This window comes from Stutzerimonas nitrititolerans (assembly GCF_003696285.1).
Lineage (GTDB): Bacteria > Pseudomonadota > Gammaproteobacteria > Pseudomonadales > Pseudomonadaceae > Stutzerimonas > Stutzerimonas nitrititolerans.
Window position 1 is genome coordinate 171788 of record NZ_RFFL01000001.1, and the last position, 109605, is coordinate 281392.

Consider the following 109605-nt stretch of genomic DNA (forward strand, 5'->3'; position numbering starts at 1 on the left):
TGCGCAGGCATTCGCGCTCGATCCCATGCAGGCATTGCGAGAGCAGCGGAAGGTTCGGGGGCTCGGCCAGCAATGCCAGGCGATGGGAGAGGAGGTCGCTCAACTTGTGGGTTCCTTCACGCGAAAGTGGGGCCAATATGGGGTGGCGAGCGGCAAGCTTCAAGCTACAAAAGCGGCTTTCCGGGCGTCGGGTTCCTGCCGTACCCCTCTCCCTTGGCGAGAGAGGGGTAGAGGCGAGGGTGAAAAGCGCGATGCTTTCCTCTCTGGCCTTCCGCCGCCACCTACAGACAGGCGAAGGTCGATTGTGCCTTGGCGATCAGCTTCTCGCCTTGATGAACCTCGGCTTCGAGGACCTGGGTGCGGCGGCCGGCATGCACCACCCAGGCACGGCAGGTCAGCTCGCCTTCGGTCACCGGGCGGATGTAGTTGAGCTTGCATTCCAGGGTCACGCTGTTCGGCACGCCGTCGTTGAGGCTGTGGCTGGCCTGGCCCATGGCGGTGTCGATCAGCGAGAACAGCGCACCGCCGTGCAGCTTGCCGTGCAGGTTGCGCAGGCCGTCGTGCATGCTCAGTCCGAGTATGGCCTCGCCGTTCCCGACCTTGTGGATCTCCAGGCCGAGCAGGCGGCCGAAGGCGCTGGAATTGCCCACCGCCTCGACTTGAATGCTCATCTTATTTCCTCAACTGCTTGGCGTTGGCGAACAGCGCCGCCATGGCGTTGTTGGCCGGTGCCGGCTTGTCCTGCGGCGCATGGCGCTCGCTGCGCGGTGCGTTGCCGCGCGGCTTGCCGCCACGGGGGCCTTCGGTCTTCTCGCCGGGGGTGTCGCTCATGCGCATGGACAGGCCGACGCGGTTGCGCGGGATGTCCACCTCCATGACCTTGACCTTGACGATGTCACCGGCTTTGACCACTTCGTAGGGGTCTTTGACGAACTTTTCCGACAGCGCGCTGATGTGCACCAGGCCATCCTGATGCACGCCGATGTCGACGAAGGCGCCGAAGTTGGTCACGTTGGTCACCACGCCTTCGAGCACCATGCCGGGTTCGAGGTCGCTGAGCTTCTCCACGCCCTCCTGGAACTCGGCGGTCTTGAACTCGGGGCGCGGGTCACGGCCGGGCTTGTCCAGCTCGCCGAGGATGTCGGTGACGGTGGGCAGGCCGAAGGTCTCGTCGGTGAATTTCTGCGGGTCGAGGCGCTTGAGGAAGGCCGAGTCGCCGATCAGCGAACGGATGTCGCGGCCGGTATCGGCGGCGATACGGGTGACCAGCGGATAGGTTTCCGGGTGCACCGCGGAGGCGTCCAGCGGGTTGTCGCCGTTCATCACGCGGAGGAAGCCGGCGGCCTGCTCGAAGGTTTTCTCGCCCAAGCGCGGGACCTTCTTCAGCTGTGCGCGGGAGACGAATGCGCCGTTGGCGTCGCGGTACTGCACGATGTTGTTGGCCAGCGTCGCGTTGAGCCCGGAGATGCGCGCCAGCAGCGCGGCGGAAGCGGTGTTGACGTCGACGCCCACGGCGTTCACGCAGTCCTCGACCACCGCGTCCAGCGAGCGCGCCAGCTTCAGCTGTGACACGTCGTGCTGGTACTGGCCGACGCCGATGGCCTTGGGCTCGATCTTCACCAGCTCGGCCAGCGGGTCCTGCAGGCGGCGGGCAATGGATACGGCGCCGCGCAGCGACACGTCCAGATCGGGGAATTCCTTGGCGGCCAGTTCCGAGGCCGAATACACCGAGGCGCCGGCCTCGCTGACCATGATCTTGGTGAGCTTCAGCCCCGGCACCTTCTTGATCAGCTCGCCTGCCAGCTTGTCGGTCTCGCGGCTGGCGGTGCCGTTGCCGATGGCGATAAGGTCCACCCCATGCTTGGCACAGAGCTTGGCCAGGATCGCCAGGGTGCCGTCCCAGTCGTTGCGCGGCGCGTGCGGGTAGACGGTGGCGGTGTCGAGCAGCTTGCCGGTGGCATCGACCACCGCCACCTTGCAGCCGGTGCGCAGGCCCGGATCCAGCGCCAGGGTCGCGCGCGGCCCGGCCGGGGCGGCCAGTAACAGGTCATGCAGGTTGCGCGCGAAGACGCCGATGGCATCGTCCTCGGCCTTGTCGCGCAGCTCGCCCAGCAGGTCGGTTTCCAGGTGGGTGTAGAGCTTGACCTTCCAGGTCCAGCGCACTACTTCGCCCAGCCACTTGTCGGCGGCGCGACCGCGATTGTCGATGCCGAAGCGCTCGCCGATCATCGTCTCACCCGGGTGCATGCTGCCCGGCGCCTCGTCACCGACCTTGAGCGCGATACTCAGAATGCCCTCGTTGCGGCCGCGGAAGATTGCCAAGGCGCGGTGCGATGGGGTGTTCTTGAGAATCTCGTCGTGCTCGAAATAATCGCTGAACTTGGCGCCTTCGGCCTCCTTGCCCGGCACCACGCGGGCGCTCAGGGTGGCGTTGTGCTTGAGGAAGTCGCGCAGCTTGGCCAGCAGATCGGCGTCCTCGGCGAAGCGCTCCATGAGGATGTACTTGGCACCTTCGAGCACGGCCTTGGTGTCGGCGAATCCCTTCTCGGCATCGATGAAGCGCTCGGCTTCGGTTTCGGGCGTCAGGCTCGGATCGGCGAACAGCGCGTCGGCCAGCTCGCCGAGGCCGGCTTCCAGGGCGATCTGGCCCTTGGTACGGCGCTTCTGCTTGTAGGGCAGGTAGAGGTCTTCCAGGCGGGTCTTGGTGTCGGCCAGGTTGATCTCGCGGGCGAGCTCGGGGGTGAGTTTGCCCTGCTCCTCGATGCTGGCGAGGATCGAGGCGCGGCGTTCGTCCAGCTCGCGCAGGTAGCGCAGGCGCTCCTCCAGATTGCGCAGCTGGGTATCGTCGAGGCTGCCGGTGACTTCCTTGCGGTAACGGGCGATGAAGGGCACGGTGGAGCCTTCGTCGAGCAGCGCCACGGCGGCGGCTACCTGTTGCGGGCGCACGCCCAGCTCGTTGGCGATGCGGGAATTGATGCTGTCCATGAACCTACCTGGGTCAGTCAAACCATGCAGGCCGTGCCTGCGCGAAAGGGCGGGATTATAAAGGCAGCTGGAAGCTTGAGGCCGGAAGCCGGAAGAAAAAGCGGCACGAGGCCGTAGGGCGGAAATTTTTCCGCCGGCAAACATCGTCTGGTAGCCAGGTGCCGGGCGGGTTGAAGCCGACAGCGCGATTCTGCGTATTTCGCAAAATCTGCTAACAATGGCCGTCAGTAGCGCTTATACCTGTAGGCGCATAATGCGCCGTCGATAAATTCGGGAGTTTCCATGAGCAACCCAGCGCCAGCCAGCGAAGGTGAAAAGATTCTGATCGTCGATGACGATGCGCGCCTGCGGCGTCTGCTGGAGCGTTTTCTCGACGAGCAGGGCTATCGCGTGCGTACCGTGGAAAACACCGAGCAGATGAATCGCCTGCTCAGCCGCGAGCTGTTCCATCTGGTGGTGCTCGACCTGATGATGCCCGGCGAGGATGGCCTGTCGGCCTGCGCGCGCCTGCGTGCTGGCGGCAACCAGATCCCTATCATCATGCTCACCGCCAAGGGCGATGAGTCCAGCCGCATCCAGGGGCTGGAGCAGGGGGCCGACGACTACCTGGCCAAGCCCTTCAACCCGCGCGAGTTGCTGGCGCGGATTCGCGCGGTGCTGCGCCGACAGGCGCCACAGGTTCCGGGCGCGCCGGGCAGCGAAGACGAAACGGTGACCTTCGGCGACTACGAGCTGTTCCTGGCCACGCGCGAGCTCAAGAAAGGCGACCAGATACACATGCTCACCACCGGCGAATTCGCCGTGCTCAAGGCGCTGGTGCAGCATGCCCGCGAACCCCTGACCCGCGACAAGCTGATGAACCTGGCCCGTGGCCGCGAATGGGATGCGCTGGAGCGCTCCATCGACGTGCAGATCTCGCGCCTGCGCCGTCTGATCGAGCCCGACCCGTCCAAGCCGCGCTATATCCAGACGGTCTGGGGCGTCGGCTATGTGTTCGTGCCCGATGGCAACAAGGGTTGAAAAGCCGATATAAGGCGCTCCTGTCGGCTTTCGATTTATGAAGACTCCGCTCTGGTTCCCGCAAAGCTTCTTCGCCCGCACCCTGTGGATGGTGCTGATCGTCGTGCTGTTCTCCAAGGTACTGATGCTGCTGTACCTGATGATGAACGAGGACGTCATGGTCGATCGCCAGTACAGCCATGGTGCGGCCTTGACGCTGCGGGCCTACTGGGCCGCCGATGAGGCCAATCGCGAACGCATCGGTGCGGCGGCGGATATTCAGCGGGTGGCTGGCGCGCAGGTGCCGCCGAGCGAATACCACTGGCCCTACACGGAAATCTTCCAGCGGCAGATGCAGGCCGAGCTCGGCCCGGACACCGAGGTACGGGTACGCATCCAGCCGGATACCGCGCTCTGGGTGCGCGCGCCGAGCCTGGGCCCGGACTGGCTGCGGGTGCCGCTCTACGCCTACCCGCTGCGTGGGCAGCGGATCTGGAGCGTGCTCGGCTGGTTCCTCGGTATCGGCCTGCTCTCCACCGCCGCGGCGTGGATCTTCGTCGGCCAGCTGAACCTGCCGCTCAAGCGCCTGGTCTACGCCGCGCGCCAGCTCGGCAAGGGCCGGCGGGTGCGCCTGCCGATCAGCGATACGCCGAGCGAGATGACCGAGGTCTACCGGGCCTTCAACCAGATGGCCGAGGACGTCGAACAGGCCGGGCGCGAGCGCGAGCTGATGCTCGCGGGCGTGTCCCATGACCTGCGCACGCCGCTGACGCGGCTGCGCTTGTCGCTGGAGCTGATGGCCAGCGACGATGAGCTGACCGACGACATGATCCGCGATGTCGAGGACATGGACGCCATCCTCGATCAGTTCCTCGCCTTCGTCCGCGACGGCAGCGACGAACCGGTCGAGAAGATCGATCTCGGCGAGCTGGTGCGCGAGGTGGTAGCGCCCTACAACCAGTACGAGAACACTGTGCGTCTGCGCGTCGAACCGATGCCGGTGCTGGCGCTGCGGCGGGTCTCGATCAAGCGCCTGCTGGTCAACCTGATCGAGAACGCGCAGCGCTACGGCGGTGATGGTGTCGAGGTAGTGGCGCGCATGTCCGGCGACCACAACGCGCCTTATGTGGTGCTCAGCGTGCTCGACCGCGGCGCCGGAATCGATCCGGACGAGCTCAACGAGATCTTCAACCCCTTCATTCGCGGCGACCGCGCACGCGGCGGCCAGGGCACGGGCCTCGGCCTGGCCATCGTCAAGCGCATCGCCTCGCAGCATGGCGGCATCATCGAGCTGCGCAACCGCGAAGGCGGCGGCTTGGAAGCGCGGGTCAGCCTGCCGCTGGGGCTGCTGTTGCCGAGGGATGCGATAAAGACGTAAGAGCCGACGAAAGCGCTCGAGGCTGGAACGCTGGACGACAAGGCTTGAAAGGCATTGCCCTGGGCCAATCCAGTCTTGCTTAGCCCTTGCCCTTGGTCCGCGTCAGATGCGGGCCGGCATTCTTTTCCAGGTACTGGATGATCAGCCCGGCGACGTCCTTGCCGGTGGTTTCCTCGATGCCGGCCAGGCCCGGCGAGGAGTTCACCTCCATCACCAGCGGCCCGTGGTTGGAGCGCAGGATGTCCACGCCGGCCACGGAAAGGCCCATGACCTTGGCCGCGCGGATGGCGGTCATGCGCTCTTCCGGGGTGATCTTGATCAGGCTGGCGCTGCCGCCGCGGTGCAGGTTGGAGCGGAACTCGCCGGGCTTGGCCTGGCGCTTCATCGCCGCGATCACCTTGTCGCCGACGACGAAGCAGCGGATGTCGGCTCCGCCGGCTTCCTTGATGTATTCCTGCACCATGATGTCCTGCTTAAGGCTCATGAAGGCCTCGATCACCGATTCGGCGGCCTTCTCGGTTTCGCACAGCACCACGCCGATGCCCTGGGTACCCTCCAGCACCTTGATCACCAGCGGCGCGCCGCCGACCATCTGGATCAGGTCGGCGATGTCGTCGGGGGAGTGGGCGAAGCCGGTCACCGGCAGGCCGATGCCGCGCCGCGACAGCAATTGCAGCGAGCGCAGCTTGTCCCGCGAGCGGGCGATGGCCACCGACTCGTTGAGCGGGAACACGCCCATCATCTCGAACTGGCGCAGCACCGCGCAGCCATAGAAGGTGACGGAGGCGCCGATGCGCGGGATCACCGCGTCGAAGCCTTCCAGCGGACGGCCGCGATAATGGATCTGCGGTTTGTGGCTGGCGATGTTCATGTAGGCGCGCAGGGTGTCGATCACCACCATTTCATGGCCGCGCTGCTGGCCGGCCTCCACCAGGCGGCGGGTCGAATACAGGCGTGGGTTGCGCGACAGCACGGCGATTTTCATTGGGCACCGGAAGAAGTGAGGGTCTGAGGTTTGTGCTGCACGTAGGTGCGCGAAGGGTCGATCAGCCAGTGGCCGTCCATCAGGGCCTTGGAGCCCAGCAGCAGGCGATAGCGCATGGTCTTGCGGCAGGTCAGGGTGAATTCCACCGGCCACAGGTGGTCGCCCAGGGCCAGCAGCGTGCGTACCACGTAGCGGGTCTGGGTATGGCCGTTGGAGCTCTTGATCAGCTTGCGGGTCACCAGCGGCGCTTCGCAGCGATGACGACGCTGTACCAGCGTGCCCAGATGGGCGGTGAAACGCACCCAGCGCTCGCCGTCACGCTCGAATTCACTGATCTCGGTGGCATGCAGCGCCGAGGTGCTGGCGCCCGTATCGATCTTCGCGCGCAGGCCGACCACGCCAAGCTCGGGCAGGGCGATCCATTCGCGCAAACCGATGACGGTATGGGGGTCGAGACGCTTCAAGGGGTCGTATCCAATCGATTTCGGCGCATTCTAGATGTCGCGCATGACAAGCGCATCCACCTGTAAGACGCTATGGCAAAGAGATAGACAGACACAGCCAGGCAGAGTTGAACGATGAGCGAAAAAGACGACGGCAAGGTCCGTCTGGACAAGTGGTTGTGGGCGGCGCGTTTCTTCAAGACGCGGGCGCTGGCCAAGGCCGCCATCGAGGGCGGCAAGGTGCATTGCAAGGGTGAGCGCTGCAAGCCGAGCAAGGAACCCAAGGTCGGTGAGGAGCTGGTGATTCGTGCCGGCTTCGATGAGCGCACGGTGGTGATTCGCGCGCTGTCGGCCGTACGCCGAGGCGCCCCCGAAGCCCAGCAGCTGTACGAGGAGACCGCCGAAAGCCAGGCGCGCCGTGAAAAGGCCGCCGCCATGCGCAAGGCCGGCGCCCTGGGCGTGGAGACCGATGGCCGGCCGAGCAAGAAGCAGCGGCGCGATCTGCAGCGCTTCCGCTCGGACGCACAATGAGCCGCGCCGGTTGGACGGTCGCCACTTTCAACCTAGAATGCGGTCCCTTCTTGCAGGTGCCCTGCACCGGAGCCGCGATCTCGCAGGAGGTCGCTCGGTATCCGTGGCGCCGGCCCTGACCCATACTCTGCCTTCTGGTATGCCCATGCTCGATTCCGATTACACCCAGCGTTTCCTTTTCGATGACACCGACGTGCGTGGCGAGTGGGTCGGGCTCGAGCGCAGCTACGTCGAGGTGCTGGCCAAGCATCCTTATCCCGAGCCGGTCGCGCAGCTGCTCGGCGAATTGCTAGCCGCCGCGGCGTTGCTGGTCGGTACACTGAAGTTCGATGGCTTGCTGGTGCTGCAGGCGCGTTCGGCGGGCGCGGTGCCGCTGCTGATGGTCGAATGCTCCAGCGAGCGCGAAGTACGCGGCATCGCCCGTTATCACGAGGAACAGCTGACGCCCGGCGCCACGCTGGCCGAGCTGATGCCCGAGGGCGTGCTGGCGATGACCATCGACCCTGCCAATGGCCAGCGCTACCAGGGCATCGTGGCGCTGGATGGCATCGACCTGGCAGACAGCCTGTCCAACTACTTCGCTTCGTCCGAGCAGCTGCCGACGCGCTTCTGGTTGAACGCCGATGGCCGTCGCGCCTGTGGCCTGTTGCTGCAGCAACTGCCGGCCAACCGCATCCGCGACGGCGAAGCGCGCGAGGCCAGCTGGCAGCACCTGCGCACCCTGGCCGATACGCTGACCGCCGAAGAATTGCTCGGCCTGAATACCGAAACCCTGCTGCACCGCCTCTATCACGAGGAGCAGGTCCGGCTGTTCGATCCCCGGCCGATCCGTTTCCATTGCAGCTGCTCGCGCGAACGTTCGGCCAAGGCGCTGATCAGCCTGGGCCAGCACGATGCCGAGCAGCTGCTCGGCGAGCAGGGCGGCAGCGTCACCATCGACTGCCAGTTCTGCAACCAGAAGTACCGGTTCGATGCCGCCGACGTCACCCAGTTGTTCGCCGGCGCCGGTATCGAAGGGCCTTCCGGCACGCGCCACTGATCGGTCGCGCGATGGTCGATGGCCCCTGCCATCGGCCAGGAATGCGCCACGTGAACCTTTTCGCCATCACGGGCTCATACCCAGCGCGGCGCCTTTTCTGGCATAATCGCGCGCACTTTTTTCAGATGTAGCTCGCCAGCAGGCGCGCTACAACAGCATGGAGGAATCGGCCCAGGGCCGACGGGGAACTCATGACGCAAGCCACTAACGCCGTGTACACCGACATCAGCGCTGCCCTGCTGGTTGAACAAGCCATCAAACGCGGCGAAGGCGAACTGGCCGCCAACGGCGCGTTCGTCGTCAGGACTGGGCATCGTACCGGCCGTTCTCCCGTCGATCGCTTCATCGTCGAAGAGCCGGGCAGCCAGGGCAACATCGCCTGGGGTCCGATCAACCGTCCGTTCCCCGCCGACAAGTTCGATGCCCTCTGGGACCGCGTCGAAACCTTCAATCAGGCCCAGGATCACTTCGTTTCCCACGTTCATGTAGGCTCCTCCGAAGCCCACTACCTGCCGGTGAAGATGACCACCGCCACGGCTTGGCAGAACCTCTTCGGCCGCCAGCTGTTCATCAATCCCGAGCAGTACAACCCGGCTGGCCGGGACGAGTGGCAGGTGCTCAACGTCGCCAATTTCGAGTGCTCCCCTGAACGTGACGGCACCAACTCCGACGGCTGCGTGATCATCAACTTCGCTCAGAAGAAGGTCCTGATCGCCGGCATGCGCTATGCCGGTGAAATGAAGAAGGCCATGTTCTCGGTACAGAACTACCTGCTGCCCGAAGCCGACGTTTTGCCGATGCACTGCGCCGCCAACATCGGCGAAGAAGGCGACGTGACGCTGTTCTTCGGCCTGTCCGGCACCGGCAAGACCACCCTCTCGGCCGACGAGTCGCGCTACCTGATCGGCGATGACGAACACGGCTGGGGCACCGGCGTGGTGTTCAACATCGAAGGCGGCTGCTACGCCAAGTGCATCGACCTGTCGGAGAAGAACGAGCCGGTCATCTGGAAGGCCATCAAGTTCGGCAGCGTGCTGGAAAACGTCGTGCTCGACGAAAACCAGGTGCCGGACTACGCCGACGCCAGCCTGACCCAGAACAGCCGCGCGGCCTATCCGCTGGAGCACGTCGAGAAGCGTTCCGAGAAGAACCTCGGCGGCGAGCCGAACGCGGTGATCTTCCTCACCTGTGACCTGACCGGCGTACTGCCTCCGGTCTCGATCCTCAACAACGAGCAGGCGGCCTACCACTTCCTGTCGGGCTACACCGCGCTGGTCGGTTCCACCGAGATGGGTTCGGGCAGCGGCATCAAGTCGACCTTCTCCACCTGCTTCGGCGCACCTTTCTTCCCGCGTCCGGCCGGTGTCTACGCCGAGCTGCTGATCAAGCGCATCCAGGCGTTCGGTTCCAAGGTCTACCTGGTCAACACCGGCTGGACCGGCGGCGGCTACGGCGTTGGCAAGCGTTTCAGCATTCCGACCACCCGTGCGGTGATCGCGGCGATCCAGAATGGTGCGCTGGTCGGTGCCCAGACCGAGCATCTGCCGATCATCAACCTGGACGTGCCGACCGCTGTGCCCGGCGTCGATACCCAGCTGCTCAACCCGCGCAATACCTGGGCCGACCCGAGCGCCTACGACGAGGCGGCCAAGCAACTGGCTGGCAAGTTCATCGAAAACTTCAAGAAGTTCGATGTTTCCGAGACCATCCAGGCCGCCGGTCCGCAACTCTGAGGCTGTAGCCTCATCAGGAAAGCCGCCTTCGGGCGGCTTTTTTGTTTTTCCTCGCCCGGTAGCGCCCTTCGGGGAGACGACATCCAGCGGTGGAAAAGATCGACGGTGTCGATGATTTCCATCAGCAATGGCCCATGGATTCGAACGGTGCACGGGCATAGCATGGCGACCTTTGATTCAACTCGGAGTCCGTTTCATGCATATCGACGAAGCCATCCAGAGCCGCCGCGCGGTAAAGGCCTACGACAGCAGTTTCCAGCTCAGCCGTGAAGAGAAGGACGAATTGCTGCGCCTCGCGCTGCTGGCGCCTTCGGCGTTCAACCTGCAGCACGTGAGGCTGGTGGAAGTGTCCGATCCGGCGTTGCGTGCGCAGATCCGCCAGGTGGGCTGGAACCAGGCGCAGATGACCGACGCCTCGATGCTGGTGGTGGTCTGTGCGCAACTGGACAGCTGGGAGAAGAACGTTCGTCGTGTCTGGGAAGGCACGCCCAGCGAGGTGCAGGACTACATGGCCGGCGCCATCGACACCTACTACCGCGACAAGCCGCAGGTGCAGCGCGACGAAACCATGCGCAGCTGCGGCCTGATGGCGCAGACGCTGATGCTGGCGGCACGCGGCAAGGGCCTGGATTCCTGCCCCATGGACGGCTTCGATTTCGAGGCAGTGGGCAAGTTGATCAACCTGCCGGAGAACCACGTCATTGCCATGATGGTGGCGGTGGGCAAGCGCACCGTCGATCCCAAGCCGCGCGTGGGCAAGCTGCCGTTCGATGAAGTGATCATCCGCGACCGCTTCTGATGTGCTGGGTGAGTCGTTGAAACCAGCGGCTCGAAGCACGAGGGTGGCGCGTCACCAGACCCTAGCTTGCGTCCGGAGTGGAGTTGAACAGGAGTTTGCCCACTCCCGTGTCATGGGGCAGCAGGTAGAGGCTGAAAGCAAAGATCAGCAGCAGGCCGATGGCGTAGCCGGCGCAGGCCACCTGATGTCGGATTCGGCGGCCGTCGGGGCGGGCGGATGGCTTTCGAGGCATGCTGGATGATCCGGTGTTGCCTTTGGTCGATCGGGGCAGGGCAGAGCGCTGCGGCGAAAGCGCGTGAAATTAGCTCCATGCATGGCAGTATGCCAGCACCGAGATGCGATCAATTGCCACGCAGCGTTGCGCAGCCGTTACGCCGGGTACGGCGAGCAGCCGCACGAGTGGCTCGCCTGAGCATGACGCGACCTTGCCGACGCTCGGTCGAAACATCACGAAAAACTGCCTTTCGTCCGCTGCGCGATGAGTGCGGCACCATCATCCATACTCAGTCCTCGCTGTGGCCGTTGCCACCCCAGGAGGACAGCCCCATGTTCCCACGTCGCCAATTCCTGCAGGGCTCGCTTTCGATGGCCGCGCTGGCCGCGCTGGGCCCGTTGCTCCCAGGCATGTCATTCGCCGCCGACAGTCTGATCAGGCGCGCCATTCCTTCCAGCGGCGAGCCCCTACCGGTGATCGGCCTGGGCACCTCACGTACCTTTAACGTCGATCCCGACGGCGCCGAGATGGGCGACCTGCTGGAGGTGCTGCGATTGTTGCTCGCCGGCGATGCCCGGCTGATCGATACCGCGCCCAGCTACGGCAATGCGGAGCGGGTTACCGGCGAGCTGAAGGCGCGCGCCAATGCCGAAGGCAAGCTGTTCCTCGCCACCAAGGTGTCATCGACCGGCAGGGCGGCCGGCGAGCGGCAGATCGAGGACAGCTTCAAGGCCCTGCAAAGCGAGAACATCGACCTGATCCAGGTGCACAACCTGCAGGACACCGCGACCCAGCTGCAGCTGCTGCGCGAGCTGAAAGAGCAGGGACGGGTGCGCTACATCGGCGTCACCCATTACCTCGAATCGGCGCATGACGATCTGCTGGCCGTGCTGCAGAAAGAGCAGGACATCGACTTCGTGCGGTTCAACTACTCGGTGGGCGAGCGCAATGCCGAACGGCGGCTGTTGCCGTATTGCGCCGACAAGGGCATCGCCACGCTGATCAATCGACCCTTTCTGCGCGGCCAGGCGTTTGCCCGGGTGCGGCAGCAGCCGCTACCGGACTGGGCTGCCGAGATCGATGCCACGTCCTGGGCGCAGCTGCTGCTCAAGTTCATCCTCGCCGATCCGGCGGTGACAGCGGTGATACCCGCAACCTCGACGCCGCGCTACATGGCCGACAACTTGCTGGCCGGGCAGGGCCGCCTGCCGGATGCGCGGCAGCGCCAGCTGATCGTCGACGCCTTCGGTTGAGCCGGTGCCGTGGGCGAGCATCGCTTGCGCCTGGCCGCGCTGATCAACGCCCGTCCCGCCGAGTTGCGTGCGGCATTGGCCGGCTTCGGGCTGTTCTTCTGCCTGTTCAGCGGCTACTTCATGCTGCGGCCGATCCGCGAGTCCATGGGCATCCAGGGCGGCGTGGAGAACCTGCAGTGGCTGTTCAGCGCGACCTTCGTCGCCATGCTGGTGGCGGTACCGCTGTTCGCCTGGCTCAATTCGCGGGTGGCGCGTATCCATTACATCGATTGGGTCTACGGCTTCTTCTGCGCCAACCTGCTGCTGTTCGCCGGGCTGTTCTTCGGCCTGCACGACAGCGTCTGGCTGGCGCGGGTGTTCTATGTGTGGATCTCGGTCTACAACCTGTTCGTGGTGTCGGTGGCCTGGAGCCTGATGGCCGACGTATTCGATGCGCCCCAGGCGCGTCGGCTGTTCGCCTTCATCGCCGCGGGCGCCAGTGTCGGCGGCCTGGTCGGCCCCGCCGCGAGCGCGCTGCTGGTGGGTGCGCTCGGGCAGTTCGGGCTGATGCTGCTGGCGGCGCTGCTGCTGGCCCTGGCGGTGGTGCTCAAGCATTACCTGATGGCCTGGCGGGACGTGGCCGGTGCCGGTCGGCCCGGTGCCGAGCGGGCGGAAAGCCCGCGCCGCCCCGTGGGGGGCAACCCGTTCAGCGGACTGACGCGGGTGCTGGGTTCGAGCTACCTGCTGGGAATCGCCGCCTTCGTGCTGCTGCTGACCACTGCCAGCACCTTTCTCTACTTCGAGCAGGCGCGGCTGGTGGCCGGGCTGTTTCCCGACCGCGCCGAGCAGGTGCGGGTCTTCGGTGCCATCGACTTCGTGGTGCAGGCCGGCGCGCTGTTGTCGCAGCTGTTCATCACCGGCCATATCGCCCAGCGCCTCGGGGTGCGGGTGCTGCTGGCGGCGGTGCCGGGGATGGTGTGTCTGGGTTTCATCGGCCTGGCGCTGGCGCCGACCTTCGCCGTTCTGGCGGCGGTGATGATCGTGCGACGCATCGGCGAGTACGCCTTCGTCCGACCGGGTCGCGAAATGCTCTTCGCGCCGCTGGATGCCGAGAGCAAATACAAGGCGAAGAATTTCATCGACACAGTGGTTTATCGCGGCGGCGATGCGCTCAGCGGCTGGGCCAAGGCGCTGCTGGACATGCTTGGCCAGGGCACGCTGCTGATCGCGCTGGTGGGAGCCGGCTGCGCGGCAGTCTGGGGCGCGCTCGGCTGGTATCTGGGCGGTCGGGCGGATCGGCAGGCGAGCCGGCAGGATGCGCATTAAAGCGCCTGTGCGAAAGCAAATAATGGCAAACTGCCGGCTACCTTTTCGACACGGAGGTTGCCATGCGCGCCGCATCGCTGTTCACGCTCATCACTGCCATTGCCATCAGTGGCTGCAGCATCAAGCAGACCGTTACCCCTGCCACGTTGTCCGCCGAGCTGGCACCGGAAATCTGCATGATTCCGGCGCTGAACTTGCGCGCCGGATTCACCAGCGCCTATCAGGCATCGCTGGTGGAAAAAGGCTTCAGGACCCGTCTGATGGCGCCCGGCAGCAGCCCCGATCGCTGTGCGCTCGCCACCACCTACATCGGGCGCTGGGGCTGGGATCTGGCGTTGTATATGAAACATGCCGATATCCGCGTCTACGAGCAGGGTCGCCAGGTCGGTCAGGCGGAGTACGATGCGCGCTGGGGCGGCGGGCGTCTGGACAAGTTCATCAGCGCCGAGGACAAGATTGCCGAGTTGACGCACCAGCTGTTTCCCAATGGCGCAGCCAGCCTCGGCCGTACCGCACCAGAGATTGCCGGCGGCTCGGCGCCCCTGAGCAAGGCCGCTTACCGGCAGCAGCAACTCGACCGGCTGATGGGTGAGAATCTATCGTACGAAGACTATCAGCGGCGCTATCACGAGCTGATGGCTGAATAGGCCCGTATGGAGGTGATTCGTCCGATCATTCTGAACCTCGGTGCAGGTCGCATCCTCGAACCTTGAGGCGTATCACGAAAGAGGTGAGAGCGAATGCAGGTCCAGGTGAGAAGCAACCATATCGAAGGCAGTGCCGAGCTCCACGAGTGGGTCGGCGCCGCCGTACAGGAGCGGCTCGGGCGTTTCGAGGATTTCCTGATGCGGGTGGAAATCCACGTCGGTGACGAGAACGCGCAGAAGGCCGGTGCCGCCGACAAGCGTTGCCAGATCGAGGCACGGCCCAAGGGCCATCAGCCGCTGTCGGTCACGCACAAGGCCGAGTCGTTGCAGTTGGCGGTCGACGGAGCCGCCGAGAAAATGCACAGCGCCATCGGACACCTGATGGGCAAGCTCGATGCGAAAGTGGTCGCCAGCGGCTACCTGGACGATCCGCTGCTGGAAGAAGAGCCACGGCAGGTTACCGATGCCCTGTTGCAGGAAGAATTCCTCGCCCGGCAGGAGGAACGGGGCAAGGATTAATGGCCTGGGTGGCTAGTTCAATGAGTCAATTTCGGCGCCTGAGGCCCTGATACTGCATTGCTGCTCCACGCCATCAGGTTCCCTGTTGCAGGAGTTCGCGCCGAATATGACCAATGGCGCCCATTGGATTGAGCCCCTTGGGGCAGACCCAGCTGCAATTGCCGATGCTGCGGCAGCGGAACACGCTGAAGGGATCGTCCAGATCCGCCAGGCGCTCGGCCGCTGCCGTATCCCGACTGTCGACGATGAAGCGCCAGGCCTGCAGCAACCCGGCCGGGCCGATATATTTCTCCGGGTTCCACCACCAGGACGGACACTGCGAGGAACAGCAGCCGCAGAGGATGCATTCGTACAGGCCATCGAGCCGGGCACGCTCTGCGGGCGATTGCAGGCGCTCGATGCTCGGTGCTGGCTGATCGTTGATCAGCCAGGGCTTGATACGTTCGTACTGCTTGAAGAACAGGCTCTGGTCCACAACCAGGTCGCGTACCACCGGCATGCCGGGCAGTGGCCGGATGATCAGACGACCCGCGCCATCCAGGGCGTCGTAGACCGCCGTGATGCAGGCCAGGCGGTTCTTGCCGCCGATGTTCATGCCATCCGAGCCACAGACGCCTTCGCGACAGGAGCGGCGGTAGGCCAGCGACGGGTCCGTTTCGCGCAGATATTCCAGCACGTCCAGCACCATGCGCTGGCGGAACTCATCGGGCGCCTGCATCGACTGCATGTAGGGCTTGGCGTCCCGTTCTGCGTTGTAGCGATACAGCTGTACGTCGAGCATCCGTCTGGCCCCCCTTGGGCGGTGGAGAAACGACAGGTTGTTCCTGTCCACTTCGGAGCGATTCAGCTACAGCTTAGATCAGCGAATGGAATGATCACGCTTGGCGACAGGAGGATGCATCGATGCGAGTCGATGGCGGTGGTTGCCGGGCGCGCTGCGCGGGCAAGTAACCCCTGCGCCCCGTGGGTGCAGCCGCTAGCGAGGAATGATGGAGATCTTGCCGTCCTTCTCCAGGATGGCGAACTTGATCTGGTCGATTCGTTCGAGGCCCTGCGAATGCCGCGCCGCCTCGAGGATGTCGCCTTCATCGATACGGGCTTTGCGAATCCGGCGTTCGAGCACCTGGCCATGCTCGACGATGATCATTGGCTCGCCATCGATCAGTTTGGAGAGCCAGCGCGACTTGTTCTTCAGCAGCGACAGGGCGATGTCGAAGACCACCAGCGACACGATCACCACCATCGCGTTGACGATCGAGAAGTCATCGCCGAGCAGCGCCTGCTGCGTGGCCTCGCCGATGATCAGCAGCAGGACGAAATCGAAGGTGGTCAGCTCTGAAAGCGTGCGCCTGCCGGCCAGCCGAAAGACCACCAACACCACCAGATAGATCGCCGCGGCGCGAAGCACGGAGTCCATGGCACGCTCCTAGGGATAAATAAACTGACTAAGCGTCACCGACTGTCCGTTCAGCCGCGCCACGCTTTTCGCCGGGCCCACGCCGTCGGGGCGCAGCGTGAGGTAGGCCGTCGCCCAGCCCTGCGCATCGGGTTGAAACTGCAGCCGCATGCCATTGCCGAACGCTTCGGCGACGAGGGGTTGCGGGTGAATGCTTTCGACGATGAAGCGTTCCAGCAGCGCCCCGTCGATCGCCAGCCAAACCTTGCCGCCGCTACCGGCCTTGGCTTTGATCTGCAACTGGCTGGCCGCGCCGTTTCGCTCGAAGCGTTGGTAGCGGATATCCAGATCGCCACCGGGGGACTGTGCATGGGTCTGACTCAGGGGGCCGGCGCCGAACACGCCCAGCAGGGTGATCACGACGATCAGCGACAGGGCAATCCAGCCGGCACGTTCCAGCTTCCAGAGCTTTTCCTGAAAGCGCATGTCTTCCTGGATGGGGTAATCCCGATCGAGGAGCTCGTCTTCGGATGACATGGCGTCTGCTCCTTGGGAGTCGGCGGAGGCGCAGAGAGGTAGAGCCCGGCCACCTCGGCGAAGTTCATTCGCCCAGCGCGCACGCCAGCTGTGGCGGCGGATAGCGCAGGCATTCACGTCGATCCGCTGAAAACGGGCACAAGCGCTCATTCGCGCAGCTATGGCGAAAGGCTTACACGGCGTCGCGCTTATCGCTGCTTTGGCTGGGCCGGCCGGAGACTTAATCTATGCCCAGCTCTGAAGCGCAGGATGCGCTCGGGATCAAGGATGATCGGCCAAGCCAGGAAGGCAATTCAGAAGGAACTGAAATGGTCAGAGAAAGCCCGCTTCGGCGGGCTTTCTGCTGTCTGGAGCAAAGTAAAACGCTGCGCCGTCAGTGCCGCGCAACCGCCACCATCTGCTCGATCAGCCACTGCAAGGCCGCATCCTTTTCCCGCTGGGCGACGCTGACGATATCCAGCTGGAAGGTGCCGAGATCGAACGGCAGGTCGAACAGTTGCAGCGGCAACAGCCTGGCGAAATGCCGTGCGAGCTGGGTCGGCAGCACGGCGGCGAGGTCGCTGCTGGCGACGATATGCGCCGCCTGCAGGTAGTTCGGCGTGGTGTAGACCACTTCGCGGCTCAGGCCCTGCTCTTCCAGCCACTGATCGACCATGCCGCGCGTCTGGCCGCCATGCACCCAGAGGTGGCGCAGGCGCAGGAAGTCGTCCAGATCCAGCCCCTCGCCCACCAGCGGATGATTCTTGCGCAGCGCGACCTGCAGCGTCTCGCTGGCCCAGCGGCGGCGGTGAAAACGCGTCGGCACGTCGAGGAAGCGGCCCAGCGCCAGATCCAGTTCACCGTTATCCAGCGCCTCGATCGGCAGCGTCGGGCTCAGGTGCTCGATCGCCAGCTGAATCCCCGGCGCCACTCTGGCCAGATGAGCCATCAGCGGCGGCATGCAGATCAGCTCGACGTAGTCGGTGACGGCGATGGCGAAGCGCTGCCGGCTGGTCGCGGGATCGAAGAAATCGCCGGCATTGAGCGTGTGTTCGATCTGTTGCAGCGCGTCGCGGATCGGAGCTTCCAGGCTCAGCGCGCGCGGCGTCGGCTGCATGGCGCGGCCGACGCGTACCAGCAACGGGTCGTCGAGCAGTTCGCGCAGGCGATTGAGGGCATTGCTGACCGCCGGCTGGCTGAGCGACAGCCGTTGTGCGGCGCGGGAGACGTTGCGTTCACGCAGCAGGGCGTCCAGCACGCGAAGCAGGTTGAGATCGAAGTTGTAGATATTCATCTAATGAATCTGAATCATCACAAGACTAAATTTCAAAAATAGTACCGTCTTCATCTAAGGTAGGTCTTCTGATTTTTTCTGCCTTGCGACGAGGACTGCTGCAATGAGCCAAACCCGCTTCGATATCCAGAGCGCCGCGGTAATCGGTGCCGGCACCATGGGCCGCGGTATTGTCATGAGCCTGGCCAATGCCGGTGTGCAGGTGCTCTGGCTGGACAACAACCCGGAGATGCTCGAACAGGCGCTGGGCGTGGTGGCCGACACCTACGCACACAACGTGCGCCAAGGGCGTATCGACGAGGCGCAGGCCGCCGCGCGACGCGCGTGCATCAGCAAGGCAGCCGATTACCAGGCGCTGGCTGAGGTGGATCTGGTGATCGAGGCGGTTTACGAAAACTTGGAGCTGAAGCAGAACATCTTCCGCGAGCTGGACGTCATCGTTAAGCCGAGCGGCATTCTCGCCAGCAACACATCGGCGCTGGATATCGATGCCATCGCGGCGGTCACCCAGCGCCCGGAACAGGTGGTGGGCCTGCACTTCTTCAGCCCCGCGCACATCATGAAGCTGCTGGAAATCGTTCGCGGTGCCCGAACCAGCCAGGCCGTGCTGGAGGCTGCCAAGGAACTTGGCAAGCGCATGGGCAAGGTCAGCGTGGTAGCCGGCAACTGCCCGGGCTTCATCGGCAATCGCATGCTCAAGACCTACGTGCGCGAGGCGCGGGCGATGCTGCTCGAAGGTGCCTACCCGCATCAGGTAGACGCCGCGCTGCAGGCCTTCGGCTTCGCCATGGGGCCGTTCCGCATGTACGACGTGGTCGGCATCGACCTGGAATGGCGCGCCCGCGAACTGGCCGGCGAGGGCCAGGACCAGCCCGAGGTGCAGATCGACAACCGCCTCTGCGAGCTGGGCCGCTTCGGCCAGAAATCGCGCGTGGGCTACTACCGCTACGCCGAGGGCAGCCGCCAGGCCGAGCACGATCCCGAGGTGGATGCGCTGGTGCAGCGCGAGTCCGAACGCCTGGGTTATCAGCGCCGGGAGATCAGCGAGGAAGAAATCCGCGAGCGCTGCCTGCTGGCGCTGGTCAACGAGGGCGCGAAGATTCTCGAAGAGGGCATGGCCGAATCCAGTACCGATATCGACACCGTCTACCTCAACGGCTACGGCTTCCCGGCGGAAGTCGGCGGGCCGATGACCTGGGCCGATCGCCAGGGCCTGCCGGCGATTCGTGATCGCTTGAATGGCTTGGCCGAGCGCCATGGGGAGCACTGGAAGCCGGCCGAGCTGATCGACAGCTTGGCCACCCTCGGCGGGCGCTTCGTCGACTACAAGAAGGAGGCCTGAGCATGGAATACAAGGCGCCCTTGCGTGACATGCGCTTCGTGCTGCACGAGCTGTTCGATGCCACGGCCCACTGCGAACTGCTGGGCAACGGCCTCGATCGTGAGCTGATCGACGGCGTGCTGGAAGAGGCCGCGCGCTACACCGGCGGCGAGATCGCCCCGCTCAATCGCAACAGCGACGAGGAAGGCGTGACCCTGGAGAACGGCGAGGTGAAAACCCCGCAGGGCTTCGTCGAGGCCTACCAGCAGTACGTCGACAACGGCTGGGCGAGCATGACCGGGCCGAGCGAATACGGCGGCCAGGGCTTTCCGCAACTGGTGGCCTGCAACTTCCACGAGATGCTGATGGCTGCGTCGCTGTCGTTTCGCATTTATTCCGGCTTGACCGAAGGCGCGGTGCTGGCGCTGTACAAGCACGGCAGCGACGAACTGAAGAATGTCTATCTGGCGAAGCTGGTCAGCGGCCAGTGGAGCGGCACCATGTGCCTGACCGAACCGCAGGCGGGGACCGACTTGGCGCTGCTGCGCACCAAGGCAGAACCGCAGGCGGACGGCAGCTACCGGGTCAGCGGCAGCAAGATCTTCATCTCCGGCGGCGAGCACGACATGAGCGAGAACATCGTGCACCTGGTGCTGGCGCGCCTGCCGGATGCGCCGGCTGGGGTGAAGGGCATCAGCCTGCTGCTGGTGCCCAAGTTCATCGCTAATGCCGATGGCACGCCGGGGGTACGCAACGCGCTGTCCTGCGGCGCCATCGAACACAAGATGGGCATCAAGGGCGCGGCCACCTGCGTGATGAATTTCGACGGCGCCACCGGCTGGATCGTCGGCGAGCCCAACCAGGGCCTGGCCTGCATGTTCACCATGATGAACGACGCGCGTTTTCAGGTTGGGCTGCAGGGGCTGGGCATCGCCGAACAGGCCTGGCAGGGTTCGCTCGCCTATGCCCGCGAGCGACTTCAGTCGCGTGGGCTGGCGGGTGCGCAATACCCGGACAAGCCGGCCGACCCGATCATCGTTCATCCGGACGTACGGCGCATGTTGCTGACGCAGAAGACCCTGGTCGAGGGTAGCCGCATGCTGGCGGCCTACTGCGCGCGGCAGCTGGATCTGGAGCACGGCCATCCCGAGCCGAGCTGCCGCAAGGCGGCGAGCAAGCGCGCGGCGCTGCTGATTCCCATCGTCAAGGCGTTCTTCACCGACATGGGCCAGGAAGTGGCCAGCCTCGGCGTGCAGATCTACGGCGGCCACGGCTATATCCGCGAATGGGGCATGGAACAGCTGATGCGCGACAGCCGCATCACCCAGCTCTACGAGGGCACCAATGGCATTCAGGCGCTGGATTACATCCGCCGCAAACTGCTGGGTGATGGTGGTGTGGAGCTGTCAGCGTTGCAGGCCGAATTCAGCGAGCTCTGCGATGGCCAGCTCGATCAGCCTGCGCTGCGTGAACTGGCGAGCCGGGTGCAGGCGCGCATCGGCGAATGGCGCGAGCTGACCGCTGAGGTCATCGCCGCGACCCAGCGCGATCCCCAGGAGATCGGCGCGGTCTCGGTGGATTTCCTCCAGTATTCGGCCTATGTGCTGCTGGCCGGCTTCTGGCTGCAGGCGGCGGCGAAGGCCCAGGATGCGCTGGACGCAGGCACCGGAGAAGAGGCCTTCTACCAGGCCAAGCTGGCCAGCGCGGATTTCTACCTGCGCCGGGTGCTGCCACGTGCCAGTGCGCATCGCGAGGCGATTCTCGGTGGTGCGGGTTGTTTGATGGCGCTGGATGAGGAGAGTTTTGCGTTTTGACGGGCGCTTCATAACCGCTGTTCGCCAGCAAGCTGGCTCCTACAGGATGGGAATCGTGCCCCGTTTGTAGGAGCGAGCTTGCTCGCGAAGCGGGACTCATCATCTGTAGAACCCCATACCTATCCCGAGGATTTCGCCATGCATCCGTTCAGTTTTGCCACAACCGCCCAGTTGATCTGCGAAACCGGCTCGTCACGGCGTCTGGCCGGCCTGTGCAAGGAGCGCGGGGCGCGCTCGGTGCTGGTGGTGACCGATTCGGGCATTACCCGTTTCGGCCTGCTCGATGAGGTGTTGCCAGGCTTCGAGCACGAAGGCCTGCCCGTCGCCATCTATGACCAGGTGCTGGCGGACCCGCCGGAAAACATCGTGCTGGCGGCGGTGGAACAGGCGAAGTCGGTGAAGGCGGATTTGGTCATCGGTTTCGGTGGCGGCAGCTCGATGGACGTCGCCAAGCTGGTGGCATTGCTGGCGCACCCCGATTGCACGCAGTCGCTGGCGGATATCTACGGCGTCGGCAATGCCAGGGGCCAGCGCCTGCCGCTGATCCAGGTACCGACCACCGCCGGCACCGGCTCGGAGGTCACCCAGATCGCCATCGTCACCACCGGCGCCACCACCAAGATGGGCGTGGTTTCGCCGCTGTTGTTGCCGGACCTGGCGCTGCTCGACGCCGACCTGACGCTCGGTCTGCCGCCGGCGGTGACCGCCGCCACCGGCATCGACGCCATGGTGCACGCCATCGAGGCCTACACCAGCGCGCTGAAGAAGAACCCGCTGTCCGACCTGCTGGCCCGCGAAGCGCTGCGCCTGCTCTCGGCCAACCTGCACGAAGCGGTGCACAACGGCAGTAACCGCGAGGCACGCCAGGCCATGCTGCTCGGCGCCTGTCTCGCCGGGCAGGCCTTCGCCAACGCGCCGGTGGCGGCGGTGCATGCGCTGGCCTATCCGCTGGGCGGCAACTTCCATATTCCCCACGGGCTTTCCAACGCGCTGGTGCTGCCGCATGTGCTGCGCTTCAACGTCAGCGCGGCTACCACTCACTATGGCGAGCTGGCACCCATCGTGCTGGGCGATCGTCTGCGCAGCGCCGATCCGGCGACCTTTGCCGAGCAACTGATCGAGGAGCTGGGCGAGTTGAGCGGACGTATGGGCCTGCCGACCCGCCTGCGCGACGCCGGTGTACCGGAAGACATGCTGCCGCAGCTGGCGAAGGAGGCGATGCTCCAGCAGCGCCTGCTGGTGAACAACCCGCGCGAAGTCACCGAGGCCGACGCACTGGCCATCTACCGCGCCGCTTACTGACCAAGCACCTCACGAGCCGTATCACGGAGCGAACCGAATGGCCGAACAACCGCAGCACCTGCGTGCCGATTACCGACATTTCCAGCCGATCACCACGCGCTGGCACGACAACGACATCTACGGCCACGTCAACAACGTCACCTACTACAGCTTTTTCGACAGCGCGATGAACATCTACCTGATCGAGAAGGGCGGTCTGGACATTCACGGCGGCGAGGTGATCGGCTTCGTGGTCAGTTCGGCATGCGACTACTTCGCCCCCATCGCCTACCCGGAAATCATCGAAGTGGGTCTGCGGGTGGCGAAGCTGGGCAACAGCTCGGTGCAGTACGAACTGGCGATCTTCCGGCTGGGCGAGGCGCAGGCCTGCGCGGCGGGGAAGATGGTGCACGTGTTCGTCGAGCGCGCCAGCAACCGCCCGGTGCCGATACCCACATCGCTGCGCCTGGCCCTGGAGGCGTTGCGCTAGCGGCCGGATGAGGTGGCGTCAGGCGCGGCGCACGGACCAGAACTGCTTCACCAGTTGCTGCATGCGGTCAGCCAGCAGCGCCATGTTCGAGGCGCTGTGCTGGCTTTGCCGGCCGATCTCCAGGTGCTGGTCCGAACGGCCGCGAATGCTGACGATACGCTGGTTGATTTCCTCGCTGACGGCGCTCTGCTGCTCCATGGCGGCGGCGATTCGCGCGCTCATCTCGCTGATTTCGGCCCTGGCTGTTGATCCCCAGCAGCGACTGTTCTGCCTCTCCCGCATGCCTGACGCTGCTCTCGGCCTGGTCGCGGCTGCGCTGCATGAGCTCCACCGCCTGCTGCGAACTCGCATGCAGGGTGGTGATCATCGTCTGGATTTCCGCGGTAGCCGAGGAGGTGCGCGAGGCCAGCCCGCGTACTTCGTCGGCCACCACCGCGAAGCCACGGCCCTGTTCGCCCGCGCGGGCGGCCTCTATCGCGGCGTTGAGTGCCAGCAGGTTGGTCTGCTCGGCGATGGAGCGGATCACTTCCAGCACCCGGCTGATGTCCTGGCTGTGGCTTTCCACCAGATGGATGGCCTGGGCCGCCTGCTGAATCTCGTTGGCCAGGCGCGTGATGCTGCTGCCGGTCAGGCTGACCACCTGCCGGCCACTGGCTGTGGCCTGGTCGGCCTGCGCGGCGACGTCGGCGGTGCGTTGCGCGTTGATGGCGACATCCTGAAAGCTGAGCGACATCTCATGAATGGCTTCGGCCACCTGATCGGTGTCCTGCTGCTGGGAGGATGCGTTCTGCGTACTGCTTTGCGTTGCGCCATGCAGGGCGCCGGCATGGCTGGTGAGCTGGTGAGTGGCATCGACGATGCGACCGACCATCGCGCCGGCTTCGGTTTCCAGCATCCGCATGGCGAAGGCGATCTCGCCGATCTCGTCGCTGCGCCCTGTGTAGATCTTCTGGCTGACCGGATTCTGCGCGATGCGGCGCGCCTGGACGATCAGCGGCTGCAACGGGGCGAGTGCCAATGCCACCAGCGCGGCGGCGCCCAAGCTGCCCAGATCGGCACCCAGCGCGATGGCGGGCAGGGTGGCTCCGGCCAGCCAGGCGCCGATGGCGAAACCCGGCGCCGCGCCAAGGCTCGCGAGCAGGCTCGCCCTGGCACGATAGCCCAGGGGAACGCGCAGGGTGCGCGGTGCCCGATCATCGCGCAGCCGTGCATACAGCGCCTCGGCGGCGCGAATCTGCTCGGCCTGCGGTTTGGTGCGCACGGACTGGTACTCGACGATCTTGCCGTCGCGGCTGACCGGCGTGATGAAGGCGCTGACCCAGTAGTGATCGCCGTTCCTGCAGCGATTCTTGACCATGCCCAGCCAGGAGCGGCCCGCACCGATGCAGGTCCAGAGATGGGCGAAGGCGTCGGTCGGCATGTCCGGGTGGCGTAGGAGGTTGTGTTGCTCGCCGAGCAGCTCGCTTTCGCTATAGCCTGAGATATCGACGAAATCCGGGTTGACGTAGGTGATGCGGCCTCTGGGATCGGTGGTGGAGAGAATATTGGCGTTTTCGCCGACGCTGACTTCGCGACCGCTGAGTGGCAGGTTGACCCGCATGCAGAATGTCCTTCATGAAATGATCGGGTACGCGAGGCAGTGGTGCGTCTGTCGGCCCGGCTGGGCCCTTCGGCACTCGGTTTTATGGTCGTGAACGAAGCGTCGGCATCAACGGCGCCGCTCCATGCGCTGTCCTTGCGTCGGTTCAGCGTCCGCCAGCTGTTCGAGCAGATCCAGCAAACGTCGACGCAACTGGCCGAGCTCCCTGGATTTGAAGGAGTGCCGGGTACGTTCGAGCACCTGGATGGTGTCTTCGAGTGCCTGGCGCAACTGAGCGGTTTCTTCGGTCGACATTGAGGATCGTGGGTTATCCAGCCTAAAGGAGTTTCATGGCAATTCAGTGGCACTCGTAGTACGCCGGTGAACCTGCAAGGCACAAAAAAGGCGCCCGTCCTGATTCATCCGAGCGGATGGTCATGGCGGGCGCCTTAGCTATCAGGCCCTTTGCGTCCTGAGCGGTAAAGCAGCTTTCGCTTTTAGCGAAACTGATGGCATTTTGCCTTTAGTGTCGATCGAGAGCAACCGCGCCACAGTGCCGCAGCCGTGCATCGCGTCTGCGCCGCGTATCGATTGCGATCTCGTAAAAGGGGTGCGCTTGCCGGTGTTTGGCCTGCTAGACTCCAGAACTCTCGCGCACTCAAAAGGCGCTCGAGTATCCAAAAAACAACCAAAAGGAGTGCATCCATGAAGGGCAAATCCTTGGCATGGATCTTTTCCGCTGCATTGGCGGGAACCAGTCTGAGTGGCGTGGCACAGGCGCAAGAACAGTTCGTCACCATCGGTACCGGTGGGCAGACCGGGGTTTACTACGTGGCGGGCCAGTCGATCTGCCGCTTCGTCAACCGCAACGCCGAAAACGTCAAGTGCAATGCTCCGGCCAGTGGCGGCGGCGTGGCCAACGTCAACGGACTGCGCAGTGGGGAATTCAACTTCGGGGTGATGCAGTCCGACCATCAGTACAAGGCGATGGAAGGTCTGGCGCCGTTCGAGAAAGAAGGGGCGATGGATGATCTGCGCGCCGTCTTCTCCCTGCAGAGCGAAGTCTTCACCGTACTCGCGCGCCGTGATGCCAATATCAAGAGCCTCGACGATCTCAAGGGCAAGCGCGTAAACATCGGCAACCCGGGTTCCGGCCAGCGTGACACCCTGGAAGAGATCATGCAGGTCAAGGGCTGGGACCAGTCGGTCTTCTCCCTCGCCGCAGAGCTCAAGCCGGCCGAGCAGGCCAGCGCCCTGGGCGACAACAACATCGATGCCATGACCTATTTCGTCGGCCATCCCAACGGCGCGATTCAGGAAGCGACCACTACCGTCGACGCGGTACTGGTGCCGATCACCGGCGAGGCGATCGACAAGCTGCTGGCCGAGAAGACCTACTACACCAAGGCCGAAATCCCCGGCGGGCTGTACAAGGGCAACGATGCGGCGACCCAGTCCATCGGCGGCAAGGCCGTACTGTCCACCACCGCCAAGGTAGATGCCGATGTGGTCTACCAACTGGTCAAGTCGGTGTTCGAGAACATCGAGCGCTTCCAGCGTCTGCATCCGGCGTTCAAGGACCTCAAGCCCGAGGACATGATCAAGGTCGGTCTGACCGCGCCGCTGCATGAAGGCGCCGAGCGTTATTACAAGGAGCGTGGCTGGCTGTAAAGGCAGGCACCCGACGGTGTTGTGCCGTCGGGCCCGCTTTCACCACGAAACCCGTGTGCCATTGGCCACGGGTTTCGCCGTTTCCGTTCTTCGACAGGCCTGACCCATGCAAGACAAACATCTCTCCACCGAAGAGCTGATCGCCCAGGACGTCGGCGCGCGATTGCCTGACGGGCTGATGGCCCATGTCATCGCCGGGCTGGCGCTGCTCTGGTCGCTGTTCCAGCTGTGGATTGCCTCGCCGCTGCCATTCATCTTCCGCATCGGCGTACTCAACGATACCGAGACGCGGGCCATTCATCTGGCATTCGCCCTGTTGCTGGCGTTTCTCGCCTATCCCGCATTCAAGCGCTCGCCGCGTGATCGCGTACCGTTGGTGGACATCGCCCTGGGCCTGGTAGCGGCCGCGAGCGCCGCCTATCTGTTCATCTTCTATCAGCAGCTGGCGCTGCGGCCGGGCAGCCTGACCACGGCCGACCTGATCACCGCCTGCATCGGCATTCCACTGTTGCTGGAGGCGACGCGCCGCGCGCTCGGCCCGCCGCTGGCGATCATTGCCCTGGTGTTCCTCATTTACAGCCTGGCCGGGCCTTACATGCCGGGCTTCCTGGCGCATCGCGGGGTGAGCTTCACCGCGCTGGCCAACCACCAGTGGATCACCACCGAAGGCGTGTTCGGCATCGCCCTGGGTGTGTCCACCAGCTTCGTGTTTCTTTTCGTGCTGTTCGGTGCGCTGCTCGAACGCGCGGGCGCGGGCCATTATTTCATCCAGCTGGCGTTCAGCCTGCTTGGCCACATGCGCGGCGGGCCGGCCAAGGCCGCCGTGGTGTCCTCGGCGTTGACGGGGATGATCTCCGGTTCGTCGATCGCCAACGTGGTGACGACCGGCACCTTCACCATTCCGATGATGAAGAAGGTCGGCTTCTCCAAGGAGAAGGCCGGTGCGGTGGAAGTGGCGTCTTCGGTCAACGGCCAGATCATGCCGCCGGTGATGGGCGCTGCGGCCTTCCTGATGGTCGAGTACGTCGGCATTCCCTATGTGGAAATCATCAAGCATGCCTTCCTGCCCGCATCCATCTCCTATATCGCGCTGCTTTACATCGTGCACCTGGAAGCCCTCAAACAGGGCATGCAGCCGATCGGCAACCATCAGCCCAAGCCCTGGCTGCGCCGCCTGACCGGCTTTGCCTTCGGCGCTGCGTTGATTTCCGGGCTGTCGTTGGCGGTGTATTACGGCCTGGGTTGGCTCAAGCCGGCGCTGGGCGACTATGCGCTGCCAGTCATCTCCGTGCTGCTTGCCGTTGTCTACCTGGCGCTGCTGAAGATCGCCGCGAGCAACCCGCCGCTGCCGGACGAAGACCCGGACAAACCCTTGACGGAATTGCCGCAGACACGCGCCGTGCTGCTGTCGGGTCTGCATTTCCTGCTGCCGGTGGTGGTGCTGGTCTGGTGCCTGATGATCGAGCGCCTGTCCCCGGGCCTGTCGGCCTTCTGGGGCTCGGTGATGCTGGTGATCATCCTGCTCACCCAGCGCCCGTTGCTGTCGTGGTTGCGTGCCGATCATGGCGCCACTCACGGTGGCTTCGTCGACGGCGTGATCGACCTGCGCGAGGGGCTGATCGCCGGGGCGCGCAACATGATCGGGATCGGCATCGCCACGGCCGCTGCCGGGATCATCGTCGGTGCGGTGTCACAGACCGGCGTCGGCCTGGTCCTGGCCGACGTGGTCGAAGTGTTGTCGATGGGCAACCTGCTGCTGATGCTGGTGTTCATTGCGGTGTTCAGCCTGATCCTCGGCATGGGCCTGCCCACCACCGCCAACTACATCGTGGTGTCGAGCCTGATGGCGCCGGTGGTCGTGGCGCTGGGGCAGCAGAACGGGCTGATCGTGCCGTTGATCGCGGTGCATCTGTTCGTCTTCTATTTCGGCATCATGGCCGACGTGACACCACCGGTGGGGCTGGCATCCTTCGCCGCAGCGGCGGTGTCCAAGGGTGACCCGATCAAGACGGGCATCACCGCGTTCTATTACAGCCTGCGGACGGCGGCACTGCCATTCCTGTTCATCTTCAATACCGACCTGCTGTTGATCGACGTGAGTCTCTGGCATGGGGTGCTGATCTTCTTCGTCGCCACCGGCGCGATGCTGATTTTCGCCGCCGGCACCCAGGGCTTCTTCCTGGTCCGCAGCCGCTGGTACGAAAGCGTGCTGTTGCTGCTGGTGGCGTTCACCCTGTTCCGTCCGGGTTTCTGGATGGACCTGGCGCACGACCCCTATCGCGATATCCCGCCGACTGAACTGGCCCAGGCACTGGGCTCGGTGGACGAGAACAGCCAGCTGCGGCTGCGTATCCGCGGTGAGGATGCCGTCGGCGATGCCCGCGAATTCGCCCTGCTGTTGCCCGTGCCCAGCGGTGATAGTGGCGAGGAACGGCTCGATAAACTCGGCCTGATGACCTATGAAGAGGATGGCCGGGTGCTGATCGACAGCGTCGCGTTCGGCAGTCCTGCCGCAGATGCGGGGCTGGAGTTCGACCAGGAGATTCTGGTGGTACGGGCACCGACCGATCGCTGGGCCAAAGAGTGGATGTGGCTACCCGGCCTTCTGGTGTTCGGTCTGGTGGTCTGGCTGCAGCGCAGACGGGCCGGCAAGCAGGCTCGTGGCCTCGATCACACCGGCGCACAGCCGGGCATCTGATCGATCGGTCGGCTGTGCAGCTGCGCAGCCGGCCGCCGAACATCACGCAGGGAGCTCATGCGCCGCCCCGCTGGAGAGGGCGGCGTACCTACTGCTTATCGCACCGCATTCATCACGGGTCACGAGACATTCAGGTGGCGGCGCTGTCGGCTGGCGCACCGGGGGGCATCGGCTTTTCGGCTCTGGCGCCATGCTGGCCCGTCTGCACCAGCGAATCGGCTTCGATCGCTGCATAGGCTGGGCTGCAGAACAGCGAGTTGAGCCGCTTCATGTCGGCGATCAGTTCCAGGTGCGTGGCGCTGGTGTCGATGCTCTCCATCACCCGGTGGTGCAGGCGATGGACGTGCGCGTGGGCCAGCTCCCGTTCGCTTCTGCGAAACTGGCGCTTCTGCTCCAGCAACTGCCTGGCACTGTGAGGGTCGCTGGAGAGGAATACCGTCAGGCCCAGGCGCAGGTTCGCACTCAGCAGCGCATGCAGCTGGCTCAGTTCCTCCTGGCCATCGTGGGAGAAGGTTCGCCGTTTGGCGGTCTTGATGCGCTGAATCTTGCCCAGCATGTGCTCGATGATGTCTCCGGCCTGCTCGAGGTTGATCGTCAGCTCGATGATTTCCGCCCAGCGCCTTCCTTCTTCCTCGGCCAGGTCTTCGCGGTCCATGCGCGCCAGATAGAGTTTCACCCCGCTGTACAGCGCATCGACATCGTCATCCATGCGGCGGATTTCCTCTCCGGACTCGGGCCGCTCGTCGAGCAGCACGCTCTGCAGGCGCGCCAGCATGGCCTCGACCAGATCGCCGATGCGCAAGGTTTCGCGCACCGCGTTGGCCAGCGCCAGGCTCGGAGTATCGAGCGCTGCGGGGTCGAGGTGGCGAGGCTGCGCGACGCCGATATCCGCTTCGCGTTCCGGTAGCAGGTATTCGCAGAGCCGGGCCATCAGTCCCACCGTGGGCAGCAATGTCAGGCAGCGCAGGGTGTTGTAGGTCAGGTGGAAGCCGATGACCTGGGTCTGGGGGCTATAGCCCAGCGTGCCCATCCAGGCCACCAACGGATCGAGAAAGGGCAGCACGGCCAGCCCTGCCAGCTTGTAGAGCAGGTTGCCCAGCGCGACACGGCGTGCCGAGGCGGGCTGCAGGCTGGCATTCAGCCAGGCGAGGGCGCCGCTGCCGATATTCGCGCCGATGACGAGCCCCAGTGCGACCGGCAGGCTGATCAGGCCGGCGCCAGCCAGGGTAGCGGTCAGCAGCACGGCGGCCAGGCTGGAATAGGAAAGCAGGGCGAACGCGGCGCCGACCACTACCGCCAGCAGGGTGTCGCCTGCCAAGGAGGAAAACAGCACCTCCATGCCGCGCGCCTCGGTAATCGGCGCGGCGGCATGGACGATCAGTTGCAACGCGAGAATGATCAGGCCCAGCCCGATCAGTACTCGGCCGAACTGGCCGGCGCGGGACTGTTTGCGTGTGAGGAAGAGGCAGACGCCGATCAGCGTGAACAGCGGCGACAGCCAGGAAAGGTCCAGCGTCAGCACCCGCGCCATGAGCGCGGTACCGACGTCCGCCCCGAGCATGGCGGCCAGTGCCGTCGGCAGCGTCATCAGGCCCTGGGCGACGAAGGAAATGGCCAGCAAGGCGGTGGCGTTGCTGCTCTGCACCAGCGCGGTGACGCCGATGCCGGCGCCGAAGGCCAGCGGTGAATGCTGCATGCTCTGACCGATCAGCCGCCGCAAGTGCGATCCAAACACGCGCATGATCCCGGTACGCACGATATGCGTTCCCCAGACCAGCAGGGCGATGGAAGACAGCAGGTGCAGCAGGGTCAGCATATCGAGTCGTTCTCCCTCGGTGAGGCGTGGCAACGGCAAGCACCGGCACCGAATCGGTGCCGTGGAGATTCGCGGGGATAATCGGTTGACCGCCAGAGGATGCAGGCGTTTCCTCATCGGCAAGCGACTTGTCACACAATCGTCATCATGGGGCAAGCTCGACCAAAGAGGCGGTGCGCCGAGCGTTGGCAAAGCTGATGCTATGTGACGGTGCAGACGCTGGTTCCCGCGGTTTCGTGAAGCGGTTGTGGGTTTCGTTCGGCGGTTTCTGTTCCCATGCCTGATCGCATTGTTCGGGGGCGAGAGGGATCGATGAAAAGGCTATGCCTGGCAATCTGGGCGGCGCTCAGTTTGCTGCTGGGTGGGCTGGCGGCGCAGGCGCTGTGGGAGGCGCCGAGCTTGAGCAACGGCTGCTACCTGCTGCTGGTGGGATATTACGCGTTCTGCTTTCTGCAGCTTATCCTTGCGTTCTTTCGGCCCTGGGGCTTGCTCGGCCCGCGGCGGCGTACGGGCTACTGGCTGTGCCTGATCCTGCTCCCGCTGGCCTTGCTGCCGCTGCGGGTCGCCTATGAAATATGGCTGGAGGGCGCCTACCGCTCAGCGACCGGCGATTCGGGCCTGCTCGGTGACGGTGTGCTCGTCTGGCTGCAGGATCTGCTGGGTTATGTCGGGCCCATGCTGTTGCTGCTGGCGATAAGCGCAGCCATCGCAATCAGCCTGCTGAGCTTGCTGAAGACCCAGACCACCCGTTGAGTGCCAAGCGGCAGATCAGCTGCCCAGCAATGTCAGTACCAGCGGCAGGCTCGCTGCCGCGAGCAATGTCTGCAGGGTGATGATGCCGGCCATCAGGTGACTGTCGCCGTTCAGTTGGCGGGTCAGTACATAGGCGGTAGGTGCCGTGGGCAGCGCGAAGAACAGCACCAGTATGCTGGTTTCCATCGACGGCAACGCCAGCAGGCGTGCCACGCCGTAGGCGAGCAGCGGCACGGCCAGCAGCCGCAGCGCGCTGTTCCAGCCCAGGGCCGGAATTTCGCCGCTCAGCTCGCGCGGTTGCAATGCGGCGCCGACACACAGCAGCCCCAGCGGCAGGCTGGCAGCCGCCAGCAGCCCCAGCAGGCGGTCGCTGCCGCCGGGCAAGCCGAAGCCGGCGAAATTGACCAGCGCGCCGGCCAGGCAGGCGAGTATCAATGGGTTCTTCAGGATCGGCAGCAGCAACGAACGCGCGCTGACGCCGCGCTCGGCCGTCAGCGCCCAGACCGACATCACGTTCACGGTCGGTACCATCAGTGCCAGCATCAGCGCCGCCAGGGCCAGCCCCTCCTGGCCGAACAGGCTGCCCACCGCCGCCAACCCCAGATAGGTATTGAAGCGCAGCCCGCCCTGGGCCATGGCGCCGAAGCGTGCGGCAGGCCAGGCGCGCAGCCGCCTGATCACCAGCAGGGCGACCCATACCAGTGCCAGGCCGAGCAGCACTGCGCCCGCCAGGCGTGGTAGCGCGGGATTGTCCAGCGGGGCGGTCGCCAGGCTGTTGAACAGCAGCGCGGGGAACAGGATGAAATAGTTCAGGCGCTCGGCGCCGGGCCAGAAGGCTTCGCTCGGGAAGCCTTGCCGGCGCAGCACATAGCCGGCGACGATCAGGGCGAACAGCGGCCAGAGGGCGAGTAATAGCGGGATCACGGATACATCCATCAATGCAGGTTTGCCGATCTTGAAAGCTCGCCATGCGGTGCGCAAGCATTCTGAGCCGGCCAGCGGACCAACCCCTCGCCCTTGATGGAAGAAGGGCTGGGGAGAGGGGCCCGTATCTCAGCGGCGAGGCGTGACCGGACGGGTGCGGCCGCTGCCGTCGATGGCGACGAAGACGAACACCGCCTCCGTAACCTTGCGCCATTCGCTGGACAGGGGATCGTCGCTCCAGACTTCCACCAGCATGCGGATCGAGCTGCGGCCGACATCCAGCGTCTGGGTGTAGAACGACAGCTGCGCGCCCACCGCCACCGGCACCATGAAGGCCATGCGGTCGATGGAAACCGTGGCCACACGCCCGGCGGCCACGCGGCTGGCCATCGCCGTTCCGGCCAGGTCCATCTGCGAAACCAGCCAGCCGCCGTAGATGTCGCCGAAACCATTGGTTTCCCGTGGCAGCGCGGTGAGCTGCAGGGCCAGGTCACCCTGTGGGATCGGATCTTCCTGTTCGTAATCTTTCATCGATAGACTCGCGGCGCGTTTGTTGTTGTGACGCGAAGGGCTCGCGGTAGCGCGAGCGGGGCCGAGTATACCGACTGAATGTGACGGCAGCGACCGAGCCGGACAACTTCGCAGGCTGTCATGAGATCGTCACATCTCGTTCATAGAGTGTTCATGCGGCCTGCAGATACTGGCCCCCGTTCCAACACACACGAGCATCTCCCCTGCTAGGAGCAAGGTATGAAATTGAATCGTTTGATGGCGGCCCTGACCTTCGTTGCCGCTGGTGTCGGCGCCGCGAGCGCAGTTGCAGCAGTCGACCCGGCTCTGCCGAACTACGAGAAGACTTCCGGTGTTTCCGGCAACCTCTCCAGCGTCGGCTCGGACTCCCTGGCGAACCTGATGACGCTCTGGGCCGAAGAGTTCAAGCGCAGCTACCCGAACGTCAACATTCAGATCCAGGCTGCCGGCTCCTCCACCGCGCCACCCGCGCTGACCGAGGGCACCGCCAACATGGGGCCGATGAGCCGTCCCATGAAGGACAACGAGATCCAGGCCTTCGAAGAGAAGTATGGCTACAAGCCGACCGCCGTACCGGTGGCCATCGACGCCCTGGCGGTGTTCGTGCACAAGGACAACCCCATCAAGAGCCTGGACATCGAGCAGGTCGACGGCATCTTCTCCAGCACCCGCCTGTGCGGTGGCGAGAAGGACATCAAGACCTGGGGCGACCTGGGCCTGACCGGCGAGTGGGCGGCCAAGCCTATCCAGCTGTTCGGTCGCAACTCGGTATCCGGCACCTACGGCTACTTCAAGGAAGAAGCCCTGTGCAAGGGTGACTTCAAGTCCAACGTGAACGAGCAGCCGGGTTCGGCCTCGGTGGTGCAGTCGATCTCCAGCACCCTGAACGCCATCGGCTATTCGGGCATCGGCTACAAGACCTCCAGCGTTCGCGCCGTACCGCTGTCCAAGGGTGGCGAAGCTTTCGAAGCCAACGAAGAGAACGCCCTGGCGGGTAAATTCCCCCTGGCACGCTTCTTCTACGTCTACGTGAACAAGGCGCCGAACAAGCCGCTGAGCCCGATCGATGCCGAGTTCATCAAGCTGGTAATGTCCAAGCAGGGTCAGGACGTCGTGGTCAAGGACGGCTACATCCCGCTGCCGAAGAAAGTGGTCGACAAGACCATGCAGGAACTGGGTCTCTAAGGACCCTGCCAGGCCTGACGACATTCGCCGTCAGGCCACCGGCACCGATGCCCGCCACGCTGCAAGCGTTGGCGGGCATCGTCGTGTTTAGGGTCTGTAACTTTTCTGTCACATAGCTTGATTAGATTAGGCGCCTCGTAGAGCCCCGGCGGCTCAGGAACCTTCTTGATGAACGATATAGAGCCCATGACTGCGAACACCGATGCGCAAAGGCTGGATTTCAACACTGCCGCGTTGCAGCGCAAGCGGCGCATTCGCGCGCTCAAGGATCATCTGGCGCGCTGGTATGTCACCATCGGTGGCCTGGCGGTGCTCGGTGCCATCTGCCTGATCTTCTTCTATCTCGCCCAGGTCGTCCTGCCGATGTTCCAGGGCGCCGAACTGCAAGCGCGGGACGCGCAACAGCCGAACTGGCTGGCAGGCGCGGGCGAGCCATTGCTGCTGGCGATCGAGGAGCAGAACCAGGTGGCGATGCGCCTCGGCGCCGATGGTCAGGTACGCTTCTTCTCCGTTGATGACGGCGCGGTGCTCTCCACCGTCAGCCTGCCGCTTCCTACAGGTACCCGCATCACCGCTGTCGGCCAGGATACCCCTGGCAGCCGCCTGCTCGTGCTCGGGCTGGATAACGGGCAGGCGCTGGTGCTGGAGCACAACTACAAGGTCAGCTATCCGAACAATCAGCGGACCATTTCCCCGCAGATCGATTACCCGTTCGGCGAGGCGCCACTGGAGCTGGATACGCAGGGCCGCGCCATCGAGCATGCGGCGGTCAGCCGCAACGGCGGCAACCTGCTGGTCGCCGTCTCCACCGGAGCCGCGCTGCACGCGTTGCGTATCGCTTCGACGGAAAACCTGATGACCGGCGAGACCAGCATCGAGCAGGACCGCCTGGAGCTTCCGCAGTTGAGCGAGCCGATCCGCCAGGTGCTGCTCGATCCGCGCCACCAGTGGCTCTACGCGTTCAGCGGCCGCGCCAGCGCCGATGTCTTCGACCTGCGCCGCAAGCAGTTGAACGGCCGCTACAAGCTGCTGAACGGCACGGGGGAGGTTACCCAGGTCAGCGCCTTGCTGGGCGGCATCTCGCTGCTGGTGGGCGATTCCAACGGGGGCATCGGCCAGTGGTTCATGGTGCGCGGCGCCGATGGCCAGGCCGAACTGAAGAACGTACGCAATTTCCAGCTTGGCACCAGCCCCGTCACGCAGATTCTTCCCGAAGAGCGCCGCAAGGGCTTTCTCGCCCTGGACAGCAAAGGCAGCCTGGGCGTCTTCCACAGCACCGCGCACCGCACCCTGCTCAAGGAACCGGTGGCCGAAGGCGCGGCCATGGCGACCCTGTCGCCGCGCGCGACCCGCTTGCTGGTGGAGTCCGACGGCCAGCTGCAGAGTTTCGTGATCGACAACCCGCACCCGGAAATCTCCTGGAGCGCCCTGTGGAGCAAGGTCTGGTACGAGAGCTACCCGGAGCCCGACCACGTCTGGCAGTCGACCTCGGCCAACACCGACTTCGAACCCAAGCTGAGCCTGGCGCCGCTGGCATTCGGCACGCTCAAGGCGGCGTTCTACGCCATGCTGCTGGCCGCGCCGCTGGCCATCTGTGCGGCCTTCTATACCGCCTACTTCATGGCGCCGGCGCTGCGTCGCAAGGTCAAGCCGGTGATCGAACTGATGGAAGCGCTGCCCACGGTGATCCTGGGCTTCTTCGCCGGCCTGTTCCTCGCGCCCTACCTGGAAAACCATCTGCCGGGAATCTTCGCGCTGCTGCTGTTGATGCCGGTGGGTATCGTGCTGGCCGCCTACCTCTGGAGCCGCCTGCCGGAAAGCATCCGCCTGCGCGTGCCGGACGGCTGGGAAGCGGTCCTGCTGATTCCGGTGATCCTGCTGGTGGGCTTCGGCTCGCTGGAAATCAGCGGGCATATGGAGAACTGGTGGTTCGGTGGCGACATGCGCCTGTGGCTGACCAACGAGATGGGCATTCCCTTCGACCAGCGCAATGCCCTGGTGATCGGCCTGGCCATGGGCTTCGCGGTGATCCCGACCATCTATTCGATTGCCGAAGACGCGGTGTTCAGCGTGCCCAAGAGCCTCACCCTGGGCTCCCTGGCACTCGGCGCGACGCCCTGGCAGACGCTGGTGCGCGTGGTGCTGCTGACCGCCAGCCCCGGCATCTTCTCGGCGCTGATGATCGGCATGGGCCGCGCGGTGGGTGAAACCATGATCGTGCTGATGGCCACCGGCAACACGCCGATCATGGAGGCCAACATCTTCGAAGGCATGCGCACCCTGGCGGCCAACGTCGCGGTGGAGATGCCCGAGTCGGAAGTGGGCAGCACTCACTACCGCGTACTGTTCCTGGCCGCGATGGTGCTGCTGATCTTCACCTTCGTGATGAACACCCTGGCCGAGCTGATTCGCCAGCGCCTGCGCGGCAAGTACGCCAGCCTGTAAACAGGCCAGGCCTGCGGGCCTGGCGAGGACGCGGCCTGAACGGCTGCGAGATTTCGCTAAAGGTATCGATCCGTGAAAAAGGATTCCCTGACAAACTGGATCAAGAGCGGCAGCCCCTGGATCTGGATGAACGCCGGTGCGGTCTCCATCGCGGTGATCATGACCCTGGGCCTGCTGGCCGTGATCGCGGTTCGCGGCATGGCGCATTTCTGGCCGGCGGATGTCATCGTCGCCGACTATCAGGTGCCCGGCAGCGAGCCCCGCCTGCTGGCCGGCGAGCGTGTGCAGGCCGAGCAGGTGCCGCGCGCGCGCCTGGCTGCCAGTGGCTTGCCGGTGGCGGCTGAGGGCGGCGAGTTCATGACCCGTGAGCTGCTCAAGGTGGGCAACCGTGAAGTCTACGGCGCGGATTTCACCTGGGTGGTGGGCGAGTGGCTGAGCAACGAACGCACTCCCCGCAACATCGTCGTGCTCGAACGTCGCGAGTGGGGCAACTTCTATGGCGAGCTGCTCAACGTCAAGGAAGGTGACAACCTGGTCGCCGAAGGCGAAGCCGCCTGGGACGAGCTGCAGCGCCGTATCGCGCGTATCGACCAGTTGCATGGGCAGATCAGCCACCTGGAAAAGGTCGATATCGGGCGGATCAACCATGGTCTGGAAAGGCTGCGCCTGAAAACCCGCAAGTTGGAGCTGGAGCAACGTCTGGATGCCGCCGCGCAGGCCGAGCTGGATGCCGAGCGGGCCGAATGGGATGCCGAATACAAGACGCTGGAGGGCCGCCTGGCGTCGCTCTACCAGGATTTCAACCGCGACAGCATCGGCGTGCGCACCCTGGATGGCCGCGAACTGGAGATCAGCCTGGGCAAGGTGGTGCGTGCCTACCAGCCGAACGCCATGTCGGTGCCGCAGAAACTCGGCTTCTATGGCGCCAAGATCTGGGAGTTCGTCAGCGACGAGCCGCGTGAGGCCAACACCGAGGGCGGCATCTTCCCTGCCATCTTCGGCACCGTGCTGATGACCATCATCATGGCGGTGATCGTCACCCCGTTCGGCGTGATCGCCGCCGTCTACCTGCGCGAATACGCCAAGCAGGGCGTACTCACCCGCATCATCCGCATCGCGGTGAACAATCTCGCCGGCGTGCCGTCGATCGTCTACGGCGTGTTCGGCCTGGGCTTCTTCGTCTATGTGCTGGGCGGCTCTCTGGATCGGATCTTCTACCCCGAAGCTGCGCCGGCGCCGGTGTTCGGTACCCCGGGGCTGATGTGGGCGTCGCTGACGCTGGCGATCCTCACCCTGCCGGTGGTGATCGTCGCTACCGAGGAAGGCCTGGCGCGTATCCCGCGAATGATTCGCGAAGGCTCGCTGGCGCTCGGCGCGACCAAGTCGGAAACGCTCTGGAAGGTGGTGCTGCCCATGGCCAGCCCGGCGATGATGACCGGCCTGATCCTCGCCGTGGCCCGTGCCGCCGGCGAAGTGGCGCCGCTGATGCTGGTGGGCGTGGTCAAGCTGGCCCCGAGCCTGCCGCTCAACGGCAACTATCCTTACCTGCACCTGGACCAGAAGATCATGCACCTGGGCTTCCATATCTACGACGTGGGCTTCCAGAGCCCCAACGTCGAGGCCGCGCGACCGCTGGTCTACGCCACGGCGCTGCTGCTGGTGCTGGTGATCGCCACGCTCAACCTCAGTGCGGTCGTCATCCGCAACCACCTGCGCGAGAAATACAAGGCGCTTGACCACTAACAGCCGATAAAAGCGCTGGAGGCCCGAGGCTGGACGAACAAGCGGCACCGACCGCGTCCAGCCTTGAACCTCCGGCCTCCAGCGATCACGGAGACATCCATGTCAGCGACGCAAACCCATTCCATCGACATTTCCGCTCTCGGCCGCGACAAGCGCAGCCTCAACCTGGCCGACGAGCCGGTGGCCATCGAAGTCCCCGATCTGAGCCTTTACTACGGCCAGAAGCAGGCGTTGTACAACGTCAGCATGAACATCCCCAGGCAGCGCGTGACCGCCTTCATCGGCCCGTCGGGCTGCGGCAAGTCCACGCTGCTGCGCTGCTTCAACCGGATGAACGACCTGGTCGACGGCTGCCGCATCGAGGGTGCGATCAACCTCGACGGCACCAACATCTACCGCAAGGGCGAGGACGTGGCCGACCTGCGCCGCCGCGTCGGCATGGTGTTCCAGAAGCCCAACCCCTTCCCCAAGAGCATCTACGAGAACGTGGTCTACGGCTTGCGCATCCAGGGCATCAAGCAGAAGCGCGTGCTCGATGAAACTGTCGAGTGGGCGCTCAAGGGCGCGGCCCTGTGGGACGAAGTGAAGGACCGCCTGCACGAGTCCGCGCTGGGCCTCTCCGGCGGCCAGCAACAGCGTCTGGTGATCGCCCGGACCATCGCCGTGCAGCCCGAAGTGCTGCTGCTCGACGAACCGAGCTCGGCGCTCGACCCGATCTCATCGCTGAAGGTCGAGGAGCTGATCTACGAGCTCAAGGCCAAGTACACCATCGTCATCGTTACCCACAACATGCAGCAGGCCGCGCGCGTCTCCGACTACACCGCCTTCATGTACATGGGCAAGCTGATCGAATACGGCGATACGGATACGCTGTTCACCAACCCGGCCAAGAAGCAGACGGAAGATTACATCACCGGCCGCTACGGCTAGCCGGCTATGGCAAACCGCGCTGCGCGTTGTCGGCGGCGCTTGCCGTACGCGTATGTACTGTCTGCGCGCCGCCTCCTAGCGCAACACAATTTGCCAAAGGCCGGCTTGTCCGGTGAGAGAACAACAGAGGTTCGATCATGAAAGACAACCATACCCAGCATATTTCCCAGCAGTTCAATACCGAGTTGGAAGAGATTCGCAGTCATCTGCTGGCCATGGGCGGGCTGGTGGAGAAGCAGGTCAACGATGCGGTCACCGCGCTGATCGAGGCCGATTCGGGCCTGGCGCAGCAGGTGCGCGAGGTCGATGAACAGATCAACCAGATGGAGCGCAACATCGACGAGGAGTGCGTGCGCATCCTCGCTCGCCGTCAGCCGGCGGCCTCCGACCTGCGTCTGATCATCAGTATCTCCAAGTCGGTGATCGATCTGGAGCGCATCGGCGACGAATCCACCAAGATCGCCCGCCGCGCCATCCAGCTGTGCGAAGAGGGCGAGTCGCCGCGTGGCTACGTCGAGGTGCGCCATATCGGCGATCAGGTGCGCAAGATGGTGCGCGAGGCGCTGGACGCCTTCGCCCGCTTCGACGCCGATCTGGCTCTGTCGGTGGCGCAGTACGACAAGACCGTCGACCGCGAATACAAGACCGCCCTGCGCGAACTGGTCACCTACATGATGGAAGACCCGCGCTCGATCTCCCGCGTGCTCAGCGTGATCTGGGCACTGCGCTCGCTGGAGCGCATCGGCGACCACGCACGCAACATCGCCGAGCTGGTGATCTATCTGGTGCGCGGCACCGACGTCCGCCACCTGGGCCTCAAGCGCATGGCCGAGGAAGTGGAAGGCGGCAGGGAAGGCTGAGGCGTTCGCCCATGTAGGGGTGGAAAACTCGCGCAGCGATTTTCCACGCGTCCCGCATAACCCGTGCACGCCGGACCGGGTGTGCGGCGGTCCGATGAGCTGCGGCGTTTCCACTGGCGTGGAGTGAAGTGGCATTGGTGGATAAGACTGCGCCGTTATCCACCCTACGTGGAGCCCAGCTCGGTTTGCAGCGCCTCGAGCGCGGCCTGGCGCTCGCCATCCTGCAGGCGGGCGGCGGGATTCAACGACGACCAGTCGGGATGTGCGCGGCAGCGTTGCAGGGCTTCCGGTAGCTTGCCTTCGCGCCAAGCCTTGTCATCCGCCGCATCGAGGCGGATCGCGTCCATCGCCGCATGTCCGCGTGCCGCCAGTGCGGCGAGCAGCTGACGCTGGCGCAGGGCAAGCAGGCGTAGCACTGCGTCATCCACGGTCAGCTCGCGCTGGCCCTTGAGCTTGCCCAGAAGACGGTTGCCGTAATGCCGCGCGGTCTGCGCGCCGCCGCCGGCGATGGCGCCGAGCAGCGCCGCGGCGCCCAGGGTGATGCCGCCGACCATCAGGTCGACGCCGGCGCCGGCCGCTGCACCCGCTGCCATGCCGCCACCGATCTTCACGCCCAGTTGCTTCAGCGTTTCCGGATTGAACAGATCGTCGCCCCAGCGACCGTCGAGCAACGGCAGGTCGGCCGTGGCGGCATCCTGCGCGCGGAAGCCGTAGAGACGCAGCAAGGCTTCGACACAGCGCTGCTCACGGGCGCGCACGGCGTCATGCAGTTCGCGGATGGCGCCGCGCTCCAGTTCAGGCTGGGCGGCCACACCACGGCGGCAGGCGGCGACATCCACCAGCAGCTCGGCGATCAGTCGGTTGCCTTCGCTCAGCCGGGCCGCAGCCTGGGCTTCGTGATCTTCGATCAGGCGTTGCAGCTTCGCCCGGGACTGTTCCAGCAACAGTGCCAGGCTTTCATACAGGCGGCGTTCGCCATCGATCGGCGGCGCCACGCTGTCGAAACGCACCAGTGCGTGCAGGCCCAGCCGTGCCAGTGCCTCGCGCCAGCGCTCTTCACCATGACCGGGTTGGGCGACGAAGTTGAGTACCGGCAGCAGCGGCTTGCCGCAGCCGGCGAGCACCGCCAGTTCGTCCTTGTACTTGGCCAGCACCGGCTCGCGGGCATCGATCACATAGAGCCCGGCGTCGCTGGCCAGCAGTTGGCGCAAGACCTTGGCTTCCTGCTCGAAGCGCTGGCGCGCTTCGCTGCCTTCGAGAAAACGCGCCGTGCGTGCCGGGCCGTCGAGGCGCTCGCCGGGGCGTTCGATGCGTTCGAGGTGGTCGAGCAGGGCGATGGCGTCTTCCAGGCCGGGGGTATCGTACAGCTCCAGCAGCGGCTCGCCATCCACCGACAGCCGTGCGCCTTCGACGTGGCGGGTGGTACTGGGCCGATGCGAGACCTCGCCGAAGCTGACGTCACGGGTCAGGGTGCGCAGCAGTGAGGTCTTGCCGACGTTGGTGTGGCCGACCAGGGCGAGTTTCAGGGGCGCGCTCATCGGCAAGGCCTCGAGTTCGGTAGGGTGGATGACGCTTCACCCATCCACCACTGGCAACGGTGGACATCCACCTCAGGTTGCACATTCTCAGTCATGGCCGTTCTCCAGCCAGCTCAAGGGTGCGCTGCTCGCATGGTCGAGGCCCAGGCCGTCCAGTGCCTGATGCCAGTCTTGCAGCCGCTGGCTGTCCAGTGCCTGGCCGGCGGGCGCCTGCATGAGCCAGACCCGGGTGCTGGCGGCGCAGCGGCTCAGCTCGCCGATCAGCGCCAGGGTGCCGCGATCCGGCGAGCGGCGCGGGTCGCAGGCGATGGCCAGGCGCTGCGGCGGGAAGCGGGTGAGCTGGTCGAGCAGGCGTCGGCGCTGTTCGCGGTCGTCCAGTACGCTGGCATCGGCCACCGACCCGGGCAGCTTCGGCGGCCATGGCTGGCTCTGGTCCAGCTCGATGGCGACGATCACCGCGCCATCGCCGCCGTTCAGTTGCGTACCCGAGCCGGGCACGTGCAGCCGTTGCGGCGCCGCGTCGCTGATCCCGAGGCGTTCGCTGGGCGGTTGCAGGCGCTCGCGCAGCAGGCGATAGGCCGGCAGTTGCAGATCCAGGCGCAGAGCGGCACGGCCGCGCCGCCAGCGCCACAGGCAGAACAGCGTCAGCAGGAGTCGCGGCAGCAGGCCATAGACCAGTACCACGCCGACCAGCCAGCCGGCCCAGCTCTGCCGCGCGCTTTCGAAATCGTTGGCGAGGGTTCCGCTGGCGCGTATCTGGTCGATGTCCGGCATGCCGAAACCGAGCAGCGAAGGCAGCGTACCGAGGACTTGGGTCAGCCCGACGAAGGCGCCTTCGCCGAGGATGGTGGTTTCCCAGACGAAGCCGTAGCGCCGCGTGGCGAGCAGAGCCAGCAGGGTCAGCAGGGCGCTGCCCATGGCCAGCAGCCAAAGCCCGTGTACGCCCAGCCCCAGCAGCCAGCGTCCGAGGCGGCGCTGCTCCAGCACCGTCAGCAGGGCCGGCGCCAACTGCACGGCGCGGGCATCGCGGGCGAGCTTTTCGCTGAGCCAGAGCCACAGCCGGCCCAGCGCGCCGCCACTGTCGCCGGCCAGGAAGAACCCCAGCAGCCAGCCGAGCAGTGTCAGCAGATTCAGTCCCAGCAGGCTGCCCAGCGCCCAGAACACGTTGACCGGCCGCTGGCCATCGCCCAGCGCCGCCCAGGCGAGGCCGGCCCCGGTAAACAGCGCGAGCAGCGCCAGTGCGAAGCCGGCCAGCCGAGCGCCTTGTCGCCAATGTTGCAAGGCATTGATCAACCCATCACGACGGGCCAGCCACAGCGCGCGATATTCGATCAGCTCGGCGAGCTCACCGCCCTGTGCCCGGGCCCGGCGATTGGCCTCGTCATCCTCCAGCGGCCCGGCATGCTCCTCGCGCAGGCGCACGGCTTCGGTCAGCCAGAGGCGGTCGAGGGTGGTCAACAGCGTGGTCGGTGGTGGCGTAGATGCGGACACGCGGCTTCTCATAGAAGAACTCGGTCCTGAGAATAACCGTTGCCAGTTGGAAGAGTGAAATCAGTCATGCCATCCGGCACCTTGATCCTGTTAGCATCCGCCCCCGATCAATGATCGACACGCGGTTTGCCGCATCATCTGCCAGGGACAGGCCGAATCGCCACGCAGCGTCTTATCTGCTGCCCTGCGCGTATCAAAGGGATATTTGCCATGAAAGACATCTTCTTCTTCGACTCGATGCTGACGCCGAAGATCATCACCCTGCTTTACTGGATAGGCCTGATCGGTGTGATCATCGGCGGGATCGCCGTTATGTTCGGCGTATTCGGAGGGGGGTTCTGGTCCGGCCTCGCTATTCTCGTAGGCGGTCTGATCGGAACGCGACTCTGGTGCGAACTGCTGATCGTGATGTTCAAGATCAACGAAAACTTGAAGCAAATCGCCCTTCGTCAGTGACTGTCTCAGGCGGCGCCCATGTCGCCCTTTCAAGCGCCTCGTTCATTTGGTTTCGCGTGCTTTCACGGCGATATCCGGCTGGTCGATGAACAGGCCGTCAATGCCGGCATCCAGGTAGGCGCGGATCTCCGCCTCGATATCGCCACGATCGGCAACCGAGCTGCCCTGGCGCAGATCGGTTGGCAGGAAGGCGTTCTCAGCACGGAAGGTATAGGGATGCACCTTGAGGCCCGCGGCATGGGCGTTCGGCACGAAGTCGGAGGGTTGGCCGAGGTTGCCCTTGGCATCGCGTGGGATGACGTAGGTTTTTTCCGGGCCGACACCCGCCGCGTAGCCTGCAATGGCCTCGAGTCCGGCGGCGGTCGCCATCTGCGCATAGCCCAGGTCGCTGCCGCGTAGCTGCTGGTCGTACGGCTGGCCTTGACCGAACAGCTGCACCAGGCGCAGCTGGGTGAGTGCGCTCAGGGTTTTCAGGTTGTCCACCTCGAACGACTGGATGTACACCGGCGCATCGCGGCCTGCATAGCCGTTGCGCTGGAGAATGCGCACCAGCGGCTCTTCCATGGCCAGGCCCAGCTGCTGAAAATGCGTCGGGTGCTTGGTCTCGATATACAGGCCGATCCGTCGGCCTTCGCTTTGCTGCAGGGTCTTCACCAGGTCGATGATTTCCTGCAGGTTCGGAATCTCCAGGCTGCCATCGAGGCGCGCATTGCCCGGACGGATATCCGCAATGCGCTCGATGGCGCGCAGGGTTTTCAGCTCGGCCAGGGTGAAATCCTCACTGAACCAGCCGGTCAGAGTGACGCCGTCGACCGTCTGGGTGCGTTTGCGCTCGGCGAATTCGGGGCGCTGTGCCACATCGGTGGTCAGGCCGAGTTCGTTGTCGTGACGCGCGACCAGTTCGCCGTCACGGGTCATCACCAGGTCCGGTTCGATGTAATCCGCGCCCTGCAGGATCGCCAGAGCGTAGGCGGCGAGGGTGTGCTCCGGCAGGTAGCCGCTGGCGCCGCGGTGGGCGATGACCAGGGGCACGGGTTCTTCGTCATGCGGCCTGGCCTGCGGGCTTGCGCCGGAAGCATCGGCAAGCGCAGCGAACGGCAGCAACAGGCCGCAGGTGGCCAACCAGGAGTGCAGTGTGGCGCGGGGCATGGGGCGTTCTCCTCGGAGCGGGTACAAGCAGTCTGGCGGAGCATGATGACGCTTTGGAGGCCGGCCTGCTGACGTCTGGTCGGCGCCGCTGTATGCTCGCCGCCATGAATCAGACCCGCATCCCCCTCACCATGATCGCTGCCCTGGCGCAGAACCGCGTCATCGGCCTCGACAATAAAATGCCCTGGCATCTGCCGGCCGACCTCAAGCACTTCAAGGCCATGACGCTCGGCAAGCCTATCGTCATGGGCCGCAAGACCTGGGATTCCCTAGGCCGGCCGCTCCCCGGGCGGTTGAATCTGGTGGTCAGCCGCCAGCCAGGGCTGTGCCTGGAGGGCGCGGAAACCTTCGGCAGTCTCGAGGATGCGCTGCAACGCGCCGAGCAATGGGCGCGTGAGCAGGAGGCGACAGAGATCATGCTGATCGGCGGTGCCCAGCTGTATCAGCAGGCGCTTCCGCTGGCGCAACGGCTGTATCTGACCCGCATCGCCGCCAGTCCCGAAGGCGATGCGTTCTTCCCGGCGTTCGACGAAAGCCTGTGGCAGCGCGCCGACTGCCAGGCGCATCCGGCCGAGGGTGAGGCGCCCGCGTACAATTTAGAGACCTGGCAGCGGTGCTGAGCATTCGAGCATCTTGATCGGCGCCAATTCGCTGGCCGGCGCTAGGCTCTATCCTTTCTTCCCGCGCTCGCCCAGAGACAGCCGCAGATGCAGGACAACAAGCCGGACGCCGCTCCCGCGGAAATCATCGCCGCGCTCTTCATGCGCCACCCGCTTTGGGAAGATGCCCTGGCCCTGTTGCTGGGTACCGCCATGGTGGCGCTGGGTATCGCGTTCTACAGCCACGCGGGGCTGCTGACCGGCGGTACCGTAGGCCTGGCGTTCCTGTTCAAGTACCTGGCAGATTGGCCCTTCGGCCTGGTGTTCTTCGCCCTGAACCTGCCCTTCTATCTGCTGGCGATCTGGAGGATGGGCTGGGCCTTCACGCTGCGCACGTTCTGCGCGGTGGCCCTGGTGTCGCTGCTGGCCGAGCTTACGCCGCACTGGATCGGTTTCGCCGAACTGAACATCTACTACGCGGCGCTGTTTGGCGGTTTCGCCATGGGCGTCGGACTACTGATGCTGTTTCGTCACCGCGCCAGCCTGGGTGGGGTGAACATCTTGGCGCTGTATCTGCAGGAGCGTTTCGGCCTGCGTGCCGGGGCCGTGCAGATGGGCATCGATGCCTCGATCGTGCTCGCCGCGCTGTTCGTGGTTCCGCTCGACAAGGTGCTGCTGTCGGTGCTGGGTGCGGTGGCGCTCAACCTGGTATTGGCGATCAACCACCGCGCCGGCCGCTACATGGGCGTCAGCTAGGGTCTGTTGCCGTTTCGTACGCGGCCGCGCCGGAGCCTGTTCTTGCGCGAAGCAAGGCGCGAGGAGTGAAGTTTGGTCATTCCAAATGAGCGACGAGGAACGCAGCGTCGCGCAAAAACAGGCCCGGCCCGAAGGGTTGCGCGGCAAATAGCGCCATGCGGCGTTGCGGGACTTGGCAAGGGAGTGACCATTGCCTGCATCCCGCGCCTTGCCTGGCGCTATTTGGCGCGGCAACGCGGCTGGCGACGAAACGGCAACAGACCCTAGGCTTACTCGCCGCGAATGTAGCGCTCCAGCTGCTGGATCAGGTCGGCCTGTTCGGCGATCGCTTCCTTGACCAGGTCTCCGATCGAAAGCAGGCCGACCAACCGACCCTCGTCGACGACCGGCAGATGACGCAGGTGGCGGTCGGTCATCAGCGACATGCAGGCCTGGATGCTTTGCTGAGGCTCGGTGGTGATCACTGGCGAGCTCATGATGGTGCTGACCGGCGTGCCCACCGAAGAACGGCCCTGCAGCACTATCTTGCGTGCATAGTCACGTTCGCTGACGATGCCCACCAACTCGCCGTCGTCGACCACCGGCAAGGCACCCACGTTGTGCTCGGCCATGGCCTGGAGGAATTCCAGCACCGTGGCTTCGGAAGAGATGGTGTGCACGTTCTGGTGCTGCTTGTCCCTGAGCAGTTGCGCTACGGTCTTCATTCGAATCCTCCGGGTTGAAACGAGTGACGGATGCCGTCTCGAGTGGCCGTTAGCATTACGGAGAATGGCTCATCGGGCAATGATGCGAACGTCATGACGCCGATCGAGGCGGCCAATGATTCCCGCAGCCGGCACCTGAACCCTCGGCATGCCGGTCGAGGTCAGTCCAGAGCGACCAGCTCGGCATGCGCGCTGCCGTTTTCGACATCCAGTAGCGCCAGGCTGATCGGCAGGCTGAAACGCCGTGGCCCGGCGCTGCCGGGATTGAGGTAGAGCACCTCGCCGCGGCGCTCGATACCGGGCTTGTGCGAGTGGCCACTGATCACCACGCCGATGCCACGCGCCGCCGGATCGAAATCCAGCGTCTTGAGATCGTGCAATACATACAGCCGAACGCCACCATGATCCAGCTCCAGGCGCTCGGGCAGCCCCTCGGCCCAATCACCTTTATCGATGTTGCCGCGGATCACCTCCAGCGGCGCAATCGCCTGCAACGCCGTCAGCACCTGCGGCTTGCCGATATCCCCGGCGTGGATGATCCGCTCGCAACCTTCCAGCACGGCCAGCGCCTCGGGCCGCAGCAAGCCGTGGGTATCGGAAATCACGCCGATGCGCATGAGGACTCCTTGGGGTTCGAATGGATCGTGCGGTTCTTGAGAGCTTACAGGGCGGGCAGAAAAGACAGGCAACAAAAAGCCCGCACATGGCGGCATCAAGGCTTGTGCCTGGGCTTCACTCCGTCAAATCGAAGCTGTGGCTCTCGCTTGGTAGGTCGCTGGCCAGGTGAGCCGCCGAGGCGCTTGATCAGCGGTGCGCGCAGCACCTTGGGCCATCCGTCTCCGCCGACTAGGTAGGGGATGCGCTGGCGCAACTGCTCGGCCGCACCAAGCTGGCCGATTCGCACTGCTCCAGGTATGCAAGCTGCCAGCCTTCCAGCTGCCAAAGCAGCCCGAGGCGATACCATCGGGGTACAGCACATACCAGCCGCTATGCGTGCGGGCATGGTCGCCGGGACGGGATTGGTGCCGTTGGCTATCGGGAGCCAGTCGAGCTTTCCGGAGATCGTCTGAAGGACGCAGCGGAGGTCCAGTTCCACTTTCTCTAGGTCGGGCGAGCCCCGCAGCGCACAGACGCCGTTTATTTTAGTCATGGCGTGATCTCCTGGATTAGTAGAGAGTGCGATAGCCTTCCGCTATTCGCTTCCGGTGGTACCCGGCGCGTTGCTGTACGAGCTTCCGGCTAACTTCAGGGCCGATGAATGCCGCTCTTTGATGGCCATCGAGCATGTACTCGGGAACATCGAGATATTGGCCAGCAGCAAGAGACCGACATGGGAAGGGGAGTCTGGGGGCGTGCTTTTCCAAGTAAGTTAGTGACTCAGCTGCACGCTCTTGTAGGCGCTTTCCGTTTTCACTCAGAGGGATGGATTCGCCAGGTCTAACTTGGCTCCATGCATATCGATCTGCTAACAGCTCATTTACGAAGCTGATACGCCGACGGCACTCGGTGAGTATTTCTACATCCTTGATACCAATCAGCCAGTGATCGAAGTTATCTACACGGTGCCCGATTTCGTGCCAAACGACGAAGGGGTAGATTTCGTGGTCCTCCAGAGCGGACCAGTCCAGTTCCGGCCGCCCAGCACCACAGGATCGGAGACGAGTGGTGTTGATTGATGCTGCGAGCGTTATTAATGCCCGCTCCTGCCATTCAGGTTCATCCTTTCGAGCATCGCCGCAGACCAATAGCGTCCAAGGGGAATACCCGCCCCAGCAGTTCTCCATACGCTTGAAACTCGATAGATTCAGAGCCAATCCTACGGACTTGGTTGCCTCGGCAAATACGCGATATTGGGTTCGGGTAATACGAATCGTGGTATCCGTTTTCATTTCGCACCTCCAACATTCACAGTTTCGAGGGCGCGGACGCGCCGCATATGAGCGTTGTTGCGAGTAAGGGGAGTCGCAAGAGTGGTCAGTTAGTTACGCATGGCCACCGCCTTGCTTTTTCCCCGGGCGCCGGAGGCCTCCTTAGGCGATGGCGCTGTCCGCCAGGGGCAAGGTTCTACGGTGCATCGGGGCACCTTCGTAGGTGCTGGAACATGACCGAACTGGATATGCCCTCAAAGACGCCCCCTAAAAGTTTGGGCTTACAAGGGAAGGGTGAGGAATTTTGGACAACAAAAAGCCCGCACTGGGCGGGCTTTTTGTGAGTTTCGAATGGTTTTGACACCACTCGAAAGAAATGAGTGGTGCCCAGGGACGGAATCGAACCGCCGACACGGGGATTTTCAATCCCCTGCTCTACCGACTGAGCTACCTGGGCAACGGGGCGCTATTAGACGGATTTGGCTTTTGGCTGTCAAGCGCGGGAAGGAAAATATTTAGCGGGGACGGGCGTTTAGCGTCGGAGCGTTGGCTCAGGGGGCTTCGCTCGGTTGGAAACACCCGTCCAGGCATGGGCCGTCGTTCACTCGCTCGGCGGCACGTAGCCTTCGGCCTGGGCGTATTCCTCTCCGGAGAAGAACTTGTCCATCTCGCCTTGCAGGAATTTGCGGTCTTCGGCGTTCATCATGTTCAGGCGACGTTCGTTGATCAGCATGGTCTGGTGCTTCTGCCAGTCTTCCCAGGCCTTCTTCGAGACGTTGTTGTAGATGTCTTCTCCCTTGGCGCCGGGGTAGGGCGGGCGGTCGAGGCCGGGGAGTTCTTCTTTGTACTTGCGGCAGTTCACGGTGCGGGTCATGACGTTTCTCCTGCGTTCAATTCTGCGGCGGCGCGCTTGAGCAGCGTTTTTACCGGGGCGGCAAGGCCCAGGCGCGGCGGCGTGGCAAGGTTATACCAGAGCCAGTCGGCCTCCTCCACGCTGCCTGCGGTGGTGTGGACCCTGATCAGCCAGGGTTCGATGGCGAGCTGGAAATGGCTGAAGGTGTGCGTCAGGCCGGGCAGTTCGCGCGGCTCGCCCAGCTCCAGCTGATAACGATCGGCGATCTGTTCGAGGGCGGCCAGGTCGTCGAGCTCCGGCAGGCTCCAGAGTCCGCCCCAGAGGCCGGTGGACGGGCGCTTGTAGAGCAGGATGGCGTTCTCGCGGTTGGCCAGCAGCGGCATCAGGGTGCGTTTCTGTGGCAGCGCCTTGCGCGGTTTGGGTACCGGAAAATCGGTTTCCCGGCCCAGCAGGTGGGCGCGACAACCCTGTTTCAGCGGGCACAGCAGGCAGCTGGGCTTGCTGCGGGTGCAGAGCGTGGCACCCAGGTCCATCATCGCCTGGGTGTAGTGGTTGACGCGCTGCTGCGGCGTGAGACGTTCGGCGACCTCCCAGAGCTGCCTGGCCACTTTCGGCTCGCCCGGGTAGCCGCTCTGGGCAACATAGCGGGCCAGCACGCGTTTGACGTTGCCGTCGAGGATGGGCGCGCGCAGGCCCATGCTCAGGCTGGCAATGGCGCCGGCGGTGGAGCGACCGATGCCGGGCAGCTCGGCGAGCTTTTCCACGTCACGCGGGAATTCGCCGCCGTGCCGTTCGACGACGATCTTCGCGGTCTTGTGCAGGTTGCGCGCACGGCTGTAGTAACCCAGGCCGGTCCACAGGTGCAGCACTTCGTCTTCTTCGGCGGCGGCCAGGGCCTCGACCGTGGGCAGGGCGTCCATGAAGCGGTCGAAGTAACCGAGCACGGTGCCGACCTGGGTCTGCTGCAGCATGATCTCGGAGACCCAAACGCGGTAAGGCGTGATGCCCTGTTGCCAGGGCAGATCCTTGCGGCCGTGACGGTCATACCAGCCGAGTACGGCGGCGCCGAACTGTTCCGGGCTCATCGGTTGAACAGGCCTTTGAGGGCGTCCTTGAGTTCGGGACTGACCTTGTCGCCGAGCTTCTCCTCGATTTTCTCGTTGAGTTTCTCGCCGGCGAGCCTGGCGGCGACCTTGCCTAGGGCGTCCTTGTCGAAGCGGCAGGCCTTGGCGCCCAGCTCCAGCGGGCCGCGGCAGCGCAGCGGCCATTCGATGCCTTCGTAACGCTCGTTGACCTGGCAGGCTTCGTCCGGCATGGCGCCCTTGTCGCCTTCGACCAGGATGCCGACGCGATAGTCCATGCCCAGCACGCGCAGATCGACATCGCCGTTGCCGTTGACGGTCAGCCCCGGAATGCTGGCTTTCAGGTCGGGATTGCTGGCCACGCCGTTGCGCAGGGTCAGGTTGCCCTTGAGTTCGCGGAAAGGTGTGTCCTTGCTGCGTGGCTCGCTGGTCAGCGGCTTGCGGTTGAGGGTGGCGATGGCGCGGCAGAGCTGCTGTTCGAGATTGGCTTCGAGCAGCACGCCGTTGTCGATGATGAAGCCGATCTTGCCGTTGAGGTTATCGATCCAGGCCTTCTGGCTCTGTCCGCGGGTGTTCAGGTCGCTGTCCAGGTTGAGCAGGCCCTTGATCATCACGTCCTGGCCCTGGCTCTCCAGCAGGCGTTCGATGGGAACGTGGACGATGCGTTGCTGGGAGCTGATCAGCGGGATGTCTGGCCGCGCATCGAGGCGGGCGGCGACTTCCACGCGGCCGTTGTAGAGGTTGCCACGCAGTTGCTCCAGGACCAGCAGGCCGTTCGCGCTGTTGGCGACGAGGCTGAAGGCCTCGAGGGGCAGCTTCATCGCGGTGAGGCTGCCGATGCTCAGGTTGACCCTGGTGTCGAGCTTGCGCAGCGGTCCCGGCGGCAGGATGGATTCGTCGCTCCAGGCCTGCTGGGTGGGCTGGTCGGGTAGCGGCGTGGTGCCGCTGCCGATGGCACCGGCCTCGGTTTTCTTCACCTCGCTCCGGCGTGCGGCGCTGGTGGTATCGGTGCTGGTCGGTGGCAGGTAGTGGTCGAGGTTGAGGCGGTCGCCCTTGAGCTGCACGCGCAGTGCCTGCCGGGCGAAATCGCTGATGCCGGCCTGCCCGGTGAAGGTGGAGTCGTCCAGCGTCAGGTTGAGCTCTTCGAACATCAGACTGTTCTGCGTGCCGGTCAGGCGGGTGACCAGCTCGACCTTGCTCAGCGCCGTCTTCTCGGCCATTGGCGGCAGTTGCTGACCGATGCCTTCCAGGAATTCGCGCGCATTGAACTGCGCGATGGACAAGGCGCCGGCGAGCTTGGGCTGCTCCTGCAGGTCGCGCAGCTTGATTTCGCCGAGGCCGCGCAGCTGGTTGGCGGTGAATTTGAGGCTGGTCCATTCGGCGACCTGCGCCACCAGATCGGCCTGCAACTGACCCTGGGCGGTGAAACTCAGGGTCTTGCCCTGCAGCGGTTCGCCCGAGGCTTCGCCGCTCAGGCGCAGGTCTTCGAGCTGGTAGCGCTGCAGCTGGTTGTCGAAACGCAGCGTGCCCTGCAGTTCGGTACGGGCGCGCATGACCGGCTGGTTGCTGCCGAAGAAGGCGTTGAGCTTGAGTGGTATCGGCGCGCCTTCGCGGATGGCGCCGGTGCTCAGCTCGATGCCTTCGGCGCTGAATTGCTGGCCGCTCTTGGCATCGTGGTAGGTGACGCGCGCGTCGTTGACGCTGAGACTGTCGATATCCAGCCTCAGCGGGCGGCGCGGCTTGACATCGGCTTCTTCGGGGCTTTCCGGCTGTGCGGGCGGAGTCGGCTCGGTTGGCGCGGCGTCTTCCTGCGCCGGTGGCTGACCCAGGCCTTCCCAGTTGCCGGTGCCGTTCTCGTCGCGGTTGAGCGTCAGGTTGAGGCCCTGAACGGTGATGTCGCTCATCTGCACTTCGCGGCGCAGCAGCGGCATCACGCGAACGGAGAGCCCGAGCATGCCCAGGTCGGCGAAGGGCTGCTGCGGCGTGCGGGTGCTGGCGAGGGTGGTTTCGTGCAGTTCCAGGCCGAGCCAGGGGAACAGGCTCCAGCCGATGTCGCCATTGATCTGCAGCTCGAGCCCGGCCTTGTCGCGGGCGAGCTGGCGGATTTCATCCTTGTAGTCGTTGGGGTCGAACAGGTGAGTCAGGGCGAAGCCCAACGCAACGATGACCAGCAGCAATCCGAGGATTGTCAGGCCCAGGATCTTGCCGAGCGCTTTCATGGACGGGTCCTTTGTGTTGGCAATCTTGAATCGAGCGAGTATAGCGTCGCTGTGTTTACTGATTAGGCTCAGAGTGGTCGCAGGGGCAGATGCGTGCGCGCTGCCAGTGCCTGGATTTCCAGGTTGTCGAGCGGAGCGGCCAGATGCAGGCGGGCATCCGCGTCATCGGCCTGACGCCGGCTCTCCTCGATGATGCGTCGGGCCACCCCGCGCCCGCGGGTGATCTTGCGCACGCACAGATGCGACAGGCGCCACTCCTTTTCTTCCCGTTGCAGCAACGCGGCGCCGAGCAGTCGATCGTTGAAGCGGCCGGCGATCAGCGTGCCGCTGGCGAGCCCGGCCTCGATCAGCGCTTCGGCGCTGGCGTGGGGGGCGAGCAGCCAGTCGGGAGCGTCGGCGTAGATCTTGGCGAGATCGATGCGGTCCTGGTCGGAAGGCGCGTCGATGGCGACGACGTAGACGGGCATGAGGCGGGCTCCGGTGCGCGGGGCCCGCCAGTGTAAACCCGCTGGATGTTCGCCGGTAGCCGCCTTCAGTTGCCGCGGCCTATAATGGCGGCCTTTTCCCGTTTGATTTTGTGGAGCAGGTGATGGCCGAACGTACGGCATTCGTCGAGCGCAATACCCTGGAAACCCAGGTCAAGGCCTCGATCAATCTGGATGGCACCGGCAAGGCGCGATTCGCCATCGGCGTGCCCTTTCTCGAGCACATGCTCGACCAGATCGCCCGTCACGGGCTGATCGACCTGGATGTCGAATGCAAGGGCGACCTGCACATCGATGACCACCACACCGTCGAGGACGTCGGCATCACCCTCGGCCAGGCCTTCGCCAAGGCCATCGGCGACAAGAAGGGCATGACCCGCTACGGCCATTCCTACGTGCCGCTGGACGAAGCGCTGTCGCGCGTGGTGATCGATTTCTCCGGACGTCCCGGGCTGACCATGAACGTGCCCTATACCCGCGCCACCGTCGGCGGTTTCGACGTCGACCTGTTCCAGGAGTTCTTCCAGGGCTTCGTCAACCATGCGCTGGTGACGCTGCACATCGACACGCTGCGCGGCACCAATACCCATCACCAGATCGAAACCGTGTTCAAGGCCTTCGGCCGTGCGCTGCGCATGGCGCTGACGCTGGACGAGCGCATGGCCGGGCAGATGCCTTCGACCAAGGGTTGCCTGTAATGCAGACCGTCGCCGTCATCGATTACGGCATGGGCAATCTGCACTCGGTGGCCAAGGCGCTGGAGCACGTCGGTGCCGGCAAGGTGCTGGTGACCAGCGATGCGCAGGTCATCCGTGAAGCCGACCGCGTGGTGTTTCCCGGCGTCGGCGCGATCCGCGACTGCATGGCCGAGATCCGCCGCCTGGGTTTCGACGAGTTGGTGCGCGAGGTCAGCGTCGACCGCCCCTTCCTCGGCATCTGCGTCGGCATGCAGGCGCTGCTCGAGCGCAGCGAGGAGAATGACGGGGTCGATTGCATCGGCCTGTTCCCCGGCCAGGTGCGCTTCTTCGGCAAGGACCTGGAGGAGGACGGCGAGCGCCTCAAGGTGCCGCACATGGGCTGGAACCAGGTCAAGCAGGCGGTAGACCATCCGCTCTGGCACAGCATTCCTGACAATGGCCGCTTCTACTTCGTGCACAGCTATTACGTCGAGGCCGGCAATCCGCGCCACGTGGTCGGGCGCGGCCACTACGGCAAGGATTTCGCCGCGGCGCTGGCCGATGGCTCGCGTTTCGCCGTGCAGTTCCACCCCGAGAAGAGCCACACCCACGGCCTGCAGTTGCTGCAGAACTTCGCCGCCTGGGATGGCCGCTGGTAATGAGCCGGGCGAAGCTCAAGGTGCCGGTCCTGGCGCTGGATGCCGCTCAGGAGCAGGCCGCGCAGCAGACCATCAAGCGCTTTATGGAAGATCGTTTCGAACTGGAGCTCGGCTCCTTCGAGGCGCAGGAAGTGCTCGATCTGTTCGCTCGTGAAATTGCTCCGCTGTACTACAACAAGGCGATTTTCGACGTGCAGACGCACCTGAAGGACAGGTTCGAAAGCATCGAAAGCGACTTGTGGGCGCTCGAGAAGAGCTGACCTTTAACCGACACCCGATTTGAACAGGTTCGAGCCATGCTGATTATTCCCGCGATCGATCTCAAGGACGGCGCCTGCGTGCGTCTGCGTCAGGGCCTGATGGACGACGCCACGGTGTTCTCCGACGACCCGGTGGCCATGGCCGCCAAGTGGGTCGAGGCCGGCTGCCGCCGCCTGCACCTGGTCGATCTGAACGGCGCCTTCGAGGGCCAGCCGGTCAATGGCGAGGTGGTCACCGCGATCGCCAGGCGCTACCCGGATCTGCCGATCCAGATCGGCGGCGGTATTCGCTCGCTGGAAACCATCGAGCATTACGTGCGCGCCGGCGTCAGCTACGTGATCATCGGCACCAAGGCGGTCAAGCAGCCGGAATTCGTCGGCGAGGCCTGCCGCGCGTTTCCGGGCAAGGTCATCGTCGGCCTGGATGCCAAGGACGGTTTCGTCGCCACCGACGGCTGGGCCGAGGTCAGCAGCGTGCAGGCCGTGGATCTGGCGCGCCGTTTCGAGGCCGATGGCGTCTCGGCGATCGTCTACACCGACATCGCCAAGGACGGCATGATGCAGGGCTGCAACGTCGAAGCCACCGTGGCCCTGGCCAACGCCAGCCGCATTCCGGTGATCGCTTCCGGCGGCATCCACAACATCGGCGACATCCAGAAGCTGCTCGACACCAGCACCCCCGGCATCATCGGCGCCATCACCGGCCGAGCGATCTACGAAGGCACGCTGGACGTGGCCGAGGCGCAGGCGCTTTGCGACCTCAAGTTCAAAGACGAGTAACAGCGCCAATCCGGTGACCCGGTGGACAACGTTGCGCGGTTGTCCACCCTACGAGAGAGATCGACCATGGCCCTCGCCAAACGCATCATCCCCTGCCTCGACGTGGACAACGGCCGCGTGGTCAAGGGCGTTAAGTTCGAGAACATCCGCGATGCCGGCGACCCGGTGGAGATCGCCCGGCGCTACGACGAGCAGGGTGCCGACGAGATTACCTTCCTCGACATCACCGCCAGCGTCGATAACCGCGACACCACGCTGCACACCGTCGAGCGCATGGCCAGCCAGGTGTTCATTCCGCTGACCGTCGGCGGTGGCGTGCGCAACGTGCAGGACATCCGCAACCTGCTCAACGCCGGTGCCGACAAGGTCTCGATCAATACCGCCGCGGTATTCAACCCCGAGTTCGTCGGCGAGGCGGCTGCGCGTTTCGGTTCGCAGTGCATCGTCGTCGCCATCGACGCCAAGAAGGTCTCGGCACCGGGCGAACCGGGGCGCTGGGAGATCTTCACCCATGGCGGGCGCAAGCCCACCGGGCTGGATGCGGTGGCCTGGGCGAAGAAGATGGAAGACCTCGGCGCCGGCGAGATCCTGCTGACCAGCATGGACCAGGACGGCGTGAAAAGCGGCTACGACCTGGGCGTGACCCGCGCCATCAGCGAGACGCTATGCATTCCGGTGATCGCCTCGGGCGGCGTCGGCAACCTGCAGCACCTGGCCGATGGCATCCTCGAGGGCAAGGCCGATGCGGTGCTCGCCGCCAGCATCTTCCACTTCGGTGAGTACAGCATCCCCGAAGCCAAGGCCTACATGGCCAGCTGCGGCATCGTGATGCGCTGACCTGGTCGTCATTCGATCGGCTAGCTGATTAAGGAAGTGTTCGCGGCAAGCGCGGACGCAACATCCAAAGGAGATCCTGCAATGTTCAAATCTACGCTGCTGGCCATGGCCGCCAGTCTCTCGCTGCTCTGCGGTGCCGCGCAGGCGGCGCCGGAGCAGATCAACCTGCTCACCGAGAACTTCCCGCCGTACAACATGGCGGTCGACGGCAAGAACTACGCGCGCGACGAGAACATCCAGGGCATTGCGGCCGATATCGTGCGGGAGATGTTCCAGCGCGCCGGTATCGACTACACGCTGACCCTTCGTTTCCCCTGGGAGCGCGTCTACAAGATGGCGCTGGAAACGCCGGGCTACGGTGTGTTCGTGATGGCGCGCCTGCCCGAGCGCGAAGCGCTGTTCAAGTGGGTGGGGCCCATCGGGCCGGATGACTGGGTGTTGCTGGCGCGTGCCGACAGCCCTATCGACATCACCAGTCTCGAACAGGCCAGGCGCTACAACATCGGCGCCTACAAGGGCGACGCCATTGCCGAGCACCTCGTGGCGCAGGGACTCGAGCCTTCGCTGGCACTGCGCGACCAGACCAATGTCGAGAAGCTGCAGAATGGCGAGATCGATCTCTGGGCGACCGGTGATCCGGCGGGGCGCTACCTGGCGAAGCAGCAGGGCGTAACGGGATTCAAGCGCGTACTGCGCTTCGACGATGCGCAGCTGTTCCTCGCGCTGAACAAGCAGACCGCCGACGATACCGTGGCGAAGCTGCAGGCTGCGCTGGAGCAGATGAGGTCCGACGGCACCGTCGAGGCAATCAACGGCCGTTATCTGTAGCCTGCACTGGAGCCGCCAGGTCGGGCCCGTTCGTTCGGCGGGCCTGTCGCTCCTGTTTTGTGATCTATGTCTCGTTTTCCCGTTCACCCCGGTCCGTTTGCCTTTCAGCTGCTAGAAATAAAACCTTGGCCGATGGTCGACTGGGGGAAGAACGATGCTGAAACGAATTCTGGTGGTGATGGCGTTGTTGCTGGGCGCCACCACGGCAAGAGCCGAACTGGCCGACGACTACAAGCTGATTCTGCTGACCGAGAATTTCCCGCCCTTCAACATGGCGGCCGATCGGAAGAACTACGCAACCGAGAACAACGTTCACGGCATCAACGCCGACATCGTCCGCGAGTTGTTCAAGCGCGCCGGCATCGATTACAGCCTGACGCTGCGCTTCCCCTGGGACCGAATCTACAAGCAGGTGCTGGAGCAGCCCAACCAGGGTTTGTTCTCGACCACCTTCACTCCCGAGCGCGAACCGCTGTTTAAGTGGGTCGGGCCGTTGGCCAGCACCGGCTGGGTCCTCCTGGCTCCGCCGGGCAGCCCGTTGCGGCTGAGTTCGCTGGAGCAGGCGAGGCAGTACCGTGTCGGTGCCTACAAGAACGATGCGGTCAGCCAGCACTTGGAGAGCAAGGGCTTCGAGCTGGCCAACTCCCTGCGTGACCAGGAGAACGTCGACAAGCTGCTCAAGGGCCAGATCGATCTCTGGGCCACCACCGATCCCGTGGGGCCTTACCTGGCCAAGCAGGAAGGCGTCAGCGGCCTGGCCACGGTGCTGCGCTTCAATGACGCGCAGTTGTTCCTGGCGTTGAACAGGGAAACGCCCGACGAGGTGGTCAAGCGTCTGCAGACGACCCTGAACGAGATGAAGCAGGATGGTTCTGTGGATGCCATCGTGCGGCGCTATCTCTAGGGTGTTATGTCAGCGATAGATACCACCACGGCCATGGGCAGCCATGGCGCGGTTGCCACGGGTGGCGATCATCTGGCCGATGTCGATCCAGGCGATGCCCAGCTCGCCAAGCCGTGGCAACTCGCGTTCCAGTAATTCGAGGGTGCTGCGGTGCGGGTGACCGATAATCACCACCGAGCCTTGCTTGCGGGCCAGCGTGAGGGCGGCGGCGAACTGCCTGGCGACCGCTGCCGGGCTGGGATCGTCATCCAGAAAGATGTCCCGCGACAGGCTCGCCAGGCCGGCGCGTTGTGCGGTAGCGGCGGCCAGGGTGCGAGGGTTGGTGCGGCTGTCCAGAAAGAACAGGTGGCGCTGCTGCAGCGTGGCCATCAGCATCGCCATGGGTTGCTGCTGGTCGGTCATCTGGCTGCCCATGTGATTGTTCAGCCCGCTGGCGTGCGGGACGACGGCCAGCGCGTCGTCCAGTCGGCGGCGCAGTTCGTCCTGGGGCAGCTCGGGGCGCCACGCGTAGGGGCCGCCCGCAGGCGCCATCGGCAGGTGCAGCATGACTGTCTTGCCGGCCGCATGGGCGCGTTGCGAAAGCTGGGAGGCGTGGCGGGTGTCCGGCAGTATCGCGAGGGCGACCGGGCCGGGCAGCGCCAGAACGCGCGCGTCTCTGGCCGGATTCTGCCCGAGGTCGTCGATGATCAGCGCCAGCTTGGGTGCGCTGGCCTGGCTGACAGCCGCAGCGGGCCGTTCGCCATTGTCGCCCGTGGCCAGCGATGCGTTGCAGAACAGCGGAATCAGGCTCGCCAGCAGCAAGAGTGACGCATGCCGCATCACTATTTGCCGCGGGTGAGGTTCAGACCCTTGAGCAGGTTGAGCGCCTGGCCGAGCTGGTAATCGTCATCCTGCGGGCGTGGCGAGTCGCCGCCTGCCTTGCTGCCGCTGGGACGATCGGGGCCGCCATTGCCGTTGCCCAGGTGACCGGCCAGATCGGCCTCGCGCAGGCTTTCCGCCGCCTGCTCGCGGGTCAGCTTGGCGCGGGTCACCTCGATGTCCGGCTCGATGCCCTGGGCCTGGATGGAGCGGCCGTTGGGCGTGTAGTAGAGCGCCGTGGTCAGTTTGAGCGCGCGGTCGTTGTTCAATGGCAATACGGTTTGCACCGAGCCCTTGCCGAAGCTGTCGGTGCCCATCACCACGGCGCGCTTCTGATCCTGCAGGGCGCCGGCGACGATCTCCGAGGCGGAGGCGCTGCCGCCATTGATCAGCACCACCAGCGCGACACCCTCGCTGGCATCGGCCGGGTCGGCGTTGAAGCGCAGCTCGGAATTGGCGATACGACCCTGGGTATAGACGATCAGGCCGCTGCTGAGGAAGTGGTCGGATACCTCGACGGCGGCCTGCAATACCCCGCCCGGATTGTTGCGCAGGTCCAGCACCAGGCCGTTGAGTTTCTTGCCCTCGTTGTTCTTCTTCAGGCGAGCTAGCGCCTTGCCGACCTCCTCGCCCGTGTTGATCTGGAACTGGGTGATGCGCAGGTAGCCGTAGCCGGGTTCGAGCATCTGGCTCTTGACGCTGGTGACCTTGATGATCGCGCGTGTCAGCTTGACGTCGAAGGGTTTGCCGCCCTCGCGAACCAGCGACAGGTTGATGTCGGTGCCGGGCTTGCCGCGCATCATGCCCACCGCTTCGATCATCGACAGCCCCTTGGTCGGCTTGCCGTCGATCTTGACGATCAGGTCGCCCGCCTCGATGCCCGCCTTGGAGGCGGGCGTATCGTCGATGGGCGAGACCACCTTGATGAAGCCATCCTCGACCCCGACTTCGATGCCCAGCCCGCCGAATTCCCCGGTGGTGCTTTCCTGCAGCTCGGCGAAGGCCTCCGGCTCGAGGTAGGCCGAATGCGGGTCGAGGTTGCTGAGCATGCCCTTGATGGCGTTCTCCAGCAGCGTCTTGTCGTCCACCGGCTCGACATAGGCCGCCTTGATGCGGTCGAGTACTTCGACGAAGGTGCGCAGTTCTTCCAGGGGCAGCGGGGCCTTGTTGCCGGTGTCCTCGAGCGCCTCGGGGGGCAGAACCAGGTCGGCCGGGGGCTGCTGCGCCCAGGCGCTGCCGTGCATGCCCAGCAACATGGCCAGGATCAGCGTGGAGGGGCGGGCGAAGCGGCGCAGGTGAAGCATGTCGAACTCCGGTTGTGAAGGGCGCAGAGGTTAACCTTGCGCGCGGCACCATAAGGCCGGATCGCTCGGGCGACCCTGCTGGCGAATGGCGAAATACAGTGCGGCGGCTTCCTGCCCGCCACTGTTTCCTACGGTGGCGATGGGGTCCCCGGCCTCGACGATCTCTCCGGCATCGCGCAACAGGCTCTGGTTATGACCGTAGAGGCTCAGATAACCGTTGCCGTGATCGAGGATCACCAGCAGCCCGGCGCCGCGCAGCCAGTCGGCGAATACCACCCGGCCACCGTGTACGGCGCGCACCTGGGTGCCCAGGTTGGCGCCGATCAGTACCCCGTCCCACTTGGTTCGAGCGTCGCCGCCGCGCGGAGTGCCGTAGCCGGCGACCAGACGTCCGTCGACGGGCCAGGGCAGTTTCCCCTTGGCGTTGGCGAAAGGCCCGCCGAAGTTGCCGCCGGCGCTGGAAACAAGCGGGCCGGACGCCGTATTGCCGCTTGCCCGGCGTGATTGTTCCTCGCGCGCCAGTGCCAGCGCACGCTGACGTTCCTGCTCGGCTTCGCGCGCCTGGCGGGCGAGGGTTTCCTCGATGGTCTTGAGCACGCGCTCGAACTGCGCCTGCTCCTGCTTGCGAGCCTGGAGCTTGCGATCACGACTGGAGAGGTCCTTGTCGAGCTTGGCCAGCGTCAGCTGTCGCTCCTTGCGTACCTCGGCCAGCTGGGCGCGACGTTGCTTCAGCCCGTCCTGTTTTTCGGCCAGGATCGTCTGCTGCGACTCGATGCCGGCTTCGACGTTCGCCAGTTGGCGCAGGGTCTCGTTGAAGCGCTCGACCTGCTCGAAGCGAGCCGTGTTCAGATAGTCGTAATAGGTAAGGGTGCGGCTGAATTTTTCCGGGTTCTGCTGGTTGAGCAGCAGCTTGAGGTACTCCTGGCGACCGCTCTGGTAGGCGGCGCGTGCCTGAATGCCGATCAGTCGCTGCTGCTCGATGCGGGCACCCTCAAGCGTGGTTTTCTCCTCGTCGAGACGTTCGAGCTCGGCCTCGCTGCGATCGATCTCCTGCTGCAGCGAATCCACCTGCTTTTCCAGCTCGCCCATCTCGCTTTCGGTAGTCTTCAGCTGCTTATGGACGGCGGACTTTTCCTGCTCGATCTGTTTGAGCAGCTTCTGCAGCTCGGCGACGTCCTTGCGGGCGGCTTCGATCTGCTGGCGTGCTTCGGTGCGCTCGTCGGCCACGACCGGGCCGAGCAGGCAGGTAAGCGCGAATGCGAGGAGGATACGAGGCATGTGATGGACAAACCGGAGATTCGAGAGTCGCCGTAGTATGCATAAAAAGCGGGCTGGAAGCTTGAGAGCCGTCGCCGGAAGTAGACGTGCTGCCAAGATTCGTTTCCCGCTTCCGGCTATCGGCCTTGATTCAGCTCGACGATCGAGCGTCCGCTCATCTCTGTCGGTACCGGCAGGCCCAGCAGGGTCAGCATCGTCGGCGCGACATCGGCGAGTACGCCGCCTTCGCGAATCTTCAGGTCGCGCTTGCCGACATAGATGAAGGGCACCGGCTCGCAGGTGTGTGCGGTATGTGCCTGGCCGGTCATCACGTCTTCCATCTGCTCGACGTTGCCGTGGTCGGCGGTGATCAGTGCTTCGCCGCCGACCCTGTCCAGGGCTTCGACGATGCGGCCGACGCATTTGTCCAGGCATTCGACCGCCTTGACCGCCGCCTCGAACACGCCGGTGTGGCCGACCATGTCGCCGTTGGCGTAGTTGACGATGATCACGTCGAAGCGCTGGTTGTCGATGGCTTCGACGATCCGGTCGGTGACTTCCGGCGCGCTCATCTCCGGCTGCAGGTCGTAGGTGGCGACCTGCGGCGACGGAATCAGGATGCGTTCCTCGCCGGCGAAGGGCTCTTCGCGGCCACCGGAGAAGAAGAAGGTGACGTGGGCGTACTTCTCGGTCTCGGCGATGCGCAGCTGGGTCTTGCCGTTGTTGGCCAGGTACTCGCCGAGCACGTTGGTCAGCGCCTCGGGGGTGAAGGCGGCCGGGGCGGGAATGCTCGCCGCGTATTGGGTGAGCATGACGAAGCCGGCCAGCTGCGGCACGCGGGCCCGCTGGAAGCCATCGAAGCCGGTTTCGACGAAGGCGCGGGTCAGTTCGCGGGCGCGGTCTGCGCGGAAATTCATGAACACCACGGCATCGCCATCTTCCACCCGCACCGGCTCGCCGATGGTGGTGGCCTTGACGAACTCGTCGCTCTCGCCGCGCTCGTAGGCGGCGATCAGGCCGTCCACCGCGTAATCGGACTGAAACTCGGCCTTGCCGTCGACGATCAGCTCATAGGCCTGTTGCACGCGATCCCAGCGGTTGTCGCGGTCCATGGCGAAGTAGCGGCCGATCAGGCTGGCGATCCGGCCCTTGCCCAGGCGGGTGAAGGTGGCCTGCAGCAGTTCGATGGAGCTCTGCGCGCTCTTGGGCGGCGTGTCGCGGCCGTCGAGGAAGGCGTGCAGGTAGATCTTCTCGGCACCGCGCCGAGCTGCCAGCTCGGCCATGGCGACAAGGTGGTCCTGATGGCTGTGCACGCCGCCATCGGACAGCAGGCCGAGGATGTGCACGGCCTTGCCGCTGGAGGCGGCCTTGTCCACGGCAGCGCAGATGTTCGGGTTCTCGAAGAAGTCGCCGTCGCGGATGGACTTGGTCACGCGGGTAAAGTCCTGGTACACCACGCGACCGGCGCCGAGGTTCATGTGGCCGACTTCCGAATTGCCCATCTGCCCATCCGGCAGGCCGACATCCATGCCGCTACCCGAGATCAGGCCATGGGGCTGGGTGGCACGCAGACGGTCGTAGACCGGCGTGTTGGCAGCGTGGATGGCGTTGTATTCGGGGCTGTCGCTGTGTCCGAAGCCGTCGAGAATGATCAGTACCAGGGGTTTGGGCGCAACGGGCATCTGTCGGGTCCTTGTAGGAGGGCGCGAAAAAGGCGGCCAGTCTACTGGCTGGCCGGTTTGGCGTCACGATTCGCAGGGTTCAGCCCAGGATGGGGGCTGTGTATACTCGGCCCGCATTTTATCCTCCGGGTACCCTTTTGATGGTCGCTAACCTGATTGAATTTGTCTCTAACCACTATGTGCTCGTCAGCATCTTCCTGGCGTTGCTCGTCCTGCTTGCCATCACCGAAACGCAAAAGGGCGGCAAGAGCCTGGGCACGCGCGAATTGACTGCGCTGGTTAACCGTGACGAAGGCGTGGTGTTGGACGTGCGCGCCAAGAAGGAGTTCGACAGCGGGCATATCGTCGATTCATTGAACATTCCCTACGAGAAACTGGTCAGCCGACTGGGCGAGCTGGAAAAGCACAAGGCCAGGACGATCATCGTCGTCGACGCCATGGGCCAGCACGCCGGAGCAGCCTGCCGTGAGCTGAAAAAGGCGGGCTTCACTGCCGTCAAGCTGTCGGGAGGGATTTCCAGCTGGCGCGGCGACAATCTGCCAGTGGTCAAGTGAACATGCCTGAAGTCGTCATCTATACCACCGCCTGGTGCCCCTATTGCGTACGGGCGAAGAGCCTGCTGGAGCGCAAGGGGGTTGCCTTCAAGGAAATACCCGTCGATGGCAATCCGACCCTGCGCGCCGAGATGGCCAGCAAGGCCGGGCGTACCTCGGTCCCGCAGATATGGATCGGCGACAGGCACGTGGGTGGTTGCGACGAGCTGCACGCGCTGGAGCGTGCGGGGCGATTGGATCCGATGCTTCAGGCCTGATGTACAGTGTCCTGCCGGCAAGCCCTGGCTTGCTCGCTGGCGGGGCGGAACGAATAAGACACGCACGACAAGAAGGCTCACATGACAGAACAAGCAAACAACGGCGCAGCCGCCGCTCAGGAAGAGCAGGGTGCACAGTTTTCCCTGCAGCGCATCTATGTGCGCGACCTCTCCTTCGAGGCCCCGAAAAGCCCCGAGATCTTCCGCCATGAGTGGAATCCCAGCGTCGCGCTGGACCTGAACACCAAGCAGAAGGCGCTGGAAGGCGATTTCCACGAAGTGGTGCTGACCCTTTCGGTCACGGTGAAAACGGGCGAGGAAGTGGCCTTCATCGCTGAAGTCCAGCAGGCGGGCATCTTCCTGATCAAGGGGCTCGAGCCGCAGGCCATGAGCCACACGCTTGGCGCGTTCTGCCCGAACATCCTGTTCCCCTACGCGCGCGAAGCGCTGGATAGCCTGGTGACCCGCGGTTCCTTCCCGGCCCTGATGCTGGCGCCGGTGAACTTCGATGCCCTGTATGCCCAGGAAATGGCGCGCATGCAGCAGGAGGCCGGTCAGGCCCAGCACTGATTCGCTGCCAAACGAGCCGATGAGCCCGGTTATCCGCGCTCATCGGCTCGGCTGTTCTTACCTCACCTTCACCACCAACTTGCCGACCGCCTTGCGCTGGCCCAGCGTATCGATCGCTTCGGCAGCCTGCTCGAGAGCGAAGGTCTGCGAGACCAGCGGCTTGAGCTTGCCTTCGGCGTACCAGGCGAAGAGCTGCTTGAAGTTGGCGGCATTGTCCTGCGGCTGGCGCTGAGCGAAGGCACCCCAGAACACGCCGATCAGGGCTGCGCCCTTGAGTAGCGGCAGGTTGGCCGGCAGCGCCGGTATCTCGCCGCCCGCGGCGAACCCCACCACCAGCATGCGGCCGTTCCAGGCGATGCTGCGGAAGGCCTCCTCGAACAGCTTGCCGCCTACCGGATCGTAGATGACATCCACGCCCTGGCCGTCGGTCAGCTCCTTGAGTCGTTCGCGCAAGCTGGCTTCGCTGTAGTTGATCAGCTCGTCCGCGCCGGCCTTGCGCGCGATTTCCAGTTTCTCGTTCGTCGAGGCGGCGGCGATGACCCGTGCGCCCATGGCCTTGCCGATTTCTACCGCGGCCAGGCCGACGCCGCCAGAGGCGCCGAGTACCAGCAGGGTCTCGCCCGGCTGCAGATTGGCGCGCTGTTTCAGGGCATGCATCGAAGTGCCGTAAGTCATGCTGAATGCCGCTGCGGTGGTGAAATCCATCTCGGCGGGTATCGGCAGGACGTTCTGGCCGGACACGGCGACCTGTTCGGCGAAGCTGCCCCAGCCGGTCAATGCCATGACGCGATCGCCGACCTTCAGGTGGGCGATCTTCTCTCCGACCGCCGCCACCACGCCCGCGGCCTCACCACCCGGTGAGAACGGGAAGGGCGGCTTGAACTGGTACTTTCCTTCGATGATCAGGGTGTCGGGAAAGTTGACGCCCGCTGCATGTACGTCGAGCAACACTTCGCCTTTCTTGATCTGGGGGCTGTCGAGGTCCTCGACGACCAGGTTCTCGGCGGGGCCGAAGGCTTTGCACAGGACGGCTTTCATCGGATTTCCTTCTGATTGATCGCGGATAGCCGGCTGGGCGGCTGCGTGAGCTGAGTCTAGAAGGCTGAAGTGCGGAAGCAACGAGCATGGCCTGCCCTGATGGCGCTCCATAAGCGTCGGGCTTGGGTCATGGCGTGGCGCTGGCTTATGCTGGCGACCGTTTCCCCTGGAGTTGACCCGTGAAGCACATCATTTTCCTCTGTCTCGCCCTCGGCCTGGCATTCCCCGCGCTGGCCGAGAAAGCCGAAGGCGAAGCGCTCAAGCCGATCTACTACGCGCTGGTACCCGCGCTGGTCGGCAACTACGGCTCGAATGGCAAGTTGAAGTATTACAAGGCCGACGTGGCGCTGCGCATCGGCAGTCCCGCGGCTGAAGAACGGGTCAAGCACCATGAGCCGCTGATCCGCAACCAGCTGGTCATGCTGTTCTCCCAGCAGAGCGACGCGACGCTGGGCAGCGTCGAGGCCAAGGAAGCGCTGCGCCAGGAAGCGCTTCGGCAGGTGCAGGCGGTGCTGAGCCAGGAGGAGGGGCAGCCACTGGTGGACGACCTGCTGTTCAACAACCTGATCATCCAGTAGGGAGCGTCAGTTACGCCCCGGACGCAGGGCGAGGATGGTTGCCCATTCTTCCGCACTGACCGGCATCACCGATAGCCGATTGCCCTTGCGCACCAGTGGCATCTGGGCAAGCAGGGGCTCGGCTTTCAGTTGGGGCAGCGTCAGGGTTTGTGGGAAGGCCTCGACGAATTCGACGTCCACGGCGCTCCAGGGATTGCTGGCTTCGCCGGCTTTGGCGTCGAAGTAGGGGCTTTTCTCGTCCAGGGCGGTGGGGTCGGGGTAGGCGGTGCGGCTGATGCGACCTATGCCGGCGATGCCGGGCACGGCGCAACTGGAGTGATAGAAGAAGAACTCATCGCCTGCGGTCATGGCACGAAGGAAGTTGCGTGCCTGGTAGTTGCGCACGCCATCCCAACGGGCACCCTGCCGTTTCTGCAGGTCTTCGATGGAAAATTCATCCGGTTCCGATTTCATCAGCCAGTACGGCATGAAGTTTGCTCTCCTTGGTTCGCTTCAAAAGGGTCCTTGAAAGCAGCTTCCCCGACAATCGGTTGCCGCGCTGGTTTGCGCAGATCCGAGGCATGACGGAGAATGCCGCGATTGAGGTTGGATCATCGAGTCTCGACAATGACAACAAAAGGGCTCGACGGGAGGTCATTCGCCTTGCAGGGGGAGGCGGACACATGAAACGCAAGCCGGATATTCTTTGGATTCTAGTGCTGATATTCAGCCTGGGCGTGGTGACCACGGGCTATACGCAGGGAATGTGGGAGTCGAACGATTCCGCTTCCAGTATGCCAGTCAGTCACTCCCAGCTGTCTGAAGGCTGACAGCACAGGCCGCATGGATGCGGCCGCGAAGCCTCACCCCGCGTACCAGTTCTCTTCCGTTACCGTGGCATGCAACGTCACGTCCCAGCTCGCCAGTGTCAGGCGATCCACCTTCTGACATTCATGCGCCAGGCCCAAAAGCGTCGGTTTGTGACTTTTTTTGCGCATGGAGCGATACGCCAGCGAGCGATCGTAGAAACCTCCGCCCATTCCCAGCCGCCCGCCGTGTTCGTCGAAGCCCACCAAGGGCATCAATATCAGGTCCAGCGCCCAGACGGGCCGCTGTCGCGCCGGAGAAACTCTCGGTTCGTCGATGCCGAAGCGGTTCGGGCGCAGGCGCTCGCCGGGCTCGATCCGCTGGAACACCATGCGTGTACGGGGCCAGCTCTTGAGCAGTGGCAGGTAGGTCGCCTTGCCCATCTTCTGCGCGGCACGCAGCAGCGGACGAGGATCGATCTCGCCGTCGTTGGGCAGGTAGAAAGCAATGTGCCGCGCGCGTCGAAACAGCGGATGGTGCGCCAGTTGGCGACGAAGTTTCTGTGCGGCAAGACGTTGTTGGCTGGCAGACAGACCGCGACGCATCTGCCGCAACTGTCGCCTAAGTGCCGGGCGCGAGAGGCCTTCGGCTGCGATCATCTAGAAAAACTCCCCAGCATGCCGCTGCCAGCGTAGGCCCTTGAACCCGAGAGTTCAAGGTGGCGACTACAGAGCACCTTCAGGCTTTCCGTCAGGCGGACATGCACACCGGTACTACTTGTAGCCTCCAGGATGTTGCGTATCGGGAGAGGGTCATCGCCGACTGGCGTACATGCCAGGGAGTTGGACGGAGTATACCCCAAACCGCGAGCCGTTCATCAGTTGCCTGCCGGCTTTGGATCGACGGCCAGGGCGCTGTCGACCCGCTCGAGCAGCATGCGTACGTGTTCGCGCGCGCTGTTGGCCTCGGCATCCAGGCGGTCATGCTTGTGCAACAGTTCATGGGTAATGTTCAGTGCGGCCATCACGGCCACCCGGTCGGCGCCGATGACTTTGCCGCTGCTGCGGATCTCGCGCATCTTGCTGTCCAGATAGCGGGCGGCGCCTTCCAGATTGCTGCGCTCCTCGGGCGGACAGGAAATGCAGTATTCCTTGTCCATGATGTGGACGGTAACGGTGTTCGGCTGGGTCATGAGTCCTGCTCCAGGGCTTTCAGGCGCGAAATCATCGCTTCGACCTTCACCCGGGCCAATTCGTTCTTTTCGATCAGATGAGCGCGCTCTTCGCGCCATGCCTGCTCGTTGGCGAGCAGCAGGCCGTTCTGGGCCTTGAGCTGTTCGATGCGCTGTATGAGCTGCTCCAGTTTATGGGTCAGCAGTTGCAGATCGGCGTCGTCCATATGACCCCTGAAAGTGTGGCAAGGGGGCCAGCCACCTGGCTTCGATGGTCTTGGCTTACCCGCCGGTGCTAGGATACGAGGCCTTCATTCTAGTCATTGCGCCCCCGTGCGCCTAGTTGCCATGCCCATTCAGAATTCCGCATATGCCGCCTTCGCCACATTATTGGCCGGAAGCGCCCAGTCCGTTTCCCCCGCCGAGCTGCATGGCCTGCTGCTCGGCCGCAGCTGCGCCGGCGCCGGCTTCGATGTCGAGCCCTGGCTGGTCGATGCCGCCGAGCTGCTCGGCGAGCCTCCGCAGGACAGTACCCGGCAGGCGCTGATCGGTCTGCAGGAGATGGTCAAGGGCGAACTGTCCGGCGACGACATCGCCATCGTCCTGCTGCTGCCCAGCGACGATGCGCCACTCAGCGAGCGAGCGCTGGCGTTGGGTCAGTGGTGCCAGAGTTTCCTGACCGGTTTCGGGCTGACGGCCGGCGACCGGGCGCTCAGCAGCGAAGCGGTGGAAGTGCTGCAGGATCTGGCCGCCATCGCCCAGGTCCAGGATTCCCTGGAAGAGTCCGAGGACGGCGAAAGCGATTACATGGAGGTGATGGAATACCTGCGCGTCGCGCCGCTGCTATTGTTCACCGAATGCGCCAAACCGGTGCCGCCGGCGCCGAAACCCTCCCTGCACTGAGGAATCCAGGCTGCCCATGACCCGCATCCCCAAGTCGGAATACGCCCGTCGCCGCCAGACCCTGATGGCGCGCATGGAGCCCAACAGCATCGCCATCCTGCCGGCCGCGCCGATGTACATCCGCAACCGCGATGTCGAGCATGTCTACCGCCAGGACAGCGATTTCCAGTACCTCTCCGGCTTTCCGGAGCCCGAGGCCGTGATTGCCCTGATTCCCGGTCGCGAGCACGGCGAGTACGTGCTGTTCTGCCGTGAGCGCGACCCCGAACGCGAGCTGTGGGACGGTCTGCGTGCCGGCCAGGACGGTGCGATTGCGCATTACGGCGCCGACGATGCCTTTCCCATCGGTGATATCGACGACATCCTGCCGGGGCTGATCGAGGGCCGCGAGCGCGTCTACTACGCCATCGGCACCAACGAGACCTTCGATCATCAGTTGATGGAGTGGATCAAGATGATCCGCTCCAAGGCTCGCCAGGGTGCGCAGCCGCCCAGCGAGTTCGTCGCGCTCGATCACCTGTTGCACGACATGCGGCTGTACAAATCCGCCAATGAAGTGAAGGTGATGCGCCACGCTGCCGAAATTTCCGCGCGCGCCCATGTCAATGCGATGCGCGCGAGCCGCGCCGGGCTCCACGAGTATCACCTGGAAGCCGAACTGGATTACGAATTCCGCAAGGGCGGGGCGAAGATGCCGGCCTACGGCTCGATCGTCGCGGCGGGCAAGAACGCCTGCATCCTGCACTACCGCGAGAACGACGCGGCGCTCGAGGACGGTGACCTGGTGCTGATCGACGCCGGCTGCGAGATCGACTGCTACGCCAGCGACATCACTCGCACCTTCCCGGTCAACGGCAAGTTCTCGCCCGAGCAGAAGGCCATCTACGAGCTGGTGCTGGCGGCGAACGAGGAAGCCTTCAAGCACATCGCGCCAGGCAAACACTGGAACGAGGCCCATGAGGCCACGGTGCGGGTGATCACCGCCGGCCTGGTCGAACTGGGGCTGCTCGAAGGCGATGTCGAGGCGCTGATCGCTGCCGAGGCCCACAAGGCCTTCTACATGCACCGTGCCGGTCATTGGCTGGGCCTGGATGTGCACGATGTGGGCGACTACAAGATCGGCGGCCAATGGCGCGTGCTCGAGCCGGGCATGGCGATGACCGTCGAGCCGGGTATCTACATCGCCGCCGACAACCAGGACGTGGCCAGGAAATGGCGCGGCATCGGCGTGCGCATCGAGGACGACGTGGTGGTGACCAAGACCGGTTGTGAGATTCTCACCAGCGGCGTCCCCAAGGCGGTCGCCGAGATAGAGGCGCTGATGGCTGGCGCGCGCGAGGTCGCCTGATCATGAGCGAGCTGGCGATCATCGGCGGTGGTCTGGTCGGCGCGAGCCTCGCTCTGGCGTTGCAACAGGGTGCGCAGCAGCGCGGCTGGCGGATCCAGCTGATCGAGCCCTTCGAGCCCGGCAACGAATACCAGCCCAGCTACGATGCCCGCTCCACGGCGCTGTCCTATGGCACGCGGCTGATCTATCAGCGGCTGGGCGTCTGGGAGCGGATCGCCGAGCGCGCCGAGCCCATCCAGCATATTCACGTGTCCGACCGCGGCCGGATCGGCGCGACACGGCTCGATGCCGAAACCCACGGCGTGCCGGCCCTCGGCTACGTGGTGGAGAACGCCTGGATCGGTCATTGCCTGTGGCAGGCGCTGGACGACGAGGTGGTGATGCGGCGCTGCCCAGCGGAAGTCGAGGCGCTGCAGGCGCAGGCCGGCGGTTATCGGCTGACGCTGACCGATGGCGAGCGGATTGATTGCAGCCTGGCGATCTTGGCCGATGGTGGCCGTTCGGGGCTGCGTGAACAGCTGGGCATCGATATCAGCCGTAGGCCCTACGGCCAGACGGCGCTGATCGCTAACGTCACGCCCGGCAAGCCCCATGCGGGCCAGGCCTTCGAGCGTTTCACCGATGAGGGGCCCATGGCCCTGCTGCCGGTGCGCGACAACCGCTGTGCGCTGGTCTGGTCGCGGCCGGAGGCCGACGCGGCGCGCCTGGCTGCGCTGAACGAAGCGGATTTCCTCGCCGAACTGCAGCAGGCGTTCGGCTATCGATTGGGCGCCTTTCAGCAGGTGGGCGCACGGCATCTCTACCCGCTGATGCTGGTCGAGGCGCAGGAACAGGTTCGCAACGGGCTGGTGGTGCTCGGCAATGCGGCGCACAGCCTGCATCCGATTGCCGGCCAGGGCTACAACCTGTCGCTGCGTGATGCCGAGGCGCTGGCCGAAGCGCTGCTACGCAGCGATGCGACGCTGGGCGATCTGGCGACCCTGCAGGGTTATCACCAGCGCCAGTGGTTGGATCAACGGCTGACGGTGGGCTTTTCCGATCAATTGACCCGGCTGTTCGGCGACTCCGGCCCCATGATCGTGGCCGGGCGCAATGCCGGGCTGATGGGCCTGGATCTGCTGCCACCCGTCAAGAACTGGTTCGCGCGGCAGGCCATGGGGCTTGGCGTACGTGCCCCGTAGAGTGACGCCGCGCAGGCTCGTTCTGGGTCGACTTGCATGTTCGAACTGAAATTGGCGCGCAAGGCACGCCTGCTGCGCTGGCTGATGAATTTCTACCCGCCGTACCTGGGCGCCGGCATACGGGTGCGGCACATCAGCGACGATTTCCGCCAGGCGCAGGTCCGGATGGGCTTGCGCTGGTACAACCGCAACTACGTGGGCACACAGTTCGGTGGGTCGCTGTATTCCATGACCGAGCCTTCTTCATGCTGATGTTGCTGCAGAACCTGGGTGACGACTACGTGGTCTGGGACAAGGCGGCCAATATCGAATTCGTCAGCCCCGGCAAGGGCAGGGTCTACGCTGATTTCACGATCACCGAGCAGCTGCTCGACGAGATACGCCAGCACACCGCCGGTGGCGACAAGTATCTGCCGCGCCTGCATGTCGAAGTTCGGGACGAGCAGGGCACGCTGGTCGCGCGGGTGCAGAAAACCCTCTATGTACGACTCAAGCCGCGGATGCGGCAGGCAGGAGCGAAGTGATGCAAGCGGATCTCATCATCGTGGGCGCCGGGATGGTCGGCAGTACGCTGGCGCTGGCCTTGCAGGACGCCGGCCTGAAGATCGTGCTGATCGACGCAGGTCCCTTGCAGGCGCAGCCCTTCGCCGCCGAGGATGCGTTCGAGCCGCGAGTCAGCGCATTGTCCGCCGCCAGCCAGCGCATTCTCGAGCGCGTGGGCGCCTGGTCGGGTATCGCTGGGCGACGTGCCAGCCCTTACGGCGAGATGCAGGTCTGGGACGGTTCCGGCACCGGCCACATCCACTTTACCGCCGCCTCGGTGCATGCCGAGGTGCTTGGCCATATCGTCGAGAACCGGGTGGTGCAGGATGCCCTGCTCGACAGCTTGCAGGCGAGCGGCTCGGTCGAAATGATCGCGGGCGCCCGGCTCGAGCGGCTGGACCCGCTGGACGAGGGGTGGGAGCTGGTGCTGGCCGATGGTCAGCGTCTCGTGACGCCATTGCTGGTTGCGGCGGATGGCGCCAATTCGACGGTGCGCCGCCTGAGCGGCTGCGAGACTCGTGAGTGGGACTACCTGCATCACGCCATCGTGACCAGCGTGCGCTGCGCCGAACCGAACCGGCGCACGGCCTGGCAGCGTTTCACCGACGACGGACCGCTGGCCTTCCTGCCGCTGCAGCGCGAGGGCGACGAGCACTGGTGCTCGATCGTCTGGTCGGTGCCCGAGGATGAGGCTTCACGGTTGATGGCGCTGGATGACGAGGCCTTTCGCGCAGCACTGGGGCGTGCCTTCGAATATCGCCTGGGCGAGGTGCTGGAGGTCGACCCGCGGCTGTGCATCCCGTTGCGCCAGCGGCATGCCAAGCGCTACGTGCAGCCGGGTCTGGCATTGATCGGCGATGCCGCGCACACCATCCATCCCCTCGCGGGGCAGGGGGTCAACCTCGGCCTGCTGGATGCCGCGACGCTGGCGGAGGTCATCCAGGCGGCGCAGGCACGTGGCGAGCAGCCGGGGTCGCTGCGGGTACTCGGACGCTACGAGCGGCGCCGCATGCCGCACAACCTGGCGATGATGGCCGCGATGGAAGGTTTCGAGCGGCTGTTCCAGGCCGATCCGCCGTTGGTGCGCTGGCTGCGCAATGCCGGCCTGAAGGGCGTGCAGGCGCTGCCAGAAGCCAAGGCGCTGTTCGTGCGCCAGGCGCTGGGCCTCAGCGGTGACCTGCCTGAGCTGGCGAAAGCCTAGTTACCGGGCGCGGTCGGAGGAAAAGGTAACAGGCTTTTATGTCGCATTGAGAAAGTAAATGACATTCACTACTATTTGGCCTCTTTACCATTTCTAGAGGCTGATCCATGCAGGCAAGCAAAGGTTTACTCGCTGCTCTGGCGCTTACCGCGCTGTCGAGCGCCGTACAGGCTGCTGATGAAGTGGTGGTCTACTCCTCGCGAATCGACGAGCTGATCAAGCCTGTCTTCGACGCCTACACCGAGAAAACCGGTGTCGCGGTGAAGTTCATCACCGACAAGGAAGCACCGTTGATGGCGCGCATCAAGGCCGAGGGCGCGAACACGCCGGCCGACCTGCTGCTGACCGTCGATGGCGGCAACCTCTGGCAGGCCGAGCAGATGGGCATCCTGCAGCCGATGACTTCGCCGGTCATCGAGGAAAACATTCCTGCCCAGTACCGTTCTTCCAACGATGCCTGGACCGGCCTGTCCCTGCGCGCGCGAACCATCGTCTACTCCACCGAGCGGGTGCAGCCGGATGAGCTGTCGACTTACGAAGCCCTGGCGGACGAGCAGTGGGAAGGGCGTCTCTGCCTGCGGACCAGCAAGAAGGTCTACAACCAGTCGTTGACCGCGACCATGATCGAAACCCATGGCGCCGAGAAGACCGAGCAGATTCTCAAGGGCTGGGTGAACAACCTCGCCACCGACGTCTTCGCGGACGACAACTCGGTGATCCAGGCCGTCGACGCCGGTCTGTGCGACGTGGGCATCGTCAACAGCTACTACTACGGCCGCCTGCACAGCCAGAATCCGGAGCTCAAGGCCAAGCTGTTCTGGCCTAACCAGCAGGATCGCGGCGTACACGTGAACCTGTCGGGTATCGGTCTGACCAAGCATGCACCGCATCCCGAAGCGGCGAAGAAGCTCGTCGAGTGGATGACCGGCAGCGAAGCCCAGAGCATCTTCGCCGACTCCAACATGGAATTCCCCGCCAATCCGAGCGTGAAGCCTTCTGCGGAAGTGGCTGCCTGGGGCGATTTCAAGGCCGATACCATTCCGGTGGAAGTGGCCGGCGAGCGCCAGGCCGAGGCCATCAAGATGATGGATCGGGTGGGCTGGCGTTAAGCCAGTCGTGACGGGAAGCCGCCAGCGGAAAGCCTGAAGCGGTAACGGGCTCATCCGCTCCAGGTTGGCTTCCCGCTGCGGTTATACTCCACGCCCCCGCTTATCCGGGGGCGTTGTTTTTTCAGGTTCGAGGCTTGCGTGTCCCACCCCACCCAGTACCGCTGGTACCCCGTGACGTTTTCCGTGGCCGCCCTGGTGCTGCTGCCGCTCAGCGTGCTGCTGTTCAGCTGGTACGAGATCGATTCGGGGATATGGGCGCATCTCTGGGAAACTCAGATGGCCCGCCTGCTGGGCAACACGGTGGTGTTGTTGCTGGGGGTGGGGGTCGGTGTGACGCTGCTCGGCGTCAGCCTGGCCTGGCTGACCTCGCTCTGTGAATTTCCCGGACGACGCTGGCTGGATTGGGCACTCATGCTGCCCTTCGCGATTCCGGCCTACGTGCTGGCGTTCGTCTTCATCGGTCTGCTGGATTTCGCCGGGCCGGTGCAGACGCTGGCGCGCGAGTGGTTCGGCAGCAGCGTACGCTTTCCGCCGGTGCGTTCCACCGGCGGCGTGATTCTGGTGCTGGTGCTGGTGTTCTACCCCTACGTCTATCTGCTGGCGCGCTCGGCATTCATCGCCCAGGGCAAGGGCCTGATGGAGGCGGCACGGGTGCTCGGCCAGTCGCCCTGGCAGGCGTTCTGGAGCGTGGCGCTGCCCATGGCGCGCCCTGCCATCGGTGCGGGGCTGGCATTGGCGATGATGGAGACCCTGGCGGACTTCGGTGCGGTTTCGGTGTTCAACTTCGATACCTTCACCACGGCCATCTACAAGACCTGGTACGGCTTCTTCAGCCTGACCAGCGCCACCCAGCTGGCGAGTCTGCTGCTGCTGGCCGTGGCGCTGGTGCTGTACGGCGAGCGCCGCGCCCGTGGCATCGCCCGGCCAGCCAATGATCGTGCGCGCTCGGCCGCGCTGTACCACCTGCGCGGCCTCAAGGCCCTGGCGGCCAGCGGCTGGTGCCTGCTGGTATTTCTCTGCGCCTTCGTCATTCCGGTGCTGCAATTGCTGATCTGGCTCTGGCAGCGTGGTCGCTTCGACCTCGACGAGCGCTATCTCGGCCTGATCCTGCACACGCTCTATCTGGGCGGGATGGCGGCGCTGATCACCGTCGCCGTGGCGCTGCTGCTGGCGTTCGCCCGGCGCCAGGCGCCGGTGCGCTCGATCCGTGGCGCGGTGGCGCTGGCCAACCTGGGTTACGCGCTGCCCGGCTCCGTGCTGGCGGTGTCGATCATGCTGGCGTTCAGTTATCTCGATAGGGAGCTGGTCATCCCGCTGTCCGGCTGGCTGGGCGGGGCGGGCAAACCCATCCTGCTCGGCAGTATCGGCGCCCTGTTGCTGGCCTACCTGATTCGCTTCATGGCGGTGGCGTTCGGCCCGCTGGAAAGCAGTCTGGCGCGCATCCGGCCCTCGCTGCCGCAGGCTTCGCGCAGCCTCGGTGTGGGCGGGCCGCGGCTGTTCTTTCGGGTCTATCTGCCGCTGCTGCTGCCTGGCACCCTGAGCGCGGCGTTGCTGGTGTTCGTCGATGTGCTCAAGGAGATGCCCGCCACGCTGCTGATGCGGCCTTTCGGTTGGGACACCCTGGCGGTGCGCATCTTCGAGATGACCAGCGAGGGCGAGTGGGCGCGCGCCGCGTTACCGGCGCTGAGCCTGGTGCTGGTCGGCCTGCTGCCGGTCATCCTGCTGATCCGCCGCTCGGCGAAGCGGGTCGGATAGGCGACCCGCACGAGAGTCGGAGGCGAGCGCAGCTTGTCTCCTTTCGCGCACCGCGCCGTGACCGGATTCACCCTTGGAGCTACAATGCGCGCCATTCAAAAGTCGCATGTTCCCGCTGGAGTCGACTTTTATAGGCTTCACCTCTGCCGCTTCGGCGACCTGCCCGGAAGGAGAAACCCATGGGTCAGCGCACCCCCCTCTATGACCAGCATCTCGCGCTTGGTGCAAAAATGGTTGATTTCGGCGGCTGGGACATGCCGCTGCACTATGGCTCGCAGGTAGAAGAACACCATCAGGTAAGGCGCGATTGCGGCGTCTTCGATGTTTCGCACATGACCGTCGTCGATGTGGCCGGTGCCCAGGCCAAGGCCTATCTGCAGCGTCTGCTGGCCAACGATGTGGCGCGCCTGGCGCAGGTGGGCAAGGCGCTCTATAGCGCGATGCTGAACGAGCAGGGGGGCGTGATCGACGATTTGATCGTCTACGTGACCGATGAGGGTTACCGCCTGGTGGTCAATGCCAGCACCCGGGACAAGGATCTTGCCTGGATGCGGGCGCAGGCGTCGGGGTTCGAGGTGCGGATCGACGAGCGCGCGGACCTGGCGATGCTCGCCATCCAGGGACCGCAGGCGCGGACCCGGATGATGGATCTCGTTACCCAGCCCCGCGCTGCACTCATTCAGGAGCTGAAACCCTTTCAGGGCCTGGCGGCTGGCGACTGGTTCATCGGGCGCACCGGTTACACCGGCGAGGATGGGTTGGAAATCATCCTGCCGGCCGAGCAGGCCCCGGACTTCTTCAGCGAACTGGTGGGCGCAGGCATTTCCCCCATCGGTCTCGGCGCGCGCGACACCCTGCGGCTGGAGGCCGGGCTCAACCTGTACGGCCAGGACATGAACGAAGAGGTCTCGCCGCTGGCGGCGAACATGGGCTGGACCATCGCCTGGGAGCCCGCCGAGCGTGCCTTCGTTGGACGCGGTGCGCTGGAAGAGCAGCGCGAGAGGAGCGAGCAGCCCAAGCTGGTCGGCCTGGTCCTCGAGGAGCGCGGTGTGCTGCGGGCCCATCAGGTGGTACGGGTCAACGGTATCGGCGAAGGTGAGATCACCAGCGGCAGTTTTTCGCCTACGCTAGGGAAGTCCATCGCCCTGGCGCGTGTTCCCGCCAATACCGGGGAGCGCGCCGAGGTGGAAATCCGCAACAAGTGGTATCCCGTGCGTGTCGTGCAACCGACATTCGTGCGCCACGGCAAAGTACTGGTATAAATTCCCCGACTGCTTCGCGTGACAGCTTCGCGCGACCTGCACCGATAGCCATGAGGACAGATGAATGAGCGACCTACCCAGCGATCTGCGTTACGCCTCCAGCCACGAATGGGCCCGCCTGGAGGCCGATGGTAGCGTCAGTGTGGGGATTTCCGATCATGCCCAGCAGGCGCTGGGTGACGTGGTCTATGTCGAATTGCCGGAAGTCGGTCAGCAGTTGCAGGCCGGTCAGCAAGCTGGCGTGGTGGAGTCGGTCAAGGCTGCATCGGATATCTACGCGCCAGTGTCCGGCGAGGTCATCGCCGTCAACGAGCAGCTCGCGGACACCCCCGAGCTGGTCAACAACGAGCCTTACGGCAGCTGGTTCTTCCGTCTGCAGCCGAGCGACCCGGCGGAGCTGGACAAGCTGCTCAGTGCCGACGCCTACAAGGCTGTCTGCGACGCCGAAGCCTGATCGTTCATTCGAAAAGCCCCGCATAGCCGGGGCTTTTTTTATCGAGAATCGAATGCCATGCCCCAGATGCCATCCCTTTCCCAGCTCCAGCAACCCGATGCCTTCCTGCGTCGTCACCTCGGGCCGGACGAGTCCGAACAGAAGGCCATGCTCGAGACGCTCGGCCTGACCAGCCGCGAACAGCTGATCGAACAGACAGTGCCTCCGGCGATCCGCCTGCAGGAAGAGCTGGCGCTGCCGCCGGCTCTGGACGAGCAGGGCGCGCTGGCCCGCCTGCGCAGCTACGCCGAGCAGAACCAGCTGTGGACCAGCCTGATCGGCATGGGCTACTACGGCACCATCACCCCGCCGGTCATCCTGCGCAATCTGCTGGAGAACCCGGGCTGGTACACCGCCTACACCCCCTATCAGCCGGAGATATCCCAGGGCCGCCTGGAAGCGCTGCTGAACTTCCAGCAACTGACCATCGACCTCACCGGGCTCGACCTGGCCAACGCCTCGCTGCTGGACGAAGCCACCGCTGCGGCCGAGGCCATGACACTGGCCCGGCGCATGGCGAAGAACAAGAGCAATCGCTTCTTCGTCGACGAGAATTGCCACCCGCAGACGCTCTCGGTGATGCAGACCCGGGCCGAGGCGTTCGGCTTCGAGCTCGTGGTCGGTACGCTGGACGATCTCGCCGGGCAGGATGTGTTCGGTGCGCTGCTGCAGTATCCGGACACCCATGGCGAGATTCGCGATCTGCGTCCGGCCATCGAACAGCTGCACGCCGGCCAGGCGCTGGCCTGCGTCGCGGCGGATCTGCTCAGCCTGCTGCTGCTGACCCCGCCCGGCCAGCTCGGTGCCGACGTGGTGCTCGGCTCGAGCCAGCGCTTCGGCGTGCCCATGGGCTATGGCGGCCCGCACGCGGCCTATTTCGCCACCCGCGACGAGTTCAAGCGCGCCATGCCCGGCCGCATCATCGGCGTTTCCAAGGATGCCCGTGGCAATGTCGCACTGCGCATGGCGTTGCAGACCCGCGAGCAGCACATCCGCCGCGAGAAGGCCAACTCCAACATCTGCACCGCACAGGTGCTGCTGGCCAATATCGCCAGCTGCTACGCGGTCTATCACGGTCCCGAGGGGCTCAGGCGCATCGCCCAGCGCACCCATCGCCTGACGGCGATCCTCGCCAGCGCGCTGGAGCAGGGCGGCATCGAGCGGCTCAACACGCACTTTTTCGACACCCTCACTCTCGAAGTCGGCGGCGCGCAGGCGGCGATTCTGGAAAGTGCCCGGGCGGCGCGGATCAACCTGCGCATCCTGGGGCGCGGCAAGCTCGGCGTCAGCCTAGACGAGACCAGCGATGAGACGACCGTCGAACAATTGCTGGCGATCTTCCTCGGCGCCGATCACAAGGTGGACGTCAACGCGCTGGATGCCGGCGAGATCGACAGCGGCATTCCGCCCCAGCTGCAACGCAGCAGCGGCTATCTGAGCCATCCGGTATTCAACAGCCACCACAGCGAAACCGAAATGCTGCGCTACCTCAAGCAGCTGGAAAACAAGGACCTGGCGCTGAACCAGGCGATGATTCCACTCGGCTCCTGCACCATGAAGCTCAACGCCACCAGCGAGATGATCCCCATCACCTGGCCAGAGTTCGCCAACCTGCATCCCTTCGCCCCGCGCGAGCAGGCTCAGGGCTACCGGCTGATGATCGAGGAACTGGAAGCCTGGCTCTGCGCGATCACCGGTTTCGATGCGATCTCGATGCAGCCCAACTCCGGTGCACAGGGCGAGTACGCCGGTCTGGTCGCCATCCGCAAGTTTCACGAAAGCCGCGGCGAGGGGCAGCGCGATATCTGCCTGATTCCCTCGTCCGCCCATGGCACCAATCCGGCCTCGGCGCAGATGGTCAGCATGCGGGTGGTCATCGTCGATTGCGACAAGGCCGGCAACGTCGACCTGGAAGACCTCAAGCGCAAGGCCGCCGAAGCTGGCGACCGGCTGTCGTGCCTGATGATCACCTATCCCTCCACCCACGGCGTGTACGAAGAGGGCGTTCGCGAAATCTGCGCAGCGATCCACGCCCAGGGCGGCCAGGTCTACATGGACGGTGCCAACCTCAATGCCCAGGTCGGCCTGGCGCGGCCGGCGGACATCGGTGCCGACGTCTCGCACATGAACCTGCACAAGACCTTCTGCATCCCTCATGGCGGCGGTGGCCCAGGCATGGGGCCGATCGGGGTCAAGGCGCACCTGGCGCCCTTCGTCGCCAACCATCCGGTGGTGGAGCTACAGGGTCCGGATCCGCGCAACGGCGCGATCAGTGCCGCGCCCTGGGGCAGTGCGAGCATCCTGCCGATCAGCTGGATGTACATCGCGATGATGGGCCCGCAACTGCGTGAGGCCACGGAAGTCGCGATCCTCAGCGCCAACTACCTGGCCAAGCGCCTCGGCGAAGCCTTCCCGGTGCTCTACAGCGGGCGCAACGGGCGCGTGGCCCACGAATGCATCATCGACCTGCGCCCGCTCAAGGCACAGACCGGGATCAGCGAGGAGGACGTTGCCAAGCGCCTGATGGACTATGGCTTCCACGCGCCGACCATGTCCTTCCCGGTGCCGGGCACGCTGATGGTCGAGCCCACCGAGAGCGAGTCCAAGGCTGAACTGGATCGTTTCGTCGAGGCCATGCTGAGCATTCGCGCCGAGATCGCCCGGGTCGAACGCGGCGAATGGCCGGCGGGGAACAACCCGCTGGTGCGCGCGCCGCATACCCTGGCCGACGTGATCGCTGCCTGGGATCGCCCCTACGGCATCGCCGAGGCCGTGACGCCGAGCGCCCATGCGCTGGCGCACAAGTACTGGCCGGCGGTGAACCGGGTCGACAACGTCTACGGTGATCGCAACCTGTTCTGCGCCTGCGTGCCGGTGGAGGCGTATCGGGAGTGAGGCAGGCTTGACCTCGTGGGGTGGACCGCCACCCTACGATCTGACTCGTAGGGCCGAACTCGTTCGGCCTTGGGCGAGTTCGCGGCCGAATGAATTCGGCCCTACGCGATCGCTTTCACGCGGCAGCCCGCACTTTGTTTTCGCTTTCAGCTTTCGGCTTGTTCTTCGTCCAGCATGCCCAGCAGCTCGGCGAGCTTGAGCTGCGCCTCCTCCACGCCCTGGCGTTTGGGCGCGGAAAACAGCTGCACGCTGATACCGTCGCCCCAGCCCTTGCGGATATCGCGCTGGATCGCCAGCAGGGCATTCTTCGCCGCGCCGAAGGCAAGCTTGTCGGACTTGGTCAGCAGGATGTGCAGCGGCATCTGGCTGGCGCTGGACCAGTCGAGCATCATCCGGTCGAACTCGGTCAGCGGATGGCGGATGTCCATCATCAGGAATACACCTGCCAGGCTTTCCCGGCTGCCGAGGTAGGCTTCCAGGTGACGTTGCCAGTGCTGTTTCAGTGGGATCGGCACCTTCGCATAGCCATAGCCGGGCAGGTCGACCAGGCGATGCTCGTCATCCAGGCGGAAGAAGTTCAGCAACTGGGTGCGGCCGGGGGTCTTCGACGTACGCGCCAGGTTGGCGTGGGTCAGGGTATTCAGCGCACTGGACTTGCCCGCGTTGGAACGGCCGGCGAAGGCGACTTCCAGGCCCTCGTCAGCCGGACACTGGTCGACCTTGGCCGCGCTGATCATGAAGGTGGCTTGCTGGCAGAGGCCGAGAATCGGGTTTTTCGGGAGCATGATGGTTCCGGTGGGGCGCTGGGGCTGCAGCATCTTGTCATAGCGACGAAACGTCACACGGGGCGCGATGCGGCAATGGTTCATTTCCGTTTCACGGTCGCCAGTATATAATGCCGCAGATTTTGTGTGCGCTTTGGTCTGAAATGAGCGTCCTGACTCCAGTGTTTCAGCTCTTTCGGGAGGGACTGCCGTCTTTCCAGCCGATACTGCCATGCAAGCATAACGAGCGCGCCGTAGCCCGAGCTGCCGGCGGCCGAACAAGTTTCCCTTTAAACCCTTAGCCGTAGTTGGATGAGCTGATGAACAAAGTACTCGTGAGTCTGCTGTTGACCCTTGGCATCACCGGTATGGCCCACGCGGCTGGAGACGCCGAAGCCGGTCAGAGCAAAGTTGCAGTTTGTGGAGCCTGCCACGGCGCCGATGGCAACAGCCCGGCACCGAACTTCCCCAAACTTGCCGGACAGGGCGAGGCCTATTTGCTCAAGCAGATGAAGGACATCAAGGCCGGCAGCACGCCCGGTGCTCCCGAAGGCGTAGGTCGCAAGGTGCTGGAAATGACCGGCATGCTCGACCCCTACAGCGACCAGGACCTGGAAGATATCGCCGCCTACTTCTCCAGCCAGAAGGTCACGATCGGCATGGCCGATCCGGCCCTGGTCGAACTGGGTGAAAGTCTCTACCGCGGCGGCAAGCTGGAACTGGGCATGCCGGCCTGCACCGGTTGCCATGCGCCGAACGGCGTAGGCATCGAGCTTGCTGCGTTCCCCCACCTGGGTGGCCAGCATGCGACCTATACCGCCAAGCAGCTGACCGATTTCCGTGAGGGCAATCGCACCAACGACGGAGAGGTGGCGATCATGCGGACCATCGCTTCCAAGCTCAGCAACAAGGACATCGAAGCGCTGGCCAGCTATATCCAGGGCCTGCACTGACAGCGGTTTCGACCCGTCTGTGAAGAAGGGCGTTCAAGCTTGAAGCTGAACGCCCTTTTTTTGCGCCCGGCGCGGCTACAATGGACGTCAAGATATTGAAAAGGCGGCGCAAAGCGCTGGCGAGCGAGGCGGATTTGCTGCAGCCTGTGCCGCTGTTGGTCAGTCGTTCATAGTCAAGGGAGTCACCATGCGTAAATTCATGCTCAGTGCCATCATCGTTACCGCCAGCCTGTTCGGCCTGTCGGTCCAGGCGGCAGAGTTCCAGGCCGGCAAGGAATACGTCGAATTGAAGGCGCCGGTGCCGGTGGCTGATCCGAGCAAGATCGAGGTGGTGGAGCTGTTCTGGTACGGCTGCCCGCATTGCTACCAGTTCGAACCGATCATCAACCCATGGGTCGAGCAGTTGCCTGACGACGTGGATTTCAAGCGCATTCCTGCCATGTTCGGCGGTGCCTGGAACCTGCACGGACAGCTGTTCCTGACTCTGGAATCGATGAACGTCGAGCAATCGGTGCATGATGCCGTGTTCAACGCCTATCACAATCAGGGCAATAAGTTGGAAACGCCGGAGAAGATGGCTGATCTGGTCGCCAGCAACGGCGTCGATCGCGAGGCGTTCCTCAAGGCCTTCAACTCCTTCGGCGTGAAGAGCCGTGCCGAACAGGCCAAGAAGCTCGGCATGGCCTACCAGATCACCGGCGTGCCGGTGATGGTCGTCAATGGCAAGTACCGTTTCGACATCGGCTCGGCCGGTGGTCCGCAGCGTGCGCTGGAAGTCGCCGACTTCCTCATCGAAAAAGAACGCGCTGCCCGGTAAGCGGCCATGCTGCGCCGCTGGAGTTCGCCGCGCCTGGCAGGCCCTTGCCAGGCGCAGGTCAACGCCCATTGCCTGACGTCGAGCGGATTGCCGGCCGATGGCCGCCTGCGTCTGCTCAGCTTCAACATCCAGGTGGGCATCAGCACCGAGCGTTACCATCACTACCTGACCCGTAGCTGGCAACATCTGCTGCCGCATGCGGGGCGCGCCGGCAACCTCCAGCGCATCGGCAAGCTGCTCGACGGTTACGATCTGGTCGCCCTGCAGGAAGCCGATGGCGGCAGCATGCGCTCCGGCTACGTCAATCAGGTCGAGCATCTGGCCCAGCTCGGCGCCTTCCCCTACTGGTATCAGCAGCTCAACCGCAACCTGGGCCGGTTCGCCCAGCACAGCAACGGTGTGCTAAGCCGGCTCGAACCTCAGGCGCTGGAAGATCATCCGCTACCGGGGCCATCCGGGCGCGGCGCCATACTGATGCGCTTCGGCGAGGGAGAAGATGCGCTGGTGGTAGTGATGATGCACCTGGCGCTGGGCGGCGGTACACGCAGTCGACAACTGGCCTACATTCGCGAGCTGATCGGCGGCTACCGTCATCAGGTGCTGATGGGCGATATGAATACCCATGCCAGCGACCTGCTGGAAAACTCGCCGCTGCGCGACCTCGGCCTGCTGGCGCCGCAGATCGAGGCGACCTTCCCCAGCTGGCGGCCGCAGCGCTGCCTCGATCACATTCTGCTGAGCCCCAGCCTGGCGCTGGAGCGGGTCGATGTGCTGTCGCAGGCGGCGATTTCCGATCACCTGCCGGTGGCCGTCGAGATCCGTCTGCCCGACGCGCTGCACGGCGATGCGATGCCGGTAGTCACCGGCGGGACGCCATGAGCCAGACGGAAGCCCAGCGCTGGAAGGAAAAGTACCTGCAGGCGCTGGAACGGCAGGAGCAGCTCGAGGAGCGCTGGGAGGCACGCCTGGACCTGTTGCGCCGCAGCCTGGTGCGCAGCAGTTTCGCCGTCGAGGGCGGCGATCCGGCGGTCGAGCGCTGCATGCAGCAACTGCGTGCGGTACTGCGCGAGGGCGATCTCGACGATGGCTTGAGTGCCCTGGTGCCGCGCCTGGAAAGCGCCGTGCTGAATGGAGAGCGTGAGCGCCACGAGCGTGTCGCCCGACTGATCGGCGCGCTGCAGCGCCTGGTTGAACAACTGCTCGCCCTGACGCCGCCCAACGAGGTGCGCAAATCACTGAAGCGTTATGCCAGGCAGGCTGAAAAGCGCGCCGCCCAGGCGAGCGAGCTGCCGGCGTTGCTCGGTGAGCTGGCCGGGCTGCAGGCGCAGACGCTGGCCGTTCAGGATTCGTCCGAGAAACGTGCGGATGGTCTGTTGCAGCGCCTGTTCGGCCATGGTCAGCGAACGCTGGCCGAACAGGTGGCCGAGGCGCCTGTCCCGCAGGTGGCGGAGCCGCATGCGGAAAGGACCGAAACGGCTCAGGTCGTTTGCGCCACAACGAGGCGAGACGATTTCGACTGGTCGCTGCTGCTCGACCAGTTGCCGATGCCTGCGGCCCTGTTCGATGAGCCCGAACCGGCCGCGCCGCAGGAAGCCGAGGAGCAGCCGGCTGCAGACGCGGCGCCCGACGAAGACCGTTATGCGCTGCCGATGATGTCCGAACAGGCGTACAGCGCGATCGCCGAGCATGTCCAGGCCACCCTGTTCGGCCTGCTCGACGATCTGCAGCTGCCCGAATCGCACGGGCCGCAGGCGGCTGCGCTTCGTGAAAGGGTCGAGCGGGGGCTCAACTGGTACGAGCTGGTCCCGGTACTCGATGACCTGGCCGTGCTGATGCGTGCCGCCACCAGCGAGAGCCAGCGCGAGTTCGAGAACTATCTGCAGTCGCTCAATGAGCGCCTGTCGACGATGCAGGACAATCTGTCCGCCGCCCATGAGGGCGTCGCGCAGAGCCAGGAAGCGGCCCGGGTGCTCGACGACGAGCTGCGCCAGCATGTCGGTGGGCTGCGCCACAGCGTGCTCGAGGCCAATGACCTGGCGAGCCTGAAACAGGCGGTGCGCACGCGCCTGGATGGGCTGCTGGCGACCGCCGACGCCTACCAGCAGCGACACAGCCAGCATGAAAGCCAGCTGGGTGAGCGCCTGCAGCAGCTCGTGGGGCGCGTGACGAGCCTCGAGCAGGCGGCCAGTGGCTTGCGTCAGCGTCTCGAAGAGCAGCGCCAGCTGGCCCTGGTCGATACGCTGACCGAGCTGCCGAACCGCGCCGCCTGGGACGAGCGTCTGGAAGTCGAAGTGGCGCGCTGGCAGCGCTACGGCGGCGAACTGCTGCTGGCCGTGCTGGATGTCGATCATTTCAAGCGCATCAACGACGACTTCGGCCACCTCGCCGGTGATCGGGTGCTGAAGATCATCGCCGGTGAGTTGCGCAAACGGCTGCGCAAGACCGATTTCATCGCCCGCTTCGGCGGCGAGGAGTTCGCATTGCTGCTGCCCCATACGCCATTGCCGGAAGGCCTGCGGTTGCTGGATACGCTGCGCCAGGGCATCGAGCAGTGCCCGTTCCATTTCAAGGGCGAGCCCGTCACGGTGACGCTTTCGGGCGGTCTGGGCCGGTTCGCCGAGGGCGAAACGCTGGAGCAGGTCTTCGAGCGTGCCGATCACGCGCTCTATGCGGCCAAGGACGCCGGTCGCAATCGTATCGAGCTCGGCCTGACCGAGCGGTTATAATCGCGCGTCCTGAAGCGCTTCCAGCGGAACGGCATGGCCATCGGCTGTTCGCCGTTTCGATGGTCGGCGCCCTACCAGCTGTCAAAGGTGTTCATGAAAGCTGTAGTCCTCGTCGCCGTGGCGGCGCTGCTTGCCGGTTGTGCCGGCGGCCCCCGCATCGATAGTAGCCATACCTCGCTCGGCCAGGACAGCCGCGCGCAATTCATCGTCCTGCACTACACCTCCGCGGATCTGGCGCGTTCCCTGGAGCTCCTCGAGCAGGACCAGGTGAGCAGCCACTACCTGATCGGCGAGTCGCCGCCGACCATCTATCGCCTGGTGGACGAGGATCGGCGTGCCTGGCATGCCGGTGAGAGCGAATGGCGCGGTCGCACCTGGCTCAACTCCAGCTCGATCGGTATCGAACTGGTCAATCCTGGCTATGTCGAGGGTCCCCAGGGGCGGCTCTGGTATCCCTATTCCGAGCAGCAGATCGATGCGCTGATCGAACTGCTCAAGGACATCATGGCGCGCCATGGGCTCGGGCCCGAGGCGATCGTCGGCCATAGCGATATCGCGCCGCAGCGCAAGGTCGATCCGGGGCCGCTGTTTCCCTGGAAGCGGCTGGCCGACGCCGGCCTGCTGCCCTGGCCGGATGCCGCCGAGGTGGCACGCCAGCAGGCGTCGTTCGCCATCGAGCTGCCCGATGTCGCCTGGTTCCAGGACCAATTGCGCATGCAGGGCTACAAGGTGCCTCTGCATGGGCATCTGGACCTGGAGACACGCAACGTGATCGCCGCGTTTCAGATGAAGTACCGTCCGACGCGCTTCGACGGCGAGCCCGATGCCCAGACCGCGGCGCTGCTGCAAACCTTGAATCAGGCTCGATAGAAGGCTGGCAGCAGCTGCGGGTCGCTTCTCAGATCGGCAGGGCCACGTAGAAGATGGTGCCGTGGCCGATCCGCGAATGCACGCCGATGCGACCACCATGCAGCTGGGTGATTTCCTTGCAGAGCGCCAGCCCCAGTCCGGCGCCGCCGCGCCGCCGGCCGATCTGCACGAAGGGCTCGAAGATCCGCGCCTGCTGGGAGTAGGGAATGCCCTCGCCGTTGTCCTCGACGCTGATGATCACCCGTTCGCCATGGTGGCGGGCGAGCAGGCGAATCTCGCCCCCTGGCTGCGTATGGCGCAAGGCATTGCTGAGCAGGTTGTCCAGCACCCGGTCCATCTGCTGGCGATCGAGCAGCAGCGTCGGCAAGGCCGATTGCAGCTCCAGCGTCAGTTCGATGTCGCTCTCCTGCGCCTCCTCGTGGAAGCGCTCGCGCGCCTGCTCGAGCAGTTCGGGAATGTCGCAGGGAACGCGTTCCAGTTTCTGCTGGCCGCTCTGGTAGCGCGAGAAATTGAGCAGGTCGTTGATCAGCGTGACCAGCCGCTGCATCTCCTCGTGAACCGTGCTGAACAGGTCGGCTTCACGGCTGTTTTCCGGATAATGGGTGCGCTCGCGCAGCAGGCTGAAGGCCATCTGCATGCCGGTTACCGGGGTGCGCAGTTCATGGGAGGCGCGCAGCACGAACTCGTTGCGCACGCGCTCGAAGGTGCGCTGGTCGGTGACGTCGTGCAGCACCATCACCGCGCCGCTGATGCGACCGTCGTGGTGGCTCACGGGGCTCATGCGCCAGGCCAGCAGGCGCCGCTCGCCGTCGGCTTCGATCACCAGATCCTCGGGCGGGCCGGACAGCGATCTGTCGTCGAGCACCTGGCGCGCGGCTTCGTCCAGCTCGGGATAGCCGAGCGCCTGGCCGAGAGTCGAGCCCAGGTGTTCGGTCTCCCAGGCCAGCTGGCGCTGGGCAACCGGATTGGCGTGCTCGAGCCGCCCCTGGCGGTCGACGATCAGCAGGCCGTCGTCGATGCTGTCGAGCAGCGCCTGCAACCGTTGCTGCCCGTTGACCAGCGCCTCGACGTTGGTCTGCTTGAAGCGATGCAGCGCCTGGGACATCAGGCCGAAACGGTGGATCAGCGAAGACAGCTCTGCGATCGGCGAGCGCGGCAGGGCAATGTCGAAATCACCGCGGCCGATCTGATCGGCAACGCCGGCGAGCCGCTCGATGGGTTCGCCGAAGCGGCGTGCGAAGCTGTGTGCCGTGATGAAGCCGATCAGCAGCACCGCGATACCGGTCAGCCCGAGCAGGCCCGCCAGCAATTGTGCGCGCTCGCGGCTGCGGATCTCGGTATCCCGGATCTGGTCGTAGGCGCTCTGCTGCATCTCCACCATCAGCTCGCGCACGTAATTGAAGGACTGGCTCAGCGCGTTGTCTTCGAGCAGGGTCCACTGCAGGTTGTTCGGCATCTGCAGTTCATTGAGGAATGCCGCGTAGGCATTGCCGATGGTCTGGAAAGCCTGCCGATCCGCTTCGTTCGCGGACCCGGCGATGCCTTTGGCGAGAGCGGTCTGGAACACTTCGCGCGACTGGGCCAGCGCCTCGCTGTCGCGGTTTTCCCTGAGGAGAATCAGCAGGTGGTTGCCCAGGGCCTGGCGCAGTTGCTGGTTGACCTCGATGATGCCGAAATTGTCCTTGATCAGGGTTTCCTGGCTTTTTGCCATCTGCATGACGCTGACCAGGGCCAGCGACAACCCCAGCAGGGCGACGGTCATCAGCGCCGAGAACCCCAGGAAAAGACGGGTTCTCAGCTTCATCTGGAATTTCATAGGCCGTATTGCTTGCGCTTGCGGTAAAGCGTGGAGGCATCGATACCGAGGATGCGGGCGGCCTGCTCGAGGGTTTCGCTGGTGCTCAGCACACCGGCGATGTGAGCCTTTTCTAGGGCTTCCAGGCTCAGGGGTTCGCCGATCCGCGGGGCATTGCTGGCCGCCTGGTCGGCCAGACCGAGATGGCTGACTTCGATCATCGGCTGCGGACAGATGATGCTGGCGCGCTCGACCACGTTGCGCAGCTCGCGGACGTTGCCGGGCCAGCGATAGGCCCTGAGCGCGGCTATCGCTCCGTCGCTGAAGCCGCGTGCCGGGCGCCCGTAGCTCTTCACGAAGAACGCCAGGAAGCGCTCGGCCAGGGCCAGCACGTCCTCGGGACGCTCGCGCATGGGCGGCAGGTTCAGGGTGATGACGTTGAGGCGATAGAGCAGGTCTTCGCGGAACTTGCCCTCGCGCACCATTTCCTCGAGGTTGAGGTTGGTCGCCGCGAGGATGCGCACATCGGCGCGGCGGGTGACCGGGTCGCCCACGCGCTCGTATTCCTTGTCCTGGATGAAGCGCAGCAGCTTGGGTTGCAGCGCCAGCGGGAAGTCGCCGATCTCGTCGAGGAACAGGGTGCCGCCGTCGGCCTGGTTGACGCGGCCAAGGGTGCTTTCGGTGGCACCGGTGAAGGCGCCGCGGTTGTGGCCGAACAGCTCGCTCTCCATCAGGTCGGCCGACAGCGACGGGCAGTTGATGGTGATGAAGGCCTTGCGTGCGCGCCTGCTCCAGTTGTGAATGGCGCGCGCCAGTTCGCCCTTGCCGGTGCCGGATTCGCCGAGGATGAGGATGTTGGCATCGGTATCGGCGACCTGCCGAGCGGTTTCCACCACGCCCATCATCGCCGGGCTGTGCGAGCCGATCGCGTCGTTGCGCTGTTGCACTTCGCCTTCGAGCGCCTCGAGGCGGGCGGCCATCTGCCGGACTTCCAGCTGTTTGGCGGCCGACAGGCGCAGTTGCTCGGGGCTGCAGGGTTTGACCAGGTAATCCGCCGCGCCAGCCTGCATGGCGTCCACCGCGGTATCCACCGCCGAATGGGCGGTGACGATGACCACCCGCATCCAGGGCGCCAGCACACGCATCTGCTGCAGGACGTCCAGCCCGTTGTCCTCGCCCAGGCGCAGGTCCAGGAAACACAGGTCGAATACCTGGCGTTGCAGGATGGCTTCGGCCTGCGCCGCACTGGCCGCTGTCAACACGGTGTAGCCGCGATCTTCCAGGCAGTAACGGAAGGTGCGCAGGATCGCTGCTTCGTCATCCACCAGAAGGATGCGGCCACCGGTGTCGGTCGTTTGGTCCATGAATGCTCCAGTCGGCAGGCGATCGGCGAACTGCCAGGTTGAAATGAAATCGAGCGGCGAAAGGCGTGAATAGCCAGCCGGAGCGCTATTCGGCGATTGCATTAGTCTACAAAAAGTCTTGCAAGTTGCACGGTTCGCGCAGCGGACGCGCGATACGCCTCGGCGGATGGATCGCAGGCACCGAGCTTGCGGTCGATAGGTATGGGATGCAACCAGACAATCTCCGTGTCCCCTCAGAAAGTCACAGGAGGATCCATGAACCAGAGCATGAACCAACTCAACGAGCTGATCGAGATTACCCGCGATGGTCAGCATTTCTATCAGCATGCCCTGACCGAGGTGAAGGACACCGAGTTGCAGCACCTGTTTCGCGATCTGGCGCAGGCCAAGACGCACATCATCCAGGCGCTCTCCGTCAAGGTTGCCGCCAACCACCAGCAGCCAGCCCAGGGCGGCACGCTGGCGGGGAGCATGCGCGAGCTGTACACCGACACCCGCGCCCGCCTCGGCGATCCCGACAAGGTCTACGTCGAGCAACTGGAGCAGATGGAGGATCGCATCGTCCAGGCCTTCGAAGATGCGCTGAGCGCCGCCGAGCCCGATGTGCGGGCATTGCTGGCGATCGAACTGCCGAAACTGCGCGCCTGCCAAGAGCGGATGCGCAAGCTGCGCGGCGATCTCTGAGGATGCTAACTGCGGGTCGCTGCAAGCCATGCAAAATGCACGGCGTCGTTTTGGGTCGTCGTGCAATTTAAACCGGGAGGATGAGCGATAGAGTTTGTTAACCTATTGATTTTAAAGAAATAAATAATGGCGGCGAGGATGGCACGGAGGCTGCAACGGTATGGGCATTGAACGTACCGTCCACCCTGCATCGAGGGAGTCGAGGAATGAATCGCCAAGACAGCTTTTCGTGGGTCAGCAAAGGTTTCCTGGCCGCAGCCGTCGTCGTGCTGATCGCTGGTGCCGAACAACCGGATACGCAACCGCTCAGCCAGACGCAGCGTGAACCGGTGGAACGAATTCTGATGTACGACGCTCAACCAGTAGGGACCGCACAGGCTGGCAAGGCGTCGCAAGTGCTCGATTACACCCCGCGGCACGAAGAACAGCGTTGGGTCTTCTGAGTCGCGAGATGTCAGCAGGGATGCAGAGAATCAGCCAGGCCAATCGCACTGCGAACCTGCTGAGTTTTTTCTGAACCGAAGAGGAGTAACACCATGCTGAGTTGGGCCATTACATTCCTGATCATCGCCATCATCGCCGCGGTACTGGGCTTCGGTGGAATTGCCGGCACTGCGACTGGTATCGCCAAGATATTGTTCGTGGTTTTCCTGGTGCTGTTCGTGGCATCGCTGATCTTCGGCCGGGGACGTGGACCGCGTATTTGACGCAGTGACCGCCGCCCGCAAGGGCGGCTGCAACAACAGGTTACTCAGGGATGTACCACGGGCGGGATGCCAGAATTCATCCGCTTATCGCCAAGGCGATAAGCGACCCGCGGCACTTGCCGTCAGCGAGTGCCGAAGGATCGTTTTTCGAAGGCGAGCCAGGGGGCCGGGACGCTCTGTTCATGGAGCGACCTAGGGGTACAGGGAGTGCCTCCGTGATGGGCCAGGTTCGGTAATGACTGCAATCGGAGGTGGGCCTACTCCCCCTCCGATTGCAATCGATACGAAACGATTCGCTCCTGCGACGCGCTCGTACGTGTCGTGTCGATACGACCCTCCATCTCTTCCGACTACGGTTACCGTCGGTTCGCCCGATCGTTTCACCGATGGTCGCTGCTGGTCCACGCCGTTATCATCGCGCGCATCGATAGTTCTGGAGAGCGACATGCTCAACGGCCTCTGGCTGGGCTTTTTTCTGATTGCGACGGTGGCGGCCCTGGCGCGCTGGCTGCTGGGCGGCGATCCGGCCGTGTTCGCCGCGCTGGTCGAGAGCCTGTTCGCCATGGCGCGGTTGTCGGTCGAGGTCATGGTCCTGTTGTTCGGTACCCTGACCCTCTGGCTGGGTTTCCTGCGCATCGCCGAGAAGGCCGGGCTGGTGGATCTGCTGGCGCGGCTGCTGGGCCCGCTGTTTCGTCGGCTGATGCCGGAAGTGCCCCCCGGCCATCCGGCGCTCGGCCTGATCACCCTGAATTTCGCCGCCAACGGCCTGGGCCTGGACAATGCCGCGACACCCATCGGCCTCAAGGCCATGCGGGCCTTGCAGGAGCTCAATCCCAGCAGCACCGTGGCGAGTAACGCGCAGATCCTGTTTCTGGTGCTCAACGCGTCGTCGCTGACGCTGCTGCCGGTGTCGATCTTCATGTATCGCGTGCAGCAAGGCGCGGAGGACCCGACGCTGGTGTTCCTGCCGATATTGCTGGCCACCAGCGCCTCGACCCTGGCCGGCCTGTTGTCGGTGGCGCTGATGCAGCGGCTGCGCCTGTGGGATCCGGTGGTGCTGGCCTACCTGATTCCCGGTGCGCTGCTGCTCGGTGCCTTCATGGCGCTGCTGGCCAGCCTGTCGGCCACGGCGCTGGCGACCCTGTCGTCGCTACTGGGCAACCTGACGCTGTTCGGCCTGATCGTCGCTTTCGTCGGCATCGGCGCGCTGCGCAAGGTGCCGGTCTACGAAAGCTTCGTCGAAGGTGCGCGAGAAGGGTTCGATGTGGCCAAGAGCCTGCTGCCCTACCTGGTCGCCATGCTTTGTGCAGTCGGCGTACTGCGCGCGTCCGGCGCACTGGAATTCGGTCTGGACGGCATTCGCTGGCTGGTGGACGTCGTCGGCCTGGACACGCGCTTTGTCGACGCGTTGCCCACCGCGCTGGTCAAGCCATTCTCGGGTAGCGCGGCACGTGCCATGCTGATCGAGACGATGCAGAACCATGGCGTGGACAGCTTTCCCGCGTTGGTGGCGGCGACCGTGCAGGGCAGCACCGAAACCACCTTCTATGTACTGGCCGTGTATTTCGGTGCGGTGGGTATCCAGCGCGTACGTCATGCCGTGGGTTGCGCACTGCTGGCGGACCTGGCGGGCGTGGTGGCGGCCATCTTCGTCTGCTACTGGTTCTTCGGCTAAGCGGGCGAAGAGGCCGACCCGGTACGGACCAAGGTGGCGCGGCGCGTCCTTCGCAGGCGCCGCTAGCCACTCGGCCTCAGTGGCGATGCTTGTGTTTGTGCTTGTAATGGCCCTTGGCTTTGCCGGGGTGGCCGCTGCGGTAATGCCGGCGATCATCGTCGTCATCACCGTACTCGTTGCCTATCGCGCCGCCGGCGCCACCACCGACGGCAGCGCCGATCAGCCCGCCGGTACTGCCGCCGACCCGTTGGCCGATCACGTTGCCACCCGCGGCACCGAGGCCGCCACCGATGGCCGCTTCGGTACGGCTGCGCTTGTCGGCACCGACCATCCCTCCTGCCGCACCGCCAACGCCGGCACCGATGGTCGCGCCTGTCGAGCCGCCCAGGTGTTCACCTACCACCGAGCCCAGGGCGCCACCCAGAGCGCCGCCGACGGCCGCTTCGGTGTTGCTTCCGGCAAACGCGGCGCTGCTCAGCAGGCTCGCGGACAACAACAGCATCGACGAATACTTCATGACGAAACCTCCGATGGATTGGCGGCGCGATCCTCACGTGCGCCGAGGAACGGCGCAAGCACTCGTCGATGAAAGGCGTGAAGTTTCTCTCGTTTTCTAACTAACTGATACGAAAGCGGAATTTTCAACAGGCGAAGCGGTCGAAGCTCTCTTGTCCGGTATGCTGGCAGGGCAGGTGAGGCGGTCGGTCCTGCTTCAATCCGCGTGCTCGGCCGCTGCGTTCGCCGGGCTGTAAACCCGCGGAGATCCATTGCGTGGCAGATGGATCAGGTTGAGGTTGTGCTGCCGCGCCCAGCTCGCGGCAAGGCTGGTCGGCGCCGAAAGGCTGACCAGAGTAGGAATGCCGGCGCGTTGCACCTTGTGGATGAGCTCGAGGCTGCAACGGCTGGTCACCACGGCGACGCCGCCGGAGACTTCGTGCCCGTTGCGCTTGAGTGCGCCGATCAGCTTGTCCAGCGCATTGTGCCGACCGATGTCTTCGCGGCTCAGCAGCAGCTCGCCCCGGGCATCGATGAACAGCGCGGCATGCACCGCGCCGCAGCTCTGGCCCAGGGGCTGGAAGCCGTCGATGCGCTGGCGCAGGTCCTGTAACCAATGCGCCGGTGGCAGTGCCGCGACCGGCATGACCGGCAGCTGCGGCAGAGCCTGTTCCAGCGCTTCGACACCGCAGAGGCCGCAACTGGCGTTGCCGGGTAACTGCCGACGCTGCTGCTTGAGCTTCCAGAAGGCGCGGTTGGCGATTTCCACTTCGGCATGGCGCCCGCTGCCGGTGCCGCCGATACGGATGTCGTAAATGTCCTGAACGCTCTCGACGATGCCGCTGCCCAGGCTGAAACCCACCACGAAATCTTCCAGATCGATGGGCGATACCATCATTACCGCCTGGCTGAGGCCGTTGTAGGCGATGGCCAGCGCGCACTCCTCGGCCAGTTCCACCGGCTCCAGCTGCGGCTGGCCGAGAGGCTGGAACTGGCTGGACTGACTACCGCCGGGTTGCGCCTGGGCAGTGTCGAGCGGAGCGTCGTGCTGGGGTGGGTTCATCGGTGGATCCGTATCTCGGTGAGGGCGGAGGGGTTCAGGCTCAGGGCTGCACGCCTTGCAGCGCGCGGATGAGTTCGCGGTAGTCTTCGACCGCGGCGAATTCCTCGGTGTCCTTGCGGCCGCGACGGCTGTCCGGTTCGCTGACCGCCAGCAGCTGGGCGACACCGAAGCGGCGTGCGCTGCGCAGGATCGGCAGGTTGTCGTCGATGAACAGCGTGCGCCCCGGATCGAAGTCGATGTCCTGCTTCAGCGCATACCAGAACTGCGCATCTTCCTTGGGAAAACCGTAATCGTGGGAGCTGATCAGCCGGTCGAACCAGGGGGCCAGCTCGACGCGTTCCAGTTTCAGCGACAGCGAATCGCGGTGCGCGTTGGTGATCAGCACCACCTGCTTGCCGGCCTCGCGCAAGGCCGCGAGGAACTCGTCGGCGGCCGGACGCAGGGCGATCAGGTCGGCGACCTCGCGCTTCATCTCGCGGATCGGCAGCTCCAGTTCGCGGGTCCAGTAGTCCAGGCAGTACCAGGTGAGCCGGGCCTCGTGTTCATTGAACAGTGGCGCCAGCTCCAGCTCGGCCATGGCGCGGCTGATGCCGTGGCGCTCGGCATAGCGCTGCGGCAGATGTTCGAGCCAGAACTGATTGTCGAAATGCAGGTCCAGCAGGGTGCCATCCATGTCCAGCAGGACGGTATCGATGTCGGACCACGGCAGGGAGGCGATCATGGGCAGGCTCTTCATGGTGGCAATGGTGGGGCAGCCGTCAGCTCGATGCAAAGCGTTAGCGGTCCCGGCAAAAAGCCGGGTTATGATAACCGACCGCGTTTCCAGGAGTGCCGCCATGCGCCAGAAGCCCACCGTGCTCGCCCGTGAGATCGTCGCGAGCAGCCGCCTGTTCCGTGTCGAGGAGCTGCAACTGCGTTTTTCCAACGGCGTGGAGCGCACCTACGAACGACTGGTGGGCAAGGGCTCCGGCTACGGCGCAGTCATGATCGTCGCGCTGGAGGCCGATGGCCGGGTGCTTTTGATCGAAGAATACTGCGGTGGCACCGATACCTATGAACTGTCGCTGCCCAAGGGACTGATTGAGCCTGGCGAGGACGTGCTCGATGCCGCCAACCGCGAGCTCAAGGAGGAGGCCGGCTTCGGCGCTCGCCGGCTCGAATGGCTGACCGAACTGTCGCTGTCGCCGGGCTACATGAGTCAGAAGATTCAGGTGGTGCTGGCGCGCGACCTCTATCCGGAGCAACTGCCGGGCGACGAACCGGAGCCGATGCGTGTCGAGCGCGTCGACCTGCACGAGCTGTCCGCGCTTGTCCAGCACCCTCAATTCAGCGAGGGGCGTGCGCTGGCGGCGCTCTACCTGGCCCGCGACCTGCTGACCCAGCGTGGAGAATTCTCGTGAGCCATCCTTATCTGGCCCCGGTGATCGATCTGGTCCAGGCCGCCGGTCGCGCGATACTGCCTCATTGGCGCAGCGAGCTGCAGGTGCATGAAAAGGCCGACGCCTCCCCCGTCACCGCCGCCGACCTGGCGGCCCACCATCTGCTGAGCGAAGGCCTGCAGGCGTTGGACGCGAGCATTCCGGTGCTGTCGGAGGAAGCCTGCGATCTGGCACTGGCCGAGCGCGCCGGCTGGACTCGCTGGTGGCTGGTCGATCCGCTGGATGGCACCAAGGAGTTCATCAGCGGCAGCGTGGAATTCACCGTCAACGTGGCGCTGATCGATCAGGGGCGGGTGCTGTTCGGTGTGGTCGGCGTGCCGGCCAGCGGGCGCTGCTACTACGGTGGCGCGGAGCTGGGCGCCTGGTGCGCCGACGCCGAGGGGCACGTCGAGCCGCTGCAGGTGCGTCCGACTCCGCCGGGCAGTTTCACCGTGGTGGCCAGCCGGCGTCATTCGAGTCCGGCGCAGGAGCGCTTGCTCGCTGGGCTGGGGGAGCGCTTCGGGGAGCTGGTGCTGGCCAGCGTCGGCAGTTCGCTGAAGTTCTGCCAGCTGGCCGAAGGCCTGGCCGACTGCTATCCACGCCTGGCGCCCACGTCCCAGTGGGATACCGCTGCTGCCCAGGGCGTGCTCGAAGGTGCTGGTGGGGAAGTGCTGGACATCGACGGCGCGCCGCTGACCTACGAGGCGCGCGAAAGCTACCTCAACCCTTCCTTTCTGGCATTGCCGCGGGATGCCGCCTGGCGTGCCGAGCTGATCGAGCTCGCCAAGGCGCGCTAGGCCGCCGAAGGCGTAGCGTTTGAGCGCGCCGTGCTTATTTGTGCAGGACGAATTGCCCGGTGAAGCGTACGGCATCGCGGCCATCGGCGGCGAGGATGCGGCTGTGCAGCGTCACGCGCGAGCGGCCACGGCGGCGATAGATCGCTTCGAAGCGCTCCCAGGCCTCATCGGACGGCGCCGAGCAGATGGCGATCGCATCGTCCACCACCGGTAGCGGGTATTCGATCTGGCCTTCGTGAATCACGATGTGCCCGTCGTCGATGCCCGCCTCGCGCAGGCGCAGGTGCATCCAGCCCCAGCCCGCCAGCACCGAGGCGCAGTACAGGCTGCCGCCGAACATGCTGCTCTTGTGATTGATGTTGGCTTGCAGCGGCACTCTCAGGCGCAGCTCGTGGTTTTCCCACTGCTCGACGCGCAGGCCCATGGACCGCGTCAACGGGATATCGTGGTGGAGAATGGCTTCCAGGTAACGGCTATCGCGGCTCATGCCGGGTGGATTCCTAAACGTTGCGGATACTGGCAGACGCCAAGCATGACTGCTGAGTCACGGTTTTGCCAGTTCCACCAGGCGCATTTGATGATTCGCCGCTGGCGGGGCGAAAGGCTATCGGCGTTCCACGATTTTCTGCTGGTAGGCGCAGTAACCGGGCCGTGGACCGACGCGCGGATGATTGCGGCAGGTGTCGGGGCGCTTGGCGTAGACGGTACAGAGCCGGGTCTGGCGATCCAGGTAGAGACAGTCGCCGTTGGCCAGGCGGGTCAGCGTGAATATGCCGTGCTTCTGGTTGAAGTGCTCGACGATGCCGGCCTTGCTCAGCCGTCTGGCGATGTTGCGAAGTGGTTCGTCGCGCTCGAAGGGGTCGACTACTTCCAGGCGGATCAGGTCGTCGATGCGCACCTCCACCGGCAAGGTACAGCAGGTGGCGCGACAGTCGCGGCACAGGCCGTTGCTGTAGCGGGCCCAGGTTTCCAGGCGATCCGGGTCGGCGGAGGCGATCAGCTTGTTTTTCACGGTGCAGGCATCGGGGGAAAGGCGCGCGATGATAACGGCTGGCCGGGGAATTTCCAGTGGCGATGGCGAGTCGAAGCCGGACATGGATGCCAGACCGGCTCTGGTCCGCCGGGTGTCGCCATTTCTTGCCACCGTCCCGAGGTCCCTCATGACGCAGGAATCCAATCTCCCCAGTCCCGACGACATCGCCACCTTTCGTGAAAACATTCTGCGCAAGCTGACCTACGCGATTGGCAAGGACGCCGGGCACGCTTCCCAGCTCGACTGGTACGAGGCGGTCGCATTGGCAACCCGCGACCGGATGATCGACAGATGGATGGACCGGACCCGCGAGACCTATCGGCAGAATGGCAAGCGGGTCTATTACCTGTCGCTGGAGTTTCTGATCGGTCGCTTGCTGACCGACAGCCTGAGCAATCTCGGACTGCTGGATATCGCCCGTGAGGCACTGGCCGAGCTGGGTGTGGACTTCGACCAGATCCGCCTACAGGAGCCGGATGCGGCGCTGGGCAACGGCGGGCTTGGCCGCCTGGCCGCCTGTTTCATGGAAAGCATGGCCACGCTGGGCATCGCCGCCTATGGCTATGGCATTCGCTACGACCACGGGCTGTTCCGCCAGGCCATCGTCGATGGCTGGCAACACGAGCAGACCGAAACCTGGCTGAATTTCGGCAACCCCTGGGAGTTCGAGCGGGCCGAGGTCAGCTACCTGATCGGTTTCGGTGGTCATGTCACGGCGCTGCCCCGTGCCGGTGACGAACAGGCGCTGTCGCAGCATTTCTGGCACTGGGCCGAAGGGGTACGGGCCATCGCGTACGACACGCCGACGGTCGGCTGGCGCGGCAGCAGCGTGAACACCCTGCGCCTGTGGCGCGCGCGGGCCGAGGCGGATTTTCACCTGGAGCGCTTCAACGCCGGCGACCATATCGGCGCGGTGGCCGAAGAGGCGCGCGCCGAGAGCATCTCGCGCGTGCTCTACCCGGCGGACAGCACCGAGGCGGGCCAGGAACTGCGCCTGCGCCAGGAATACTTCTTCGTGGCGGCTTCCCTGCAGGATCTCTTGCGGCGTCATCTCGATCAGCATCAGAGCGTGCTGAGCCTGCCCGAATACAACGCCATCCAGCTCAACGACACCCATCCGGCGATTGCCGTGGCCGAGCTGATGCGCCTGCTGGTGGATGTGCACGACGTTCCCTGGGAGAAGGCCTGGGCGTTGACGGTCGCGACCCTGTCCTACACCAACCACACGCTGCTGCCCGAAGCCCTGGAAACCTGGCCGGTGGGCCTGATGGAGCGCCTGCTGCCGCGGCACATGCAGATCATCTACCTGATCAACGCGCAGCACTTGGACAGCCTGCGCGCGCGCGACATCAACGATGCCCGCCTGCTGCGCTCGGTGTCGCTGATCGAAGAGGATCATGGCCGCCGGGTGCGCATGGGCAACCTGGCCTTTCTCGGCTCCCACTGTGTCAACGGCGTCTCGGCGCTGCATACCCAACTAATGCGCGAGACGGTGTTCACCGACCTGCATCGGCTGTACCCGCAGCGCATCAGCAACAAGACCAACGGCATCACCTTCCGTCGCTGGCTGTACCAGGCCAACCCGTCGCTCACCCGGCTGCTGGTGGAACATGTCGGCGAAGAGCTGCTGGACGCCCCGGAAACCCGCTTGCGGGAGCTGGAGCCTTTCGCCGAGCAGGCGGAGTTTCGCCGACGATTCGCCGAGCAGCGGTTGGCCAACAAGGAATTGCTGGCCGGTCTGATTCAGGAACGTGTGGGTATCCGTGTCGATCCGCATGCGCTGTTCGACGTGCACGTCAAACGCATCCACGAATACAAGCGACAACTGCTCAATCTGCTGCACACCGTCGCGCTGTACCAGGCCATTCGCGCCGATCCGGGCGGCGACTGGGTGCCACGGGTGAAGATCTTCGCCGGCAAGGCGGCGGCCAGCTACCACACCGCCAAGCTGATCATCAAACTGACCAACGACATCGCCCGCACCATCAATGACGACCCGACGGTGCGCGACCTGCTCAAGGTGGTGTTCCTGCCCAACTACAACGTCAGTCTGGCCGAGCGCATCATTCCGGCGGCCGACCTGTCCGAGCAGATCTCCACCGCCGGGCTGGAGGCCTCCGGCACCAGCAACATGAAGTTCGCCCTCAACGGCGCCCTGACCATCGGCACCCTGGATGGTGCCAACGTGGAAATGAGCGAACAGATCGGCCTGGAGCACATGTTTATCTTCGGCATGACCGCCCAGGAAGTGGAGGCACGCAAGCAGGCTGGCGAATACAACGCCGAGGCGACCATCTACCAGTCGCCTCGGCTCAACGAGGTGCTCATGGCCATTCGCAACGGGGCATTCTCCGCCGATGACCCGGGGCGTTACACCGCCCTGATCGATGGCATCACCTGGCATGACACCTTCATGGTCTGCGCGGATTTCGAGGCCTACTGGCAGGCACAACGGGAGGTCGAGAAACGCTGGCGCGATCCGGCTCGCTGGTGGCGTTCGGCGGTGCTGAATACCGCCCGCACCGGCTGGTTTTCCTCGGACCGGACCATCCGCGAATACGCCGAGGAGATCTGGAAGGTCATGTGAGTCGCACAGCGGCGCTCATCGGCACGCTCGCCCTGCATGCGGGGCGCCGGTTTGCTCGCGATCGCTGCAACAGCGCGGCTTGCAGCGAAACCGGACGGGCCCTGGCCGTTTCGCTGAACTCTGCGGCAAGTGGGCCGGTCTGAGGGAAGGTCAGTTTCTCCATGGCCTGCTAAACTGCGCGGGTTTTTTCCTCTCCCGGAGTCATTCCATGTCACGCGTAACCCTGAGCCGCTACCTGATCGAGCAGACTCGCAGCAACAACACCCCTGCGGATTTGCGCTTCCTCATCGAGGTGGTGGCGCGGGCGTGCAAGGCAATCAGCCACCAGGTGTCCAAGGGCGCGCTGGGCGGCGTGCTCGGCAGCGCCGAGAGCGAGAACGTGCAGGGCGAGGTGCAGAAGAAACTGGACGTGCTGTCCAACGAGATCCTGCTCGAAGCCAACGAGTGGGGCGGTCACCTGGCCGGCATGGCCTCCGAGGAAATGGACAACGCCTACCAGATCCCCGGCAAGTACCCCAAGGGCGCCTACCTGCTGGTGTTCGACCCGCTGGACGGCTCCTCCAACATCGACGTGAACGTGTCGGTCGGCACCATCTTCTCGGTGCTGCGCTGCCCCGGCGAATGTTTCTCCCAGAACGATGCCCTCGGCGAAGAGGCCTTCCTCCAGCCCGGCACCAAGCAGGTCGCCGCCGGTTATGCCATCTACGGTCCACAGACCATGCTGATGCTGACGCTCGGCAACGGCGTGATGGGCTTCACCCTGGATCGCGAACTGGGCAGCTTCGTGCTCACCCACGACAACATTCGCGTGCCGCACAGCACCGCCGAATTCGCCATCAACATGTCCAACCAGCGCCACTGGGAAGAGCCGGTGCGTCGCTACGTCAGCGAACTGCTGGCCGGCGAGGAAGGCCCGCTGGGCAAGAACTACAACATGCGCTGGATCGCCTCGATGGTGGCCGACGTGCACCGCATCCTCACCCGTGGCGGTCTGTTCATGTACCCCTGGGATGCGCGCGAGCCGGAGAAGCCCGGCAAGCTGCGCCTGATGTACGAGGCCAACCCCATGTCCTTCATCATCGAGCAGGCCGGCGGCGCCGCTACCAACGGCCGGCAGCGCATCCTCGATATCCAGCCGACCTCGCTGCACCAGCGCGTACCGGTGTTCCTCGGCTCGCGCGAAGAGGTCGAGCGCGTCACCGGTTACCACGGGGGCTGAGCGATGCAGGCGCCCTGGCAGCAACTGCTGGACTGGTGGTTCGGCCAGGGCGGCACGGCGCGGGACATCGTCGAGGAGAAGCACGGGCTGTGGTTCGGCTACAAGCCCGAGCAGGATGACGAGGTGCGCCAGCGCTTCGGCGACCTCTGCCAGCAGGCGCTCGCAGGTGGCCTGCAACAATGGGCCGACGCTGCGCAAGGCTGGCTGGCGCTGACCCTGCTGCTCGACCAGCTACCGCGCATGATCCACCGTGGCACGCCGCTGGCCTTTGCCGGAGACGCGCGTGCGCAGCAACTGGTGCGCGATGGCCTGGAGCGGGGGCGGGATGAGTCGCTCGCGCCCATCGAGCGGGTCTTCATCTACCTGGTGCTGGAGCATGCCGAGAATCTGCAGAGCCAGGATCTGGCCGTGGCGCGGTTCGCCGAGCTGCGCGATCTCGCCGAGGAGGAGGGCCGGCCAGCCTTCGAGGGATTCCTCGATTTCGCCGAGCGCCACCGCGACGTGATCGCCCGCTTCGGACGCTTTCCCCATCGCAATGCGATTCTCGGACGCGCTTCGAGCGAAGCCGAGCGCACCTTTCTCGCCCAGCCAGGGTCAGGTTTCTAGAACCTGCAGGCCTCGGCGGAACCCTTCGCTGCATCGGTCCCCTAATCCATGACAACGGCGTGATCTGCAAGGTCAGGCACTGAATATCGGAGGTTCTCTATGTCGTTGCGTTTTCCAGCATTGCTTGCCGGTCTGTTGATGCTGACGGGTTGCAATCCCGTCACCCAGGAAAACTTCGCCAAGCTGGAAGCCGGCATGTCGCGCCAGCAGGTGGAAGAACTGCTCGGCAAGCCGGGCGAATGTGCCGGGGCGCTGGGTATGTCCAGCTGTACCTGGGGGCAGAAGAACCGCTTCATCAGCATTCAGTTCGCCGGGGACAAGGTCATGATGTTTTCCGGCCAGGGCCTGAAATAAGTCAGCGTCTCGAGACAGGAGAGAGAACCATGCGTATCGCAGCAGCTCTGTTCAGTGCCTTATTGCTGGCCGGGTGCGCCAGCTCCAACGCAGTCGATGCACCACGGACGGTAGGTGACGTCGATCTGCAGCGCTATCAGGGCACCTGGTACGAACAGGCGCGTCTGCCGATGTTCTTCCAGCGCGACTGCGTGCGCTCCGAGGCGCGTTACCGGCTGCAGGACGAGGGTCGCGTCGAGGTGGTCAACCGCTGCGAAACGGCAAGCGGCGAGTGGAAGGAAGCCAGGGGCGAGGCGGTGCCGCAGCAGCCGGGCCGCACCGACAAGCTCTGGGTGCGCTTCGATAACTGGTTCAGCAATCTTTTCCCCGGCTTGAGCAAGGGCCATTACTGGGTGCTCTATCTGGATGACGACTACAGCGTCGCGCTGGTCGGCAGTCCGGATCGCGACTACCTCTGGTTGCTGTCGCGCGAGGAGCGAATCGACTCGGCGACGCGCGAACGGCTGCTCGACGAGGCGCACAGGCGTGGCTACGACACCGATGAGCTGATCTGGCGCGGCGAGGCTCGCTGATTACCGCTCCGTTTCGTCCGCAGCGCGCTGGGCGGCACCCCGCTGGCGCAGTTCGATCGACACCAGGCTAGCGGCCTCGCCATGTTCGAAGGCACACCCCGAGGGCGCGGGTTTGCCCTTGAACAGGCGCGGGTTGCTGGAGAATCCCACCGGCTCGGTTGGCAGGCCTCGGGGCGTGAGGTCGAGCCGGCCATTGGCGTTCACGTCGACGAACAGTTGCACCGCATAGCGTCCGGGCGGGACATCATGGAAAACGAGCGCCTCCCGAGAACCGCTCATCCGCTGCAAGGGCGCGTCCCAGCGCGTCGCGTCGGCTGAATGCAGCTCGGCATGCAGCACACTCTGGGCGACATTCTCGACCTGCAACCGGATATCCGCCGCCTGCGCTGCAGCTACGCCGGTCGTCACAAGGCCGGCAAAGAGCCATGTGCGCGTTACATTCTGATTTACATGCTGTGGCATAATCGCGACCATTTTCGGTGACTGAAGTTTCGATGCGCCAGGTATTGGTCGTTCACTATTCGCAAACGGGGCAGCTCGGCCGGCTGGTGCAGTCCGTCTGTGCGCCGCTGCTGGCGCGTGACGATGTGCAGCTGGACTTCCTCGCCGTGCAGCCGGCCACACCTTATCCCTTTCCCTGGCCGTTCCTCACCTTTTTCAGCATCTTCCCCGAAACCGTGCTGATGCGCCCCGAGCCACTGCAGCCGTTGCAGGTGGATGCGAACAAGCGCTACGACCTGGTGATTCTCGCGTACCAGGTCTGGTTCCTCTCGCCGTCGCGGCCTATCACCAGCTTCCTCGCCTCGCCGGAAGCGGCGCGGCTGCTGCGGGGTACGCCGGTGGTGACGCTGATCGGCTGCCGCAACATGTGGCTGATGGCCCAGGAAAAGCTCAAGGCACGCCTCGATGCGCTGGGTGCGCGGCTGCTGGACAACATCGTGCTGACCGATGCATGCGGCAGCGCGGCGAGCTTCCTGGCTACGCCGCTGTGGATGTTCACCGGTCGCCAGCAGCCCTTCGCCTGGTTGCCCAAGGCGGGCATCAGCGAGGCCGAGATCGCCGGTGCGCAGCGCTTCGGCGTGGCCATCGGCGAGCGCCTGGCGCAAGGCGGCCCTATCGAACAGCCGATGCTGCGTGGCCTGGGCGCGGTGCGCATCGATGAAAAACTGATCGCCAGCGAGCGCGTCGGCACCCGCAGTTTCAAGGCCTGGGGCACGCTGCTGGCGGCGCTCGGCCCGCAGCACAGCCTGCGCCGGCGTGCCGGGCTGATCGTCTATATCGTCTTTCTGCTGAGCCTGATCCTCACCGTGGTGCCGGTCACCGCATTGCTGAAAAAGCTGCTTAGCCCCCTGACCCGCGCCCGAATCCAGCGGGAAAAAGCCTATTTTGCTGCGCCGTCCGGCGAGTAACGTTTCGAGGACCGTCCCGTGGCCAAGCCCGTCTACATCAATCGCATCAGCGCCTGCCTGCCGCACGACCCGGTGGACAACGAGCAGATGGAAGCACGCCTCGGTCAGGTCGGCGACCGTCCCTCACGGGCGCGTTCCATCGTCCTGCGCCGCAATGGCATTCGCCAGCGCCACTACGTGATCGATCCGGCCACCGGCGAGCCGAGCATGACCAACGCGCAGCTGTCCGCTGAGGCCGTTCGCGGTCTGGCCAGCCCCGCCGAGCTTGAAGAACTGCAGTGCCTGGTGGCCGCCACCTCCTCGCCGGACCAGACTCTGCCCGGCCATGCAGTGATGGTGCACGGCGAACTGGGCAATCCGCCCTGCGAGGTGGTGACCACCGCGGGCATCTGCCTGTGCGGTGTCAGCGCGCTGAAATACGCCTGGCTCAACGTGGCCAGCGGCGAGAGCCGCAACGCCGTGGCCTGCGGCTCGGAAGTCGCCTCGGCGCTGATGCAGGCGCGCAACTTCAGCGCCGAGATCGACAGCGCCGCCGAAGAGCTGGAGCGCCGCCCGGAACTGGCCTTCGAGAAGGATTTCCTGCGCTGGATGCTCTCCGACGGCGCCGGCGCGGTCTGGCTGGAAGACCGCCCCAACCCCGAGGGCCTGAGCCTGCGCATCGACTGGATCGATATCCTGTCCTTCGCTGATCGCTTTCCGGCCTGCATGTACGGCGGTGCGGACAGGCAGGGCGAGGGCCTGGTCGGCTGGAGCCGCATGGACGTCGAGGAACGCAACCGCCGCTCGGTGATGGCCATCAAGCAGGACGTCAAGCTGCTCAACGAGAACATCGTCCAGGTCACCGTCGAGGAGGCGCTGCAACGCATTCGCCGCCGTCGCGAAATGCGCGCCGAGGACATCGACTGGTTCCTGCCGCACTATTCCTCGGAATTCTTCCGCGACCGTCTGGCCGAAGGCCTGGCCCGCATCGACTTCGCCATTCCCCAGCAGCGCTGGTTCACCAACCTGACGCGCAAGGGCAATACCGGCGCCGCCTCCTTCTTCATCATGCTCGACGAGCTGTTCCACAGCGGCCAGCTCCGTGCCGGCCAGCGCCTGCTCGGCTACGTGCCGGAAAGTGGCCGCTTCTCCAGCGCCTTCCTGCACATGACCGTGGTTGCACCCGATGAGGCTTGACGAGGTCCCGCAGGACCCCGACAGCAGCTACGGCGGCCACAGCAAGCTGCTCTACGCCGTGGACGAACAGGGCCGTTACCGGGGTACCCAGAGCGCTGGTTGGGAGCCCGAGTCCTACGCCACGCAACTGGCCGTGGCGCAGCTCGAAGAGCAGGAAGCCCAGGCCCTGGCCGAGTGGCGCAGTGGCCAGGCCTCGCCGCTGAAATGCCTGATGTACCGCTACCGGCTCGATGAGCCGGCGCTGGCGCAGATAACCGGCTTCTGGCAATGGCGCATCCGCCGGCATTTCCGCCCGACCATCTATCGCCGTTTGACTACCAAGCAGCTGACGCGCTACGCCGAGGCCTTCGGCCTGGACGTCGCCGAACTGATCCGCTACCAGCAGGAGTTGCCGCGATGAGCGCCTTCCAGCACCGCCAGAGCGCCCATTGTGAAAGCGGGGTGATGGCCAACCTGCTGACCCATGCTGGCCTGCCCATGAGCGAGCCGATGGCCTTCGGCCTGGCCTCGGGGCTGGCGTTCGCCTATCTGCCCATCGTCAAGCTCGGCGGCATGCCGCTGATCGCCTACCGGATGCCGCCGAAACACATCATCAGGACGCTGAGCAAGCGCCTCGGCGCGCGCCTGCACACGGCCACCTTCCGTCAGCCGGAACAGGGCCGACTGGCGCTGGACCGCGCCCTGGCCGAGGGGCGCCTGGCCGGGTTGCAGAGCTCGGTGTTCTGGCTGCCGTACTTTCCGCCGGAGATGCGCTTTCACTTCAACGCGCACAACCTGCTGGCCTATGGTCGCGATGGCGACGACTACCTGCTCAGCGACCCGGTTTTCGAGGAACCGGTGCGCTGCGCCAGCGCTGACCTGCAGAAGGCGCGCTTCGCCAAGGGTGCGCTGGCCGCCAAGGGGCTGATGTACTGGCTCGAAGATGTGCCACCGGAACAGGACTGGGATCGCCTGGTGCGCCAGAGCCTGGTGTCCACCACGCGCATCCTCGACGGCATGCCACTGCCCTGGATCGGCATTCGCGGCATCCATCACCTGGCCGCGCAGATCCGCAAGCTCGATCCGGCCCAGGCGAAATACAACCGGCTCTACCTCACCCATATCGTGCGCATGCAGGAGGAGATCGGCACCGGCGGTGCGGGTTTCCGCTTCATGTACGCCAGCTTCCTGCAGGAATCCGGCACGCTGCTGGGCGATCCGGCACTCAATGACATGGCTACGCAACTGACCCGCATCGGCGACGACTGGCGCCAGTTCGCCTCGGCCTGCGTGCGCCAGTCACGCAACAAGCAGGGCGACGGCGATTTTGCCGGCATCGCCGCGATGCTGGACGCCATCGCCACGCAGGAGCGCGAACTGGTACGGCGGTTGGCCGGCTGGGCCAGACGCTGACCCGCCCTCGTAGGGCCGAACTTGTTCGGCCATGGCACCATGCGCCCCACCTGCAGGGCCGAATGCATGGTTATGTCCCAGGACGTGTTGCTGGAGCAACCCTGCTTTGTGGGAGCGGACTTGTCCGCGAATCGATGCTCGGGCATCGGTGTGGCTCCGTTCGCGGCTAAGGCCCCTCCCACGATGGCCGCGTGCACGAGTACTCGCAACAACTAACGGGAACATGGCCGAACAAGTTCGGCCCTATATGGACGTCGAGTCAGTTGTAGGTCGGGTTAGCCGAAGGCGTAACCCGCCAATTCGAAGGCGTAATCCAACGTTCGAGACATCATCCGGGTGTAATGCCTTGGCATTTCTTGCGTCTGGCCGTTCGTCATCGGGTCGGTGAGGCGTGACCCGGCCTACCAGACTGGCGGGTTGGGTCAGGGGCTTGCAGGGCCGAATTTATTCGGCCACGGATACAAAGCCAGCCGAACAGGTTCGGCCTTACACGGATGTCGAGTCAGTCTCCAGCTCCAGCCGAACAACCTCCACCGAATCGCTCAGCACGGAGAAATCCCGTGCGCTGAGCGAATCTCCGCCCGGCTCCAGCACCAATGCCTGAGCGCTGAAGCCGTCCTGCTGATCTTCCTCGACCAGCAGCACCAGCGCCTGGCGTACCTGCGCCCGCTCCAGGTCGTTACCGGCCAGGTCGAGCAGGTGCCCCCAGACCTGCGGTCCCGCGCCGATGAACAGGTTCGGCCCCAGCAGCCCCAGTTGCTGCGCCACGTGGAAACCCGCGGCATTGCTGACGCTGTTGACGAATTCGAAAGGCTTGGGCAGCCGCTGCTGGGCGCAGACGTTCTCCAGCAGGGCGAACATGTTCTGCCGCGCCGGGTAGGTGGCGGCGAGATAGAGCCCGCTGTCCGTCTGCATGTGTGCCTTCAGCGGCGCGGCGGCGAGCAGCGCCAGCAGGGTCAGGCGATCGGTGCGTCGTGGCGGGCTGGACAGGTAAGTGCCGAGGGCGGCCTTGAGCTGGCTGTCGCTGTGGTTGCAACCGCGAACCTCGCTGGCGGCGATCACCTTCATGCTGGAATTCCTTGCAGTACCAGGCTGGCGTTGTTGCCGCCGAAGCCGAAATAGTTGGCCAGCAACAGGCTGCCGGCGGACACCGCCAGCGGCCCGGCGGCCAGCGGCAGCAACGCATGCTCGGCGTAGTCGCAGCCCGGCAGCGCGCCCTGGCGCAGGCTTTCCAGCAGCAACAGAGTTTCGCTGAGGCCACAGGCGCCCAGGGTGTGCCCCAGATAGGGCTTGAGCACGCACAGTGGCGGCAGTGCGTGGGCGAAGGTGCGGCGCATGCCGTTGCTTTCGGCCTGATCGTTGGCGGCGGTGGCGGTGCCGTGCAGCTTGACCAGGGCGATTTTCGCCGTTGTGGTTCGTGCGCTGTGCAGGGCGCGGCGCATGACCCAGTCGATATGGCTGCCGTCCTCGGCGGTGTTGGTCAGGCTGCTGGTGTCGCAGGCGCTGAAGCCGCCGAGCAGCTTCGCCAGCGGCTCCGGGCCGGGTTCGCGGGCGAGCATCACGCTGGCGTAGGCTTCGCCGAGAATCAACCCGTCGCGTTCGGCATGGAAGGGCCGGTAGGCGGCGCTGGGGCTGGTCAGTTCGAGCACGCCAAAGCCTTGCCGGGTGACTTCGCTGGGCGTCTCGAAGGCCAGCACCAAGGCGCGGCGATAGTGATTGCGGGCCACCAGCCGCGCGCCATACAGCAGCGCATTGGCGGCACTGGTGCAGGCGGTGTTGAGGGTGAAGGCGCCGGCGAAACCCCACTCCTGGCGCAGCTCTTCGGCGAGGGCATCGAGTGCCGGGGCCATCGGGTTGCCGGTCGCCTCGCCGGCTTTCACCCGCGCCTCGATGGCGACGATATCCAGAGTGGTGGAGGCCAGGATCAGCAGGCAGTCATCCAGCGCGCCGTCGCTGCTGGCGGCGACCAGCTGGTGCAGGCGCTGGCGCAGGGCGAGCGATGCGCCGACCGCAGCCAGGTAGGGTCGTCGCTCGTTGCGTTCATGCAACTCGAACCATTCCGGCTGCGGCAACCGGCCTTGCCGGCAGGTCGTCGCGGCGGCGTGCAAGTCTTCGCCCAGTGCGCTGCACAGCTGTGCGCGTTGCAGGTAGACCGGCTTCAT

Annotated in this window: 111 protein-coding genes, 1 tRNA gene, 1 other RNA gene and 2 pseudogenes (2 of these 115 only partly in view); 67 read left to right on the plus strand and 48 right to left on the minus strand. The window is 64.6% G+C overall.

Annotated features, from left to right (window positions below; genetic code table 11):
• The 3 genes from gshA to EA795_RS00735 all read right to left on the minus strand — a co-directional run.
• A protein-coding gene (gene gshA, locus EA795_RS00725) for a glutamate--cysteine ligase (protein WP_122075010.1) crosses the window boundary here: on the minus strand, positions 1–103 show its start. It extends 1475 nt beyond the left edge of the window; 103 of the gene's 1578 nt are visible here — the first part of the coding sequence; it begins with the start codon at positions 101–103; its stop codon lies beyond the left edge, outside the window.
• A 178-nt stretch (positions 104–281) separates the two neighbouring features.
• Entirely contained in the window at positions 282–671 is a 390-nt protein-coding gene (locus tag EA795_RS00730) for a PaaI family thioesterase (RefSeq protein WP_014854531.1), read from the minus strand.
• Position 672: 1 nt separating this feature from the next.
• A complete protein-coding gene (locus EA795_RS00735; RefSeq protein WP_122075012.1) occupies positions 673–2985 on the minus strand; it encodes a Tex family protein in 2313 nt (770 codons plus the stop codon).
• 282 nt (positions 2986–3267) lie between these two features.
• Between EA795_RS00735 and ompR the strand changes: the two genes are divergently transcribed.
• Complete coding sequence (ompR, locus tag EA795_RS00740) at positions 3268–4005, plus strand: osmolarity response regulator transcription factor OmpR (protein ID WP_014854529.1); 738 nt, start codon at positions 3268–3270, stop codon at positions 4003–4005.
• 37 nt (positions 4006–4042) lie between these two features.
• The gene (locus EA795_RS00745) at positions 4043–5362 is read left to right on the plus strand and encodes an ATP-binding protein (RefSeq protein WP_122075014.1); all 1320 of its coding nucleotides are present in this window, start codon (positions 4043–4045) and stop codon (positions 5360–5362) included.
• Positions 5363–5441: 79 nt separating this feature from the next.
• Here the strand turns inward: EA795_RS00745 and rimK are convergent, their stop codons facing one another.
• Together rimK and rimB are read right to left on the minus strand one after the other, a co-directional pair.
• Positions 5442–6347, minus strand: coding sequence for a 30S ribosomal protein S6--L-glutamate ligase (gene rimK, locus EA795_RS00750; RefSeq protein ID WP_014854527.1), 906 nt, complete (start codon positions 6345–6347; stop codon positions 5442–5444).
• Positions 6344–6811, minus strand: coding sequence for a retropepsin-like aspartic endopeptidase RimB (gene rimB, locus EA795_RS00755; protein WP_014854526.1), 468 nt, complete (start codon positions 6809–6811; stop codon positions 6344–6346). Before rimB ends, rimK begins: the two co-directional genes overlap by 4 nt.
• Before the next feature lie 114 nt (positions 6812–6925).
• Between rimB and hslR the strand changes: the two genes are divergently transcribed.
• The 4 genes from hslR to EA795_RS00775 all read left to right on the plus strand — a co-directional run bounded on the left by hslR (position 6926) and on the right by EA795_RS00775 (position 10892).
• Positions 6926–7321 (plus strand): ribosome-associated heat shock protein Hsp15, encoded by a 396-nt coding sequence (hslR, locus tag EA795_RS00760; RefSeq protein ID WP_014854525.1) that lies wholly within the window; start codon positions 6926–6928, stop codon positions 7319–7321.
• Between the two features lie 145 nt (positions 7322–7466).
• Positions 7467–8360 carry an Hsp33 family molecular chaperone HslO gene (hslO, locus tag EA795_RS00765; protein WP_122075280.1) on the plus strand — a complete coding sequence of 298 codons (894 nt, stop codon included), beginning with the start codon at positions 7467–7469 and terminating at the stop codon, positions 8358–8360.
• A 191-nt stretch (positions 8361–8551) separates the two neighbouring features.
• Positions 8552–10093 (plus strand): phosphoenolpyruvate carboxykinase, encoded by a 1542-nt coding sequence (locus tag EA795_RS00770; protein ID WP_122075016.1) that lies wholly within the window; start codon positions 8552–8554, stop codon positions 10091–10093.
• A gap of 196 nt (positions 10094–10289) precedes the next feature.
• Entirely contained in the window at positions 10290–10892 is a 603-nt protein-coding gene (locus EA795_RS00775) for a nitroreductase family protein (RefSeq protein WP_014854522.1), read from the plus strand.
• Between the two features lie 61 nt (positions 10893–10953).
• Here the strand turns inward: EA795_RS00775 and EA795_RS21135 are convergent, their stop codons facing one another.
• Positions 10954–11124, minus strand: a complete 171-nt coding sequence (locus EA795_RS21135; RefSeq protein WP_170162200.1) for a hypothetical protein — start codon at positions 11122–11124, stop codon at positions 10954–10956.
• 314 nt (positions 11125–11438) lie between these two features.
• Between EA795_RS21135 and EA795_RS00780 the strand changes: the two genes are divergently transcribed.
• The 4 genes from EA795_RS00780 to EA795_RS00795 all read left to right on the plus strand — a co-directional run bounded on the left by EA795_RS00780 (position 11439) and on the right by EA795_RS00795 (position 14830).
• Positions 11439–12359 (plus strand): aldo/keto reductase, encoded by a 921-nt coding sequence (locus EA795_RS00780; RefSeq protein ID WP_122075018.1) that lies wholly within the window; start codon positions 11439–11441, stop codon positions 12357–12359.
• A gap of 9 nt (positions 12360–12368) precedes the next feature.
• The gene (locus EA795_RS00785; RefSeq protein ID WP_122075020.1) at positions 12369–13664 is read left to right on the plus strand and encodes an NTP/NDP exchange transporter; all 1296 of its coding nucleotides are present in this window, start codon (positions 12369–12371) and stop codon (positions 13662–13664) included.
• A 62-nt stretch (positions 13665–13726) separates the two neighbouring features.
• Complete coding sequence (locus EA795_RS00790; protein WP_122075022.1) at positions 13727–14311, plus strand: Sbal_3080 family lipoprotein; 585 nt, start codon at positions 13727–13729, stop codon at positions 14309–14311.
• 93 nt (positions 14312–14404) lie between these two features.
• Positions 14405–14830 (plus strand): HPF/RaiA family ribosome-associated protein, encoded by a 426-nt coding sequence (locus EA795_RS00795; RefSeq protein ID WP_014854519.1) that lies wholly within the window; start codon positions 14405–14407, stop codon positions 14828–14830.
• Between the two features lie 73 nt (positions 14831–14903).
• Here EA795_RS00795 and EA795_RS00800 read toward each other — a convergent pair whose 3' ends face one another.
• The 4 genes from EA795_RS00800 to EA795_RS00815 form a co-directional block, all read right to left on the minus strand.
• The gene (locus tag EA795_RS00800; RefSeq protein ID WP_122075024.1) at positions 14904–15611 is read right to left on the minus strand and encodes a succinate dehydrogenase iron-sulfur subunit; all 708 of its coding nucleotides are present in this window, start codon (positions 15609–15611) and stop codon (positions 14904–14906) included.
• A 195-nt stretch (positions 15612–15806) separates the two neighbouring features.
• A complete protein-coding gene (locus tag EA795_RS00805) occupies positions 15807–16247 on the minus strand; it encodes a DUF421 domain-containing protein (protein ID WP_014854517.1) in 441 nt (146 codons plus the stop codon).
• A gap of 9 nt (positions 16248–16256) precedes the next feature.
• A complete protein-coding gene (locus tag EA795_RS00810; protein ID WP_122075026.1) occupies positions 16257–16763 on the minus strand; it encodes a hypothetical protein in 507 nt (168 codons plus the stop codon).
• 373 nt (positions 16764–17136) lie between these two features.
• Positions 17137–18036, minus strand: a complete 900-nt coding sequence (locus EA795_RS00815) for a LysR family transcriptional regulator (protein WP_122075028.1) — start codon at positions 18034–18036, stop codon at positions 17137–17139.
• Between the two features lie 103 nt (positions 18037–18139).
• Here EA795_RS00815 and EA795_RS00820 point away from each other — a divergent pair, with 103 nt between their 5' ends.
• The 4 genes from EA795_RS00820 (at position 18140) to EA795_RS00835 (ending at position 22942) form a co-directional block, all read left to right on the plus strand.
• Positions 18140–19378 (plus strand): 3-hydroxyacyl-CoA dehydrogenase, encoded by a 1239-nt coding sequence (locus tag EA795_RS00820; protein ID WP_122075030.1) that lies wholly within the window; start codon positions 18140–18142, stop codon positions 19376–19378.
• A 2-nt stretch (positions 19379–19380) separates the two neighbouring features.
• Positions 19381–21171, plus strand: a complete 1791-nt coding sequence (locus EA795_RS00825; RefSeq protein ID WP_122075032.1) for an acyl-CoA dehydrogenase C-terminal domain-containing protein — start codon at positions 19381–19383, stop codon at positions 21169–21171.
• A 138-nt stretch (positions 21172–21309) separates the two neighbouring features.
• On the plus strand, positions 21310–22473 hold the full coding sequence (locus EA795_RS00830; RefSeq protein ID WP_122075034.1) for an iron-containing alcohol dehydrogenase: 1164 nt from the start codon (positions 21310–21312) through the stop codon (positions 22471–22473).
• A gap of 37 nt (positions 22474–22510) precedes the next feature.
• Positions 22511–22942 (plus strand): acyl-CoA thioesterase, encoded by a 432-nt coding sequence (locus tag EA795_RS00835; protein WP_058077979.1) that lies wholly within the window; start codon positions 22511–22513, stop codon positions 22940–22942.
• An 18-nt stretch (positions 22943–22960) separates the two neighbouring features.
• On the opposite strand, the pseudogene EA795_RS00840 reads toward EA795_RS00835, so the two are convergent.
• Positions 22961–24542 (minus strand): annotated as a pseudogene (locus tag EA795_RS00840) (methyl-accepting chemotaxis protein).
• Positions 24543–24650: 108 nt separating this feature from the next.
• The gene (locus tag EA795_RS00845) at positions 24651–24836 is read right to left on the minus strand and encodes a hypothetical protein (protein ID WP_014854509.1); all 186 of its coding nucleotides are present in this window, start codon (positions 24834–24836) and stop codon (positions 24651–24653) included.
• A 390-nt stretch (positions 24837–25226) separates the two neighbouring features.
• On the opposite strand from EA795_RS00845, the gene EA795_RS00850 reads away from it, so the two are divergent.
• Entirely contained in the window at positions 25227–26192 is a 966-nt protein-coding gene (locus tag EA795_RS00850) for a TAXI family TRAP transporter solute-binding subunit (protein ID WP_014854508.1), read from the plus strand.
• 106 nt (positions 26193–26298) lie between these two features.
• Positions 26299–28890, plus strand: a complete 2592-nt coding sequence (locus EA795_RS00855) for a TRAP transporter permease (protein WP_122075036.1) — start codon at positions 26299–26301, stop codon at positions 28888–28890.
• Between the two features lie 130 nt (positions 28891–29020).
• Here the strand turns inward: EA795_RS00855 and EA795_RS00860 are convergent, their stop codons facing one another.
• Positions 29021–30706 carry a Na/Pi cotransporter family protein gene (locus EA795_RS00860; protein ID WP_122075038.1) on the minus strand — a complete coding sequence of 562 codons (1686 nt, stop codon included), beginning with the start codon at positions 30704–30706 and terminating at the stop codon, positions 29021–29023.
• A gap of 312 nt (positions 30707–31018) precedes the next feature.
• Here EA795_RS00860 and EA795_RS00865 point away from each other — a divergent pair, with 312 nt between their 5' ends.
• Entirely contained in the window at positions 31019–31459 is a 441-nt protein-coding gene (locus EA795_RS00865) for a DNA translocase FtsK 4TM domain-containing protein (RefSeq protein ID WP_122075040.1), read from the plus strand.
• 15 nt (positions 31460–31474) lie between these two features.
• Here the strand turns inward: EA795_RS00865 and EA795_RS00870 are convergent, their stop codons facing one another.
• Together EA795_RS00870 and EA795_RS00875 are read right to left on the minus strand one after the other, a co-directional pair.
• Positions 31475–32383 (minus strand): AEC family transporter, encoded by a 909-nt coding sequence (locus EA795_RS00870; RefSeq protein ID WP_122075042.1) that lies wholly within the window; start codon positions 32381–32383, stop codon positions 31475–31477.
• 129 nt (positions 32384–32512) lie between these two features.
• The gene (locus EA795_RS00875; RefSeq protein ID WP_014854503.1) at positions 32513–32914 is read right to left on the minus strand and encodes an acyl-CoA thioesterase; all 402 of its coding nucleotides are present in this window, start codon (positions 32912–32914) and stop codon (positions 32513–32515) included.
• A 219-nt stretch (positions 32915–33133) separates the two neighbouring features.
• On the opposite strand from EA795_RS00875, the gene EA795_RS00880 reads away from it, so the two are divergent.
• The 5 genes from EA795_RS00880 (at position 33134) to phoU (ending at position 40077) form a co-directional block, all read left to right on the plus strand.
• Positions 33134–34099, plus strand: coding sequence for a PstS family phosphate ABC transporter substrate-binding protein (locus EA795_RS00880; RefSeq protein ID WP_122075044.1), 966 nt, complete (start codon positions 33134–33136; stop codon positions 34097–34099).
• A gap of 168 nt (positions 34100–34267) precedes the next feature.
• Positions 34268–36544: an ABC transporter permease subunit gene (locus EA795_RS00885; RefSeq protein WP_122075046.1), complete on the plus strand. Its 2277-nt coding sequence runs from the start codon at positions 34268–34270 to the stop codon at positions 36542–36544.
• Positions 36545–36616: 72 nt separating this feature from the next.
• On the plus strand, positions 36617–38287 hold the full coding sequence (gene pstA / locus EA795_RS00890) for a phosphate ABC transporter permease PstA (protein WP_065984559.1): 1671 nt from the start codon (positions 36617–36619) through the stop codon (positions 38285–38287).
• 99 nt (positions 38288–38386) lie between these two features.
• Positions 38387–39217 (plus strand): phosphate ABC transporter ATP-binding protein PstB, encoded by an 831-nt coding sequence (pstB, locus tag EA795_RS00895; RefSeq protein WP_058073838.1) that lies wholly within the window; start codon positions 38387–38389, stop codon positions 39215–39217.
• Between the two features lie 137 nt (positions 39218–39354).
• Positions 39355–40077 carry a phosphate signaling complex protein PhoU gene (phoU, locus tag EA795_RS00900; RefSeq protein WP_014854498.1) on the plus strand — a complete coding sequence of 241 codons (723 nt, stop codon included), beginning with the start codon at positions 39355–39357 and terminating at the stop codon, positions 40075–40077.
• Positions 40078–40241: 164 nt separating this feature from the next.
• Here phoU and EA795_RS00905 read toward each other — a convergent pair whose 3' ends face one another.
• The gene (locus EA795_RS00905) at positions 40242–41615 is read right to left on the minus strand and encodes a GTPase/DUF3482 domain-containing protein (RefSeq protein ID WP_122075048.1); all 1374 of its coding nucleotides are present in this window, start codon (positions 41613–41615) and stop codon (positions 40242–40244) included.
• 87 nt (positions 41616–41702) lie between these two features.
• Entirely contained in the window at positions 41703–43118 is a 1416-nt protein-coding gene (locus EA795_RS00910; protein ID WP_122075050.1) for a DUF2868 domain-containing protein, read from the minus strand.
• Positions 43119–43316: 198 nt separating this feature from the next.
• On the opposite strand from EA795_RS00910, the gene EA795_RS00915 reads away from it, so the two are divergent.
• Positions 43317–43562 carry a DUF4282 domain-containing protein gene (locus EA795_RS00915; protein WP_014854495.1) on the plus strand — a complete coding sequence of 82 codons (246 nt, stop codon included), beginning with the start codon at positions 43317–43319 and terminating at the stop codon, positions 43560–43562.
• A 42-nt stretch (positions 43563–43604) separates the two neighbouring features.
• Here the strand turns inward: EA795_RS00915 and EA795_RS00920 are convergent, their stop codons facing one another.
• Positions 43605–44711, minus strand: coding sequence for a glycerophosphodiester phosphodiesterase (locus EA795_RS00920; RefSeq protein ID WP_122075052.1), 1107 nt, complete (start codon positions 44709–44711; stop codon positions 43605–43607).
• Positions 44712–44803: 92 nt separating this feature from the next.
• Here EA795_RS00920 and EA795_RS00925 point away from each other — a divergent pair, with 92 nt between their 5' ends.
• Together EA795_RS00925 and EA795_RS00930 are read left to right on the plus strand one after the other, a co-directional pair.
• Positions 44804–45331 (plus strand): dihydrofolate reductase, encoded by a 528-nt coding sequence (locus tag EA795_RS00925; protein ID WP_122075054.1) that lies wholly within the window; start codon positions 44804–44806, stop codon positions 45329–45331.
• Positions 45332–45418: 87 nt separating this feature from the next.
• Positions 45419–46066, plus strand: coding sequence for a YitT family protein (locus EA795_RS00930; RefSeq protein ID WP_058077969.1), 648 nt, complete (start codon positions 45419–45421; stop codon positions 46064–46066).
• A gap of 269 nt (positions 46067–46335) precedes the next feature.
• Here the strand turns inward: EA795_RS00930 and EA795_RS00935 are convergent, their stop codons facing one another.
• From EA795_RS00935 to EA795_RS00975, 8 genes are all read right to left on the minus strand, one after another.
• Complete coding sequence (locus tag EA795_RS00935) at positions 46336–46770, minus strand: CBS domain-containing protein (protein ID WP_014854491.1); 435 nt, start codon at positions 46768–46770, stop codon at positions 46336–46338.
• A gap of 161 nt (positions 46771–46931) precedes the next feature.
• A complete protein-coding gene (locus EA795_RS00940; RefSeq protein ID WP_122075056.1) occupies positions 46932–47387 on the minus strand; it encodes a metallophosphoesterase family protein in 456 nt (151 codons plus the stop codon).
• Between the two features lie 549 nt (positions 47388–47936).
• Positions 47937–48659 (minus strand): hypothetical protein, encoded by a 723-nt coding sequence (locus tag EA795_RS00950; protein ID WP_122075058.1) that lies wholly within the window; start codon positions 48657–48659, stop codon positions 47937–47939.
• 360 nt (positions 48660–49019) lie between these two features.
• A tRNA-Phe gene (locus EA795_RS00955) sits at positions 49020–49095 on the minus strand.
• Positions 49096–49239: 144 nt separating this feature from the next.
• Positions 49240–49512 (minus strand): oxidative damage protection protein, encoded by a 273-nt coding sequence (locus EA795_RS00960; protein WP_014854487.1) that lies wholly within the window; start codon positions 49510–49512, stop codon positions 49240–49242.
• Complete coding sequence (gene mutY / locus EA795_RS00965; RefSeq protein ID WP_122075060.1) at positions 49509–50576, minus strand: A/G-specific adenine glycosylase; 1068 nt, start codon at positions 50574–50576, stop codon at positions 49509–49511. The genes EA795_RS00960 and mutY overlap by 4 nt, the downstream gene beginning before the upstream one ends.
• Positions 50573–52792: an AsmA family protein gene (locus EA795_RS00970; protein WP_058077966.1), complete on the minus strand. Its 2220-nt coding sequence runs from the start codon at positions 52790–52792 to the stop codon at positions 50573–50575. Before EA795_RS00970 ends, mutY begins: the two co-directional genes overlap by 4 nt.
• A 68-nt stretch (positions 52793–52860) precedes the next feature.
• On the minus strand, positions 52861–53259 hold the full coding sequence (locus EA795_RS00975; protein WP_014854484.1) for an acetyl-CoA sensor PanZ family protein: 399 nt from the start codon (positions 53257–53259) through the stop codon (positions 52861–52863).
• Between the two features lie 122 nt (positions 53260–53381).
• Between EA795_RS00975 and hisB the strand changes: the two genes are divergently transcribed.
• The 7 genes from hisB (at position 53382) to EA795_RS01010 (ending at position 58222) form a co-directional block, all read left to right on the plus strand.
• Positions 53382–53975: an imidazoleglycerol-phosphate dehydratase HisB gene (gene hisB, locus EA795_RS00980; RefSeq protein WP_058077965.1), complete on the plus strand. Its 594-nt coding sequence runs from the start codon at positions 53382–53384 to the stop codon at positions 53973–53975.
• A complete protein-coding gene (gene hisH / locus EA795_RS00985; protein ID WP_014854482.1) occupies positions 53975–54613 on the plus strand; it encodes an imidazole glycerol phosphate synthase subunit HisH in 639 nt (212 codons plus the stop codon). Before hisB ends, hisH begins: the two co-directional genes overlap by 1 nt.
• On the plus strand, positions 54613–54873 hold the full coding sequence (locus EA795_RS00990; protein WP_122075062.1) for a DUF2164 domain-containing protein: 261 nt from the start codon (positions 54613–54615) through the stop codon (positions 54871–54873). Before hisH ends, EA795_RS00990 begins: the two co-directional genes overlap by 1 nt.
• A 36-nt stretch (positions 54874–54909) precedes the next feature.
• Entirely contained in the window at positions 54910–55653 is a 744-nt protein-coding gene (hisA, locus tag EA795_RS00995; RefSeq protein WP_065984547.1) for a 1-(5-phosphoribosyl)-5-[(5-phosphoribosylamino)methylideneamino]imidazole-4-carboxamide isomerase, read from the plus strand.
• 66 nt (positions 55654–55719) lie between these two features.
• Positions 55720–56490 (plus strand): imidazole glycerol phosphate synthase subunit HisF, encoded by a 771-nt coding sequence (gene hisF, locus EA795_RS01000; RefSeq protein WP_058073851.1) that lies wholly within the window; start codon positions 55720–55722, stop codon positions 56488–56490.
• 81 nt (positions 56491–56571) lie between these two features.
• Positions 56572–57318, plus strand: a complete 747-nt coding sequence (locus EA795_RS01005; RefSeq protein WP_122075065.1) for a substrate-binding periplasmic protein — start codon at positions 56572–56574, stop codon at positions 57316–57318.
• A gap of 154 nt (positions 57319–57472) precedes the next feature.
• Complete coding sequence (locus EA795_RS01010) at positions 57473–58222, plus strand: substrate-binding periplasmic protein (protein ID WP_122075067.1); 750 nt, start codon at positions 57473–57475, stop codon at positions 58220–58222.
• A 9-nt stretch (positions 58223–58231) separates the two neighbouring features.
• Here EA795_RS01010 and EA795_RS01015 read toward each other — a convergent pair whose 3' ends face one another.
• From EA795_RS01015 to gpmI, 4 genes are all read right to left on the minus strand, one after another.
• The gene (locus tag EA795_RS01015) at positions 58232–59041 is read right to left on the minus strand and encodes a divergent polysaccharide deacetylase family protein (RefSeq protein ID WP_014854476.1); all 810 of its coding nucleotides are present in this window, start codon (positions 59039–59041) and stop codon (positions 58232–58234) included.
• A 2-nt stretch (positions 59042–59043) separates the two neighbouring features.
• Positions 59044–60384 (minus strand): S41 family peptidase, encoded by a 1341-nt coding sequence (locus EA795_RS01020; RefSeq protein WP_014854475.1) that lies wholly within the window; start codon positions 60382–60384, stop codon positions 59044–59046.
• Between the two features lie 30 nt (positions 60385–60414).
• Entirely contained in the window at positions 60415–61662 is a 1248-nt protein-coding gene (locus EA795_RS01025) for a murein hydrolase activator EnvC family protein (RefSeq protein WP_014854474.1), read from the minus strand.
• 116 nt (positions 61663–61778) lie between these two features.
• Positions 61779–63323, minus strand: coding sequence for a 2,3-bisphosphoglycerate-independent phosphoglycerate mutase (gpmI, locus tag EA795_RS01030; RefSeq protein WP_122075069.1), 1545 nt, complete (start codon positions 63321–63323; stop codon positions 61779–61781).
• A 140-nt stretch (positions 63324–63463) separates the two neighbouring features.
• On the opposite strand from gpmI, the gene EA795_RS01035 reads away from it, so the two are divergent.
• The 3 genes from EA795_RS01035 to secB all read left to right on the plus strand — a co-directional run bounded on the left by EA795_RS01035 (position 63464) and on the right by secB (position 64704).
• Complete coding sequence (locus EA795_RS01035) at positions 63464–63877, plus strand: rhodanese-like domain-containing protein (RefSeq protein WP_065984541.1); 414 nt, start codon at positions 63464–63466, stop codon at positions 63875–63877.
• Between the two features lie 2 nt (positions 63878–63879).
• The gene (gene grxC, locus EA795_RS01040) at positions 63880–64134 is read left to right on the plus strand and encodes a glutaredoxin 3 (protein WP_065984540.1); all 255 of its coding nucleotides are present in this window, start codon (positions 63880–63882) and stop codon (positions 64132–64134) included.
• Positions 64135–64215: 81 nt separating this feature from the next.
• On the plus strand, positions 64216–64704 hold the full coding sequence (gene secB / locus EA795_RS01045) for a protein-export chaperone SecB (RefSeq protein ID WP_014854470.1): 489 nt from the start codon (positions 64216–64218) through the stop codon (positions 64702–64704).
• 57 nt (positions 64705–64761) lie between these two features.
• Here secB and EA795_RS01050 read toward each other — a convergent pair whose 3' ends face one another.
• Complete coding sequence (locus EA795_RS01050; protein ID WP_122075071.1) at positions 64762–65742, minus strand: NADPH:quinone oxidoreductase family protein; 981 nt, start codon at positions 65740–65742, stop codon at positions 64762–64764.
• 179 nt (positions 65743–65921) lie between these two features.
• On the opposite strand from EA795_RS01050, the gene EA795_RS01055 reads away from it, so the two are divergent.
• Positions 65922–66320 carry a flagellar basal body-associated protein FliL gene (locus EA795_RS01055; RefSeq protein ID WP_014854468.1) on the plus strand — a complete coding sequence of 133 codons (399 nt, stop codon included), beginning with the start codon at positions 65922–65924 and terminating at the stop codon, positions 66318–66320.
• A gap of 6 nt (positions 66321–66326) precedes the next feature.
• Here the strand turns inward: EA795_RS01055 and EA795_RS01060 are convergent, their stop codons facing one another.
• Positions 66327–66788, minus strand: coding sequence for an EVE domain-containing protein (locus EA795_RS01060; RefSeq protein ID WP_122075073.1), 462 nt, complete (start codon positions 66786–66788; stop codon positions 66327–66329).
• Between the two features lie 194 nt (positions 66789–66982).
• Between EA795_RS01060 and EA795_RS21140 the strand changes: the two genes are divergently transcribed.
• Positions 66983–67129 (plus strand): hypothetical protein, encoded by a 147-nt coding sequence (locus EA795_RS21140; RefSeq protein WP_170162201.1) that lies wholly within the window; start codon positions 66983–66985, stop codon positions 67127–67129.
• 33 nt (positions 67130–67162) lie between these two features.
• On the opposite strand, the gene EA795_RS01070 is transcribed toward EA795_RS21140, so the two are convergent.
• The 4 genes from EA795_RS01070 to EA795_RS01085 form a co-directional block, all read right to left on the minus strand.
• Positions 67163–67765: a 5-formyltetrahydrofolate cyclo-ligase gene (locus EA795_RS01070; protein WP_014854465.1), complete on the minus strand. Its 603-nt coding sequence runs from the start codon at positions 67763–67765 to the stop codon at positions 67163–67165.
• A gap of 6 nt (positions 67766–67771) precedes the next feature.
• A non-coding RNA gene (gene ssrS, locus EA795_RS01075) (6S RNA) lies at positions 67772–67950 on the minus strand.
• Positions 67951–67983: 33 nt separating this feature from the next.
• Positions 67984–68298: a cell division protein ZapA gene (locus EA795_RS01080; RefSeq protein WP_014854464.1), complete on the minus strand. Its 315-nt coding sequence runs from the start codon at positions 68296–68298 to the stop codon at positions 67984–67986.
• Positions 68295–68504, minus strand: coding sequence for a TIGR02449 family protein (locus EA795_RS01085; RefSeq protein WP_014854463.1), 210 nt, complete (start codon positions 68502–68504; stop codon positions 68295–68297). Before EA795_RS01085 ends, EA795_RS01080 begins: the two co-directional genes overlap by 4 nt.
• A 121-nt stretch (positions 68505–68625) precedes the next feature.
• Here EA795_RS01085 and EA795_RS01090 point away from each other — a divergent pair, with 121 nt between their 5' ends.
• The 10 genes and pseudogenes from EA795_RS01090 to gcvP all read left to right on the plus strand — a co-directional run bounded on the left by EA795_RS01090 (position 68626) and on the right by gcvP (position 80967).
• Positions 68626–69180 carry a YecA/YgfB family protein gene (locus EA795_RS01090; protein WP_122075075.1) on the plus strand — a complete coding sequence of 185 codons (555 nt, stop codon included), beginning with the start codon at positions 68626–68628 and terminating at the stop codon, positions 69178–69180.
• 16 nt (positions 69181–69196) lie between these two features.
• Positions 69197–70528 carry a Xaa-Pro aminopeptidase gene (pepP, locus tag EA795_RS01095; RefSeq protein WP_122075077.1) on the plus strand — a complete coding sequence of 444 codons (1332 nt, stop codon included), beginning with the start codon at positions 69197–69199 and terminating at the stop codon, positions 70526–70528.
• A gap of 2 nt (positions 70529–70530) precedes the next feature.
• Positions 70531–71709 carry a 2-octaprenyl-6-methoxyphenyl hydroxylase gene (gene ubiH / locus EA795_RS01100; RefSeq protein ID WP_122075079.1) on the plus strand — a complete coding sequence of 393 codons (1179 nt, stop codon included), beginning with the start codon at positions 70531–70533 and terminating at the stop codon, positions 71707–71709.
• A 36-nt stretch (positions 71710–71745) separates the two neighbouring features.
• Positions 71746–72233, plus strand: a pseudogene (locus tag EA795_RS01105) (DUF4442 domain-containing protein).
• Complete coding sequence (locus EA795_RS01110) at positions 72233–73453, plus strand: 2-octaprenyl-3-methyl-6-methoxy-1,4-benzoquinol hydroxylase (RefSeq protein WP_122075081.1); 1221 nt, start codon at positions 72233–72235, stop codon at positions 73451–73453. Before EA795_RS01105 ends, EA795_RS01110 begins: the two are co-directional and overlap by 1 nt.
• Before the next feature lie 107 nt (positions 73454–73560).
• Entirely contained in the window at positions 73561–74562 is a 1002-nt protein-coding gene (locus EA795_RS01115; RefSeq protein WP_122075083.1) for an extracellular solute-binding protein, read from the plus strand.
• A 138-nt stretch (positions 74563–74700) separates the two neighbouring features.
• Entirely contained in the window at positions 74701–76317 is a 1617-nt protein-coding gene (locus EA795_RS01120; protein WP_122075085.1) for an ABC transporter permease, read from the plus strand.
• A gap of 179 nt (positions 76318–76496) precedes the next feature.
• Positions 76497–77579 carry a glycine cleavage system aminomethyltransferase GcvT gene (gene gcvT, locus EA795_RS01125; protein ID WP_058077949.1) on the plus strand — a complete coding sequence of 361 codons (1083 nt, stop codon included), beginning with the start codon at positions 76497–76499 and terminating at the stop codon, positions 77577–77579.
• Positions 77580–77643: 64 nt separating this feature from the next.
• A complete protein-coding gene (gene gcvH, locus EA795_RS01130; RefSeq protein WP_014854454.1) occupies positions 77644–78033 on the plus strand; it encodes a glycine cleavage system protein GcvH in 390 nt (129 codons plus the stop codon).
• 57 nt (positions 78034–78090) lie between these two features.
• Entirely contained in the window at positions 78091–80967 is a 2877-nt protein-coding gene (gene gcvP / locus EA795_RS01135; protein WP_122075087.1) for an aminomethyl-transferring glycine dehydrogenase, read from the plus strand.
• Positions 80968–81113: 146 nt separating this feature from the next.
• On the opposite strand, the gene yihA is transcribed toward gcvP, so the two are convergent.
• Positions 81114–81752, minus strand: a complete 639-nt coding sequence (gene yihA, locus EA795_RS01140; protein ID WP_122075282.1) for a ribosome biogenesis GTP-binding protein YihA/YsxC — start codon at positions 81750–81752, stop codon at positions 81114–81116.
• Positions 81753–82051: 299 nt separating this feature from the next.
• Here yihA and EA795_RS01145 point away from each other — a divergent pair, with 299 nt between their 5' ends.
• The 5 genes from EA795_RS01145 (at position 82052) to EA795_RS01165 (ending at position 87097) form a co-directional block, all read left to right on the plus strand.
• Positions 82052–82684, plus strand: coding sequence for a c-type cytochrome (locus EA795_RS01145; RefSeq protein WP_014854451.1), 633 nt, complete (start codon positions 82052–82054; stop codon positions 82682–82684).
• A 187-nt stretch (positions 82685–82871) separates the two neighbouring features.
• Complete coding sequence (locus tag EA795_RS01150) at positions 82872–83501, plus strand: thiol:disulfide interchange protein DsbA/DsbL (RefSeq protein WP_122075089.1); 630 nt, start codon at positions 82872–82874, stop codon at positions 83499–83501.
• A 9-nt stretch (positions 83502–83510) separates the two neighbouring features.
• Complete coding sequence (locus tag EA795_RS01155) at positions 83511–84380, plus strand: endonuclease/exonuclease/phosphatase family protein (RefSeq protein ID WP_258189737.1); 870 nt, start codon at positions 83511–83513, stop codon at positions 84378–84380.
• Positions 84377–86227 carry a GGDEF domain-containing protein gene (locus tag EA795_RS01160; RefSeq protein WP_122075091.1) on the plus strand — a complete coding sequence of 617 codons (1851 nt, stop codon included), beginning with the start codon at positions 84377–84379 and terminating at the stop codon, positions 86225–86227. The genes EA795_RS01155 and EA795_RS01160 overlap by 4 nt, the downstream gene beginning before the upstream one ends.
• Positions 86228–86320: 93 nt before the next feature.
• A complete protein-coding gene (locus tag EA795_RS01165) occupies positions 86321–87097 on the plus strand; it encodes an N-acetylmuramoyl-L-alanine amidase (protein WP_122075284.1) in 777 nt (258 codons plus the stop codon).
• Between the two features lie 28 nt (positions 87098–87125).
• On the opposite strand, the gene EA795_RS01170 is transcribed toward EA795_RS01165, so the two are convergent.
• Positions 87126–88913, minus strand: coding sequence for a KinB sensor domain-containing domain (locus EA795_RS01170; RefSeq protein WP_122075093.1), 1788 nt, complete (start codon positions 88911–88913; stop codon positions 87126–87128).
• Complete coding sequence (gene algB / locus EA795_RS01175; RefSeq protein WP_122075095.1) at positions 88910–90256, minus strand: sigma-54-dependent response regulator transcription factor AlgB; 1347 nt, start codon at positions 90254–90256, stop codon at positions 88910–88912. Before algB ends, EA795_RS01170 begins: the two co-directional genes overlap by 4 nt.
• A 255-nt stretch (positions 90257–90511) precedes the next feature.
• Between algB and EA795_RS01180 the strand changes: the two genes are divergently transcribed.
• The 4 genes from EA795_RS01180 (at position 90512) to EA795_RS01195 (ending at position 93322) form a co-directional block, all read left to right on the plus strand.
• Complete coding sequence (locus EA795_RS01180; RefSeq protein WP_058073873.1) at positions 90512–90940, plus strand: PA2169 family four-helix-bundle protein; 429 nt, start codon at positions 90512–90514, stop codon at positions 90938–90940.
• Positions 90941–91146: 206 nt separating this feature from the next.
• Positions 91147–91383, plus strand: a complete 237-nt coding sequence (locus EA795_RS01185; protein WP_014854443.1) for a hypothetical protein — start codon at positions 91147–91149, stop codon at positions 91381–91383.
• Between the two features lie 93 nt (positions 91384–91476).
• A complete protein-coding gene (locus EA795_RS01190) occupies positions 91477–91647 on the plus strand; it encodes a DUF1328 domain-containing protein (RefSeq protein ID WP_014854442.1) in 171 nt (56 codons plus the stop codon).
• 445 nt (positions 91648–92092) lie between these two features.
• Positions 92093–93322 (plus strand): nucleoside recognition domain-containing protein, encoded by a 1230-nt coding sequence (locus EA795_RS01195; RefSeq protein WP_058073875.1) that lies wholly within the window; start codon positions 92093–92095, stop codon positions 93320–93322.
• Positions 93323–93398: 76 nt separating this feature from the next.
• Here the strand turns inward: EA795_RS01195 and EA795_RS01200 are convergent, their stop codons facing one another.
• The 3 genes from EA795_RS01200 to yrfG form a co-directional block, all read right to left on the minus strand.
• Positions 93399–93839 carry a YMGG-like glycine zipper-containing protein gene (locus EA795_RS01200; protein WP_014854440.1) on the minus strand — a complete coding sequence of 147 codons (441 nt, stop codon included), beginning with the start codon at positions 93837–93839 and terminating at the stop codon, positions 93399–93401.
• A gap of 195 nt (positions 93840–94034) precedes the next feature.
• Positions 94035–94880 carry a formate dehydrogenase accessory sulfurtransferase FdhD gene (fdhD, locus tag EA795_RS01205; RefSeq protein ID WP_058077944.1) on the minus strand — a complete coding sequence of 282 codons (846 nt, stop codon included), beginning with the start codon at positions 94878–94880 and terminating at the stop codon, positions 94035–94037.
• A gap of 40 nt (positions 94881–94920) precedes the next feature.
• On the minus strand, positions 94921–95601 hold the full coding sequence (yrfG, locus tag EA795_RS01210; protein WP_122075286.1) for a GMP/IMP nucleotidase: 681 nt from the start codon (positions 95599–95601) through the stop codon (positions 94921–94923).
• A 115-nt stretch (positions 95602–95716) separates the two neighbouring features.
• Here yrfG and nudE point away from each other — a divergent pair, with 115 nt between their 5' ends.
• Entirely contained in the window at positions 95717–96280 is a 564-nt protein-coding gene (gene nudE, locus EA795_RS01215) for an ADP compounds hydrolase NudE (protein WP_014854437.1), read from the plus strand.
• Positions 96277–97095, plus strand: coding sequence for a 3'(2'),5'-bisphosphate nucleotidase CysQ (gene cysQ / locus EA795_RS01220; RefSeq protein ID WP_122075097.1), 819 nt, complete (start codon positions 96277–96279; stop codon positions 97093–97095). Before nudE ends, cysQ begins: the two co-directional genes overlap by 4 nt.
• Before the next feature lie 34 nt (positions 97096–97129).
• On the opposite strand, the gene EA795_RS01225 is transcribed toward cysQ, so the two are convergent.
• Both EA795_RS01225 and EA795_RS01230 read right to left on the minus strand, forming a co-directional pair.
• The gene (locus tag EA795_RS01225) at positions 97130–97582 is read right to left on the minus strand and encodes a thioesterase domain-containing protein (protein WP_065984520.1); all 453 of its coding nucleotides are present in this window, start codon (positions 97580–97582) and stop codon (positions 97130–97132) included.
• Positions 97583–97699: 117 nt separating this feature from the next.
• On the minus strand, positions 97700–98107 hold the full coding sequence (locus EA795_RS01230; protein WP_122075288.1) for a YkgJ family cysteine cluster protein: 408 nt from the start codon (positions 98105–98107) through the stop codon (positions 97700–97702).
• Between the two features lie 148 nt (positions 98108–98255).
• Here EA795_RS01230 and EA795_RS01235 point away from each other — a divergent pair, with 148 nt between their 5' ends.
• The 5 genes from EA795_RS01235 to EA795_RS01255 all read left to right on the plus strand — a co-directional run bounded on the left by EA795_RS01235 (position 98256) and on the right by EA795_RS01255 (position 103466).
• Positions 98256–100715: a glycogen/starch/alpha-glucan phosphorylase gene (locus tag EA795_RS01235; protein WP_014854433.1), complete on the plus strand. Its 2460-nt coding sequence runs from the start codon at positions 98256–98258 to the stop codon at positions 100713–100715.
• Between the two features lie 208 nt (positions 100716–100923).
• Positions 100924–101934: a class 1 fructose-bisphosphatase gene (locus tag EA795_RS01240; RefSeq protein ID WP_014854432.1), complete on the plus strand. Its 1011-nt coding sequence runs from the start codon at positions 100924–100926 to the stop codon at positions 101932–101934.
• 3 nt (positions 101935–101937) lie between these two features.
• Positions 101938–102540, plus strand: a complete 603-nt coding sequence (locus EA795_RS01245; RefSeq protein ID WP_122075099.1) for a DUF924 family protein — start codon at positions 101938–101940, stop codon at positions 102538–102540.
• 99 nt (positions 102541–102639) lie between these two features.
• On the plus strand, positions 102640–102894 hold the full coding sequence (gene bamE, locus EA795_RS01250; RefSeq protein WP_014854430.1) for an outer membrane protein assembly factor BamE domain-containing protein: 255 nt from the start codon (positions 102640–102642) through the stop codon (positions 102892–102894).
• 29 nt (positions 102895–102923) lie between these two features.
• The gene (locus tag EA795_RS01255) at positions 102924–103466 is read left to right on the plus strand and encodes a lipocalin family protein (protein WP_014854429.1); all 543 of its coding nucleotides are present in this window, start codon (positions 102924–102926) and stop codon (positions 103464–103466) included.
• Here EA795_RS01255 and EA795_RS01260 read toward each other — a convergent pair whose 3' ends face one another.
• Positions 103467–103928, minus strand: a complete 462-nt coding sequence (locus EA795_RS01260; protein WP_240644975.1) for a DUF2141 domain-containing protein — start codon at positions 103926–103928, stop codon at positions 103467–103469.
• Between the two features lie 32 nt (positions 103929–103960).
• Here EA795_RS01260 and EA795_RS01265 point away from each other — a divergent pair, with 32 nt between their 5' ends.
• The 4 genes from EA795_RS01265 to darH are packed head-to-tail and all read left to right on the plus strand — an operon-like array spanning position 103961 to position 107443.
• Positions 103961–104875, plus strand: a complete 915-nt coding sequence (locus EA795_RS01265; protein ID WP_122075101.1) for a dialkylrecorsinol condensing enzyme — start codon at positions 103961–103963, stop codon at positions 104873–104875.
• 18 nt (positions 104876–104893) lie between these two features.
• Positions 104894–106051: a beta-ketoacyl-ACP synthase III gene (locus EA795_RS01270; RefSeq protein WP_122075103.1), complete on the plus strand. Its 1158-nt coding sequence runs from the start codon at positions 104894–104896 to the stop codon at positions 106049–106051.
• Positions 106041–106451, plus strand: a complete 411-nt coding sequence (locus EA795_RS01275) for a DarG family dialkylresorcinol biosynthesis protein (RefSeq protein ID WP_122075105.1) — start codon at positions 106041–106043, stop codon at positions 106449–106451. Before EA795_RS01270 ends, EA795_RS01275 begins: the two co-directional genes overlap by 11 nt.
• Positions 106448–107443 (plus strand): BtrH-related acyltransferase DarH, encoded by a 996-nt coding sequence (gene darH / locus EA795_RS01280; RefSeq protein ID WP_122075107.1) that lies wholly within the window; start codon positions 106448–106450, stop codon positions 107441–107443. The genes EA795_RS01275 and darH overlap by 4 nt, the downstream gene beginning before the upstream one ends.
• Before the next feature lie 486 nt (positions 107444–107929).
• Here darH and EA795_RS01285 read toward each other — a convergent pair whose 3' ends face one another.
• The gene (locus EA795_RS01285) at positions 107930–108511 is read right to left on the minus strand and encodes a hypothetical protein (RefSeq protein ID WP_122075110.1); all 582 of its coding nucleotides are present in this window, start codon (positions 108509–108511) and stop codon (positions 107930–107932) included.
• A complete protein-coding gene (locus tag EA795_RS01290; protein ID WP_122075112.1) occupies positions 108508–109605 on the minus strand; it encodes a beta-ketoacyl synthase N-terminal-like domain-containing protein in 1098 nt (365 codons plus the stop codon). The genes EA795_RS01285 and EA795_RS01290 overlap by 4 nt, the downstream gene beginning before the upstream one ends.
• Positions 109602–109605 carry the 3' portion of an acyl carrier protein gene (locus EA795_RS01295; protein ID WP_122075113.1) on the minus strand. It continues 263 nt past the right edge of the window, so the window shows 4 of its 267 coding nt (coding positions 264–267); its start codon lies beyond the right edge, outside the window; the stop codon is at positions 109602–109604. The genes EA795_RS01290 and EA795_RS01295 overlap by 4 nt, the downstream gene beginning before the upstream one ends.

Excerpts from the sequence above, each read along its gene's own strand:
- EA795_RS00730 (WP_014854531.1), bottom strand. The coding sequence starts at position 671 with ATGAGCATTCAAGTCGAGGCGGTGGGCAATTCCAGCGCCTTCGGCCGC.
- EA795_RS00735 (WP_122075012.1), bottom strand. The coding sequence starts at position 2,985 with ATGGACAGCATCAATTCCCGCATCGCCAACGAGCTGGGCGTGCGCCCG.
- ompR (WP_014854529.1), top strand. The coding sequence starts at position 3,268 with ATGAGCAACCCAGCGCCAGCCAGCGAAGGTGAAAAGATTCTGATCGTC.
- EA795_RS00745 (WP_122075014.1), top strand. The coding sequence starts at position 4,043 with ATGAAGACTCCGCTCTGGTTCCCGCAAAGCTTCTTCGCCCGCACCCTG.
- rimK (WP_014854527.1), bottom strand. The coding sequence starts at position 6,347 with ATGAAAATCGCCGTGCTGTCGCGCAACCCACGCCTGTATTCGACCCGC.
- hslR (WP_014854525.1), top strand. The coding sequence starts at position 6,926 with ATGAGCGAAAAAGACGACGGCAAGGTCCGTCTGGACAAGTGGTTGTGG.
- hslO (WP_122075280.1), top strand. The coding sequence starts at position 7,467 with ATGCTCGATTCCGATTACACCCAGCGTTTCCTTTTCGATGACACCGAC.
- EA795_RS00770 (WP_122075016.1), top strand. The coding sequence starts at position 8,552 with ATGACGCAAGCCACTAACGCCGTGTACACCGACATCAGCGCTGCCCTG.
- EA795_RS00775 (WP_014854522.1), top strand. The coding sequence starts at position 10,290 with ATGCATATCGACGAAGCCATCCAGAGCCGCCGCGCGGTAAAGGCCTAC.
- EA795_RS21135 (WP_170162200.1), bottom strand. The coding sequence starts at position 11,124 with ATGCCTCGAAAGCCATCCGCCCGCCCCGACGGCCGCCGAATCCGACAT.
- EA795_RS00780 (WP_122075018.1), top strand. The coding sequence starts at position 11,439 with ATGTTCCCACGTCGCCAATTCCTGCAGGGCTCGCTTTCGATGGCCGCG.
- EA795_RS00790 (WP_122075022.1), top strand. The coding sequence starts at position 13,727 with ATGCGCGCCGCATCGCTGTTCACGCTCATCACTGCCATTGCCATCAGT.
- EA795_RS00795 (WP_014854519.1), top strand. The coding sequence starts at position 14,405 with ATGCAGGTCCAGGTGAGAAGCAACCATATCGAAGGCAGTGCCGAGCTC.
- EA795_RS00800 (WP_122075024.1), bottom strand. The coding sequence starts at position 15,611 with ATGCTCGACGTACAGCTGTATCGCTACAACGCAGAACGGGACGCCAAG.
- EA795_RS00805 (WP_014854517.1), bottom strand. The coding sequence starts at position 16,247 with ATGGACTCCGTGCTTCGCGCCGCGGCGATCTATCTGGTGGTGTTGGTG.
- EA795_RS00810 (WP_122075026.1), bottom strand. The coding sequence starts at position 16,763 with ATGTCATCCGAAGACGAGCTCCTCGATCGGGATTACCCCATCCAGGAA.
- EA795_RS00815 (WP_122075028.1), bottom strand. The coding sequence starts at position 18,036 with ATGAATATCTACAACTTCGATCTCAACCTGCTTCGCGTGCTGGACGCC.
- EA795_RS00820 (WP_122075030.1), top strand. The coding sequence starts at position 18,140 with ATGAGCCAAACCCGCTTCGATATCCAGAGCGCCGCGGTAATCGGTGCC.
- EA795_RS00825 (WP_122075032.1), top strand. The coding sequence starts at position 19,381 with ATGGAATACAAGGCGCCCTTGCGTGACATGCGCTTCGTGCTGCACGAG.
- EA795_RS00830 (WP_122075034.1), top strand. The coding sequence starts at position 21,310 with ATGCATCCGTTCAGTTTTGCCACAACCGCCCAGTTGATCTGCGAAACC.
- EA795_RS00835 (WP_058077979.1), top strand. The coding sequence starts at position 22,511 with ATGGCCGAACAACCGCAGCACCTGCGTGCCGATTACCGACATTTCCAG.
- EA795_RS00845 (WP_014854509.1), bottom strand. The coding sequence starts at position 24,836 with ATGTCGACCGAAGAAACCGCTCAGTTGCGCCAGGCACTCGAAGACACC.
- EA795_RS00850 (WP_014854508.1), top strand. The coding sequence starts at position 25,227 with ATGAAGGGCAAATCCTTGGCATGGATCTTTTCCGCTGCATTGGCGGGA.
- EA795_RS00855 (WP_122075036.1), top strand. The coding sequence starts at position 26,299 with ATGCAAGACAAACATCTCTCCACCGAAGAGCTGATCGCCCAGGACGTC.
- EA795_RS00860 (WP_122075038.1), bottom strand. The coding sequence starts at position 30,706 with ATGCTGACCCTGCTGCACCTGCTGTCTTCCATCGCCCTGCTGGTCTGG.
- EA795_RS00865 (WP_122075040.1), top strand. The coding sequence starts at position 31,019 with ATGAAAAGGCTATGCCTGGCAATCTGGGCGGCGCTCAGTTTGCTGCTG.
- EA795_RS00875 (WP_014854503.1), bottom strand. The coding sequence starts at position 32,914 with ATGAAAGATTACGAACAGGAAGATCCGATCCCACAGGGTGACCTGGCC.
- EA795_RS00880 (WP_122075044.1), top strand. The coding sequence starts at position 33,134 with ATGAAATTGAATCGTTTGATGGCGGCCCTGACCTTCGTTGCCGCTGGT.
- EA795_RS00885 (WP_122075046.1), top strand. The coding sequence starts at position 34,268 with ATGAACGATATAGAGCCCATGACTGCGAACACCGATGCGCAAAGGCTG.
- pstB (WP_058073838.1), top strand. The coding sequence starts at position 38,387 with ATGTCAGCGACGCAAACCCATTCCATCGACATTTCCGCTCTCGGCCGC.
- phoU (WP_014854498.1), top strand. The coding sequence starts at position 39,355 with ATGAAAGACAACCATACCCAGCATATTTCCCAGCAGTTCAATACCGAG.
- EA795_RS00905 (WP_122075048.1), bottom strand. The coding sequence starts at position 41,615 with ATGAGCGCGCCCCTGAAACTCGCCCTGGTCGGCCACACCAACGTCGGC.
- EA795_RS00910 (WP_122075050.1), bottom strand. The coding sequence starts at position 43,118 with ATGAGAAGCCGCGTGTCCGCATCTACGCCACCACCGACCACGCTGTTG.
- EA795_RS00915 (WP_014854495.1), top strand. The coding sequence starts at position 43,317 with ATGAAAGACATCTTCTTCTTCGACTCGATGCTGACGCCGAAGATCATC.
- EA795_RS00920 (WP_122075052.1), bottom strand. The coding sequence starts at position 44,711 with ATGCCCCGCGCCACACTGCACTCCTGGTTGGCCACCTGCGGCCTGTTG.
- EA795_RS00925 (WP_122075054.1), top strand. The coding sequence starts at position 44,804 with ATGCTCGCCGCCATGAATCAGACCCGCATCCCCCTCACCATGATCGCT.
- EA795_RS00930 (WP_058077969.1), top strand. The coding sequence starts at position 45,419 with ATGCAGGACAACAAGCCGGACGCCGCTCCCGCGGAAATCATCGCCGCG.
- EA795_RS00935 (WP_014854491.1), bottom strand. The coding sequence starts at position 46,770 with ATGAAGACCGTAGCGCAACTGCTCAGGGACAAGCAGCACCAGAACGTG.
- EA795_RS00940 (WP_122075056.1), bottom strand. The coding sequence starts at position 47,387 with ATGCGCATCGGCGTGATTTCCGATACCCACGGCTTGCTGCGGCCCGAG.
- EA795_RS00950 (WP_122075058.1), bottom strand. The coding sequence starts at position 48,659 with ATGAAAACGGATACCACGATTCGTATTACCCGAACCCAATATCGCGTA.
- EA795_RS00960 (WP_014854487.1), bottom strand. The coding sequence starts at position 49,512 with ATGACCCGCACCGTGAACTGCCGCAAGTACAAAGAAGAACTCCCCGGC.
- mutY (WP_122075060.1), bottom strand. The coding sequence starts at position 50,576 with ATGAGCCCGGAACAGTTCGGCGCCGCCGTACTCGGCTGGTATGACCGT.
- EA795_RS00970 (WP_058077966.1), bottom strand. The coding sequence starts at position 52,792 with ATGAAAGCGCTCGGCAAGATCCTGGGCCTGACAATCCTCGGATTGCTG.
- EA795_RS00975 (WP_014854484.1), bottom strand. The coding sequence starts at position 53,259 with ATGCCCGTCTACGTCGTCGCCATCGACGCGCCTTCCGACCAGGACCGC.
- hisB (WP_058077965.1), top strand. The coding sequence starts at position 53,382 with ATGGCCGAACGTACGGCATTCGTCGAGCGCAATACCCTGGAAACCCAG.
- hisH (WP_014854482.1), top strand. The coding sequence starts at position 53,975 with ATGCAGACCGTCGCCGTCATCGATTACGGCATGGGCAATCTGCACTCG.
- EA795_RS00990 (WP_122075062.1), top strand. The coding sequence starts at position 54,613 with ATGAGCCGGGCGAAGCTCAAGGTGCCGGTCCTGGCGCTGGATGCCGCT.
- hisA (WP_065984547.1), top strand. The coding sequence starts at position 54,910 with ATGCTGATTATTCCCGCGATCGATCTCAAGGACGGCGCCTGCGTGCGT.
- hisF (WP_058073851.1), top strand. The coding sequence starts at position 55,720 with ATGGCCCTCGCCAAACGCATCATCCCCTGCCTCGACGTGGACAACGGC.
- EA795_RS01005 (WP_122075065.1), top strand. The coding sequence starts at position 56,572 with ATGTTCAAATCTACGCTGCTGGCCATGGCCGCCAGTCTCTCGCTGCTC.
- EA795_RS01010 (WP_122075067.1), top strand. The coding sequence starts at position 57,473 with ATGCTGAAACGAATTCTGGTGGTGATGGCGTTGTTGCTGGGCGCCACC.
- EA795_RS01015 (WP_014854476.1), bottom strand. The coding sequence starts at position 59,041 with ATGCGGCATGCGTCACTCTTGCTGCTGGCGAGCCTGATTCCGCTGTTC.
- EA795_RS01020 (WP_014854475.1), bottom strand. The coding sequence starts at position 60,384 with ATGCTTCACCTGCGCCGCTTCGCCCGCCCCTCCACGCTGATCCTGGCC.
- EA795_RS01025 (WP_014854474.1), bottom strand. The coding sequence starts at position 61,662 with ATGCCTCGTATCCTCCTCGCATTCGCGCTTACCTGCCTGCTCGGCCCG.
- gpmI (WP_122075069.1), bottom strand. The coding sequence starts at position 63,323 with ATGCCCGTTGCGCCCAAACCCCTGGTACTGATCATTCTCGACGGCTTC.
- EA795_RS01035 (WP_065984541.1), top strand. The coding sequence starts at position 63,464 with ATGGTCGCTAACCTGATTGAATTTGTCTCTAACCACTATGTGCTCGTC.
- grxC (WP_065984540.1), top strand. The coding sequence starts at position 63,880 with ATGCCTGAAGTCGTCATCTATACCACCGCCTGGTGCCCCTATTGCGTA.
- secB (WP_014854470.1), top strand. The coding sequence starts at position 64,216 with ATGACAGAACAAGCAAACAACGGCGCAGCCGCCGCTCAGGAAGAGCAG.
- EA795_RS01050 (WP_122075071.1), bottom strand. The coding sequence starts at position 65,742 with ATGAAAGCCGTCCTGTGCAAAGCCTTCGGCCCCGCCGAGAACCTGGTC.
- EA795_RS01060 (WP_122075073.1), bottom strand. The coding sequence starts at position 66,788 with ATGCCGTACTGGCTGATGAAATCGGAACCGGATGAATTTTCCATCGAA.
- EA795_RS21140 (WP_170162201.1), top strand. The coding sequence starts at position 66,983 with ATGAAACGCAAGCCGGATATTCTTTGGATTCTAGTGCTGATATTCAGC.
- EA795_RS01070 (WP_014854465.1), bottom strand. The coding sequence starts at position 67,765 with ATGATCGCAGCCGAAGGCCTCTCGCGCCCGGCACTTAGGCGACAGTTG.
- EA795_RS01080 (WP_014854464.1), bottom strand. The coding sequence starts at position 68,298 with ATGACCCAGCCGAACACCGTTACCGTCCACATCATGGACAAGGAATAC.
- EA795_RS01085 (WP_014854463.1), bottom strand. The coding sequence starts at position 68,504 with ATGGACGACGCCGATCTGCAACTGCTGACCCATAAACTGGAGCAGCTC.
- EA795_RS01090 (WP_122075075.1), top strand. The coding sequence starts at position 68,626 with ATGCCCATTCAGAATTCCGCATATGCCGCCTTCGCCACATTATTGGCC.
- pepP (WP_122075077.1), top strand. The coding sequence starts at position 69,197 with ATGACCCGCATCCCCAAGTCGGAATACGCCCGTCGCCGCCAGACCCTG.
- ubiH (WP_122075079.1), top strand. The coding sequence starts at position 70,531 with ATGAGCGAGCTGGCGATCATCGGCGGTGGTCTGGTCGGCGCGAGCCTC.
- EA795_RS01110 (WP_122075081.1), top strand. The coding sequence starts at position 72,233 with ATGCAAGCGGATCTCATCATCGTGGGCGCCGGGATGGTCGGCAGTACG.
- EA795_RS01115 (WP_122075083.1), top strand. The coding sequence starts at position 73,561 with ATGCAGGCAAGCAAAGGTTTACTCGCTGCTCTGGCGCTTACCGCGCTG.
- gcvT (WP_058077949.1), top strand. The coding sequence starts at position 76,497 with ATGGGTCAGCGCACCCCCCTCTATGACCAGCATCTCGCGCTTGGTGCA.
- gcvH (WP_014854454.1), top strand. The coding sequence starts at position 77,644 with ATGAGCGACCTACCCAGCGATCTGCGTTACGCCTCCAGCCACGAATGG.
- gcvP (WP_122075087.1), top strand. The coding sequence starts at position 78,091 with ATGCCCCAGATGCCATCCCTTTCCCAGCTCCAGCAACCCGATGCCTTC.
- yihA (WP_122075282.1), bottom strand. The coding sequence starts at position 81,752 with ATGCTCCCGAAAAACCCGATTCTCGGCCTCTGCCAGCAAGCCACCTTC.
- EA795_RS01145 (WP_014854451.1), top strand. The coding sequence starts at position 82,052 with ATGAACAAAGTACTCGTGAGTCTGCTGTTGACCCTTGGCATCACCGGT.
- EA795_RS01150 (WP_122075089.1), top strand. The coding sequence starts at position 82,872 with ATGCGTAAATTCATGCTCAGTGCCATCATCGTTACCGCCAGCCTGTTC.
- EA795_RS01160 (WP_122075091.1), top strand. The coding sequence starts at position 84,377 with ATGAGCCAGACGGAAGCCCAGCGCTGGAAGGAAAAGTACCTGCAGGCG.
- EA795_RS01165 (WP_122075284.1), top strand. The coding sequence starts at position 86,321 with ATGAAAGCTGTAGTCCTCGTCGCCGTGGCGGCGCTGCTTGCCGGTTGT.
- EA795_RS01170 (WP_122075093.1), bottom strand. The coding sequence starts at position 88,913 with ATGAAATTCCAGATGAAGCTGAGAACCCGTCTTTTCCTGGGGTTCTCG.
- algB (WP_122075095.1), bottom strand. The coding sequence starts at position 90,256 with ATGGACCAAACGACCGACACCGGTGGCCGCATCCTTCTGGTGGATGAC.
- EA795_RS01180 (WP_058073873.1), top strand. The coding sequence starts at position 90,512 with ATGAACCAGAGCATGAACCAACTCAACGAGCTGATCGAGATTACCCGC.
- EA795_RS01185 (WP_014854443.1), top strand. The coding sequence starts at position 91,147 with ATGAATCGCCAAGACAGCTTTTCGTGGGTCAGCAAAGGTTTCCTGGCC.
- EA795_RS01190 (WP_014854442.1), top strand. The coding sequence starts at position 91,477 with ATGCTGAGTTGGGCCATTACATTCCTGATCATCGCCATCATCGCCGCG.
- EA795_RS01195 (WP_058073875.1), top strand. The coding sequence starts at position 92,093 with ATGCTCAACGGCCTCTGGCTGGGCTTTTTTCTGATTGCGACGGTGGCG.
- EA795_RS01200 (WP_014854440.1), bottom strand. The coding sequence starts at position 93,839 with ATGAAGTATTCGTCGATGCTGTTGTTGTCCGCGAGCCTGCTGAGCAGC.
- fdhD (WP_058077944.1), bottom strand. The coding sequence starts at position 94,880 with ATGAACCCACCCCAGCACGACGCTCCGCTCGACACTGCCCAGGCGCAA.
- yrfG (WP_122075286.1), bottom strand. The coding sequence starts at position 95,601 with ATGATCGCCTCCCTGCCGTGGTCCGACATCGATACCGTCCTGCTGGAC.
- nudE (WP_014854437.1), top strand. The coding sequence starts at position 95,717 with ATGCGCCAGAAGCCCACCGTGCTCGCCCGTGAGATCGTCGCGAGCAGC.
- EA795_RS01225 (WP_065984520.1), bottom strand. The coding sequence starts at position 97,582 with ATGAGCCGCGATAGCCGTTACCTGGAAGCCATTCTCCACCACGATATC.
- EA795_RS01235 (WP_014854433.1), top strand. The coding sequence starts at position 98,256 with ATGACGCAGGAATCCAATCTCCCCAGTCCCGACGACATCGCCACCTTT.
- EA795_RS01240 (WP_014854432.1), top strand. The coding sequence starts at position 100,924 with ATGTCACGCGTAACCCTGAGCCGCTACCTGATCGAGCAGACTCGCAGC.
- EA795_RS01245 (WP_122075099.1), top strand. The coding sequence starts at position 101,938 with ATGCAGGCGCCCTGGCAGCAACTGCTGGACTGGTGGTTCGGCCAGGGC.
- bamE (WP_014854430.1), top strand. The coding sequence starts at position 102,640 with ATGTCGTTGCGTTTTCCAGCATTGCTTGCCGGTCTGTTGATGCTGACG.
- EA795_RS01255 (WP_014854429.1), top strand. The coding sequence starts at position 102,924 with ATGCGTATCGCAGCAGCTCTGTTCAGTGCCTTATTGCTGGCCGGGTGC.
- EA795_RS01260 (WP_240644975.1), bottom strand. The coding sequence starts at position 103,928 with ATGCCACAGCATGTAAATCAGAATGTAACGCGCACATGGCTCTTTGCC.
- EA795_RS01265 (WP_122075101.1), top strand. The coding sequence starts at position 103,961 with ATGCGCCAGGTATTGGTCGTTCACTATTCGCAAACGGGGCAGCTCGGC.
- EA795_RS01275 (WP_122075105.1), top strand. The coding sequence starts at position 106,041 with ATGAGGCTTGACGAGGTCCCGCAGGACCCCGACAGCAGCTACGGCGGC.
- darH (WP_122075107.1), top strand. The coding sequence starts at position 106,448 with ATGAGCGCCTTCCAGCACCGCCAGAGCGCCCATTGTGAAAGCGGGGTG.
- EA795_RS01285 (WP_122075110.1), bottom strand. The coding sequence starts at position 108,511 with ATGAAGGTGATCGCCGCCAGCGAGGTTCGCGGTTGCAACCACAGCGAC.
- EA795_RS01290 (WP_122075112.1), bottom strand. The coding sequence starts at position 109,605 with ATGAAGCCGGTCTACCTGCAACGCGCACAGCTGTGCAGCGCACTGGGC.